The sequence below is a fragment of the Micromonospora sp. MA102 genome, from assembly GCF_025460765.1.
Taxonomy (GTDB): Bacteria; Actinomycetota; Actinomycetes; order Mycobacteriales; family Micromonosporaceae; genus Micromonospora; species Micromonospora halotolerans.
Map to the genome: position 1 here is coordinate 115,344 of NZ_JAMWEG010000006.1, position 114,992 is coordinate 230,335.

Annotated in this window: 101 protein-coding genes and 1 pseudogene (2 of these 102 cut by a window edge); 53 read left to right on the top strand and 49 right to left on the bottom strand. The window is 73.1% G+C overall.

The features are described 5' to 3' along the window. Together NFX44_RS14380 and NFX44_RS14385 are read left to right on the top strand one after the other, a co-directional pair. Nucleotides 1-1,479: the end of a S8 family serine peptidase gene (locus tag NFX44_RS14380; RefSeq protein ID WP_262284043.1), read on the top strand. It extends 1,758 nt beyond the left edge of the window; only the last 1,479 of its 3,237 coding nucleotides appear in the window; the start codon falls outside the window, past its left edge; the stop codon is at nt 1,477-1,479. Nucleotides 1,480-1,606: 127 nt separating this feature from the next. Next, nucleotides 1,607-1,930 (top strand): nuclear transport factor 2 family protein, encoded by a 324-nt coding sequence (locus NFX44_RS14385; RefSeq protein ID WP_262284044.1) that lies wholly within the window; start codon nt 1,607-1,609, stop codon nt 1,928-1,930. Between the two features lie 40 nt (nt 1,931-1,970). On the opposite strand, the gene NFX44_RS14390 is transcribed toward NFX44_RS14385, so the two are convergent. Together NFX44_RS14390 and NFX44_RS14395 are read right to left on the bottom strand one after the other, a co-directional pair. Further along, a complete protein-coding gene (locus NFX44_RS14390) occupies nt 1,971-2,441 on the bottom strand; it encodes a nitroreductase family deazaflavin-dependent oxidoreductase (RefSeq protein WP_262284045.1) in 471 nt (156 codons plus the stop codon). Nucleotides 2,442-2,549: 108 nt separating this feature from the next. Beyond that, the gene (locus NFX44_RS14395) at nt 2,550-3,068 is read right to left on the bottom strand and encodes a VOC family protein (protein WP_262284046.1); all 519 of its coding nucleotides are present in this window, start codon (nt 3,066-3,068) and stop codon (nt 2,550-2,552) included. A gap of 90 nt (nt 3,069-3,158) precedes the next feature. Here NFX44_RS14395 and NFX44_RS14400 point away from each other — a divergent pair, with 90 nt between their 5' ends. The 3 genes from NFX44_RS14400 (at nt 3,159) to NFX44_RS14410 (ending at nt 7,081) form a co-directional block, all read left to right on the top strand. Then, nucleotides 3,159-4,124 carry a YafY family protein gene (locus NFX44_RS14400; RefSeq protein ID WP_262284047.1) on the top strand — a complete coding sequence of 322 codons (966 nt, stop codon included), beginning with the start codon at nt 3,159-3,161 and terminating at the stop codon, nt 4,122-4,124. Nucleotides 4,125-4,161: 37 nt separating this feature from the next. Further along, entirely contained in the window at nt 4,162-4,605 is a 444-nt protein-coding gene (locus NFX44_RS14405; protein WP_262284048.1) for an OsmC family protein, read from the top strand. 133 nt (nt 4,606-4,738) lie between these two features. After that, complete coding sequence (locus NFX44_RS14410; protein ID WP_262284049.1) at nt 4,739-7,081, top strand: hypothetical protein; 2,343 nt, start codon at nt 4,739-4,741, stop codon at nt 7,079-7,081. A gap of 66 nt (nt 7,082-7,147) precedes the next feature. Here the strand turns inward: NFX44_RS14410 and NFX44_RS14415 are convergent, their stop codons facing one another. From NFX44_RS14415 to NFX44_RS14425, 3 genes are all read right to left on the bottom strand, one after another. Continuing rightward, complete coding sequence (locus tag NFX44_RS14415; RefSeq protein WP_262284050.1) at nt 7,148-8,356, bottom strand: D-alanyl-D-alanine carboxypeptidase family protein; 1,209 nt, start codon at nt 8,354-8,356, stop codon at nt 7,148-7,150. A 194-nt stretch (nt 8,357-8,550) separates the two neighbouring features. After that, the gene (locus NFX44_RS14420) at nt 8,551-9,213 is read right to left on the bottom strand and encodes a response regulator transcription factor (RefSeq protein ID WP_262284282.1); all 663 of its coding nucleotides are present in this window, start codon (nt 9,211-9,213) and stop codon (nt 8,551-8,553) included. A gap of 53 nt (nt 9,214-9,266) precedes the next feature. Further along, on the bottom strand, nt 9,267-10,454 hold the full coding sequence (locus tag NFX44_RS14425) for a sensor histidine kinase (RefSeq protein ID WP_262284051.1): 1,188 nt from the start codon (nt 10,452-10,454) through the stop codon (nt 9,267-9,269). Between the two features lie 144 nt (nt 10,455-10,598). On the opposite strand from NFX44_RS14425, the gene NFX44_RS14430 reads away from it, so the two are divergent. The 11 genes from NFX44_RS14430 (at nt 10,599) to araA (ending at nt 24,035) form a co-directional block, all read left to right on the top strand. After that, complete coding sequence (locus NFX44_RS14430) at nt 10,599-11,588, top strand: carboxymuconolactone decarboxylase family protein (RefSeq protein ID WP_262284052.1); 990 nt, start codon at nt 10,599-10,601, stop codon at nt 11,586-11,588. An 11-nt stretch (nt 11,589-11,599) separates the two neighbouring features. Continuing rightward, nucleotides 11,600-12,052 (top strand): DUF6220 domain-containing protein, encoded by a 453-nt coding sequence (locus tag NFX44_RS14435; RefSeq protein WP_262284053.1) that lies wholly within the window; start codon nt 11,600-11,602, stop codon nt 12,050-12,052. Next, nucleotides 12,049-13,788: a multicopper oxidase family protein gene (locus tag NFX44_RS14440; protein WP_262284054.1), complete on the top strand. Its 1,740-nt coding sequence runs from the start codon at nt 12,049-12,051 to the stop codon at nt 13,786-13,788. The genes NFX44_RS14435 and NFX44_RS14440 overlap by 4 nt, the downstream gene beginning before the upstream one ends. 222 nt (nt 13,789-14,010) lie before the next feature. Further along, nucleotides 14,011-14,997, top strand: a complete 987-nt coding sequence (locus tag NFX44_RS14445) for a LacI family DNA-binding transcriptional regulator (RefSeq protein WP_262284283.1) — start codon at nt 14,011-14,013, stop codon at nt 14,995-14,997. Nucleotides 14,998-15,212: 215 nt separating this feature from the next. Then, the gene (araB, locus tag NFX44_RS14450) at nt 15,213-16,922 is read left to right on the top strand and encodes a ribulokinase (RefSeq protein ID WP_262284055.1); all 1,710 of its coding nucleotides are present in this window, start codon (nt 15,213-15,215) and stop codon (nt 16,920-16,922) included. After that, complete coding sequence (locus tag NFX44_RS14455; RefSeq protein ID WP_262284056.1) at nt 16,919-17,611, top strand: L-ribulose-5-phosphate 4-epimerase; 693 nt, start codon at nt 16,919-16,921, stop codon at nt 17,609-17,611. Before araB ends, NFX44_RS14455 begins: the two co-directional genes overlap by 4 nt. A 142-nt stretch (nt 17,612-17,753) precedes the next feature. After that, on the top strand, nt 17,754-18,755 hold the full coding sequence (locus NFX44_RS14460; protein WP_262284284.1) for an ABC transporter substrate-binding protein: 1,002 nt from the start codon (nt 17,754-17,756) through the stop codon (nt 18,753-18,755). A gap of 156 nt (nt 18,756-18,911) precedes the next feature. After that, nucleotides 18,912-20,453 carry a sugar ABC transporter ATP-binding protein gene (locus NFX44_RS14465; RefSeq protein WP_262284057.1) on the top strand — a complete coding sequence of 514 codons (1,542 nt, stop codon included), beginning with the start codon at nt 18,912-18,914 and terminating at the stop codon, nt 20,451-20,453. Beyond that, entirely contained in the window at nt 20,450-21,520 is a 1,071-nt protein-coding gene (locus NFX44_RS14470; protein WP_262284058.1) for an ABC transporter permease, read from the top strand. Before NFX44_RS14465 ends, NFX44_RS14470 begins: the two co-directional genes overlap by 4 nt. Beyond that, nucleotides 21,517-22,506 carry a galactofuranose ABC transporter, permease protein YjfF gene (gene yjfF, locus NFX44_RS14475; RefSeq protein WP_262284059.1) on the top strand — a complete coding sequence of 330 codons (990 nt, stop codon included), beginning with the start codon at nt 21,517-21,519 and terminating at the stop codon, nt 22,504-22,506. Before NFX44_RS14470 ends, yjfF begins: the two co-directional genes overlap by 4 nt. 26 nt (nt 22,507-22,532) lie before the next feature. Next, a complete protein-coding gene (gene araA, locus NFX44_RS14480; protein ID WP_262284060.1) occupies nt 22,533-24,035 on the top strand; it encodes an L-arabinose isomerase in 1,503 nt (500 codons plus the stop codon). 72 nt (nt 24,036-24,107) lie between these two features. Here araA and NFX44_RS14485 read toward each other — a convergent pair whose 3' ends face one another. Next, complete coding sequence (locus NFX44_RS14485) at nt 24,108-25,526, bottom strand: non-reducing end alpha-L-arabinofuranosidase family hydrolase (RefSeq protein ID WP_262284061.1); 1,419 nt, start codon at nt 25,524-25,526, stop codon at nt 24,108-24,110. 492 nt (nt 25,527-26,018) lie between these two features. Then, nucleotides 26,019-27,404, bottom strand: coding sequence for a ricin-type beta-trefoil lectin domain protein (locus NFX44_RS14490; RefSeq protein WP_262284062.1), 1,386 nt, complete (start codon nt 27,402-27,404; stop codon nt 26,019-26,021). 400 nt (nt 27,405-27,804) lie between these two features. Between NFX44_RS14490 and NFX44_RS14495 the strand changes: the two genes are divergently transcribed. Continuing rightward, nucleotides 27,805-29,166, top strand: a complete 1,362-nt coding sequence (locus NFX44_RS14495) for an RICIN domain-containing protein (RefSeq protein ID WP_262284063.1) — start codon at nt 27,805-27,807, stop codon at nt 29,164-29,166. A 188-nt stretch (nt 29,167-29,354) separates the two neighbouring features. Further along, nucleotides 29,355-31,616, top strand: coding sequence for a beta-L-arabinofuranosidase domain-containing protein (locus tag NFX44_RS14500; protein ID WP_262284285.1), 2,262 nt, complete (start codon nt 29,355-29,357; stop codon nt 31,614-31,616). An 88-nt stretch (nt 31,617-31,704) separates the two neighbouring features. Here the strand turns inward: NFX44_RS14500 and NFX44_RS14505 are convergent, their stop codons facing one another. After that, nucleotides 31,705-32,679 carry an SDR family NAD(P)-dependent oxidoreductase gene (locus NFX44_RS14505; RefSeq protein WP_262284064.1) on the bottom strand — a complete coding sequence of 325 codons (975 nt, stop codon included), beginning with the start codon at nt 32,677-32,679 and terminating at the stop codon, nt 31,705-31,707. A gap of 83 nt (nt 32,680-32,762) precedes the next feature. Between NFX44_RS14505 and NFX44_RS14510 the strand changes: the two genes are divergently transcribed. Continuing rightward, nucleotides 32,763-33,680 carry an AraC family transcriptional regulator gene (locus NFX44_RS14510; RefSeq protein WP_262284065.1) on the top strand — a complete coding sequence of 306 codons (918 nt, stop codon included), beginning with the start codon at nt 32,763-32,765 and terminating at the stop codon, nt 33,678-33,680. A gap of 6 nt (nt 33,681-33,686) precedes the next feature. On the opposite strand, the gene NFX44_RS14515 is transcribed toward NFX44_RS14510, so the two are convergent. Next, nucleotides 33,687-35,282: an FAD-binding oxidoreductase gene (locus tag NFX44_RS14515; RefSeq protein ID WP_262284066.1), complete on the bottom strand. Its 1,596-nt coding sequence runs from the start codon at nt 35,280-35,282 to the stop codon at nt 33,687-33,689. Between the two features lie 79 nt (nt 35,283-35,361). Here NFX44_RS14515 and NFX44_RS14520 point away from each other — a divergent pair, with 79 nt between their 5' ends. Further along, nucleotides 35,362-35,823, top strand: a complete 462-nt coding sequence (locus tag NFX44_RS14520; RefSeq protein ID WP_262284067.1) for a YdeI/OmpD-associated family protein — start codon at nt 35,362-35,364, stop codon at nt 35,821-35,823. A 69-nt stretch (nt 35,824-35,892) separates the two neighbouring features. Here the strand turns inward: NFX44_RS14520 and NFX44_RS14525 are convergent, their stop codons facing one another. Next, entirely contained in the window at nt 35,893-37,086 is a 1,194-nt protein-coding gene (locus tag NFX44_RS14525) for an endo-1,4-beta-xylanase (RefSeq protein ID WP_262284068.1), read from the bottom strand. A gap of 403 nt (nt 37,087-37,489) precedes the next feature. Here NFX44_RS14525 and NFX44_RS14530 point away from each other — a divergent pair, with 403 nt between their 5' ends. Further along, nucleotides 37,490-38,509 (top strand): LacI family DNA-binding transcriptional regulator, encoded by a 1,020-nt coding sequence (locus NFX44_RS14530; RefSeq protein ID WP_262284286.1) that lies wholly within the window; start codon nt 37,490-37,492, stop codon nt 38,507-38,509. Nucleotides 38,510-38,548: 39 nt separating this feature from the next. Here the strand turns inward: NFX44_RS14530 and NFX44_RS14535 are convergent, their stop codons facing one another. Next, on the bottom strand, nt 38,549-39,589 hold the full coding sequence (locus NFX44_RS14535) for a LacI family DNA-binding transcriptional regulator (protein ID WP_262284069.1): 1,041 nt from the start codon (nt 39,587-39,589) through the stop codon (nt 38,549-38,551). Nucleotides 39,590-39,734: 145 nt separating this feature from the next. On the opposite strand from NFX44_RS14535, the gene NFX44_RS14540 reads away from it, so the two are divergent. The 8 genes from NFX44_RS14540 (at nt 39,735) to NFX44_RS14575 (ending at nt 50,151) form a co-directional block, all read left to right on the top strand. Next, entirely contained in the window at nt 39,735-41,003 is a 1,269-nt protein-coding gene (locus NFX44_RS14540; protein WP_262284070.1) for an extracellular solute-binding protein, read from the top strand. Further along, on the top strand, nt 41,000-41,998 hold the full coding sequence (locus NFX44_RS14545; protein ID WP_262284071.1) for a carbohydrate ABC transporter permease: 999 nt from the start codon (nt 41,000-41,002) through the stop codon (nt 41,996-41,998). The genes NFX44_RS14540 and NFX44_RS14545 overlap by 4 nt, the downstream gene beginning before the upstream one ends. A 2-nt stretch (nt 41,999-42,000) precedes the next feature. Further along, a complete protein-coding gene (locus NFX44_RS14550) occupies nt 42,001-42,861 on the top strand; it encodes a carbohydrate ABC transporter permease (protein ID WP_262284072.1) in 861 nt (286 codons plus the stop codon). Nucleotides 42,862-42,900: 39 nt separating this feature from the next. Then, nucleotides 42,901-45,225 (top strand): glycoside hydrolase family 3 N-terminal domain-containing protein, encoded by a 2,325-nt coding sequence (locus tag NFX44_RS14555; protein WP_262284073.1) that lies wholly within the window; start codon nt 42,901-42,903, stop codon nt 45,223-45,225. A 218-nt stretch (nt 45,226-45,443) separates the two neighbouring features. Beyond that, nucleotides 45,444-46,409, top strand: a complete 966-nt coding sequence (locus NFX44_RS14560; RefSeq protein ID WP_262284074.1) for an acetylxylan esterase — start codon at nt 45,444-45,446, stop codon at nt 46,407-46,409. A 342-nt stretch (nt 46,410-46,751) separates the two neighbouring features. Then, on the top strand, nt 46,752-47,750 hold the full coding sequence (locus tag NFX44_RS14565) for a glycoside hydrolase family 11 protein (RefSeq protein WP_262284075.1): 999 nt from the start codon (nt 46,752-46,754) through the stop codon (nt 47,748-47,750). A 110-nt stretch (nt 47,751-47,860) separates the two neighbouring features. Beyond that, the gene (locus tag NFX44_RS14570; protein ID WP_262284076.1) at nt 47,861-48,733 is read left to right on the top strand and encodes an alpha/beta fold hydrolase; all 873 of its coding nucleotides are present in this window, start codon (nt 47,861-47,863) and stop codon (nt 48,731-48,733) included. Nucleotides 48,734-48,783: 50 nt separating this feature from the next. Then, nucleotides 48,784-50,151, top strand: a complete 1,368-nt coding sequence (locus NFX44_RS14575; RefSeq protein ID WP_262284077.1) for a pyridoxal-dependent decarboxylase — start codon at nt 48,784-48,786, stop codon at nt 50,149-50,151. A 48-nt stretch (nt 50,152-50,199) separates the two neighbouring features. Here the strand turns inward: NFX44_RS14575 and NFX44_RS14580 are convergent, their stop codons facing one another. Further along, entirely contained in the window at nt 50,200-50,778 is a 579-nt protein-coding gene (locus NFX44_RS14580) for an esterase family protein (protein ID WP_262284287.1), read from the bottom strand. Nucleotides 50,779-51,231: 453 nt separating this feature from the next. Between NFX44_RS14580 and NFX44_RS33340 the strand changes: the two are divergent. Then, nucleotides 51,232-51,891 (top strand): annotated as a pseudogene (locus tag NFX44_RS33340) (pyridoxal-phosphate dependent enzyme); the annotation flags it as partial. 261 nt (nt 51,892-52,152) lie between these two features. Here NFX44_RS33340 and NFX44_RS14585 read toward each other — a convergent pair. Together NFX44_RS14585 and NFX44_RS14590 are read right to left on the bottom strand one after the other, a co-directional pair. After that, nucleotides 52,153-55,425: a hypothetical protein gene (locus NFX44_RS14585; RefSeq protein ID WP_262284078.1), complete on the bottom strand. Its 3,273-nt coding sequence runs from the start codon at nt 55,423-55,425 to the stop codon at nt 52,153-52,155. Nucleotides 55,426-55,486: 61 nt separating this feature from the next. Beyond that, entirely contained in the window at nt 55,487-55,936 is a 450-nt protein-coding gene (locus NFX44_RS14590; RefSeq protein WP_262284079.1) for an erythromycin esterase family protein, read from the bottom strand. 258 nt (nt 55,937-56,194) lie between these two features. On the opposite strand from NFX44_RS14590, the gene NFX44_RS14595 reads away from it, so the two are divergent. After that, nucleotides 56,195-56,650 (top strand): hypothetical protein, encoded by a 456-nt coding sequence (locus NFX44_RS14595; RefSeq protein WP_262284080.1) that lies wholly within the window; start codon nt 56,195-56,197, stop codon nt 56,648-56,650. Nucleotides 56,651-56,711: 61 nt separating this feature from the next. Next, on the top strand, nt 56,712-58,505 hold the full coding sequence (locus NFX44_RS14600) for a glycoside hydrolase family 15 protein (protein WP_262284081.1): 1,794 nt from the start codon (nt 56,712-56,714) through the stop codon (nt 58,503-58,505). 22 nt (nt 58,506-58,527) lie between these two features. Here the strand turns inward: NFX44_RS14600 and NFX44_RS14605 are convergent, their stop codons facing one another. From NFX44_RS14605 to NFX44_RS14615, 3 genes are all read right to left on the bottom strand, one after another. Further along, nucleotides 58,528-58,767, bottom strand: coding sequence for a hypothetical protein (locus NFX44_RS14605; protein ID WP_262284082.1), 240 nt, complete (start codon nt 58,765-58,767; stop codon nt 58,528-58,530). Between the two features lie 209 nt (nt 58,768-58,976). After that, entirely contained in the window at nt 58,977-60,485 is a 1,509-nt protein-coding gene (locus tag NFX44_RS14610; RefSeq protein ID WP_262284083.1) for an MFS transporter, read from the bottom strand. A gap of 332 nt (nt 60,486-60,817) precedes the next feature. Beyond that, nucleotides 60,818-62,182 carry a glycosyl hydrolase family 18 protein gene (locus tag NFX44_RS14615; RefSeq protein WP_262284084.1) on the bottom strand — a complete coding sequence of 455 codons (1,365 nt, stop codon included), beginning with the start codon at nt 62,180-62,182 and terminating at the stop codon, nt 60,818-60,820. Between the two features lie 264 nt (nt 62,183-62,446). On the opposite strand from NFX44_RS14615, the gene NFX44_RS14620 reads away from it, so the two are divergent. Then, nucleotides 62,447-63,679, top strand: coding sequence for an ROK family transcriptional regulator (locus NFX44_RS14620; protein WP_262284085.1), 1,233 nt, complete (start codon nt 62,447-62,449; stop codon nt 63,677-63,679). 43 nt (nt 63,680-63,722) lie between these two features. Here NFX44_RS14620 and NFX44_RS14625 read toward each other — a convergent pair whose 3' ends face one another. The 11 genes from NFX44_RS14625 to NFX44_RS14675 all read right to left on the bottom strand — a co-directional run bounded on the left by NFX44_RS14625 (nt 63,723) and on the right by NFX44_RS14675 (nt 77,283). Beyond that, the gene (locus NFX44_RS14625; RefSeq protein ID WP_315974594.1) at nt 63,723-65,618 is read right to left on the bottom strand and encodes a ricin-type beta-trefoil lectin domain protein; all 1,896 of its coding nucleotides are present in this window, start codon (nt 65,616-65,618) and stop codon (nt 63,723-63,725) included. A 153-nt stretch (nt 65,619-65,771) separates the two neighbouring features. Further along, complete coding sequence (locus NFX44_RS14630) at nt 65,772-67,187, bottom strand: GH1 family beta-glucosidase (protein WP_262284086.1); 1,416 nt, start codon at nt 67,185-67,187, stop codon at nt 65,772-65,774. Between the two features lie 47 nt (nt 67,188-67,234). Next, entirely contained in the window at nt 67,235-68,233 is a 999-nt protein-coding gene (locus NFX44_RS14635; protein WP_262284087.1) for an ABC transporter ATP-binding protein, read from the bottom strand. Between the two features lie 55 nt (nt 68,234-68,288). Then, nucleotides 68,289-69,326 (bottom strand): ABC transporter permease, encoded by a 1,038-nt coding sequence (locus NFX44_RS14640; protein ID WP_262284088.1) that lies wholly within the window; start codon nt 69,324-69,326, stop codon nt 68,289-68,291. A 3-nt stretch (nt 69,327-69,329) separates the two neighbouring features. After that, nucleotides 69,330-70,307, bottom strand: coding sequence for an ABC transporter permease (locus NFX44_RS14645; RefSeq protein ID WP_262284089.1), 978 nt, complete (start codon nt 70,305-70,307; stop codon nt 69,330-69,332). Continuing rightward, entirely contained in the window at nt 70,304-71,470 is a 1,167-nt protein-coding gene (locus tag NFX44_RS14650) for an ABC transporter ATP-binding protein (protein WP_262284090.1), read from the bottom strand. Before NFX44_RS14650 ends, NFX44_RS14645 begins: the two co-directional genes overlap by 4 nt. A 74-nt stretch (nt 71,471-71,544) precedes the next feature. After that, on the bottom strand, nt 71,545-73,221 hold the full coding sequence (locus NFX44_RS14655) for an ABC transporter substrate-binding protein (protein WP_262284091.1): 1,677 nt from the start codon (nt 73,219-73,221) through the stop codon (nt 71,545-71,547). 124 nt (nt 73,222-73,345) lie between these two features. Next, entirely contained in the window at nt 73,346-74,347 is a 1,002-nt protein-coding gene (locus NFX44_RS14660; RefSeq protein ID WP_254335806.1) for a LacI family DNA-binding transcriptional regulator, read from the bottom strand. A 247-nt stretch (nt 74,348-74,594) separates the two neighbouring features. Continuing rightward, complete coding sequence (locus tag NFX44_RS14665) at nt 74,595-75,374, bottom strand: FkbM family methyltransferase (protein ID WP_262284092.1); 780 nt, start codon at nt 75,372-75,374, stop codon at nt 74,595-74,597. A 249-nt stretch (nt 75,375-75,623) separates the two neighbouring features. Further along, nucleotides 75,624-76,004, bottom strand: coding sequence for a YccF domain-containing protein (locus NFX44_RS14670; protein ID WP_262284093.1), 381 nt, complete (start codon nt 76,002-76,004; stop codon nt 75,624-75,626). A 91-nt stretch (nt 76,005-76,095) separates the two neighbouring features. After that, complete coding sequence (locus NFX44_RS14675; RefSeq protein ID WP_262284094.1) at nt 76,096-77,283, bottom strand: CdaR family transcriptional regulator; 1,188 nt, start codon at nt 77,281-77,283, stop codon at nt 76,096-76,098. Between the two features lie 96 nt (nt 77,284-77,379). Here NFX44_RS14675 and NFX44_RS14680 point away from each other — a divergent pair, with 96 nt between their 5' ends. Further along, on the top strand, nt 77,380-79,038 hold the full coding sequence (locus tag NFX44_RS14680; protein WP_262284095.1) for an FAD-binding dehydrogenase: 1,659 nt from the start codon (nt 77,380-77,382) through the stop codon (nt 79,036-79,038). 39 nt (nt 79,039-79,077) lie between these two features. Here the strand turns inward: NFX44_RS14680 and NFX44_RS14685 are convergent, their stop codons facing one another. From NFX44_RS14685 to ccsA, 5 genes are read right to left on the bottom strand one after another with little or no spacing between them, the layout of a single operon-like run. Continuing rightward, nucleotides 79,078-79,962: a cytochrome c-type biogenesis protein CcmH gene (locus NFX44_RS14685; RefSeq protein ID WP_262284096.1), complete on the bottom strand. Its 885-nt coding sequence runs from the start codon at nt 79,960-79,962 to the stop codon at nt 79,078-79,080. Between the two features lie 14 nt (nt 79,963-79,976). Next, nucleotides 79,977-80,540: a redoxin domain-containing protein gene (locus NFX44_RS14690; protein ID WP_262284097.1), complete on the bottom strand. Its 564-nt coding sequence runs from the start codon at nt 80,538-80,540 to the stop codon at nt 79,977-79,979. Then, complete coding sequence (locus tag NFX44_RS14695) at nt 80,537-82,483, bottom strand: heme lyase CcmF/NrfE family subunit (RefSeq protein ID WP_262284098.1); 1,947 nt, start codon at nt 82,481-82,483, stop codon at nt 80,537-80,539. The genes NFX44_RS14690 and NFX44_RS14695 overlap by 4 nt, the downstream gene beginning before the upstream one ends. Then, the gene (locus NFX44_RS14700; RefSeq protein ID WP_262284099.1) at nt 82,473-82,883 is read right to left on the bottom strand and encodes a cytochrome c maturation protein CcmE; all 411 of its coding nucleotides are present in this window, start codon (nt 82,881-82,883) and stop codon (nt 82,473-82,475) included. Before NFX44_RS14700 ends, NFX44_RS14695 begins: the two co-directional genes overlap by 11 nt. Then, entirely contained in the window at nt 82,880-83,623 is a 744-nt protein-coding gene (ccsA, locus tag NFX44_RS14705) for a cytochrome c biogenesis protein CcsA (protein WP_262284100.1), read from the bottom strand. The genes NFX44_RS14700 and ccsA overlap by 4 nt, the downstream gene beginning before the upstream one ends. 153 nt (nt 83,624-83,776) lie before the next feature. On the opposite strand from ccsA, the gene NFX44_RS14710 reads away from it, so the two are divergent. The 14 genes from NFX44_RS14710 (at nt 83,777) to hypF (ending at nt 96,721) form a co-directional block, all read left to right on the top strand. Continuing rightward, nucleotides 83,777-84,805, top strand: a complete 1,029-nt coding sequence (locus NFX44_RS14710) for a cytochrome c oxidase subunit II (protein WP_262284101.1) — start codon at nt 83,777-83,779, stop codon at nt 84,803-84,805. Between the two features lie 8 nt (nt 84,806-84,813). Then, entirely contained in the window at nt 84,814-86,742 is a 1,929-nt protein-coding gene (gene ctaD / locus NFX44_RS14715; protein WP_262284102.1) for a cytochrome c oxidase subunit I, read from the top strand. Then, complete coding sequence (locus tag NFX44_RS14720) at nt 86,739-87,368, top strand: cytochrome c oxidase subunit 3 (protein WP_262284103.1); 630 nt, start codon at nt 86,739-86,741, stop codon at nt 87,366-87,368. Before ctaD ends, NFX44_RS14720 begins: the two co-directional genes overlap by 4 nt. Then, complete coding sequence (locus tag NFX44_RS14725; RefSeq protein WP_262284104.1) at nt 87,368-87,769, top strand: hypothetical protein; 402 nt, start codon at nt 87,368-87,370, stop codon at nt 87,767-87,769. Before NFX44_RS14720 ends, NFX44_RS14725 begins: the two co-directional genes overlap by 1 nt. After that, on the top strand, nt 87,757-88,671 hold the full coding sequence (locus NFX44_RS14730; protein WP_262284105.1) for a cytochrome c oxidase assembly protein: 915 nt from the start codon (nt 87,757-87,759) through the stop codon (nt 88,669-88,671). The genes NFX44_RS14725 and NFX44_RS14730 overlap by 13 nt, the downstream gene beginning before the upstream one ends. Next, complete coding sequence (locus tag NFX44_RS14735; protein ID WP_262284106.1) at nt 88,668-89,054, top strand: cytochrome c family protein; 387 nt, start codon at nt 88,668-88,670, stop codon at nt 89,052-89,054. The genes NFX44_RS14730 and NFX44_RS14735 overlap by 4 nt, the downstream gene beginning before the upstream one ends. Nucleotides 89,055-89,056: 2 nt before the next feature. Further along, nucleotides 89,057-89,842, top strand: coding sequence for a c-type cytochrome (locus NFX44_RS14740; RefSeq protein ID WP_262284107.1), 786 nt, complete (start codon nt 89,057-89,059; stop codon nt 89,840-89,842). After that, nucleotides 89,839-90,702, top strand: a complete 864-nt coding sequence (locus tag NFX44_RS14745; protein ID WP_262284108.1) for a ubiquinol-cytochrome c reductase iron-sulfur subunit — start codon at nt 89,839-89,841, stop codon at nt 90,700-90,702. The genes NFX44_RS14740 and NFX44_RS14745 overlap by 4 nt, the downstream gene beginning before the upstream one ends. Beyond that, nucleotides 90,699-92,450 carry a ubiquinol-cytochrome c reductase cytochrome b subunit gene (locus NFX44_RS14750; RefSeq protein ID WP_262284109.1) on the top strand — a complete coding sequence of 584 codons (1,752 nt, stop codon included), beginning with the start codon at nt 90,699-90,701 and terminating at the stop codon, nt 92,448-92,450. The genes NFX44_RS14745 and NFX44_RS14750 overlap by 4 nt, the downstream gene beginning before the upstream one ends. 79 nt (nt 92,451-92,529) lie before the next feature. Beyond that, nucleotides 92,530-92,907 carry a helix-turn-helix transcriptional regulator gene (locus tag NFX44_RS14755; RefSeq protein WP_262284110.1) on the top strand — a complete coding sequence of 126 codons (378 nt, stop codon included), beginning with the start codon at nt 92,530-92,532 and terminating at the stop codon, nt 92,905-92,907. A gap of 9 nt (nt 92,908-92,916) precedes the next feature. Continuing rightward, nucleotides 92,917-93,531 (top strand): SIS domain-containing protein, encoded by a 615-nt coding sequence (locus NFX44_RS14760; RefSeq protein ID WP_262284111.1) that lies wholly within the window; start codon nt 92,917-92,919, stop codon nt 93,529-93,531. Next, nucleotides 93,528-93,770 carry a HypC/HybG/HupF family hydrogenase formation chaperone gene (locus NFX44_RS14765; protein WP_262284112.1) on the top strand — a complete coding sequence of 81 codons (243 nt, stop codon included), beginning with the start codon at nt 93,528-93,530 and terminating at the stop codon, nt 93,768-93,770. The genes NFX44_RS14760 and NFX44_RS14765 overlap by 4 nt, the downstream gene beginning before the upstream one ends. After that, entirely contained in the window at nt 93,767-94,432 is a 666-nt protein-coding gene (locus tag NFX44_RS14770; RefSeq protein WP_262284113.1) for an SIS domain-containing protein, read from the top strand. The genes NFX44_RS14765 and NFX44_RS14770 overlap by 4 nt, the downstream gene beginning before the upstream one ends. Before the next feature lie 9 nt (nt 94,433-94,441). Continuing rightward, nucleotides 94,442-96,721, top strand: a complete 2,280-nt coding sequence (gene hypF, locus NFX44_RS14775; RefSeq protein ID WP_262284114.1) for a carbamoyltransferase HypF — start codon at nt 94,442-94,444, stop codon at nt 96,719-96,721. A gap of 13 nt (nt 96,722-96,734) precedes the next feature. Here the strand turns inward: hypF and hypE are convergent, their stop codons facing one another. The 16 genes from hypE to NFX44_RS14855 form a co-directional block, all read right to left on the bottom strand. Beyond that, nucleotides 96,735-97,889, bottom strand: coding sequence for a hydrogenase expression/formation protein HypE (gene hypE / locus NFX44_RS14780; RefSeq protein ID WP_262284115.1), 1,155 nt, complete (start codon nt 97,887-97,889; stop codon nt 96,735-96,737). Continuing rightward, nucleotides 97,886-99,013, bottom strand: coding sequence for a hydrogenase formation protein HypD (gene hypD / locus NFX44_RS14785; RefSeq protein WP_262284116.1), 1,128 nt, complete (start codon nt 99,011-99,013; stop codon nt 97,886-97,888). Before hypD ends, hypE begins: the two co-directional genes overlap by 4 nt. 10 nt (nt 99,014-99,023) lie before the next feature. Beyond that, nucleotides 99,024-99,296 (bottom strand): HypC/HybG/HupF family hydrogenase formation chaperone, encoded by a 273-nt coding sequence (locus NFX44_RS14790; RefSeq protein ID WP_262284117.1) that lies wholly within the window; start codon nt 99,294-99,296, stop codon nt 99,024-99,026. 155 nt (nt 99,297-99,451) lie between these two features. Further along, nucleotides 99,452-99,655 carry a hypothetical protein gene (locus NFX44_RS14795; protein WP_262284118.1) on the bottom strand — a complete coding sequence of 68 codons (204 nt, stop codon included), beginning with the start codon at nt 99,653-99,655 and terminating at the stop codon, nt 99,452-99,454. Between the two features lie 14 nt (nt 99,656-99,669). Then, the gene (locus tag NFX44_RS14800; RefSeq protein WP_262284119.1) at nt 99,670-100,284 is read right to left on the bottom strand and encodes a DUF5947 family protein; all 615 of its coding nucleotides are present in this window, start codon (nt 100,282-100,284) and stop codon (nt 99,670-99,672) included. Beyond that, nucleotides 100,281-100,892: a NifU family protein gene (locus NFX44_RS14805; protein WP_262284120.1), complete on the bottom strand. Its 612-nt coding sequence runs from the start codon at nt 100,890-100,892 to the stop codon at nt 100,281-100,283. Before NFX44_RS14805 ends, NFX44_RS14800 begins: the two co-directional genes overlap by 4 nt. Continuing rightward, on the bottom strand, nt 100,885-102,684 hold the full coding sequence (locus tag NFX44_RS14810; RefSeq protein ID WP_262284121.1) for a nickel-dependent hydrogenase large subunit: 1,800 nt from the start codon (nt 102,682-102,684) through the stop codon (nt 100,885-100,887). Before NFX44_RS14810 ends, NFX44_RS14805 begins: the two co-directional genes overlap by 8 nt. After that, nucleotides 102,681-103,802, bottom strand: coding sequence for a hydrogenase expression protein HypE (locus tag NFX44_RS14815; protein WP_262284122.1), 1,122 nt, complete (start codon nt 103,800-103,802; stop codon nt 102,681-102,683). The genes NFX44_RS14810 and NFX44_RS14815 overlap by 4 nt, the downstream gene beginning before the upstream one ends. Continuing rightward, nucleotides 103,799-104,338 (bottom strand): hemerythrin domain-containing protein, encoded by a 540-nt coding sequence (locus NFX44_RS14820; protein WP_262284123.1) that lies wholly within the window; start codon nt 104,336-104,338, stop codon nt 103,799-103,801. Before NFX44_RS14820 ends, NFX44_RS14815 begins: the two co-directional genes overlap by 4 nt. Then, nucleotides 104,338-104,694, bottom strand: a complete 357-nt coding sequence (locus NFX44_RS14825) for a hydrogenase maturation nickel metallochaperone HypA (RefSeq protein ID WP_262284124.1) — start codon at nt 104,692-104,694, stop codon at nt 104,338-104,340. Before NFX44_RS14825 ends, NFX44_RS14820 begins: the two co-directional genes overlap by 1 nt. Further along, a complete protein-coding gene (locus NFX44_RS14830; RefSeq protein ID WP_262284125.1) occupies nt 104,687-105,265 on the bottom strand; it encodes a hydrogenase maturation protease in 579 nt (192 codons plus the stop codon). The genes NFX44_RS14825 and NFX44_RS14830 overlap by 8 nt, the downstream gene beginning before the upstream one ends. Then, entirely contained in the window at nt 105,262-106,674 is a 1,413-nt protein-coding gene (locus NFX44_RS14835; protein ID WP_262284126.1) for a hypothetical protein, read from the bottom strand. The genes NFX44_RS14830 and NFX44_RS14835 overlap by 4 nt, the downstream gene beginning before the upstream one ends. A 186-nt stretch (nt 106,675-106,860) precedes the next feature. Further along, nucleotides 106,861-107,079 carry a hypothetical protein gene (locus NFX44_RS14840; RefSeq protein WP_262284127.1) on the bottom strand — a complete coding sequence of 73 codons (219 nt, stop codon included), beginning with the start codon at nt 107,077-107,079 and terminating at the stop codon, nt 106,861-106,863. Nucleotides 107,080-107,290: 211 nt separating this feature from the next. Continuing rightward, nucleotides 107,291-108,133: an ABC transporter ATP-binding protein gene (locus NFX44_RS14845; RefSeq protein ID WP_262284128.1), complete on the bottom strand. Its 843-nt coding sequence runs from the start codon at nt 108,131-108,133 to the stop codon at nt 107,291-107,293. A 26-nt stretch (nt 108,134-108,159) separates the two neighbouring features. Next, nucleotides 108,160-109,185: an iron chelate uptake ABC transporter family permease subunit gene (locus NFX44_RS14850; protein ID WP_262284129.1), complete on the bottom strand. Its 1,026-nt coding sequence runs from the start codon at nt 109,183-109,185 to the stop codon at nt 108,160-108,162. Then, complete coding sequence (locus NFX44_RS14855; RefSeq protein WP_262284130.1) at nt 109,182-110,132, bottom strand: iron ABC transporter permease; 951 nt, start codon at nt 110,130-110,132, stop codon at nt 109,182-109,184. Before NFX44_RS14855 ends, NFX44_RS14850 begins: the two co-directional genes overlap by 4 nt. A gap of 194 nt (nt 110,133-110,326) precedes the next feature. Between NFX44_RS14855 and NFX44_RS14860 the strand changes: the two genes are divergently transcribed. The 5 genes from NFX44_RS14860 to NFX44_RS14880 form a co-directional block, all read left to right on the top strand. Further along, nucleotides 110,327-111,364, top strand: a complete 1,038-nt coding sequence (locus NFX44_RS14860; protein WP_262284131.1) for an ABC transporter substrate-binding protein — start codon at nt 110,327-110,329, stop codon at nt 111,362-111,364. Further along, nucleotides 111,361-112,197 (top strand): siderophore-interacting protein, encoded by an 837-nt coding sequence (locus NFX44_RS14865; protein ID WP_262284132.1) that lies wholly within the window; start codon nt 111,361-111,363, stop codon nt 112,195-112,197. Before NFX44_RS14860 ends, NFX44_RS14865 begins: the two co-directional genes overlap by 4 nt. Nucleotides 112,198-112,295: 98 nt before the next feature. Next, complete coding sequence (locus NFX44_RS14870) at nt 112,296-113,381, top strand: aromatic acid exporter family protein (RefSeq protein WP_262284133.1); 1,086 nt, start codon at nt 112,296-112,298, stop codon at nt 113,379-113,381. A 43-nt stretch (nt 113,382-113,424) separates the two neighbouring features. Beyond that, nucleotides 113,425-114,540 (top strand): Xaa-Pro peptidase family protein, encoded by a 1,116-nt coding sequence (locus tag NFX44_RS14875; RefSeq protein ID WP_262284289.1) that lies wholly within the window; start codon nt 113,425-113,427, stop codon nt 114,538-114,540. Further along, nucleotides 114,537-114,992 carry the 5' end (the start) of an acyl-CoA dehydrogenase family protein gene (locus NFX44_RS14880; RefSeq protein ID WP_262284134.1) on the top strand. It continues 687 nt past the right edge of the window, so the window shows 456 of its 1,143 coding nt (coding positions 1-456); the start codon lies at nt 114,537-114,539; its stop codon lies beyond the right edge, outside the window. The genes NFX44_RS14875 and NFX44_RS14880 overlap by 4 nt, the downstream gene beginning before the upstream one ends.

The window sequence follows — 114,992 nt, forward strand, 5'->3', positions numbered from 1 at the left end:
AACCGCGAGATCGAGAGCTACGACGTCCGCATCGACCAGACCGGACGCGACGGCGGACCGGCCACCGAGTACCAGACCGTGGCGGCGAACCTGACCACGGGCGAGTTCACCACCCTGGCCGGTCAGCCGGGCGGTGGGATCCTGCGGCTGCCCAAGGGCCGGTACGCGCTGTACAGCACCATCCACGAGGGCGACGTGTCGACCCTGCTCGTGCAGCCGGTCCTGGACGTGCACGGCCCGGTCACCGAGGCGCTCGACGCCCGTACCGCCAAGCCGATCGCGCTCACCGTGCCCCAGCGGGACGCCGCCCCGGTTTCGATCAACGTGAGCGCGAACTGGAACGACGGACTTCGCTACCCCGGCGTCCAGCTCAGCGGGGTGTCGTTCGGGGAGATCTTCTTCGGCCGGATCGGCCCCGCCGTGGCGGCCCCCGAGTTCACCGCGACGCTGGGGGTCGGGCTCGCCCGCCCGGGGCCCGACCGGAGCTTCCGGAACAGCCCCTACACGTACGACCTCGCGTACGTCCGCCAGGGCGACATGTTCACCGGCCTCGCCCGGACGCTGTCGCCGAAGAACCTCGCCACCGTGAAGGCGACCTACCGGAGTCAGTCCAGCACGGCGACCGCCGTCCGGTTCCACCGCGCGGCGTCGCCCGACGGCCCGGGGCCGGTCGGTTCGAGCACGTCGTTCGACCTGCCGTTCCGGGCCACCGAGTACTACAACACCGACGGCGGCATCGTCTGGACGTCCACGTTCGTCGAGGGCGACAACCTCACCACCGAGGAGTCCACCTTCACGCCGGGCAGGACGTACACCCAGACCTGGAACGCCGCCCCCTTCGGGCCCACGATGGGCCGCGCCCCGGCCCTGGCGCCGCTGGCGTACGCGGGCCGTGACGGCGACACCATCTCGGTGGCGTCGCCGCCCCTGTTCGGCGACGCGACCGGCCGCCCCGCCAGCCGCGACGACCTGGCGGTCCACCTCCGGCTGTCCCGCGACGGGACGGAGATCGCCACCGCGGACAGCCCGTACGCGGACTTCCCGGTGCCTCCCGGCAGAGCCACCTACCGCCTGGAGGCGACGGTCACCCGCGGCGCGCCGGACACCCTGTCGACGTCGGTCTCCGTGGCGTGGACCTTCACCTCGGCCCACACCGCCACGCCGGAACGGCTGCCCCTGACGACGGCCCGGCCGATGCCCGACCTCGACGACACGAACACGGCCCGGGCCGGCACGACGATGGCCCTGCCCGTGGCACTGGACCGGCTGGCGGGCTCCACGGCCGCACCCAACCGGACGCTCGCCGTGTCGGCCTCGTTCGACGACGGGCGGACGTGGGTCACGCTGCCGGTGCACCGGGATGTCGCCCTCGTCAAGCACCCGCGACGGCCCGGCTTCGTCTCGCTGCGCCTGACGGCCACCGACACCGCCGGCAACTCGGTGACCCAGACGATCCAGCGGGCCTACCGGATCGCCTGACTCCCGTCCGGGTCCGGGGCGGCGGCCGTGACGGCGCCGCCCCGGACCCTGCCTCCGCTGATCAGCCGCATCCCCGAGCGCGTTCCGTGGGCGCCGTCCGAGGCCCACCTGCCGTACCGTGACGGCCATGACGGAGGCAGCGGCCAGAGCCCACGTCGCGCGCTTCAACACCGCGGTCACCAGCGGTGACTGGGCGCCGTTCCTCGACGCCCTGCATCCCCACGCGATCATGACCTTCGTCGGGCGGGCCGTCGGACCACAGCGGGGACGCGACGCCATCGCGATCGCCTACGCCGAACAGCCGCCCGACGACACCATCCGGGTCAACGGCATCCGCTCCGACGGCGACCGCGACGTCATCACCTTCGCCTGGTCGCGCGGCGGCACCGGCACACTGACGCTCGGCTACAGCGGCGGCCGGGTCGCCGAGCTGATCGTCCAGTTCGACTGACCGCCGCCCGCCCCGGGGTGGGTGTCGAGCTCAGCCGTTCCTACCCGGCGGGGCGGGGTTCCAGGACCACCACGGCGGTCTCGGACGACCGGAGCGCCGCCTGCGCGTCGAGGTTCGCCTCAATCTCGCGCCAGCGGGCCCACAGCCGCGACCGCTCGTCGCCCGTCGCGGCGCGCCCGCGGACGAGCCGCCGCCCGCCGACCAGGTCGACAGCCGCCTCCGGATGCGCCTGCAGGTTGAGCCACCAGGCGGGCTCGCCCTCACCCCAGCCGTTCATCGCCAGCGTGAACAGATTGGGCCCGTCCTCCAGGTACGCGACGATGACGCTGCGCTGCTGGCCGGTGCGGCGCCCGGTCGTGGACAGCCGCAGGGTGCCCCAGCGGTCGGCCCGCGGCCGCCAGAGGACCCGTCCCCGGAAGGCCCGGTACAGACCCCGGTGCACCGACCAGGCCAGCCGGATGAACCACCGCGGCGGAAGCTTCGGCTTCCCTGCCCGATCCTCGACCGACATGACGACCTCCAACGCCGACAACGGCGATGGTACGAACAGGACGCCACCCGCGGTACCGGGCGGACCGGCGGCGTCGGGTGACCGGTCGTCCACCGCGCCCGTGTGGCGTCAGCCGATCAACGGGCGGCTGACGACGCTGTCGGTGCGGCCGCTCAGCTCCCGGTCCAGGGTCTCCTGCGCGTCGCGCATCGCCTCGGCGTACCGGGGTTCGGCGAGCCGCCGCATTCCCACCTCGGGTGCGACGTCCTCGACCACCGCGCTGATCCACCAGATGTTGCCGAACGGGTCGCGCACCCGGCCGCCCCGCTGGCCGAAGGCGTGGGTGGCCGGTGCGGTGACCACGCGGGCTCCGGCGGCGATCGCGCGCTCGGTCGCGGCGTCGGCGTCGGCGACGAAGACCCGCAGCAGCGACGGCATGGCCGGCCAGTCCGGTTGCTGGTCGAAGGCGAGCAGGATGGTGTCGCCGACGCGGATCTCGGCGTGGCCGATGGTCCCGTCCTCCAGCCGTACCCGCGCCAGCTCGACCCCGCCGAACACGGCGGTGACGAAGTCCAGCAACTGGCCGGTGTCCGGGGTGACGATCCACGGCGCGGCGGTCGTGTAGCCGGCGGGTGCGGTGCTGCTCATGGTGAATCTCCTCGTGTCGAAGCGAACTGCGCCCACCGTAGATCGCGTATAGGTCAGTTTCCGTCCTAGTCGAGCGGCACAATGGCGGCCATGTCCGACGCGCGTGCCCGCCTGCTCTCCCTGCTGTCGCTGTTGCAGACCCCCCGGCTGTGGTCGGGGAGTGAACTGGCGGGGCGACTCGGGGTGTCCGGCCGCACCGTGCGGCGCGACATCGACCGGCTACGCGAGCTCGGCTATCCGGTGCACGCCGAGCAGGGCGGGATGGGCGGGTACCGGCTGACCGCCGGCGCGGCGATGCCGCCGCTGCTGCTGGAGGACGACGAGGCGGTCGCCGTGGCCATCGGGCTGCGCACGGCCGCGGCGCAGCCGGTGACCGGCGTGGACGAGGCGGCGGTGCGCGCGATGGGCAAGCTGCTCCAGGTCCTGCCGGCCCGGCTGCGGCGCCGGGTCGACACGCTGACCACCTCCACTGTGACCCACCCGTTCTCAGTCGCCGGGGAGGCGGTGGACCCCGACGCGCTGGTCGCCGCCGCCGCGGCGATCGCCAACCACGAACGGCTGCGGTTCCGGCACCGCGACGAGGGCCGGCACGTCGAGCCGCGCGCCCTGGTCACGGCGGGCCGGCGCTGGTACCTGCTCGCGTTCGACCTCGACCGCGACGACTGGCGGACCTTCCGGTTGGACCGGGTCACGGCGGTGGCCGCGACCGGTGCCCGGGCGGCCACGAGGGACGTACCCGGGGGAGACGTCGCCGCGTTCGTCGCCGAGCGGACCATGCGGATGGCCCCGACGTACCGGGCCGACGTCGTGATCCACGCGCCGGCCGCCCAGGTCGTGGACCGGCTGGGTGGGCCCCCGCCGGGCACCCTGAGCGACCAGCCGGACGGCACCTGCCGGTGGCTCGCGCCGCCGGACACCCTCGAATGGCATGCGCTCCGGTTGGCGTCGATCGGGCTGCCGTTCGACGTCGACGGCCCGCCGGAGCTGGCCGATCACCTCCGGTCGACGGCGGCGCTGTTCCAGGCCGCCACGGCCGGACCCAGTCGGTCCGGGTAGCGCGCCAGGCTGCTCGGACGCCGGGTAGCTTTCTGTCATGAGTGAGGACACCTTCCGCTCGGTGGAGATCGAGCGCACCAGCATGGGGAAGTACGTCGCGCGGAACATCCGCGGCGGGTCGATGGCGATGGGCACGGGTGAGGACGGGGACTTCACGCCGGTGGAGCTGCTGCTGGCCGCCATCGGCGGCTGCACCGCGATCGACGTGGACTACATCACGAGCCGCCGCGCCGAACCGACCCGGTTCACCGTCGACGTCACGGGCGACAAGATCCGGGACGAGGCCGGCGGCAACCGGATGCAGAACCTCAAGGTCGAGTTCACCGTGACGTTTCCGCCGGGCGCCGACGGCGACAAGGCGCGCGAGGCGCTGCCCCGATCGCTGCAGCAGTCGCACGACCGGCTCTGCACCGTCTCCCGTACCGTCGAACTGGGGACTCCGGTCTCGACCGTCGAGGCCGCCGGCTCCGTCGAGGACTGAGGTTTCCCCAGGTTACCCGCGGTGCAGGCGGCCGCCTGGAAGCCCGCGTCCGATGGCCGAACGGTTCATTGCTGCCGCGCTCCCAGGGGCGTAGAGATGGTGACAGAGTCGTCACCAGCATCCAGAGGCCATCATGATGCGCAGAGCCGGCACCTTCCTCGTGGTCCTCGTCGTCGCCCTCGGCCTCGCTGCGCCGGCGCTGGCCGCGCCGTACCCCTCCCCGCCGCACGACTTCTCCCACCCCGGTACCACGCACGTGAACCGGCCCCTGTTCAGTCATGCCGGTGGCCAGGCGGACCGGGCCCTCCTCGTGATCTACATCCGCTGGGACGACGTCGACTACCCGAGCGGCTTCGACGCGACGACGGTGGCCCGGCGCTACTTCGGCACCGGCTTCCCCAGCACCACCTTTCCGAGCGTCGGGGACTTCTTCCGGCGGTTGTCGTTCAACGACCTGTTCGTCTTCCCGGCCTCGGAGTCGCAGGGGATCGCCCAGGACGGTGTCGTGCAGGTGCACTATCCGGGGACGAAGGCGCAGTTCCTGGCCAGCTCGATCCCGCAGCGCAACAGGACGTTGCTCGAGCTCGCCGACCCGTTCTTCGACTACTCGACCTACGACGTCGACGGGAACGGCCGACTCGACAACCAGGAGATCATCGTCAACATGCTCGAGGCCGAACCCAGCCTCCCCCTGGGGCAGGGCTGCGGGCTGAACAGCGGCGTCGCCGCCGTCACGCTGGACGGCACCAACCTGAACGCCCTGCAGGTGCCGTTGGTCAACACCGCGACCAACCTGATCACGATCATCCACGAGAACGGCCACGCCCTGACCGACATGGCGGACCTCTACGGCTTCGGCGCCGGGCGGCTCGACTTCGCCGGGCCGACCTGCAGCCTGCCGGACACGACCCTGTTCGCACCGAATTCCTGGACGAAGATGCACCTGGGCTGGACCACGCCGGCCGTGGTGGAGACCGACGGCTTCTACGACATCCGGCGGGCCGACACCACGGGGGACTCCTTCATCCTGTACGACCCCGCCGACGGCACGAACGACTACTTCATGGTGGAGAACCGCGAGCGGACGCCGGGCACCTACGACCAGGGCGCGAGTGACTCCGGGCTCGTCATCTGGCGCGTCAACGACAACTCGTTGGGCGTCGCCAACGGTCTGCGGCCGATCGAGCCGATGCTGCCCGACGGCACGACGACCCCCACGAACAACTACGGCGGGTCGAGCCGGGACGCCTGGGATCCCTCCGACCCGGACACCCCGCAGCGGACGATGGCGCGGGAGTGGGCCGATGGCACGCCGTCGGGTGTGGCGGTCCGTGCGATCGGGCCCAGGGGCGAGACGATCCGGGCGTACTTCGACGTGCCGGGTCCGGGCGTCCTGGTCGACACCTACCCGCTGGACCGGGCCGGCCCGGTCCGCGCCGTCGCGGCGGGCAGCCGGACGATCGACGTGCCCATCATGAACACCGCCGAGTCCGGCTGCGACACGTTCTTCGTCGAGCCCGTGAACCTGCCGCCCGGCTGGACGATGACCAGGGGCGCGCGGATCCTCTGCGCCGGGGAGACCGCCCTCGCCCGGACAACCCTCACCCCGGACGCCGGCGCGGCCGTCGGGACGTACGACATCGCGATCCGAGGCTGGAGCCAGACCAACTCCGCCGTCGTGACGACCTCCCCGTTGACGGTCGAGGTCGCGCTCAGAACCACCCGGCTCGACCTCGCCGGAGTGCTCGCGCTGGCGCCGGCCGGCGCCACGCCCACCTTCTCCGCCAGGCTCGCGCCCGAGGACGACGCCAGGGTCGGTGTCGCGGGAGCCAGCGTGACGTTCACTCTCACTCACGAGGGCGTCGTGGCGTTCACCGCCATCGCCACGACCGACACGACCGGCACGGCGACGGTCACCGCTCCGCCGGATCTGCCTGCCGGCACCTACCAGCTCACCGTCGAGACCCAGCGCGTCGGCCAGTTCGCGCCCGCGACATCGACGGTTCCGGTGGTGATCCGTCCGCCCGCCGACCTGATCCAGGACATCGCCGACCAGCTCACCGCCATGCTTCCGTCCGCCACGCCGGCGGTGCGGTCAGCCCTGCTCTCGGCACGCGACGAGCTCATCGGCAACCACGGCGGCGCCGCACGCAACGGTGCCCTGGACGCGTTGCTGGCCGGGAACGCGGTCGCCGCCGTCACCAAGCTCGGGCATGCGACGTCGCACCTGCTCACCGCGCAGTCGCGGGGCGCGTCGTCGAGCACGCAGCTGCAGCAGATCGGGCTCACCGGCGAATCGATCGCCAGGACCGAACTGGCGCGGGCACAGGTGGCCAGCCCGGAGTCGACCACGGAACTCGCGAGGATCGCCGGTCTGATCGCCGACGGCCGCGACCAGCTGCGGACGGCGAACTACGACGAGGCGCTCGCGAGCTTCAAGCAGGCGGTGGTCGGGGCCGCGAGCCTGCTGCGGTGACCGGGTGTGCCGGCGGAGGGCCGGCACGCCGTACCACCGCACCGCGGAGCGGCGACCGCGCCCCGGTCAGCGGTGCCGGCGGATGCGGTCCCAGGTGCCGGGGGCATCGAGCCGTACGCCCGACTGGAGCGGGGTCGTGACGGGCTTGCCGCCGCCGGCGGCGGCGCTGACCCGGCCGTGTGCGGATCCGGCGGGCAGCTCGGCCGGCACGGCCGGGATCTCGGTGGCCAGCTTGACCCGGAGGCCGGGCCAGCCGACCACGGAGAGGTCCTTCGTGGCGGTCAGCGTGGTCTCGGCACCGAACGGCCCGCGGACCGTGGCGACCGGATCGCCGGCCCGGACGGCCGGGTACAGCTTGATCGCGGCGTTGACGCTGCGGATCAGCGAGCGGGTCACCCGGAAGACCCGCTCCAGCTGCACCGGGGTGTCGGCGCCGGGCTGCCCGAGGACGGCGCCCACGACGGTGATCTTCCGGCCGCCCACGGTGACGACGAACGCGAAGGACAAGCAGCCGCCGGCCTCGTCGGTGGACCCGGTCTTGATCCCCACGACGCCGTCCCGGCCCACGAGCGAGTTGTAGTTCCGCACCTCGCCGGCGACGGGCAGGGTGGCCTTCTTCTGGGCCACGATCTCCGCGAACGCGGGCAGCGCCATCGCCTTGCGGGCGACGATCACCTGGTCGGCGGCGGTGCTGACGGTCTCCGGACTGAGCCCGGACGGATCGGTGTAGCGGGTGTTCTTCATGCCGAGCTCGGCGGCCGTGTCGTTCATCTTGTCGACGAACGCGCCGATGCTGCCGGCGTCCCAGGCGGCGAGGATCCGCGCCATGTTGTTCGCCGACGGCAGCAGCACCGCCTGGAGGGCCTGGCGCTCGGTGAAGACGGCGCCCGCGGCGACCCGGACGAGGGACTCGCCGCGCGCCAGCTCGCTCGGGTAGGCGGCCGCCTGCGCCGCGCTGACCGTGAGTTTCGGCCCGTGCTCGCCCCGGTCGAGGGGGTGTTCGGTCAGGATGACGTAGGCGGTCATCACCTTGGCCACGCTGCCGATGGGCAGCGGCTCGTCGCCGCCGGAGGTGCCCAGGGACCCGACACCCTCCACGAAGAGGGCGGCCTGCCCGGACTGCGGCCACGGCACCCTGGGCGCCGTGCCGGGGATGACCGTCGACGCGGCCAGCGTCCGCGTGACGGTCGGCGCGGGCAGCGGGTGGCGCAGCGGTTCGACCGCCACCAGCACGACGGCGGCCAGGAGCAGGGTCGTCAGGATGCTGACCAGCACCGGGAGTCGCCGCCGCCGGGGGCGGGGCGGCGGCGGTACCGCTGGGATCACCTGGGTCGTCGCAGAGTCGAGCATGCTGATGTTTCTCCCCCGTGTGGTGCTGCGCGCGGCTCGGCGGCCGCCGGCGTGCTGATCTCGGTATCACCACTGCCGTCGCCGGGTCAAGCCGCCGGCAGCACCTGATCGGCGCGCTGTCACCGCCGCCGCGGCGCGATGAGCCCCGACTCGTACGCCCACACGACCAGCTGGGCGCGGTCGCGGCAGTGCAGCTTGGTCATCGCCCGATTGACGTGGGTCTTGGCGGTCAACGGGCTGATCACCATGCCCTCGGCGATCTCGTCGTTGCTCAGCCCCCGGGCGACGAGCGCGACGACCTCCTGCTCCCGGGCGGTCAGCACGTCGCGGCCGGCCGCCGGGTCGGCCGGTCGGGGGCCGGCCACGAACTCGCTGATCAGCGAACGCGTGACCGCCGGGGCGAGCAGCGCGTCGCCGCGGGCCACGACGCCGACGGCCTGCAGCAGGTCGGCGGGGTCGGCGTCCTTGAGCAGGAACCCGCTGGCGCCCGCGCGCAGGGCGGCGAAGACGTAGGAGTCGAGCCCGTAGTTGGTGAGGATGAGGACGCGGACCGCGGTGAGGTCGGGGTCGGCGGCGAGGCGCCGGGTGGCTTCGATGCCGTCGAGGCCCGGCATCTGCACGTCCATCAACACGACGTCCGGCCGCAGGCGCCGGGCCAGGTGGACGGCCGAAGCGCCGTCGGCGGCCTCGCCGACGACCTCCAGACCCTCCTCGGCGTCGAGCAACGCCCGGAAACCGGCCCGCATGAGGGCCTGGTCGTCGGCGAGCAGGACCCGGATGATGCCGCCCCGATCCGGGTCGGACCGGGCCGTCGGCACCTCGTGCGCACGCTCGGTCATGCCGGCTGCCCGCTCCGGTCGGAGCCGTCACGACCCGTGGCGGACCGGGCCGGTGGGACCGGTCCGCCCAGCGGGAAGGTGGCCCGTACCGTGAACCCGCCGCCGTCGCGGGCGGCGGCTCGCAGCGTGCCGCCCAGCCCGGTGACCCGTTCCCGCATGCCGCTCAGGCCCACCCCCGGTGTCACCGGCCGGACCGGCGACGCCTGACCGTCGTCGGTCACCGAGACGGTCAGCTGCGCCGGGGCGTACTCGACGTGGATCTCGGCGCTGGCCGGGCCGGCGTGGCGGGCCACGTTGGTCAGGGCCTCCTGGACGACGCGATACCCCGCCTGGTCGACCTCGGCGGGCAGTTCCCCGGGCTGACCGGTGACGGTCAACCGCACCGGTACGCCGGCCGCGCGGGTCCGCTGGGCGAGTTCGTCGACCCGGGCCAGCCCGACGGGGTCCCCGTCCGACGGTGCGCGCAGGACGTCCAGTGTCGCCCGCAACTCCCGCATCGCGGCGCTGCTGGCCTCCTGGATCGCCAGCAGCGTGGACGACGGTTCCTCGCCGTGCTTGCGGGCCAGGTGCACGGCGATCCCGGCCTGCACCTTGATCACGGAGATGTTGTGGGTCAGCGTGTCGTGCAGATCGCGGGCGATGCGCAGGCGCTCCTCCCCGGCGCGGCGCAACGCCATCTCCTCGCGGGTGCGTTCCGCCTCGACGGCCCGCTGCTCGACCTGTTCCAGGTACGCCCGGCGCTGCCGCGCGACGAGCCCGGCGACGTTGGCCGCGACGAACCAGCCCAGCAGCAGGGCGGTCCGCTCGGCGATCAGCTGGCCGGGCCGGCCGGCGGGCGCGACCGACATGTCGCGGGCCAGGAAGCCGCCGAGGAAGACGACGCTGGCCAGGGCGGCGACCGACCGGTGTCCCCGCCAGGCGGCCACGTAGACGACGCCGAGGACGGGGAACGCCGCGGACACCCCGGAATGGACCCGGACGTGGAGGGCCAGCATGGTGGCGGTCACCAGGCTCACCGCCACCACGGGGTGCCGCCGGCACACCGCCAGGGCCGCCGCCATGACCAGGACGAGGGCGACGTCGGCCACCCCCACCGGCGCGGCGTCCGGCGCGATCGCGGCGTTGCCGAGCAGGAGGGCCCCGAGGGCGAGGCCGCTGAGGGCGTACGGCAGGTCGCGGCGCATGGTCGAACTGTAGAACGGCGGTCGGCGGGGGAGCATCCCGCTTCCGTGGTAGACGGGGCGTACCGCGGGCGTGGTATCGACGGCCGGGCAAGTGCCTGCGGCGGCACGACGCTTTCCCGCCCTGCCGGGACAAGCATCGAACGCATGACATACCGCTTCTTCACCCCCGAGAAGGCGTCGGCCGCGACGGGTCTCACCGCGGAGGTCTACCGCCAGCTGCGGGACGAGTTCCTCGGGCCGGTGCCCACCTTCCAGGCGCTGTCGGTCGTGCCGGAGCTGCTGGCCGCGACCTGGGCGCTGATGCGCGAGGCCCTGCTCGCCGGTGACGCGTCCCGGGTCGACCGTGAGCTGGTGGCGTCCGCGGTGTCCCGGGCCAACCGCTGCCGGTTCTGCGTCGACGCACACGTGATGCTGCTGCACGCGCTGGGCGAGCACGCGCTGGCCGAGGTCATCGCCCGGGGCGGGACCCCGCCGGAGCCGGGGCACGCCGCGCTCGCCCGCTGGGCCGAGGCCAGCCGCCACCCGGCGGCGGCCGACTGGACCGGCCGGTACGGCCCGGAACTCACCGGCACCCTGCTCGCCTTCCACTTCATCAACCGGGTCGTGTCGGCGCTGCTCGATCCGGATCTGCTGCCCGGCGGCCTGCAGCGTTCACCGGTGGTGCGGTCGGTGGGTGGCCGGCTCTACGCCCGGACGGCCCGCGCGGGGCGGGAGCCCGGCCGGGGTCTCCCGCTCGTCGACGCCGGCTCGGCGGCGCCACCGGCCTGGGCCGGGGACAGCCCGGTCGGCGTGGCGTACGCGTCGCTGCGCAACGCCGCCCTGCGCGGCGGGGACCTGCTGGGGGACGTGGCCCGCCAGACCGTCGCCGCGACCGTGCGCTGGGAGGACGGACGGTTCCCGGAGCGGCCCGCCGACTGGGCCGTCGACCTGGTCCGGGACGTGCCCGGGGTGGACCGCGTCGGGACGCGGATCGCGCTGCTCGCGGCGTTCGCGCCCAGCGCGATCAGCGTGGGCGACGTCGCCCTCTGGCGGCTGTCCCATCCGGGCGACACCGACCTCGTGCGACTGGTCGCGTACGGCGCGATCACGGCCACCGATCACGTTGCCCGGGCACTGACCTCGGCTCGTCTCTAGAGGAGATCACCATGCGCAAGGCCTTCGTCATCACCAGCAGCCTGTTGCTCGCCGCGTTCGCCCTGCAGTTCGTGTTCGCCGCCGTGGGCGCGTTCACGAAACCCGGGGGCGAGGGCGCCTTCGCGCTGCACAGCGCCACCGGGATGGCGGTCATCCCGGTGCTCAACCTGCTCACCATCGGCTTTGCCGCGCTGGCGAGGGCGCCGGGCCGGCTCGTCGGACTGACGGCCCTGCCGCTCGGCCTCGTCATCCTGCAGGCGCTCCTCGCCGGGCTGGCCAACGGACTGACCGACGGCGCCGGCGTCAGCACGCCGTTCGGCCTGACCGTCGCCGGGTTGCACGCGGTCAACGGGATCGTCGCGGTGCACGTGGTGGTCGGCGTGGTCCGGGGGGCGCGTGGGCTGGGCCGCCCGGCGCCGGCCGAGGCCGTCCCGGTGACCGTCCGGGAAGGAGAGCCGGCATGACCGTCGGTTCGCTGCTCGCGGCCGACCTCGTGATCGCGGTCCTCGCGGCCGCCGGGTGGCTGGGCGGCGGCGCCGCGTCGGCCGCCCGGCGCCGCCCGCTCGCGCTCGGCCTGGCGGCACTCGCGCTGCTCGCCACGCTCGCCCGCGCCATCACGATCACCGCGCTCGCGCGCGCCGGCTGGTGGTTCGCGGCGGAGAAGGTCCTCATCGCCGCGCCGCTGTCGCTCGCGGCCGTGCTCGTCGCCGGGCCGCGGCTGCTGCGGGTCCCGGGCGACATCCGCGCCGTCGCGGTCCCGCTCCTGTTCGCCGGGTACGCCGACAGCGCCGCGCTGTTCGTGACGGTCCTGCACGGCTATCCCGCGTCGGCGGGCGCGGGGCTGCTCGCGGTCGCCGGGGTCGTCACGGCGACCGCGGTCTCGTGGCGCTTCCTCGGCGCGCCCCCGTCGCGGACGGTCTCCCGGGTGGCCGTCGTGGTGGCGGTCGCGGCGCTGCTGACCGGGACCGGGCTGGCCGCCGCCCCGGCCGCCGCTCCCGGCGTACCCCATGATCACGGACCGGGGGAGGCGCGGACCGTGGGGGAGCCGACGAGGCGGTTCACCCTGACGGCCGGGACGGCGACGGTACGCGTGAGCGGCCGTGACGTGGCGGCGTGGGCGTTCGACGGGCAGGTTCCCGGGCCGGAGCTGACCGCCACGGTCGGCGACGTCCTGGAGGTGACGCTGCGGAACCGGGACATCGCGCGCGGCGTCACGCTGCACTGGCACGGGTACGACGTGCCGAACAGCCAGGACGGGGTGCCCGGCATCACGCAGGCGGCGGTGCTGCCGGGGCAGGAGTTCGTCTACCGGTTCCGCGCCGACCAGGCCGGGACCTACTGGTACCACACGCACGCGGTGTCCGACCTCGGCGTGCGGATGGGGCTCTACGGCGTCCTCGTGGTGCGCCCGGCGCCGGTGACCGGCGTCGACGTCACGGTGCCGGTGCACACCCTCTCCGGCCGTCCGCTGCCCGCGCCGAGAACCGAGTCGGTCGGGGCGGGGACGCCCGTGCGGCTACGGTTGATCAACACCGACAGCACGACCCACCGGTACGCCCTGGCCGGCACACCGTTCCGGGTCGCCGCGATCGACGGATCCGACCTGCGGGGCCCGACGTCGATCGAGGACACCGCCGTGCTCATCCCGGCCGGGGGACGCTACGACCTGGTGTTCACCGCGCCCGCCACGCCGGTGGCGCTGTTCGTCGACGGACGGGCCGTCTACTCGACCGGACCGGTGTCGACGGCGACCGGCGGGTGGCCGGTGCTGGATCCGCTCGGCTACGGCGCGAGCGCCCCGGTGCCGTGGTCCCGCTTCGACCGGACGTTCACCCTCGTTCTCGACCGCGGTCTCGACCTGCACGGGCTGCTCCCGCGCTACGCCCACACCGTCAACGGCGCCGCCGACCCGGACATCCCGCCGCAGGTCGTTCGCTTCGGCGACACCGTCGAGTTCACCATCGTGAACCGGTCCCAGACCGTGCACCCGTGGCACCTGCACGGCCATCACGTCCTGGTGCTGTCCCGCGACGGACGGCCGGCGACCGGGAGCCCGTTGTGGCTGGACTCCTTCGACGTGCGCCCGGGCGAGGTGTGGCGGGTGACGTTCCGGGCCGACAACCCCGGCATGTGGGCCAACCACTGCCACAACCTGGCGCACGCCGACGCCGGGATGACGCTGCACCTGATGTACTCCTGATCCTGCGCCGCGGCCGACCACGTCCTCGATCCCTGAACGAGGGTCCGGCGCCCGGCCGCACGGTCCCGGCGGGGCGCAGCCGCGCCGCGCCGGGACCGGCGTCCGCCGGGGCGTACACTGGCGCTGGTTTCGCGACGGGTGGGCCCGGTGCCGTGCCGGGGCTGCCGGGGCGTGGCGGTCGTAGGCCCGTGGGGAAGGGTGAGTGCCGTGCGTGGTCCCGCGATGACGGATGTGGCCCGGCTCGCGGGGGTTTCCCACCAGACCGTGTCCCGGGTGCTGAACGGGCATCCGAATGTGCGCGAGCAGACGCGCCTGCGGGTGCAGGCGGCGATCGTGGAGCTGGGCTACCGGCCCAACCGCGCGGCTCGCGCCCTGGTGACCGGCCGCTCCCAGGTGATCGGGGTGGTCGCCCAGAACACCACGTTGTACGGCCCGGCGTCATTGCTGGCGGCGCTGGAGCAGACCGCCGCCGAGGAGGGCTTCGCGGTCACCGTGGGCAGTGTGCGGGACCTCGACCAGGTCTCCATCTCGGAGGCCGTGGAGCGGCACCTGGCGCACCGGGTGGCGGGGATCGTGGTGATCGCGCCGGTGGAGTCGGCCGGGGAGGCGCTGGAGCACCTGCCCAAGGACGTGCCGCTGGTGACCGTCGACGGTGATCCGCGCCGGCCGGTGCCGTTGGTGACGGTGGACCAGGTGGCCGGTGCGCGGGCGGCGACGCAGCACCTGCTGGACGCGGGGCACCGGACGGTCTGGCACGTCTCGGGGCCGGCCGACTGGTTCGACAGCGCCGGGCGCATCGAGGGGTGGCGGGACGCCCTGCGGGCGGCCGGCGCCGAGGTGCCGCCGCTGGTTCCGGGGGACTGGTCGGCCGCGTCGGGCTACCGGTGCGGGCAGATGCTGGCGCGGATGCCCGAGGTGACGGCGGTCTTCACCGCCAACGACCACCTGGCGCTGGGCGTGCTGCGGGCGCTGCACGAGCACGGCCGCCGGGTGCCGGACGAGATCAGCGTGGTGGGCTTCGACGATGTGCCGGAGGCGGCGTACTTCATCCCGCCGCTGACCACCGTGCGGCCGGACTTCGCCGCGGTGGCCCGGGCCAGCCTGGACCTGTTGCTGGCGCAGCTCGAGTCCGACACCGTCGGGCAGCTGCGGCAGACCATCGCACCGACCCTGATCTCCCGGCGGAGCGTCGCCGGCCCGCCGGCCTGACCGGCCGCCGTGCGTCCGCGAGGGCGCACCCTGTGACCGTTAACAGCGCGTGACTCCGGCACCGGGCGACCGCCCGGTTCGTGGTGTTCGCCGCGGACGGCCCGCACGCCTGCCGGCGGGCGCCGGCTGCGCTCGCCGCACGTCTCCACAGTGACTCCGGTGGTTACCGGACTGTTGCACGGACATCTTGACCGACTCAGATGTGAGCGTTAACAATGTGGGCCACGGCACAGCATGTGGAGGTGGTCGGGGTGGCCGGACCGGGGGACCGGTACGTCGTCGGGGTCGACTTCGGAACGTTGTCGGGCAGGGCGCTGGTGGTCCGGGTCGGGGACGGCGCGGAGCTCGGCACCGCGGTCCACGAGTACCGGCACGGGGTGATCGAGTCCACGCTCCCGGACGGGACACCGCTCCCGCCGGACTGGGCGTTGCAGGACCCGGAGGACTACCGGGACGTGCTGCGGCACGCGGTGCCCGCCGCCGTGGCCGCCGCGGGGATCGACCCGGCCCGCGTCGTCGGCATCGCCACGGACTTCACCGCCTGCACGGTCCTGCCCGCACTGGCCGACGGCACCCCGCTCTGCGAGGTGCCCGAGCTGCGCAGCCGGCCGCACGCCTGGGTGAAGCTGTGGAAGCACCACGCCGCGCAGCCGCACGCCGACCGCATCAACGCGCTCGCGCACGAGCGGCGCGAGCCCTGGATCCACCGCTACGGCGGGAAGATCTCCGCCGAGTGGCAGTTCGCCAAGGGCCTCCAGATCCTCGACGAGGACCCGGAGATCTACGGTCGGGCCGCGCGGTTCGTCGAGGCGGCCGACTGGATCGTCTGGCAGCTCTGCGGCGTGGAGACCCGCAACATCTGCACGGCCGGCTACAAGGGCATCCGCCAGGACGGGCGATACCCGTCCCGGGACTTCCTGGCGGCGCTCGACCCGGGGTTCGCCGACTTCGTCGCCAAGCTGGACGGGCCGCTGCTTCCCCTCGGTGCCCGGGCCGGCGTGCTCACCGCCGAGGCCGCCGCGTGGACCGGGCTGCCCGAGGGCATCGCGGTCGCGGCCGGCAACGTCGACGCCCACGTCACGGCCGCCGCCGCGCAGGCGCTGGCCCCCGGCCACCTGGTCGCCATCATGGGCACCTCGACCTGCCACGTGGTCAACGGCACCGAGCTGGCCGAGGTGCCCGGCATGTGCGGCGTCGTCGAGGGTGGACTCAGCCCCGGCGCCTGGGGCTACGAGGCCGGCCAGAGCGGCGTGGGCGACATCTTCGGCTGGTTCGTCGACCATGCGGCGCCGGCCGGTGTCGACTCGCACGAGCGGCTCTGCGAGCTGGCCGCGGCGCAGCCGGTCGGCGCCCACGGGCTGGTCGCGCTGGACTGGTGGAACGGCAACCGGTCCCTGCTGGTCAACCACGACCTGAGCGGTCTCATCCTGGGGCTGACCCTGGCCACCCGGCCGGCGGACGTCTACCGGGCACTGCTGGAGGCGACGGCCTACGGCACCCGCATGATCATCGAGGCGTTCGTCGAGGCGGGGGTGCCGATCCGGGAGCTGGTGGTGGCCGGCGGCCTGACCGCCAACCCGCTGCTCATGCAGATCTACAGCGACGTCACCAACCGGCCGCTGAGCCTGATCGGGTCGGCGCAGGGGCCGGCGCTGGGCTCGGCCATCCACGCGGCGGTCGCCGCCGGCGCCTATCCGGACGTCCACGCCGCCTCGGCGGCGATGGGCCGGGTGGACCGCGACGCCTACCGGCCGGACCCCGAGCGGGCGCGCGCCTACGACGCGCTCTACGCCGAGTACCGGTCGCTGCACGACCACTTCGGACGCGGCGGCAACGACGTCATGTCCCGCCTGCGCGCGATCCGCAACGCCGCCGTCGAACGACCGGCGGCACAGATCGACACGCCCCTGGAGGTGGTCGCGTGAGCGCCGAGCCCGGTCAGCAGATCCGGCGGCTGCGGGAGAGCGTCGCCCGGTTGCACGTCGAACTCACCCGCTACCGGCTGGTGGCGTGGACATCCGGGAACGTCTCGGCCCGGGTGCCCGGACAGAACCTCATGGTCATCAAGCCGAGCGGCGTCGACTACGACGACCTCGCCCCGGAGAACATGGTCGTGTGCGATCTGGACGGCACCGTGGTCGAGGGGGACTTCGCCCCGTCGAGCGACACGGCCGCCCACGCCTACGTCTACCGCGCACTGCCCGAGGTGGGCGGGGTGGTGCACACCCACAGCGGGTACGCGACGGCCTGGGCGGCCCGGGGCGAGTCGATCCCGTGCCACCTCACCGCCCAGGCCGACGAGTTCGGCGGTGAGATCCCCATCGGCCCGTTCGCCCTGATCGGCGGCGACGACATCGGCAAGGGGATCGTGGCGACCCTCGCCGGGCACCGTTCGCCGGCCGTGCTCATGCGCAACCACGGCGTGTTCACCATCGGCCGGGACGCCCGCGCCGCCGTGAAGGCCGCGGTCATGTGTGAGGACATCGCCCGCACGGCGCACCTGACCCGGGCGCTCGGCGCGCCGCTGCCGATGGCGGCGGCCGATGTCGACGCCCTGCACGACCGCTACCAGACCGCCTACGGACAGCGGCCCCCCTCACCGGCGAGCCCCTGACGGCCGCCCCCGATCGCGCGGCCGTCCCCCCGGACCGGCCGCGTCGCACCACCCGGAAGCACCACCACCAGCGCAGGCCGTGCGCCAACGGGCGCGGGGCCTCCCGGAACGTTTACCCCCGAGGAGATTCGCGGTGAAGAGAATGAGGACCCACCCGCCGTCCCGCAAGATCATCGCGGTGCTCGCCGCCGCGCTGCTCGCCACCGGCGTCGCAGCCTGCGGCAACAGCGACACGGGCGGCAGCGGCGGCAGCGGCGGCGACGACGGCACGATCACGCTCGGCTTCTCCCAGGTCGGCGCGGAGAGCGGGTGGCGCACGGCGAACACCACCTCGATCAAGGAGGCCGCGACCGAGGCCGGGATCGAGCTGAAGTTCGACGACGCGCAGCAGAAGCAGGAGAACCAGATCAAGGCCATCCGCAACTTCATCCAGCAGAAGGTCGACGTGATCGCCTTCTCGCCCAAGGTGGAGTCCGGCTGGGACACCGTGCTCAAGGAGGCCAAGGACGCCAAGATCCCGGTCATCCTCACCGACCGGGCGGTCGACTCCGCCGACAAGTCCCTCTACAAGACCTTCCTCGGGTCGGACTTCGTGAAGGAAGGCCGGCTCGCCGGGGAGTGGCTGGTGGAGCAGGAGAAGGCGGCCACCGGCCCGGTCAACATCGTCGAGCTGCAGGGTACGACCGGCTCGGCGCCGGCCAACGACCGGAAGAAGGGCTTCGCCGAGGCGATCGGGGCCAACCCGAACCTCAAGATCATCGCTTCGCAGTCCGGTGACTTCACCCGCGCCGGCGGCAAGCAGGTGATGGAGCAGTTCCTGAAGGCCAACCCGAAGATCGACGTGCTCTTCGCGCACAACGACGACATGGGCCTGGGCGCGCTCGAGGCGATCACCGCGGCCGGGAAGGTGCCCGGCAAGGACATCAAGATCATCACCGTCGACGCGGTCAAGGACGGCATGCAGGCCCTCGCCGACGGCAAGTTCAACTTCATCGCCGAGTGCAGCCCGCTGCTCGGTCCCCAGCTGATGGACCTGGTCAAGAAGGTGAAGAACGGCGAGACGGTGCCGGCCCGGATCGAGACCCAGGAGACCACCTTCACCCAGGAGCAGGCCAAGGAGGCGCTGCCCAACCGCAAGTACTGACCGGACCGGGGGGATTCACCCCCTCGACATCCGACGCGGCGGCCGGGCCCGAGGCCCGGCCGGCGCGCAGGCCCGAACGACCGGGCCTGTGATCGACCCGAGCGGGCCGCGTACACCGCGCGCCTTCCGCACGAACCGCAGGAAAGGTCCGATGGCATGACAGGGAGCCATCCAGTCCTGACAATGACGGGGATCAGCAAGTCCTTCCCCGGGGTACGCGCGCTCGACAACGTGGACTTCCGCCTCTTCCCCGGCGAGGTGCACGCGCTGATGGGCGAGAACGGCGCCGGCAAGTCCACCCTCATCAAGGTGCTGACCGGGGTCTACGGCACCGACCACGGCACCGTCACGCTCGGTGGTGAGCAGGTGTCGTTCAACGGTCCGATGCAGGCCACCGCCGCCGGGGTGAGCACCGTCTTCCAGGAGGTCAACCTCTGCACCAACCTCTCGGTGGCGGAGAACATCTTCATCGGGCGGGAACCGCGCCGGCTGGGCGCGGTCCGGTGGGCGGAGATGCGCCGCCGGGCTCGGGCCCTGCTCAAGCGGCTCGACCTGGACATCGACGTCAACGCGCAGCTCGGCAGCTACTCGCTGGCCGTGCAGCAGATGGTGGCGATCGCGCGCGCCATCGACATCAAGGCCCGGGTCCTGGTGCTGGACGAGCCGACCTCCAGCCTCGACGCGGGTGAGGTCGCGCAGCTGTTCCGGGTGATGCGGCAGCTGCGCGACGACGGCATCGCGATCCTCTTCGTCACCCACTTCCTCGACCAGGTCTACGGCATCGCCGACCGGATCACCGTGCTGCGCAACGGCCAGCTCGTCGGCGAGTACGCGACGAGCGAGCTTCCTCAGCTCAGCCTGGTGGAGAAGATGATCGGCAAAGAACTGCAGGTCCTGGAGCGCCTCGACGAGCAGTCCCGGCACGACGTCGCGGCGCCGGCAGCCGGCGCGCCGCTGCTCGACGTACGCGAGCTGGGACGGCGCTCGGCGGTGGCGCCCTTCAGTCTGACCGTCCACGAGGGGGAGGTGGTCGGCCTCGCCGGCCTGCTCGGCTCGGGGCGTACCGAGGTGGCGCGGCTGCTGTTCGGCGCCGATCGCGCCGACCACGGCAGCGTCCTGGTGCACGGCTCGCCCGCGTCGTTGCGGACCCCGGCGGCCGCCATTGGCCACGGCTTCGGCTTCTCCTCGGAGAACCGGCGAGCCGAGGGCATCATCGCGGAGCTGACCGTGCGGGAGAACATCATCCTCGCCCTGCAGGCCGCCCGGGGCTGGCTCCGGCCGATTCCTCGGCGCCGTCAGGACGAGCTGGTCGAGCGGTACGTGCGGGCCCTGAGCATCCGACCGGCGGACCCCGACATCCCGGTCGGCAACCTCTCCGGCGGCAATCAGCAGAAGGTGCTGCTCGCGCGTTGGCTCATCACCGAGCCGCGCCTGCTGATCCTCGATGAGCCGACCCGGGGCATCGACATCGGGGCGAAGACCGAGATCCAGCGGCTGGTCGCGCAGCTTTCCGACGGCGGAATGGCAGTGCTGTTCGTCTCCGCCGAACTCGAGGAGGTGCTCCGTCTCAGCCACAAGATCGCCGTGATGCGTGACCGGGAGATGGTCACGCAGCTGAACAACGACCAGAGCGTGGACGCCGACCGGATCATGCAGCACATCGCGGCCGGCGCGGGGCACGAGGGGGTGCCGTCATGAGTGACCGAATGGCCCGCTACCGGGCGCTGACGACCCACCGGCTCTTCTGGCCGGTCGTCGTCCTCGTCCTCATGCTGGCCGCCAACACCGTCTACCGACCGGGCTTCCTCTCGGTGCAGATGAGGGACGGTCACCTGTACGGCAGCCTGATCGACATCCTCCGGCTGAGCGCGCCGCTGATCCTGGTCGCGCTCGGCATGACGCTGGTGATCGCCACCGGCGGCATCGACCTGTCGGTCGGCTCGCTCTGCGCGATCAGCGGCGCCATCGCCTGCCTCTACATCAGCCGGCAGCCCGACCAGAACAGCCTCGGCGGCGTGCTGACCGCGCTGGCCCTGGCGCTGGGGGCGGCCCTGGTGCTCGGTGCGTGGAACGGCGTCCTGGTCGCCGTCATCGGCATCCAGCCGATCATCGCCACGCTGATCCTCATGGTCGCCGGCCGGGGTCTGGCCCAGCTGATCACCGAGGGGCAGATCCTGACGATCAACTCCGGTCCGTACAAGGCGATCGGCGTCGGTCACCTGCTGACGCTGCCGCTGGCCATCTTCCTGGCCCTCGCCGCGGCCCTGGTCATCGCCGCGGTGACCCGGCGAACCGCCCTCGGCATGATCATCGAGTCGGTCGGTGGCAACGCCCAGGCCAGCCGCCTGGCCGGTATCCGCTCCGGGCGGATCACGTTCCTCGTCTACGTGATCAGCGCGGTCTGTGCCGCGATCGCCGGCTTCATGATGACGGCCAACGTGTCCAGCGCCGACGGTAACGCCGCCGGCCTCTGGGTCGAACTCGACGCGATCCTCGCCGTGGTCATCGGCGGCACCTCGCTCGCCGGTGGCCGGTTCTCCCTGAGCGGCACCATCCTCGGCGCGCTGCTCATCCAGACCCTCACCACCACGGTGTACGCCATGAACATCTCGCCCCAGACGTCCCTGCTGTTCAAGGCGGTCGTGGTCATCGCGGTCTGCCTCATCCAGGCACCGGGCTTCCGGGCCCGGTTCGCCCGGCGCCGGGCCCCGGCGGACGCCGCCGTCCCTGCCACGGAACAGCCGAAGGAGCAGGTGCCCGCATGACCACCCTGTCCCTGATAGCCACCCGCACCTGGTCGCGGCTGCCCCGGCGGCACGTTCCGGTCCTGGCCACCCTCGCCCTGCTGCTCGTCCTGTACGGCGTCGGGGTCTCGCAGTACCGCGCGTTCTCCAACATCCAGGTCATCTTCAACGTCTTCATCGACAACGGGTTCCTGCTCGTCGTCGCCGTCGGGATGACCTTCGTGATCCTCACCGGCGGGATCGACCTCTCCGTCGGCTCGGTCGTCGCGATGACCGCCATGGTGTCGGCGTTCCTGCTGCGGGAGGGGCTGCCGGCGGCGCTGGTGCTGCTCGTCGCGCTGCTCATCGGGCCGACGCTCGGCTTCCTGATGGGCTGCGTGATCCACTTCTTCGACATCCAGCCGTTCATCGTCACCCTCGCCGGGATGTTCTTCGCCCGCGGCATGTGCACCTTCATCAGCGGCTCGTCCATCCCGATCACCGACGGGTTCTGGACCAGCATGTCCCAGCAACGCATCGGCAACCCCAGCGGCAACTTCGTCTCGATCAGCGTGCTCATCGCCTTCGCCGTGGTCGCCGTCGCCGCGTACGTGCTGGCCTACACCCGGCTGGGCCGCAACGTGTACGCCATCGGCGGCAACTCGCAGTCGGCCCTGCTCATGGGGCTGCCGGTGGGGCGGACCCGGATCGCCGTCTACACGATCAGCGGCCTCTGCGCGGCGATCGGCGGAATCCTGCTGTCCTTCTACACGCTCTCCGGCGCCCCGCTGATCGGCGTCGGCATGGAACTCGACGTCATCGCCGCCGTGGTCATCGGCGGGACGGTGCTGACCGGCGGCTCCGGCTACGTCTTCGGCACCGTGCTCGGCGTGCTGGTCCTCGGGGTCATCCAGACCCTGATCACCTTCGACGGCAGCCTCAACTCGTGGTGGACCAAGATCGTGATCGGCGGCCTGCTCTTCGCGTTCATCCTGCTCCAACGTCTGATCGGAATCCGCTACAAGTGACCGACCAACTCGCGGAAGGCAACTCCATGGCATCGCACGCTGAGCCCGAGATCTGGTTCCTGACCGGCAGCCAGGCCATGTACGGCGAGGACACCCTTCGCCAGGTGGCCGACCAGTCGCGGCAGATCGCGGCGGCGCTCGACGGCTCGCCGCACATCCCCGCCCGGGTCGTCTGGAAACCGGTCCTGACCACCAGCGGCGACATCCTGCGGGTCTGCCGGGAAGCCGCCGCGCACGGGGCCGTCGGCGTGATCGCCTGGATGCACACCTTCTCACCGGCGAAGATGTGGATCGCCGGCCTGGACGCGCTGCGGACGCCGCTGCTGCACCTGCACACCCAGGCCAACGTCCTGCTGCCCTGGGACGAGATCGACATGGACTTCATGAACCTCAACCAGGCCGCACACGGCGACCGGGAGTTCGGCTTCATCCAGACCCGCCTCGGGGTGGCCCGCAAGACCGTCGCCGGGCACGTCAGCGACCCTCGCGTGGTGTCCCGGGTGGGCGCCTGGGCGCGGGCGGCGATCGGCTGGTCGGCCATGCGGTCGCTGCGGCTGGCCCGCTTCGGCGACAACATGCGCGACGTGGCGGTGACCGAGGGCGACAAGGTGGAGGCGGAGCTGCGCTTCGGTGTCTCCGTGAACACCTACGGGGTCAACGACCTCGTCCACGCCGTCGGCGAGGTCACCGACGCGCGGGTGGACGACCTGGTCAAGGAGTACGACGACAGCTACCGGCTGGTGCCCGAGCTGCGCACCGGCGGCGACCGCCACGAGTCCCTGCGCTACGCCGCCCGGCTGGAGCTGGGCCTGCGGGCCTTCCTCGACGCCGGCGGGTTCCGTGCCTTCACCACCAACTTCGAGGACCTCGGCGGGCTGCGCCAGCTGCCCGGCATCGCGGTGCAACGCCTCATGGCCGACGGCTACGGCTTCGGCGGCGAGGGCGACTGGAAGACGTCGGTCCTGGTGCACACCCTCAAGGCGATGGCGGTCGGGGTCGACGGCGGCACCTCGTTCATGGAGGACTACACGTACGACCTCACCCCGGGCCGGGAACTGGTCCTCGGCGCGCACATGCTGGAGGTGTGCCCGAGCATCGCCGCGGACACGCCCTCCGCCGAGATCCACCCGTTGAGCATCGGCGGGCGGGAGGACCCGGTCCGGCTGGTCTTCGACGCGGCGCCCGGCCCGGCGGTCGTGCTGGGCCTGGCCGACATGGGGGAGCGGTTCCGGCTCGTCGCCAACGAGGTCGACGTGGTGACGCCGCCACATCCGCTGCGCCGGCTGCCGGTCGCCCGGGCCGTCTGGCGTCCCCGCCCGCACCTGGCCGGTTCCGCCGAGGCGTGGATCACCGCCGGGGCCCCGCACCACACCGTGCTCTCACAGGCTGTGGGGGTGGAGGAGCTGCACGACCTGGCCGAGATGAGCCGTACCGAACTGGTCGTCATCGACGCCGACACGAACCCGCGCCGCTTCGCCGAGGAGATCCGCTGGAATCAGGCGTACTACCGGCTCGCCCGGGGGCTCTGAACCGACGGGCGGCCACCGGTACCGGTGCGGCCCGGCCGGCGGTCACCGCCGGCCGGGCCCGGTGCGCCGGGGTCAGCAGGTGGAGTTGGTCTGGGTGAGCAGGCCGAGCCGCCAGGGCAGGCTGTTGTAGTCGCCGCCGGCGGCGGGGTCCATGCCCTGGTAGAGGTAGCGCAGGTTGCACGGGTCGACGGGGAGGGTCTGGTCGTTGCCACTGCGGATCATCTCACCGTGGCTGATGTCCCGGGTCCAGACGCCGCCGGGGAACGTGACGTTGTTGGCCCGGGCGAACGGGTTGCTCTCGGTGTCGGCCAGGGCGGTCCACGGTCCGACGACGGCCGGGGCGGTCCAGGAGCGGAAGTACCGGCGCCCGTCGCTGCCGATCGCCTCGACGAGCAGCAGGTACCGGTCGCCGACCCGGTAGACGTTGGACGCTTCGAACAGCCGGTTGCGGTCGCTGTCCTGCATGGCGATGACCGTGTCGGTCATGCCGTTGGGGAAGTTCGCCAGCGTCGTCCGGGACCGGTACAGGTGCCCGTTGTCGTCGGAGGAGAACAGGTAGCAGTCGGTGCTGTCGCAGATCACCCACATGTCGACCCAGTAGCCGTTGCCGATGTTCTGCTGGATGATGTCCGGCATCGACGGGTAGAAGTTCTTCGGCGCGCTCCACCCGGCCGGGTTGCCGATGTCGGGGTTGGTGGAGTACGACGCGTTGCCGGTCTGGTAGACGAGGTACCACAGCCGCTGTGGCGCGAAGTAGAACACCTGTGGGGCGGCGCGGTAGCCGGCGCCGATCGGGGTCTGGTCGAGGTAGGTGAACGGGGCCGCGGCGGCCTGGGACCAGTCGGTGAAGCTCGTGTAGACCAGGTTGTAGCCGTCGGCCTTCGCGGTGCTGGCGAAGACGTGGTAGCGGCCGTTGTGGTACACGACCGAGGGGTCCTTGATCCCGGCGATGCCGCGGCCGTCGTTCTTCGGGCCGATGAGCACGCCGCTGGAGTTCCACCGGAAGGTGCTCGGCAGGTTGCCGGTGGGCGGCGGTGAACTGGGCGGCGGTGTCGTGGTGGGCGGCGGAGTGGTCGTGCCGCCCGTGCAGGTGGTGCCGTTGAGCGTGAAGCTGGTCGGCGCGGGGTTGCTCCCCGTCCACGAGCCGTTGAATCCGAACGACACGCCGGCGTTGGTCCCGATGCTCGCGTTGTAACTGGCGTTCGACGCCCGCACCTGGCCTCCGCTCTGCGTGATGGCGGCGTTCCAGTACTGGGTGACCTGCTGCCCGGCCGCGTAGCTCCAGGTGAGCGTCCAGCCGTTGACCGGGTCGCCGAGGTTGGTCACGGTGACGCCGGCGTTGAAGCCGCCGGGCCACTGCGAGGACACCTGGTAGGTGACCGAGCAGCCGGCGGCGGCCGCGTCGGCGGGCAGGGGCACGGTCGCGGCGGCGGTGATCAGGCCCGCGGTGGCCGCGAGCGTCGCCGCCCGGACTGTCCACGTGGTGCGCATGGAGGATCCTTCCGGTGGTGGGGTGCCGGCCCGGGCGGCGAGAGAGGGGAAGCGCTGGCGGGGAGCTGCGCCCTCGGGTGCGTGGCCGGTCCACCGCCGCCGCCACCGCCCCGGTTCGGCCGGTACGGCCGTGCCGGGGCGGTTCGATGGCGGGGTGGGGGCCGGTGCCGGTGCCGCTCACCACACGTCGACCCGGAGGTGTCCGGTGCCCTTCGACGGCCGGTGCTCCCGAGCGGGGCGCTGCCCTCGGCTCCTGAGCGCCGAACATAGCATGTTATCGATAACAGCCTCAAGGCTGGACCTTCTACCGGGCCGGCCTTCGTGCTCCGCCGAACTGACGACTGGTACGCGAGCAGTGACATCGACCGATTGACCCTGACCGATGTCTAAAGGCTCCTGGCGTCCATGCGCCGACTCGCCGTCGTCCCATCGATGACGCTTTCCCGCACACCAATTGATGGCATGGCGGGCTGACCCGTGCCCGGCCGCGGGCTAGGCCCGGTTCCACCGCTGGTTGGCCCCGCCGTTGCACGTCCACAGCTGGACCTTCGCCCCGTCGTTCGTGGCCTGGCCGTTGACATCCAGGCAGAGCCGGGACTGGACGCCGAGGACGGTGCCGTCGGCGGCGAGCATCCACTTCTGGTTGTCGCCGCCGTTGCAGTCCCAGAGCACCACCGCCGTGCCCGCCGCGGTGCCCCGACCGTAGGCGTCCAGGCACTTGTTCCCGTACACCCTCAGCTCGCCGGCCGGGCTCGGCGCGAAGGTCTGGTCCGCCGTGCCGGTGCAGGCCCGGATCTGCGCCGCCGCACCGTTGGCCGGCGAACCGTCGGCGATGCCCAGACAGCGACCGGACTGCGCTCCGACCAGCCGGGTGGCCGGCAGGGCAAGTGATCCGCTCGCCGTGTCGACGTCCCATGAGCTGAACCAGCTCAGCGCGGCGGTACCACCGGCGGTGAGGGTGATCGGCAGCCAGACCGGCAGCGAGGAGTTCAGGTCCGACGGGTTCCACCGGTCGCCGAGGTACACGTAGCTGGTCCCGGAGCTGCCGCTGACCGGCAGCAGGAACGACGTCTGCGAGTCGTAGGTGCGGCTGCCGGCCGGCGCCACGTTCCGGAACTCGTTCCACGGCCCCGCCGGCGACAGCGCCGTCGCGTACACGTTGTCGTTGGTCGACCACCCGGTCAGGTGCGAGGCCAGCAGAAAATAGCGATCACCGACCTTTGCCATCGCCGGCGACTCCAGGTCCGCGAGGACCGCGACCGGGCCGACCACGCTGGTGTAGTCGGCGGAGAGTCGGTCGATCCGCAGGCCGTGGTCGCGGTCCTCGGTGAGCAGGTATTCCGTGCCGTCGTCGTCCTTGAACAGGCCCAGGTCCCGGCTCAGGAAGCCGAGCGGCCGGCTGGAGCCCAGGTAGGTGTAGGGGCCGCACGGGGTGCTGCTGACCGCGACCCCGGCGCGCGCGTCCCCGTAGGAGCTGGAGTCGATGTGCATCCACATCACGTAGCGGCCGGTCGCGCTGTTGAAGACGACCTTCGGCCGCTCCACGATCCGTCCGGCGGAGAGATCCCCGCTGGCCTGCCGGGAGAGCGCGTCGGTCTGCCGGGTCCAATGCGCCAGGTCCGTCGAGGAGTAGCAGGCGACCGCCGTGAAGGTGGCACCCGCGCTCTTGTCCTCGCCCACCAGGTAGTAGGTGGAGCCGACCGTGAAGATGCCGGCGCCGTGTGCCTGCAGCCGCCGGCCGGCCGTGTCCGTCCATGGGGTGCCGGGCGTGATCGTGGCGGTGGCCGCGTGCGCGGGAGAACCGATCCCCACCACGGCGAGGGTGCCGGTCACCGCCAGCACCAGTGCCAACAGGGTACGCCGGAGTCTCTGCTGCATGACGTCTCCGAGGTTCGAGGGAATGCGCGCTGCCCGGTAACGCCAGCAGATTGCCAGAATCGTCAGACCAGTTCAAGAGGCAGGGAGCGCTATTGCGTCGACCACGGGCGGGGATCCGCCATAACACTTTTCCCATGAATCTGAAATAGATGCCTTTCATTGCGCAGGGCTCCTGTTATCGCTAACATCACCGCTGTCGGGCTGGGCGGAGGCTGGGAGCCGGGCGACCCCAGCGCCCGCTCGGCCCGGGCTGCCTGGCTCAGCGGAGCCGCCATCGACGGTCGCGAGCCGTACCCCGCATTGCTCGCAGGCCAGCCCGGCGTGCCGACGCCACCGGCGCCGACCCGCCGACCCGGCGCGGTCCTCCCACGGCGCGTGTCCCTCCGGAAAGGAGTGGTTGATGACGGTGACAGCTGCGACTCGGCTCGGACATCGCTGGCGGTCGGCACTGGCCGCCGCCGCGGCGGCGCTCCTCGCGACCGGTGCGCTCGTGACGGTGCACGCCGCGCCCGCCGCGGCGGCGTCGGTGGACACGAGCGCCTGGTACGTGCTGCTCAACCGCAACAGCGGCAAGGCCCTCGACGTCTACGGCGCCGCCACCACCGACGGCGCCCGCATCACCCAGTGGACCCGCAACAACGGCAACAACCAGCAATGGCAGTTCGTCGACTCCGGCAACGGCTGGTACCGCCTCAAGTCCCGCAACTCCGGCAAGGTCCTCGACGTCTCCAACCGCGCCACCACCGACGGCACCCCCATCATCCAGTGGACCGACGCCAACGCCACCAACCAACAATTCCAACTCACCGACACCACCGGCGGATACATCCGACTCATCAACCGCAACAGCGGCAAAGCCGTCGAAGTACAGAACGCCACCACCACCGACGGCGCCAACATCGTCCAGTACACCGACTGGAACGGCACCAACCAGCAATGGCAACTGGTCATGGTGTCCGCCGGTGGCGGCACCGGTGGGGGGTGCGGCAACCCGCCGGGGCTGTCGAACGGCAGCCACACGATCCAGAGCGGTGGCAAGAGCCGCAGCTACCTCCTCCGGCTTCCGGCCAACTACGACAGCAACCGCCAGTACCGCCTGATCTTCGCGTTCCACTGGCGGGGTGGCACCGCCAACGACGTCGACTCGGGTGGCACAAGCGGGGCCGCCTGGTCCTACTACGGTCAGCTGGAGCAGTCGAACAACAGCGCGATCCTCGTCGCACCGCAGGGCTTCGACAACGGCTGGGCCAACTCCGGCGGGGAGGACGTCACGTTCGTCGACGACATGATCCGGCAGATCGAGGGCGCCCTCTGCGTCAACACCCGACAGCTCTTCGCTCTCGGATTCAGCTGGGGTGGCGGCATGAGCTACGCGCTGGCGTGCGCTCGGGCGAACGTCTTCCGGGCCGTCGCCGTCTTCAGCGGCGCGCAGATCAGCGGGTGCAGCGGCGGCACCCAACCCATCGCGTACTTCGGGCTGCACGGCATCACCGACAGCGTGCTGAACATCTCCCAGGGACGGGCGCTGCGCGACACGTTCGTCCGGAACAACGGCTGCACCCCGCAGAGCCCGCCCGAGCCGGCGTCCGGCAGCCGGACCCACATCACCACCGCCTACTCCGGCTGCCGCAGCGGCTACCCGGTGCAGTGGGCGGCGTTCGACAACGGCCACATGCCGGGCCCGGTGGACGGCACCTACGCCGAGAGTGGCGTCACGACGTGGACCAAGGGCGAGGTCTGGCGGTTCTTCGTTCAGTTCTAGCCGAGCCGCGAGGCCCCGCCTGGACGCCAACGGCACGGTGACCGGCGCGAATCAGCAGGGGGCCTGCGCTCCTGAGGACGGCTGGGCCGCCGCAGCCAGCCACCATTGAGAGGACTCAGATGGGAACGCATGACCACCCGGTCCACCGTCGAACCCTGTTGCGTGCCGCCGGCGTCGTGCCGGCAGCCATGGCCGTGGGCGCCACGGCGCTGCCCGCGTCCCGGGCCGAGGCGGCCGTCGCGCCCGCCCGCCCCGACCTCGGCGTCTCGGCGTACCCGTTCGCTCCGGGCCAGGTACAGCTGACCGCCAGCCGGTGGCTGGACAACCAGAACCGCACGCTGAACTACCTGCGCTTCGTCGACGCCGACCGGGTGCTGTACAACTTCCGCGCCAACCACCGGCTCTCCACCAACGGTGCCGCGGCGAATGGCGGCTGGGACGCGCCGAACTTCCCCTTCCGCACCCACATGCAGGGGCACCTGCTCACCGCGTGGGCCCAGGCCGCGGCCGTACTCGCCGACACCACCTGCCGGGACAGGGCCACCTACGTCGTCGGCGAACTGGCCAGGTGCCAGGCGAACAACGGCGCCGCCGGCTTCACCGCCGGCTACCTGTCCGGCTTTCCCGAGTCCGATTTCACCAGCCTGGAATCGGGCTCGTTGTCCAATGGCAACGTGCCGTACTACGTCATTCACAAGACCATGGCCGGCCTGCTCGACGTCTGGCGGTACCTCGGCAACACGCAGGCCCGGGACGTGCTGCTCAACCTCGCCGGCTGGGTGGACTGGCGGACCGGGCGGTTGAGCTACAGCCAGATGCAGTCGGTCCTGAACGTCGAGTTCGGCGGGATGAACGCGGTGCTGACCGACCTCTACCAGCAGACCGGCGACGGGCGCTGGCTGACCACCGCGCAGCGCTTCGACCACGCCGCGGTCTTCAATCCCCTGGCGTCGAACCAGGACCAGCTCAACGGGCTGCACGCGAACACGCAGGTGCCGAAGTGGGTGGGCGCGGCCCGGGAGTACAAGGCCACCGGCACCACCCGCTACCGCGACATCGCCGCCAACGCCTGGGCCATCACCGTCGGCGCGCACACCTACGCCATCGGCGGAAACAGCCAGGCGGAGCACTTCCGTGCCCCGAACGCCATCGCCGGGTACCTCAACCGGGACACCTGCGAGCACTGCAACAGCTACAACATGCTCAAGCTCACGCGGGAGCTGTTCACCCTCTACCCCGGCCGCGTCGACCTGGTCGATTTCTACGAGCGGACGCTGCTCAACCACATCATCGGGGCACAGAACCCGGCCGACAGCCACGGCCACATCACCTACTTCACCCCGCTCAACCCGGGTGGCCGTCGCGGCGTCGGCCCGGCGTGGGGTGGCGGCACCTGGAGCACCGACTACAACTCCTTCTGGTGCTGCCAGGGGACGGGAGTCGAGGCCAACACGGCGTTGATGGACTCGGTCTACTTCTACTCCGGCACGACCCTGATCGTGAACCTGTTCATGCCGTCCGTGCTGACCTGGGCCGAGCGGGGCATCACCGTCACGCAGACCACGAGCTACCCGGTGAGCGACAGGACCACCTTGAAGGTGACCGGGGCCGCCTCCGGGCCGTGGGCGATGCGATTGCGCATCCCGGCCTGGACCAGTGGGGCGACGATCAGCGTCAACGGCGTGGCGCAGGACATCACCCTCGATCCCGGCAGCTACGCCACCCTCAGCCGATCCTGGACCTCGGGCGACACCGTCACTCTCCAGCTGCCCATGCGGGTGGCGACGCGAGCGGCCAACGACAATCCCAACGTCGCCGCGGTCACCTACGGCCCGGTCGTGCTGGCCGGCCACTACGGTGACGCGAGCCTCTCATCGCTGCCGTCGTTGACCGCCTCCTCGGTCACCCGGTCCAGCACCTCGTCGCTCGCGTTCACCGCCAGCGCCAACGGCGCCGCGGTGAACCTGGCTCCCTTCTACGACGCGCAGGGTTACAACTACACCGTCTACTGGAGCCTCGCCGGGGGCTCCACGCCGACCGGGTACGTGAAGATCGCGAATGTGACGACGGGTCTGGTGTTGGACAGTGGGGGGAGTGTGGGGTCGGGGTCGGTGGTCAAGCAGTGGAGTGATGTGAGCAGCCCGAATCTGCAGTGGCAGTTGGTGGATGCGGGTGGTGGTTACCACCGGGTGGTGAATCGGGCCAACGGGATGGTGGTCGACAGTTGGGGCAACGCGACCAACGGGGCGAGCGCGTTGCAGGCGCCGTGGAACGGCGGCGTCAACCAGCAGTGGCGGTTGACCAGCGTGGGTAACGGTCGTTATCAGCTGGTCAACCGGGGCACCGGCACGGCCCTTGACGGGATGGGCAACGCCACCGTCGGGTCGACGGTGTGCATGTGGGCGCCCAACGGCAGCACGAACAACCACTGGACCGTCACCGCTCTCTGACCCGACCCGGTCGCGCGGCCCGGGGCGCGTGAACTCGCCGCGCGCGGCCTACCGGGACGCCACGGGCCGACCCCTGCCCCACGCCCTGTCAGCGCCGGCGAGCGGCGAGGGTCTCCTCGGCGTACGCCCAGAGCCGGTCGGCGGCGTCGGGGTCCACCGAGTGCTCGGCCACCCCGGTCATCGGGTCCGGGCCGCCGGGGACCACCTCGGACTCCTGGTTGTCCTCGAAGTAGCGGCCGGTGACGCCCTCGACCAGCGGCGACGCGGCCAGCAGCACGGTGGTGGCGGCGCCCTGCGCCGGGGTCTTGTAGTGCGCCGGCACCGTCACGTTGCCCGCCTCGTCGGTGGTCACCCCGAAGGAGCGCAGCGTGTCCTCGCCGAGGTGGCGTTGCAGGTTCGTTCTGATGAAGCCCGGGGCCAGGGCGTTGGCGGTGATCCCGTCGGCGGCCCAGCGCCGGGCGATGCCGACGGCCAGCAGGACGTCGGCGGTCTTGGACTGGCTGTACGCGGTCCACGGGTCGTACGGGCGCCGGGCGAAGTGGGGGTCGTCGAAGTCGACGCCGGCGCGCAACTGCGCACCCGAGCTGACCACGACGACCCGGGCGGAGCCGGCGGATCGGAGGTTGTCGTGCAGGCCCCGGGCGAGCGCGAAGTGCCCGAGGTAGTTGGTGGCCAGCTGCAGTTCCCAGCCTTCCGGGGTCAGCTGGCGGTGCGGCAGCGCCATGATTCCGGCGTTCGCGATCAAGGCGTGCACCGGCCCGGTCCAGCCCGCGACGAAGGCGTCGACGGAGTCGAGGTCGGCCAGGTCGAGCGCGACGGCCCGCACCGTGCCGGGGCCGGGTCCGGGGAACTCGGCGACCAGGTCGTCCGCGCGGGCGGGGTCGCGCGTCGCCACGGTGACCTCCGCGCCGGCGCGGGCGAGAGCGCGGACCGTCTCCAGGCCGATGCCGGAGGCGCCGCCGGTGACGATCATGCGGCGCCCGGTGAGGTCGACGCCGTCGATGACGTCGTGGGCGGTGGCGCGGGCGGTGAATCGGGTGGTCAGGCGTGTGCTCTCGGTCATGGCAGCAACGCTACGGCCGCCGGACCTGGACGGCCTATAGTTCGACGTCCGGGAAACTTCAGCCAGCGTCCGAGGGGGTGTGCGTGGACCCGTTGGAGGACGTTCTCTCGCTGATCGGCGCGACGAGTCACCTTTCCGCCGGTATGTCGGCCGGCGGAGCGTGGGCCGTCCGGTTCGAGCCGCCCGCCGGCGTGAAGTTCAACGTCGTACGCCGGGGTGCCTGCTGGCTGCGGGTGGACGGGGTGCCGGATCCCCTCCGGCTCCGCGCGGGCGACTGTTTCCTGCTGACCCGACCGGTCGCGTTCACCCTGGCGAGCGACCTGGGTCTGCCGACCGAGCCGGCCGGACCCCTGTTCACCGCGGCCACCGACGGCGTGGCCCGCGCCGGCGCCGGCGACGAGGTGTTCCTCATCGGCGGCGCGTTCTCCTTCACCGACCGCGCCCAGGCCCTGCTGCTCGACGGCCTCCCGCCGGTCATCCGGGTGGCGGCGGAGACGCCGGAGGCCGCGACCGTGCGGCGGGCGGTCGACGAGATCGACGCGGAGTTGCGGCAGGACGCCGCGGGGGCGCGGCTCGTCGCCGAGCACCTGGCCGTCGTCATGCTGGTCCGGATCCTGCGCCTGTACCTCACGCGGGACGCCGGTCACACCCGCGGCTGGCTGGCCGGCCTGAACGATCCCACCGTGGCGACCGCCCTGCGACGGATGCACGCCCGGCCCGCCCACCCCTGGACGGTCGCCGAGCTGGCCCGCAGCGCGGCGGTCTCCCGCTCCACCCTGGCGGCCCGGTTCAAGCAGGTGGTGGGGCAGGGGCCGCTGGAGTACCTCACCGCGTGGCGCATCGAACTCGCCGCCGACCGCATCCGCCGCGGTGACGGCACCGTCGCCACCATCGCCCGCGACGTCGGGTACGGCTCGGAGAGCGCCTTCAGCGTCGCCTTCAAACGCGCTGTCGGTCTCTCGCCGCGCGCCTACCGCGCCGCCGTGGCACGAGCGGCGTAGCGCGGCTCAGTCCACGAGCACGCCGGGGTTGAGGATGCCGTGCGGGTCGAGCGCGGCCTTGGCGGCACGCAGGGCCAGGGCGAACGGTTCCGGACGCTGCCGGTCGTAGCCGGGACGGTGGTCGCGGCCGACGGCGTGGTGGTGGGTGATGGTGGCGTGATGGCGGTGCAGGACGTCGGTCGCCACGTCCTTGAGGTGGTCCCACACGGCGACCTCGTCGCCGGGCCGGCCCCCGGCCAGCACCGTGAAGTAGGGCGCCGCTCCGTCGGGATAGACGTGGGTGAGGCGGCAGTTGACGGCGGCGGGATGGCCGGTGGCCTCGCGCGCGGCGGCGCCGACCTCGGCCCGGACGGCGTCGATCAGAGCGGGAAGCCGGTTCCAGGTGGCGGCCGTCTCGAAGGTCTCGACGACGGCCCCCATCCGGGCCAGGCCGTCGCGCAGGTAGGGCATCCGGAGGAACGCCGAGCGCCACGCGCCGACCGCCTCGTCGCCCCGGCGGCCGGCGCCCGGGGATGGTGTTCCGCCGTGTGCCCGGGCCAGGTCCAGCGCCTGGGCGAGCTCGGCGGCCATCGGCACGGCGGCCGACTCGAAGCCGAGGACGAGGACGGACGAGCCGTCTCGGGCGGCCCCGGACAGGGCGGCCTCGCCGGCATCGAGCAGGCGGCAGTTGGCCGGGGAGAGGCCGGACTGGGCGATCGCGCGGACCCCGCGCAGCGCGGCGCCGAAGTCGGCGAACCGGACCGACGCGGACGCCCTGTGGAGGGGGCGGTCCTGCAGGCGCATCCACGCCTCGGTGATGACCCCCAGGGTGCCCTCGGAGCCGAGGAACAGCCGGTCGGGAGACGGTCCGGCCCCGGAGGCGGGCACCTGCCACGACGTGCCGGCGCCGGCCGGGGTGACCAGCCGCAGGGCCTGCACGAAGTCGTCGACGTGCGTGTGCACCGTGGCGTAGTGACCGCCCGCCCGGGTGGCGAGCCAGCCGCCGAGGGTGGAGAACTCGAAACTCTGCGGGAAGTGCCGCAGTGTCAGGCCGTGCGGCCTGAGCTGGTCCTCCAGTGCCGGGCCGAGGACGCCGGCCTGGATGCGCGCGGCGCGGCTGTCGGTGTCGACCTCCACCACCCGGTCCATCGTGGTCAGGTCGAGGGACACCACGGCCCGGTGCGCGTCGCCGCGGTACTCCACGCCGCCGGTCACCGAGGAGCCCCCGCCGTAGGGGATCACCGCCACGCCGCGGTCACCGGCCCAGTCCAGGAGGTCGGCCACGTCCCGGTCGTCCGCCGGCCGGGCGACCAGATCGGGTATCCGCCCGGGACGGCCGCGCAGCGCGCGGATCACATCCCGGTACGCCTTGCCCATGGCGTGCGCGGCGCGCGCCTCGGGGTCGGCGGTGACCAGGTGCGCGAGACCGCGCGGCGGTTCGACGGCGGGCCGGGCGATCCGCAGGTCGGCGACCCGAGGGACGGGCAGCGGGCGGGGGAGTGTACCGGGGAGGAGTGCTCCCAACGCCGCGCATTCGGCGTCGTCGGGGTGTTCGTCCGCCCAGCCCCAGCCCCACCAGGAGCGGGTGCGGGCGGTGGGGCGGGCGGTTGCGGCGTCGGCCATGGCCATGACGGTATCCATCGATCACCGGAACCGCCGGACGTTGACCGCCCGTCGGGGCACCGACGACTACGATGACGTCATGGCCGAGACCCTCGCGTTGACGTTGACCTTGGAGCAGCGCGGTCCGGCGGGAGCGTTCGTGCTCTCCGACGAGCAGGTGTCCGTGGTGGGGGAGGGGCGTCGGACGTTCCCCGTACGCGTGAGTGTCAACGGGGTGACGCTGCCGCTGCGGCTGGCCCGGATGGGTGGGGAGAACCTGATCGGGTTGTCCCGGGCGGCGCGGACACAGGCGGGGGTGAGCATCGGGGCGACGTACGAGGTCGCCGTCGCCCTCGACGCGGAGCCCCGCGGCGTGGAGGTGCCCGAGGACCTGGCCGCCGCTCTCGCCGGTGACGGCCCGGCGCAGGCGGCGTTCGCGGCGCTGGCCCCCTCGCACCGCAAGGAGTTCGTCCGCTGGGTCACCGAGGCCAAGCGGGAGGCCACCCGGGCGCAGCGGGTCACGGAGACCGTCGAGATGCTCCGCGCCGGCCGGCACCGCTGAGCGCCCGAACACCACGGCAGCGGTCGGGGGGGACGCGTAGACCGACGCGTCCCGCCCGGACCGCCGTGTCTAGCGGCGCGGCCGCTGCGGAATGCGCGGCAGGACGTAGGGCGGGCCACTGTAGATCAGGTCCGCCTTCATCAGCTGGTACGCCCGCTTGGGCTGGTAGTTCTCGTCGTAGATGGTGGCCAGGCCCTCCGGCGGGTCGGAGAACCAGCCGGGCACCCAGGAGTGCTTGTCGGTGAACCCCCAGACGGTGAACGACAGGCAGTGCCGCTCGGCCAGGCAGGCCTGCAGCAGCACGTCGAAGTTCGCCGCCGCGGCCTGCAGCCGCGGGTTCACCTCGTTCGAGTCGCCCGCCTGGACTCCCTCGGTGAGCTGGCTGCGCACGTCGACCTCGGTGAACGCGGTGGCCAGCCCCAACCCGGCGAACTTCCGCAGCGCCTCGGCGACCTGGAAGGTGTCGAAGTTGCCGTACTGGGTGCCGAGGTGTCCCTGACTGCCGATGCCGTCGATCGGCACGCGCTGGGCCAGCAGGTTCCTGGCCATGTCGTACACGAACTGGGTCTTGTCGTTCGCCGGGTCGCGCGAGCCGAACGCCTCGATGTTGTAGTCGTTGTAGAACAGCAGGGCGTGCGGGTCGGCCGCGCGGGCCCAACGGAACGCATCGGCGATGTAGCCGGGACCGAGGTGCTCGGCCCAGAATCCCTTGTAGTGCAGGGTCGACGGGGTGTCCCAGGGGTCGCTGACCGCCTCGTTGACCACGTCCCACTGCCAGATCCGGCCCTTGAAGTGGGTGACCACGGCGGTGATGTGCCGGCGCAGGATGTCGCGCAGCTCGGTGTTGCTGATGGAGCCGTCGGCCACGCCGGCGGTCAGCCAGCCGGGCAACTGGTTGTGCCAGACCAGGACGTGGCCGCGGACGCGCTGGTTGTTCTGCTTGGCGAAGGCGAGGAGCCGGTCGGCCGGCTCCCAGTTGTAGGTGCCGCGGGTCGGCTCCAGGCTCTCCCACTTCATCACGTTCTCCGCGGTGACCGTGGAGAACTCCGACGCCGCGAGCTGGCGGTACCGCGGGTCGGCGGGGTCGTCGAGGGCGGCCATGTCGACGGCCGTGCCGACGGCGAGGCCGTGGCGCAGCGCGAGGTTGCGCAGGCTCTGGTCGGTCGGATCGTAGGGGCGGCCGGCCGTCGCCGGCGGGCTGCTGAGCGTGGCGGCGGCGGCCACGGCGACCGCGCCGGCGGCTATCCATCGTCGCAGTTTCATGGGCTTCTCCGGTGTGCGAACGGGTCGACCGGCGCGTCGACCGGGAGGGCGCCTGGTGCGCGGCAGGAGACCCGCCGGGACGCCGATCAGGGGACGGTGCGGGAAACGGTGGTTCGAGACCGAGCCGATACTTTCGAGCAAATTCCCGGTAACTGAGCCGGAACAATACGAGCGTCGATCCCCCTCGTCAACCGTCGGAGACCCGGCGGCGACGCCGGAGCAGCGGCCGCGGTAGCCGCAGCCCAGGCCCGGTCGGGCCTTGACCCGCATCGCATCAGGTCATAACGTGCCCTCAAGCGATCGGAAGTACCGGCATCCCACCGAAAGTCCCGGGGCTCCGAGCAGGCTGCCGGCCCGGGAAGGCTTCCCTTCGTTCGCTCGAGCGATGACGAAAGGGCGACAGGTGGCCGCGGACGATTCCCGGAAAGTCACCATCGCCGCGATCGCGCGGCTGGCCGGCGTGTCTGTGCCCACCGTGTCGCGGGTCGTCAATGGCCGTTCCGACGTCGCGCCGCGAACCCGGGAGCGGGTCGAGGAGCTGCTGACCCGGCACGGCTACCGCCGCCGCAGGCCGAGCGCGCGGCCCAGCTCGGGCCTGATCGACCTGGTCTTCAACGACCTGGACAGCCCCTGGGCGGTCGAGATCATCCGGGGGGTCGAGGACGTCACGCACGCGGCCGGCATCGGCACCGTGGTCTCCGCGATCCACCGGCGCAGCTCGTCGGCCCGCCAGTGGCTGAACAACCTGCGCACCCGCTCCACCCAGGGAGTCATCTTCGTGACGTCCACCCTGGAGCCGCCGCTGCAGGCCGAGTTGCGCCGGCTCAACATTCCCGTCGTCATCGTCGACCCGGCCGGGGTGCCCCCACAGGAGGCGCACACCATCGGCGCGACCAACTGGGCGGGCAGCCTGCGCGCGACCGAGTACCTGCTCGGCCTCGGCCACCGGCGGATCGGCTTCGTCGCCGGGCCGCCGCAGTTGATGTGCAGCCGGGCGCGTCTCGACGGCTACCGGGCGGCGCTGGAGACCGCCGGCCTGAGTGTCGACGAGGAACTGATCTATCCGGGCAACTTCTACCACGAGGCCGGCTTCGCCGCGGGCAACCATCTGCTGCGCCTGCCCGAGCCGCCCACCGCGATCTTCGCCGCCAGTGATCAGATGGCCCTCGGTGTCTACGAGGCCGTGCGGCGACGCGGCCTGCGGGTGCCCGACGACGTGAGCGTCGTCGGCTTCGACGACCTGCCGGAGGTCCGGTGGTGCTCCCCGCCGCTGACCACCGTCCGGCAGCCCCTTGCGAAGATGGGCCTGCTCGCCGCCCGCACGGTCCTGCGCCTGGCCCAGGGTGAGCGAATCGAGAGCCCGCGGGTGGAGCTGGCCACCCAGCTCGTCGTCCGCGACAGCGCAGCCCCGCTGGCCGGCTGACCGCCACCGGCGTCCGATCCGCTGGGAGTGGCCGCGGCGTCAGCGGTAGGGGCGGCAGGAGGCCCGCACGACCAGCTCGGTGGGGAGCCGGATGTGGATGTCGCGCTCGACGCCGGCGATCAGGTCGATGAGCAGGCGCAGCGCCTCGGCGCCCATGCGCTGCAGCGGTTGCATGATCGTCGTCAGCGGGGGATTCACCAGCGCCGACTCCGGGACGTTGTCGAAGCCAATGACGGACAGGTCGTCGGGCACGGCGAGGCCCATGTTCCGGGCAACGTCCATCGTGGATATCGCCGAGAGGTCGTTTCCGGCGAAGATCGCGGTCGGTCGGTCCGGGAGCGAGAGCAGTTCCGCGGCCGTACCGGCGGCGCTCTCGGTGCGGAACCCGCCGACGCGCACGATCCGCTCGTCCACGGCAACGTCGGCGTCGGCCATGGCCTTGCGGAAGCCCGCCTCGCGCAGGCGCGCCGATTCGAGGTCGGGGCGTCCGCTGATGTGCCCGATGCGGCGGTGGCCGAGCGACAGCAGGTAGTTGGTGGCGAGCACGGCCCCGGCGAAGTTGTCCGAGTCGACGGTGGGCAGACCGGACGGGCCGGTGTGCGGGTCGACGGCAACGACATGGAAGCCGTGCTTGGTCTCGATCACGGTCGGCGTGACGATCACGGCGCCGTCGATGAGGGTCCCGGACAGGCGGGCCAGCGAGCGCCGCTCCCAGCCGATGGCGGCGCCCTCGCCGTCGCCGCTGGAGTAGGCGAGCAGCTGGTAGCCGCTGCCGGCGACCTCCCGGGACGCCCCCTTGAGCAGTTCGGTCGAAAACGGCTCGAACTCGGCGACCAGGATGCCCAGCACGTTCGTGCGGTGGCTGCGCAGGCTCTGCGCGCCCAGGCTGGCCTCGTAGCCGAGCTCGTGGATGACCTGCTGGACGCGCTCCACGGTCGCCTGGGCCACGCCGTACCGCCCATTGACCACCTTCGATACCGTAGCCACCGAGACGCCGGCGGTACGTGCCACATCCGACATCTTGACGCGCTCCGGGAACACCACCCGACGATGATAGAGCCGCTGCTCGGGCCCCGTCACGAGGGACTCGAAAACGTTATCGATACCGATTGACACCAAGTTTCACGGCTGTAAAACTCCCCCGCAGGCCGAGTACCGCGACTGCCTGACGGAGGAGACATCGATGGCGACGAAGCGCCGTGCGGGTGCCGCTCTGGCACTACTTATGACAAGCGCTCTCGTCGTCGCTGGTTGCAACAGCGGCGGCGACGACGAGACGTCCAGCGAGAGTGAGCTGTACAAGAACCCGGTGACCCTGACCTGGTGGCACAACGCCCCCCAGGACGGGCCCGGCAAGGTCTACTGGGAGAAGGTCGCCAAGGACTTCTCCGCGCTCCACCCGACCGTCAAGATCGAGATCGAGGCGATCGAGACGAACCAGCTGCAGCGCACCCGCATCCCCGCCGCCCTGCTGAGCAACGACCCGCCGGACATCTTCATGTCGTGGGGCGGCGGCGAGCTGGTTGAGCAGGTCGAGGCCGACTACCTCAAGGACATCACCGACCAGACCAAGACCGAGGTTGCCAGCATCGGCAGCGCGGCCGAGATCTGGCAGGTGAACGGCAAGCAGTACGGCCTGCCGTTCCGGATGGGCATCGAGGGCATCTGGTACAACAAGGACATGTTCGCGCAGGCGGGCATCAGCGCGCCGCCGACCACGTTCGAAGAGCTCAACGCCGCGGTCACCAAGCTCAAGGCCATCAACGTCACCCCGATCGCCGTGGGCGCCGGCGACAAGTGGCCCGCCGCGCACTGGTGGTACAACTTCGCGCTGCGCGCCTGCTCGGTCGACACCCTGAAGAAGGCGTCCAAGGACAAGGTCTTCGACGACCCGTGCTTCGTGAAGGCCGGCCAGGACCTCAAGGCCTTCATCGACACCAAGCCCTTCCAGAACAACTTCATCGCCACGCCCGGCCAGAACGACCCGACCAGCGCGAACGGTCTGCTCGCCAACGGCAAGGCCGCGATGGAACTGATGGGCGACTGGAACCGGGGCACGCTGGACAACGTCGCCACGGACAAGGCCAAGCTCGCCAAGTTCCTCGGCTGGTTCCCCGTGCCGGCGATCTCCGGCTCCGCCGGTGACCCGAAGGCGGCGCTCGGCGGCGGCGACGGGTTCGCCTGTGCCAAGAAGGCCCCGGCCGAGTGCGTCGAGTTCCTCAAGTACATCGCCAGCCCCGAGGTGCAGAAGGGCTACGCCGAGACCGGCACCGGGCTCCCCGTCGTCAAGGGCGCGGAGGCCGGCATCAAGGACCCCGCGCTGAAGTCCATCCTGCAGGCCACGGCCGAGGCGAGCTACGTCCAGCTCTGGCTGGACACGGCCTACGGCAGCACCGTCGGCACCGCGATGAACGACGGGATCGTCGGCATCTTCTCGGGCAAGGGCACGCCGGAGAAGGTCGTCGCGGGGATGAAGGCAGCCGCGAGCAAGTGACCTCCACCGACCAAACCCGGTTCCCCGCCGGCGGCGTTTCCGCGCCGCCGGCGGGTCGCCGGCCCGCCGGGCGCTCGTCCTCCCGCCGGGCCGAGACCCGCCGTAAGTGGTACGAGATCATCGGGCTCACGACGCCGGCGCTCGTGGTCTACGTGATGTTCGTGCTGGTGCCGATGGGCTTCGCGGTCTACTACAGCCTGTACCGATGGCGGGGGATCGGACCCCCGACCGAGTACATCGGCTTCAAGAACTACACCCTCGCGTTCCAGGACCCGATCTTCCGCGACGCGTTGCGCAACAACGCCATCATCGTGTTCGGGTCGCTGCTGATCCAGGGCCCCATCGCCCTCGGCATCGCCCTGCTGCTCAACCGCCGCTTCCGTGGGCGCGCCGTGTTCCGCCTGCTGGCGTTCGTGCCCTACGTGCTCGCCGAGGTCACTGTCGGCATCATGTGGAAGCTGATCCTGGCCGAGGACGGCACGGTCGACGCGCTGCTGCGGTCCGTGGGACTCGGCAGCCTGGTGCAGGCGTGGCTCGCCGACCTCGACGTCGTCATCTGGACCCTGCTCTTCGTCCTCACCTGGAAGTACGTCGGCTTCGCCATCATCCTCCTGCTCGCCGGCCTGTCGAACGTGCCGCACGAGCTGACCGAGGCCGCCGCGATCGACGGCGCGAGCTGGTGGCAGACCCAACGCCACGTCACCCTCCCGCTGCTGGGGCCGACCATCCGGATCTGGATGTTCCTGTCGATGATCGGTTCGCTGCAGGTCTTCGACGTCATCTGGGTGACCTCGGTGCCCGCCATCCGGTCGCTCGGGGCCTCCGGGACCATGGCGACGTACATGGTGGACAACGGGTTCTTCGCCCGGCTGTGGGGCTACGGCAACGCGGTGGCCGTGATCCTCTTCGTCATCTCATTCGTCGCGGCGCTGCTGTTCCAGCGCTTCATCCTCCGTCGGGACCTCGAGGGCGCCATCACGAGAAGGGCGAACTGATCATGGTCACGAACCCCGTCCATTCTCCGTCCGCCGGGCGCCGGCCGGTCTCGTGGGGCACCCCGCTGACATACGCGCTGGCACTCGCGGTCGCGGCCGTGTCGATCGCGCCGATCCTCTACGTGATCGTCGGCGGTTTCCGCACCACTCCGCAGATCGTCGCGGACCCGGGCGGCCTGCCCGACCCGTGGGTCTTCGACAACTACACCCGGGTGCTGACGCAGGGCAAGTTCTGGCAGCAGGCGTTCAACAGCGGGGTGATCGCCCTCGGCACCACGCTCGGCGTCGTGGTGCTCGGCCTGGCCGCCGCGTTCGTGCTGGCCCGGTACAGCTTCCGCGGGCGTGAGGGGCTCTACACCTTCTTCACGCTCGGCCTGCTCTTCCCGGCCGGGGCGGCGATCCTGCCGCTCTACCTGATGCTGCGGGATCTGGGCCTGGTCAACTCCTACTACGCGGTGATCCTCCCGCAGGTCGCCTTCCAGTTGCCGCTGACGATCGTGATCCTGCGGCCCTTCCTGTCCGCCATCCCGAGAGAGCTGGAGGACGCCGCCGCCATCGACGGCGCCGGTCGGCTCGGCTTCCTCTGGCGCATCGCGCTGCCGCTGTCGCGGCCCGCGCTCGTCACCGTCGGCGTCCTCGCGTTCGTGGCCAGTTGGAACGCGTTCCTGCTGCCGCTGCTCGTCCTCGGCGATGTCGACCTGCACACCCTGCCGCTCGGGGTGCAGAACTTCTCAAGTCAGTTCTCCACCGACACCGCCGGCGTCCTCGCCTTCACGTCGCTGGCGATGCTGCCGGCACTGTTCTTCTTCACGCTCGCGGAGAAGCAGATCGTCGGTGGCCTGCAGGGCGCGGTCAAGGGCTGAGCGGCAGCGGTACAAGCACAACCAGAGGAAAGGCACAGCATGACTGAGGTCCACGCGGTGGTGGACGGGCCGGTACCGGCCCAGACGGCTCCCGACCACGACCGGTCCGACGGCCACACCGGCGAGGCGCGCGTACGTGAGCTGCTCGGCCGGATGACGATCGAGGAAAAGGTCGCCCAGCTCGTCGGCTTCTGGGAGAAGGAGGACGGCGAGGCGGTCGCACCCATGCAGGGCGAGTTCGGCGACGACGTCAAGCTCGAGGACTTCGCCCGGCACGGCCTCGGCCATCTCACCCGCGCCTACGGCACCCGCCCGGTCGACGCCGCGGTCCGCGCGGCCTGGCTGTGGAAGTTCCAGCGGGAGCTGGTGACGGGCACCAGGCTGGGGATACCGGCGATCGTCCACGAGGAGTGCCTGACCGGGCTCTCGGCGTGGAAGGCGGCCACCTTTCCCACCCCGCTGAGCTGGGGCGCCGCCTTCGATCCCGAGCTCGTCACCGAGATGGCCGCGGCGATCGGGGCCTCGATGCGGGCGCTGGGCATCCACCAGGGTCTCGCCCCGGTGCTCGACGTGATCCGGGACCCGCGCTGGGGCCGGGTCGACGAGTGCATCGCCGAGGACCCGTACCTGGTCGGCACCATCGGCACGTCGTACGTGCGCGGCCTGCAGGCGCAGGGCGTGCACGCCACGCTGAAGCACTTCGCCGGCTATTCCGCCTCGCGCGCCGGGCGCAACTTCGCCCCGGTGCACGCCGGTCCCCGGGAGCTCGCCGACGTGCTGTTCCTCCCGTTCGAGATGGCGATTCTCGACGGGAACGCCCGCAGCGTCATGCACTCCTACACGGAGATCGACGGAGTTCCCGTCGCGGCCGATCCGGGGATGCTGACCGGCGTGCTGCGGGACGGGTGGGGCTTCGACGGCACGCTGGTGTCCGACTACTACGGCGTCGCCTTCCTGAACCTGCTGCACCACGTCGCGGCCGACCACGCGGAGGCGGCCGTGCAGGCGCTCACCGCGGGTGTCGACATCGAGCTCCCGACGGGCGACGCCTACCTGGCCCTGCCGGAGCGGGTGCGGGCAGGTGAACTCGACGAGGCGCTCATCGACCGGGCGGTGCTGCGGGTGCTGCGCGAGAAGCAGGAACTCGGGCTGCTCGACGCCACGTTCACGGACGAGCCGCCGCAGTCGGTCGACCTCGACTCACCGGAGCACCGGTCGATCGCCCGCCGCCTCGCCGAGGAGTCGGTTGTGCTGGTCGCCAACCAGGGCGTCCTTCCGCTGCCGGCGGGCCGGCGCGTGGCGGTCATCGGCCCGAACGCGGACCGGCAGGCCGCCCTCTTCGGCTGCTACTCCTTCCTCAACCACGTGCTCGTCCAGCACCCCGGCGTGGAGACCGGCATCGAGGTGTCGACCGTCCTCGACGCGGTGCGCGGCGAGTTCGGCGCCGACCTCGTCACCTGGGCGGGTGGCTGCGACGTGGACACCGACGACCGGTCCGGTTTCGCGGCGGCCGTCGCCACGGCAGCCGCCGCGGAGATCGCCGTGCTGGTCGTCGGTGATCACGCCGGCCTCTTCGGGCGCGGCACGGTCGGCGAAGGCTGCGACCGGGAGGACCTGGAGCTGCCCGGCGTCCAGCGCGAGCTGGTGGAGGCCGTGCTGGCCACCGGCACGCCGGTCGTGCTCGTGCTGCTCACCGGGCGCCCGTACGCGGTCGGTTGGGCGCTGTCGCGCTGCGCGGCGGTGGTGCAGGCGTTCTTCCCCGGTGAGGAGGGGGCCGGCGCGATCGCGGGTGTGCTCTCCGGGCGGGTCAACCCGTCGGGCCGGCTGCCGGTCAGCCTGCCCCGCTCGGCGGGGGCCCAGCCGTACTCGTACCTGCATCCCACGCTCGGCGAGGGCAGCGAGGGGACCAACCTGCCGGCGACGCCGGTGGCCGCGTTCGGCCACGGCCTGTCCTACACGACGTTCGCGCACACCGACCTCTGCGCCCCGGCGACGGCGCCGACCGACGGGGCGCTGCACGTGACGGTGCGCGTGACCAACACCGGCGCGGTGGCCGGCGACGACGTGGTGCAGCTCTACGGTCGCGACCTGGTGGCGTCGGTGACCCGGCCGGTGGCGCAGCTGCTCGGCTACCGGCGGGTCCACCTGGATCCGGGCCAGTCGGTCACCGTCGAGCTGACGGTCCCCACCACCCGCCTGGCCTTCTCCGACCGCACGCTCACCCGCGTCGTGGAGCCCGGCGAGGTCGATCTCTGGGTCGGCACGAGCGCTCGGCGGGACACGGAGGCGCTGACCACCCTGGTCGGTGACACCGTGCCGGTCACCGCCGACTCTCCGCGCTGGACGACGTCCGAGATCAGGTGAGGCCGGTCCGCCGGGCGTCCCCGTGACGCCCGGCGGACCAGCACCGATTCAGTGGAGGGGCCTTCCTCGGGCGTCGGGGACCCCGACTTGCGGAAGAAGTAGGCGTTGACCTGGTCCCGGTGGTCCTAGCGTGCCGGGAGATCGCGGCACTGTTCCGGAAATTCTCGGCGCGGCCCCGGCCGGCTGTTCCGCGCACCCCGACGAGCTGAGAGGCGGCCGTGTACACCGACCAGCCCGAGGCGGAGCTGCGCGCCCACCGCAGCGACCTGCGCGAGCCGCCGGACTTCGACGCATTCTGGGCCGACACCCTCGCCGAGGCCCGGTCCTGCGGCGAACCGGTCGAGGTGACCGCGGTGACCACTCCGCTGGTCGGCCTGGACGTCTTCGACGTCACCTTCCCGGGCTTCGCCGGGCAGCCGGTGAAGGCGTGGCTGCGGGTGCCCCGGGACGCGTCCGGACCGCTGCCGGCCGTCGTGCAGTACGTCGGCTACGGCGGCGGACGCGGCCACCCGCTGGAGAACCTGCTCTGGGCGGGCGCCGGGTTCGCCCACCTCCAGATGGACACCCGCGGCCAGGGCTCCGGCTGGAGCCGGGGCGACACCCCGGACATCGCCGGGGGCGGCCCGCAGGCCCCCGGGATGACCACTCGCGGCGTCGAGGACCCGCGCCGGTACTACTACCGCCGCTTCCTCACCGACGCGGTCCGGGCCGTCGACGCGGCGCGCCGCCTGCCGGCGGTCGACGCCGCCCGGGTCGCGGTGCTCGGTCACAGCCAGGGCGGCGGCGCCGCGCTCGCCGCCGCCGCCCTCGTGCCGGACCTACGCGCGGCGGTCGCGTACGTGCCGTTCCTCTGCGACATGCCGCGTGCCGTGACGATCACCGACGCCGCGCCCTACCGGGAGATCCGGGACTACCTGGCGGTTCATCGCGACCGGGAGGAGCAGGTGCTGCGCACCCTCGGCTACGTCGACGGGGTCGCGTTCGCCCGCCGGGCCACCGTGCCGGCCCGCTTCTCCGTGGCCCTGATGGACGAGATCGTGCCCCCGTCCACGGTCTTCGCCGCGGTCAACGCCTACCGGGGGCCGGCCGAACTGGCGGTGTGGCGGTACAACGGCCACGAGGCGGGCGGGATCGACGACGACGCGGCAGCCCTCGACTTCCTCCGTACCGCCCTCGACGGCTGACCTCCCGGAGAGATTCCGGAAGCACCGACCGGTCGGTGGCCGCCGTCACCGGGGTCCGGACCGTCACCCGCGGAGCGTCGCTCCCTGCTGACCTGGCTTGAGCAGCAGTGACGCCCCGTGCCGGGTTCCTCCGCCGGGGCCGATGGTCCGCAACTTTTCCGGAAGTTGTTGACAGTGCCCCGCCGTGCGGCCGATGCTTTCGCCGTCGAGACCCATTCATCACCGCCGATGCCGACCGTTCGTGACCCGCTCCTCCGGTGGCGGTCACGGGCCGCCGGCAGCTGCCGCCGGGTCGCGCCGCGCTGCTGGCCTCCGCCAGCCGTCGAGAGAGGAAGCACGCACATGACCGACGCCCCCGTCCCCGCGAGGACCACCAGACGTGGCCGCCTCCGAATGCTCATCGGCGGCGCCTGTGCCGCCGTCCTGGTCACCGCCGGCGCCACGGCCCTGCAGTCCAGCCCCGCGCACGCCGAGACCGTGACCTCGAACTCGACCGGGACGAACAACGGCTACTTCTATTCCTTCTGGAAGGACAGTGGCAACGTCTCCATGAACATGGGTAGCGGCGGCCAGTACAGCACCCAGTGGAGCAACGTCAACAACTTCGTCGCCGGCAAGGGCTGGAATCCCGGCGCACGCCGGACCGTGACCTACTCCGGCACGTTCAGCCCGTCCGGCAACGCCTACCTGACCCTCTACGGCTGGACGAGGAACCCGCTCGTCGAGTACTACATCGTCGACAGCTGGGGCACCTACCGGCCCCCGGGCGGCCAGGGCTTCATGGGCACGGTCACCAGCGACGGCGGCACGTACGACATCTACCGGACGCAGCGGGTCAACGCGCCCTCCATCGAGGGCACCCGGACCTTCTACCAGTACTGGAGCGTCCGGCAGTCGAAGCGGGTGGGCGGCACCATCACCGCCGGCAACCACTTCGACGCGTGGGCCCGGTACGGCATGAACCTGGGCAGCCACGACTACCAGATCCTGGCCACCGAGGGCTACCAGAGCAGCGGCAGCTCCAACATCACGGTGGGCGGCGCGGCCCCCGGCCCGACCACCCCGCCGCCCAGCGGCGGCGGCTGCTCGGTGAGCGTCAGCCGCGCCGACGAGTGGAGCGACCGGTTCAACGTCAACTTCTCGGTCAGCGGCAGCAGCAACTGGGTCGTCACCATCCGCACGAACGGCGGTCAGACCCTGCAGAACAGCTGGAACGCCTCGATCAGCGGCACCAGCGGTACCCTCACGGCCCGGCCGAACGGCAACGGCAACAACTTCGGCATCACGCTCTACAAGAACGGCAACAACACGACGCCCACCGCGAGCTGCGCGACCGGCTGACCTGAGGCGCGGGTGGGACGCCGCCGACGTGTCGGCGCCCCACCCGCCCGACCAGGGTCGGCCGGGCACGGCCGGTCGTTTGCCGGGAGGCGGGGCGGGTAGGCCGCGCCATGGCAGCCGCGCCGGTCACGCACCGCACCGTCGACGTGGACGGCATTCCGACGTTCTACCGGGAGGCCGGCGCGGCCGACGCCCCGATCGTGCTCCTGCCGCACGGCTACCCCTCGTCGTCCTTCCAGTTCCGCCACCTGCTGCCGGCCCTCGGCGACCGGTGGCGGCTGCTCGCCCCGGACCTGCCCGGATTCGGCTACACGCGGGCGGACGAGGAGCGGTTCGCCTACACCTTCGACGCGTACGCCGACTTCCTGCGCCGGTTCACCGAGGTCCTCGACATGCGGCGGTACGCCATCTACCTCCAGGACTACGGCTCGCAGTTCGGGCTGCGTCTGGCACTGGGCGCGCCGGAGCGGGTCGCCGCCCTGGTCATCCAGAACGGCGACATCTATCCCGACCAGCACGGACCGACGTACGCGCCACTCAAGAAGATGTGGGCCGAGCCGTACCCGCAGGCACTGGCGACGGTGGCCCCGAACGTCTCGGAACGGGGATTCCGCGACGAGTTCGTGGGCGATCTGCCGGAGGAGATCGCCCAGCGGGTCAGCCCGGACCTGTGGGTCCTGTCCTGGGCGCAGGTGGGCCGCCCGCCCGGCCCGCGCAACCTCGCCCGGCTGCTCGCCGACCAGCGCACCACCGTCGACTGGTTCCCGCGCCAGCAGGCGTACCTGCGCCGGCACCGGCCACCCACGCTCATCCTCTGGGGGCCGCACGACGGCTACATGCCCGCGGACGCGGCGCGGGCGTACCTGCGGGACCTCCCCGACGCGGAGCTGCACCTGCTCGACGGGGGCCACTGGCTGCTGGAGACCCATCTCGACGAGGTGGTGGCGCTGATGCGCGACTTCCTGGGGCGCGTGCACCGCTAGCGCCCGGCCGCCTCCGGTGGCCGGGCCGGCCCGGGGGATAGGGTGCGGCGGTGGAGGATCTCAGGCACCTGTTCCGGCTGGCCGCCGACCACGCGGCGGATTACCGGCGGTCGTTGCCCGATCGGCCGGTCGGCGTGCCGGTCGACCAGGCTGCGGTGACCGACGCGTTCTCGGGCCCGTTGCCCTCCGGCCCCCGCCCGCCCGAGCAGGTGCTGGCGGAGTTGGTCGCCGCGGCCGAGCCCGGCCTGGTCGCCAGCGTCGGCCCGCGGTACTTCGGGTTCGTGGTGGGCGGCGCGTTGCCGGCGGCGACCGCGGCCGACATCCTCGCGGCCGGTTGGGACCAGCTCGCGTTCAACGCGGTCACCTCGCCGGCCGCCATCGCCGCCGAGGCCGCCGCCGGCGGCTGGCTGAAGGAGCTGCTGGGGATTCCGGCGGCGGCATCGGTGGGCTTCGTCACCGGCGCTCAGGCGGCGAACACCGCCGGGCTCGCCGCCGCCCGGCACCAGGTGCTGGCCGACGCGGGTTGGGACGTGGAGCGGCGAGGGCTGCTCGGGGCGCCGCCGATCCGGGTGATCGTGGGGGAGGAGCGGCACGGCACGATCGACCGGTCGCTGCGTCTGCTCGGCCTCGGTACGGACGTGCTGGAGCCGGTGCCCGCCGGGCCCAACGGCGCCATCGACCTCGAAGCGCTGCGGGCCGTGCTGCGCGCCGGCGCCCCGGGGCCTACCGTCGTGTGCCTGCAGGCCGGCAACGTGAACACCGGCGCCTGCGACGAGCTGCGCGAGGCGTGCGAGCTGGTCCACCGGCACGGTGGGTGGGCGCATGTGGACGGGGCGTTCGGACTGTGGGCCGCGGCGAGCCCGACCACACGGCACCTGGTGGACGGGATGGAACTGGCCGACTCGTGGGCCTGCGACGGCCACAAGTGGCTGAATCTTCCGTACGACTCGGCCTTCGCGTTCTGCGCCCGTCCCGACACGCACGCGGCGGCGATGTCGTACGCCGCCGCGTACCTGGTCGGTTCCGGCGGCTCGCCGGCGGGCGCGGACCTCACCGCCGAGTCCTCGCGCCGGGCGCGCGGGTTCGCCGTCTGGGCCGGTCTGCGGGAGCTGGGCCGCGATGGCGTCGCCGCGGTGGTGGATCGCTGCTGCGCGCTGGCCCGCCGGTTCGCCGAGGGCCTGACCGCGGCCGGGTTCGAGGTGGCGAACGAGGTGGTCCTCAACCAGGTGCTGGTCGGCTTCGGCGACGACGCGCGCACCGACCGGGTGGTGGCCGCGGTGCAGGCGGACGGCACCTGCTGGGCGGGCGGGACGACGTGGCGCGGGCGACGCCTGATGCGCCTGTCGGTCTCGAACGCCGCCACGACCGAGGCGGACGTGGACCGCTCGATCGCCGCGATCACCCGCCTCGCCGCCTGACACCGATGCCGCGGGGCCGGCCACCCCTCCGGTGGCCGGTCCAGCCGGTCAGCCTGCGCGACGCAACCGTCCGAGCATGCCGGCGAGGTCCTGAACGAACAGTTCGTGGCGGAAGTAGTGGCCCCCGGGAACCTCCCGCCACTCGTGCGGGATGCCGGCCTGGCCGAGCGCCGCCCGGAACTCGCGCTGGCCGGCCAGGACCTGGGTCTCGTTGACCGTGTCGAACCAGTTGACCGGATCGGGTGAGGTGCCGGCCGCCAGGAAGATCCGCTTGTTGTGGTAGCTGCCGATGCGCTGGACCGGGTTGTCGGCGCTGACCCGTGCCTCGTCCCACAGCGGCGCGCCGTCGGTGAGATTGATGATGTCGTCCTGGAGGTGGAAGGTCCGGAAGTCGGCGTTTCCGCCGTGCAGCAGGTACAGCACCGGATAGCGCCGGCCGCTGGTGTGGTAGCCGTCGGGCAGCAGGACGTTGACTGCCGGGTCCCACTGGATCGCGTCGGTGGCGAAGCGGTAGTACTGGAGGCGGCCGCCGTTCTCGTTGCGGTCCACGATGCGCAGGCCGTACCCGTCACCGGCGGCGCTGGCCATGGACGGCGCGGAGAAGGCGCCGCCGTACCTCGCGACCACCGGATACCAGGCGGTGACCCGGCTGCGGTCGGCTGCCGTCAGCCCTTCGGCGTCGGCGAGCTCGCGCAGCACGGCCGCGCCGCCGCGGATGTTCGCCGGGGTGACGGTCTTCAGCCGCGCGACCGGCTCGCCGGTCAACCTGGCCGCCCGTTCGAGGCTCTGCTGGGTGGGATTGCTCACCAGGTGCATCACGCCGTAGCCGTTGGCCTGGCTGGGCTTGCCGTCGTGGCCGTCCAGCCGGGACTCGCCGTAGCCGACAGCGACCAGCACGTCCCTGGGTACGTCGAACTCGGTCGCCGCCCCCAGGAAGGCCGAGTCCAGGGCGTTGGGCGCGCCACGGCGTCGTCGCGCCGGCCCAGACGCCACCCCCGCGTCACCGTGTTTTCCAGCCGGTGCATGCTGGGCGCGCCTGGTGAACGGATTTCGATCCCCTGTGGAGCGAGGACGGACGGCATGACGGCACCACGCCTGCACTCCCGCTACCCCTCGGTCGCGCCCCGACTGCCGTTCCTGCCGCTGGGCACGGGCCCGACCCCGGTCCGCCGGATCGACCCGCACGAGCTGTGGATCAAGGACGACAGCCGGTACGGCGACCGGTACGGCGGCAACAAGGTCCGCAAACTCGAGTGGAGCCTGGCGGACCTGCTCCGGCGACGGTGCGGTGTCGTGGTGACCGGGGGTGGCACCGGAAGTCACCACGCGGTGGCGGTGGCCCGCTACGCCGCGGACACCGGCATCCGGGCCCACGTCGTAGCCGTCGAGCAGCCGTCCGACGAGCACGTCGAGGAGCAGATCGCCGCAGTCCGGGCGGCCGGCGCGACGATGCACCGGGTGGACACCGTGGCCGGGGCGTACGCGACGGCGGGCCGGCTGCTGGTCGGCGCGGCGCTGCGCGGGCGGCGTCCCGGCCTGCTGCCGGTCGGCGGGTCGAACGCGCCCGGCTGCCTGGGCTTCGTCGAGGCGGCCCTCGAACTCGCCGAGCAGGTCGCGGCCGGCGAGCTGCCCCGGCCCCGGCGGATCGTCGTCCCGGTCGGCTCGGGTGGCACGGCCGCCGGACTGGTCCTCGGGCTGGCCCTCGCCGGGCTCGACAGCGAGGTGGTCGGAATCCTCGTCAACGACCGGACCCGGGTAGGTCCGGCCCAGGTCCGCCGCCTGGCCATGCGGACCGCGCGACTGCTGCGCCGCCACGGCGCGCCGGTGCCCGACACGGTGCCCCTCGCGCCGTTCGACCTGCGCCGCGAGTGGCTCGGGCCCGGGTACGGGAAGCCGTCCGGGCCGAGTGTCGCGGCCGCGGGGTGGCTCCGGGATCAGGCGGGGCCGGTGGCCGCTGATCCGAGGGTCAGCCGCAGCGGACGGCCGGTCGGCACCAGCGGGTCAGCTCATGTCGACGGCGTACGCCTCCTCGCGCACGTCGGCGTCCGGGTGCCGGCGCAGCTCGATCAGCAGATCCCGCCACGGCGACTTCCACCCGAAGCCGGCACCGTGCCGGACGAGCGCCACCGCGATGAGCCCGCCGGCGAGGTCGCCGCGCCCCGCCAGTCGCGCGACGGTGCCGGTGAGGATCGCCGGGTCGGGCCACTCGCGGAGGCCGCGCAGCCGGGTGCCCGCGCGTTCGGCGAGGCGGATCGCGAGGACGGGCCGATCCGCACACAGCCCGGCGATCTCATCCAGGTTGTCCAGCCGGCCGAGGTCGACCAGCAGCGCCGTGGCCGTGCCGGTGAAGGCGGGGTGCCCGGCGAGCCACCGCGCGGCGTCGACCAGGGCGGTGCGGTCGGCGTTCGCCGGCCGGCTGCCGGACCGGAGGGCCGCGCCGTCGGCGAGGAGTTCGATGCGCCGTCGGGCGGGGCGGTCCGCGGCCGGGCCGCCCGGATCGTCGTCGCCGGCATCGCGGTCGACGAGTCGGGCCAGCGCGGCGCGGAGGGCCTCGTCGCCGCCGGCACTCAGCAGGTTGGCGACCTCGATGTGCGCGATGGACTCGCTGAGGTCGGTGAGCCGGTCGACGACCAGTCCGGTGATCCCGGCCAGCCACGGCGACCATTCACCGAGCTGGGCGAACGCGGCACGTCGGACCTCCCGGTCGGGAGCGCGGCAGGCCTCGACGACGAGCGCGCCGTAGCGGGGGCGGTGGCGTTCGGGGATCGTGTACGGGTGGGCGTTCAGGACGGCGCGGCGTTCCTCCCGGCTGCCGTCGACGGCGGTCCGCAGGATCGTCCAGCTCGCCTCGGTCTGCAGGCGCTGCCGGGCGGCGGAGACGATCGCCGCTCGCACGTCGCGGTGCGCGTCCGGGTCGGTGTACACGTCGAGCAGCGTGGCCATCGCCTGCGGCGGACCGAGGCGGGCCAGCAGCCGGGCGGCCTCCTTCCGGCTCGTGATCTTCGCGGGGCCGGTCACCACCTCGCCGAGCGCCTGGGCCAGCCGGGACGGCGGGATGTGCCGGGCGGCCCGGCCGGCCGCGTACATCGCGACCCGCGCCCGGTCGCCGTCGGCGTACCGGAGCAGCACCGGCAGTGCCTCGTCGGGCCGGTCCGTCCAGACCAGTGCGCCCAGCGCCGCCTCGGCGATCGCCACCTCGGGGGCGTCGAGGTGGCGGGCCACCAGTTCGCGGCCGGCGGTGCCGACGCCGGCGGCGGCGCGGATCGCCGCCGCGCGCCGCCACACCCCCTGCTGGGCGTCGGCGCTGACCGACTGCTGCAGCTCCACGAAGCGGGCCTGCTGGCGAGGCAGCCAGCGTTCGGTGTGCCACGCCCAGGCGGGCACCCATCGCGTGCCCGCCTCCACGAACCGGCCGCGCGGGCGGCGGTCCAGCACCCGGTCGAGCAGGTCGGTGCGGGAGGAGCAGAGGGTCGCCCACACCGGGTGGATCGTCACCGTGCTCGGATCGGTGTCGAGCACGTCGGCCACCCGCGCCGAGCGCGTACGCGGGTCGTCGAGCCACAGCCGGATCGCCGACCGGGCCACCGAGGGCAGCGTGTGCCGGCCGGCCGCCCGGCGCAGCAGCTCCTGCAGCTCGGGCAGCCGCCAGGCCCGCCTGCCGAGCGCGTGGGTGAGCGCGAAGAGCGGGCCGTACCGGCCACGGGCGACGCCGGCCTCGACCCAGCCGCGCAGCCGCGCGAAGACCATCGCCTCCTGCCCGGCGCGCAGCACCGTGTCGAAGCGGCGCAGCACCGGCGTGTGCGCGCCGGTGCTGACCAGGTCGATCGTGAGCAGCGCCCACTCGCGGAGCTGCGCCACGGCGACGTGGTGCTGCAGCACCTCGGCGGCGAGGGAGCTCAGCGCGGTCGTGGTGGCGGCGGAGGCGTCACGGGCGTCGACCGCGTCGGTGGTCAGCTGCGTGAGCCCGTCCGCCGTGTCCTCGGTGAGCAGCGGCGCCACCTTCGCCAATGCGGCGAGCGCGGCCGCCCGCACCGGATCCTGTTCGTTGCGCAGCCGCCCGAGCCGGACGATCACCTCGGCCACCGCCTGCGGGTCGCGGGACCGACGGGCGGCCGCCACCAGCAGCGCGTAACCCTGCGCCCGCTCGTCGGCGTCGCCCGAGCGCAACGCCACGTCCAGCGCCGCGGACGCGTCCGGCCAGGCCAGGTACGCGCTCCAGCAGCGCACGTCGGCTTCCCGCTCGCGGATCCTCGCCAGGCCCAGCACCCGGGTCGCCTCGCGGACCCGCACCGCCGCCGGCAACACCTCCATCACGTCGGCTGCCGGAACCTGCGCCGCCGTGTCGACCTCGGCCAGGGCGCGGTCGTACAGCTCCCCGCGCCGGTGCGGCGCCACGGCGTCGAGCAGTGCCGCGAGCGCTCGGCTGTGGTCCCGGAACCGGCCGGCGACCGGCGCCAGCTCGTCGTCGGTCAGCGCCGCGAGGCGGCGCAGCAGGGCCGGCGGCAGCACGGTCCGGGTCAACCAGGCCGCGCGGCCCGGCGTGGTGAGCAGGCGGGCGACCCGACCCGCGTCGTGGGACGCGAGCCTCCCGTACGCCGCCAGCGAACCGGGCAGCGACTCGTCGGGCGCGTACCGTTCGAGCAGGTCCAGTGCCTGCGCCGGGTCGCATCGCAGCACGGCGCCGGCGGCGGCGCCCCAGACCCTGCCACGCAGCTCGGGCGGAGCGGCGGCCAGCCGCTCACGGACCCGGTCCAGCAACGGGCCGGGGTGCCGCCGGACCAGCCGCTCGAGGTTGAGCGCGTGCTCCAGCTCGGGCAGCAACGCGCGTACCGTCTCCGCGCCGCAGGCCGGCAGCAGCGCGGCGGCCTCCTCGTCACCGAACTGCGCGCGTACCTCGCTCATCAGCGCGTCGGCGACGGCCGGCGCAGGTCGACGGCGCAGGGCCCGGTAGACACGCCGCCGCTCCGCCGCGGGCCGCTCGCTGAGAGGCCCGGCCGGGAGGCCCGCCCGCAGCGCCGCGGTGAGCGCGGCGACCCTGATCGACGGCTGCGGGTCCCGCGTCGCGGCGGCGATGCCGTCGGCGTCCTGGGCCACCATCGCGGCGACCAGGGCCAGCCGCCGCTCGTAGGGGCCCTGTTCTCGCAGGTCGGCGCAGACCCGGGCGCGGTCGGGGAAGGTGCGCGCCCAGCCGGCGAGGCGGCTCATCCGCTCCCGGTACGGCAGCGGATCGAGCGACGTCAGCAGGGTGCGGGTGGCGGCGAGCACGGCGTACATTGTGCCCGCGGGCCCGCCGGAGCGAGATCCCTTATTCCCGCGCCCGGCGGATCCGGTCGGCTCACGCCGCGTCGCCGCGCCGGGCGTCCTTGACGAACACGATCCCGTCGGTGCTGGCCACGTGGGCCGGATCGAGCGGGGCGTAGCCGAACCAGGGGGACACCCGGGCGGCGGGCGCCACGTCGGCGAGGACGGCGGCCAGCCGGCGGGCGTCGACGATCGCGCCGGCGCTCCACCACTCCACCGGCCGGCCGCCCGTCCGCATGAAGCTCCTGTTCCGCTGGAGGTGACCGTTGTGGGCGTTCACCAGCGTCGGCCCGCGTTCGGCGAGGGCGAGCAGGTTGGCGGCCATCATCGAGTCCCGCACGCCGAGCAGCCGCGCCAGACGGTTCGGTGACGGGTCGGCCATCGCGACGTGGTAGCGCAGCAGCCCGGTGGCGGTACGCCTGTACAGGCGTGCCCGGTCCCAGTCCTCCCGCGAGGACGCCGCGACCAGGTGTGGTGTCTGCACGGGTGACGCCACCCGGCCGGCGCCGCGGCTCACCCGGTCGATCTACTTGCGCGGTCTGTTCCGGCAAGCCACCCGGAGCCGAGGTCCGGTGGGCCTACGGTGGAGACCGTTGCGCGGCGGGCTCCGGGCCGGGCCGCACACGACCTCGTGGGGACAGCCGGAAGGCATCGATGGCCGAGACAACCGCGCCGAGCCGCGTACGGAACGCCAGGGCGTGCCCCGGCGGCCACCGCTGAAATGGACTGGGCCGGATGGGCAGTGTTCGGGTTGGTGGCCACCGCGGCACTCACCGCGGCGATGATCACGGCGCAGATGGCCGGGTTCACCCGCCTGGACCTTCCCCTGGTGCTGGGTGCCGTCGTCACCGACGACCCCGACCGGGCCCGGATCGTCGGCTTCTTCATCCACCTGCTCGCCGGTCAGGGCTTCGCCCTGGGGTACGCGGCCGCGTTCGCCGTGTTGCACCGCGCCACCTGGTGGATCGGTGCGCTGTTCGGCGGGCTCCACGTCGCCATCGCGTTGACGGTGATCCTCCCGCTCCTGCCGGGTGTCCATCCCAGGATGGCCTCGCAGCGGGCCGGCCCGTCCAGCACGGCCGTGCTGGAGCCGCCCGGCCTGTTCGCCCTCAACTACGGCGTGCAGACGCCCGCCGTCGCGGCCGTCGTCCACGTCATCTACGGGAGCGTCCTCGGACTGCTCCTCCGGGCCGGTTGAGCCGCACCGGCCCTCGGCGTGCGGCGCGACCCGTGGGCTCCCGGCGGCCGGCGGGCCGGCCGTGACCGGGCCCCGTCCTGCGGCGCCGATCAGCGACTACGGGCTGCTGGGCGACACCCGCACCGCCGCCCTCGTGAGCGGCGACGGCGCGATCGACTGGCTCTGCGTACCCAGGTTCGACGGTGAGCCCCTGTTCGGACGCCTCGTGGGCGGCCCGGAGGCGGGGACGTTCCGGGTCGGCCCGGCCGCGCCCGCCCCGGTCGTCGAGCGGCACTACCGGCCGCACAGCGCGACGATCCGGACGACGTGGGCGGTGGGCGACCGCCGGCTCACCCTCACCGAGTCCATGGTCGCCGAGGTGACCGGACGGCTGCTGCCCGCCACGCTGCTCGTGCGGCGGCTCTCGGCCGAGGGGGGAGCGGTCGACGCCGTCGTCGACTTCGACCCGCGTCTCGGCATACGGCACCGGCGGCCCCGCGTCCGCCGCCGCGGCGGAGTGCTGGTGTGTGAGTGGGGGGCGCTGGCGGTGTCCCTGAGCTGCGCGCCCGACATCGCGGTCGAACCGGGCCGGCCCACCTCCGTCGCGGTGGCGCCCGGCCGTCCGGTCACCCTCGTCCTGGCGGTGGCCAACCGCGAGCCGCTGGTCGACGTCGAGCCCGAGGCGGCCTGGGACGCCGTCCTCGGCGACGAGGCCCGCTGGCGGGCCTGGACGGCCGAAATCGAGGGCTCGCTGCCGTTCCGCGAGGACGTCGTACGCAGCCTGCTGACCCTGCGGTTGTTGACCTACTCCCCGTCACAGGCCCCGGTCGCGGCGCCGACGACGTCGCTGCCCGAGGATCCCGGCGGGGGCCGGAACTGGGACTACCGCTACGTCTGGCCGCGGGACGCCAGCATCGGCGTGAACGCGTTCCTCGGCGTCGGCAAGCTCGACGAGGCGCACGGTTTCCTCGCGTGGCTGCTGCACGCCAGCCGGCTGGACCGGCCGCGCCTGCCGGCGCTGTTCACGCTGACCGGCCGCCGCGTGCCACCGGAACGGGAGCTGGCCGGCTGGCCGGGCTATCTGGACAGCGTGCCGGTGCGGTTCGGCAATGCGGCCGCCGACCAGCACCAGCTCGACGGCTACGGCTGGGTGGTCGACGCCGCCTGGGTGTTCGTCCAGGCTGGACACCGCCTCTTTTCCGAGACGTGGCGGGCCGTGCGCGGCTTTGCGGACGTTGTCGCCGGCCGGTGGGGGGAGCCCGACGCCGGCATCTGGGAGGTCCGCGAGGCCGGTCAGCATGTGCACTCCAAGCTCATGGGCTGGCTCGCCCTCGACCGGGCCCTGCGCATCGCCGAAACGCACCCGCTTTCCGCCCGGCAACGTCGACGCTGGCAGCAGGCCCGGGACGCCATCGCCGACGATGTGCGGGCGCGCGGCTTCGACCCGGCGCAGGCGAGCTACGTCCGCAGCTACGGCGCCGAGGACCTGGACTCCTCGCTGCTCGTCCTTCCACTGCTCGGCATCGACGGCATCGAGTCCGCCCGCGTGCGCGGCACCATCGACGCCATCCGCGAACGGCTCTCCGCCGGCGGGCCGTTGCTCTACCGCTACCCGCCCGGACGCGACGGTCTCCCGGGGGCCGAGGGCGCCTTCCTGCCCTGCTCGTTCTGGCTCGTCCAGGCCCTCGCCAGCACCGGGCGACGCCACGAGGCCGAGGAGCTGTTCCGGGCGCTGCGCGACCACGCCAGCCCGCTGGGCCTCTACGCCGAGGAACTCGATCCCGCGACCGGCGCCCACCTCGGGAACTATCCGCAGACGCTGACCCACGCCGCGCTCGTCCAGGCGGCACTCGCGATCCGGGACAGCCCCGGTTGAGGTGGCGGCGCGGCCGTCGCCCCTACCGGCGTCCGCGTCCGAGGACCCGCCGGGCGGCCAGGTAGGCGACCCCTCCGGCCAACAACCAGGGCGCGGCCACGACGACCGGGTCGAGCGGGTGGTGCACGCGGTCGACGCGCCGGCCCCGCAGTCGCGAGGCGAGCCCGTGGTGCGTGAACTCGCTGAGCACGCCGGTCTCGGCGACCGGGTCGGCGGGGTGGCGGCTCAGGAACGACCCGAGGATGCTCTCCACCGCGTCCACTCGGTCCGCCGCCGACCGGCGGGACCAGCGGCGCGCGCAGGGACGCCCTCACGCGCGCAGGCCCTGCCCGGTGGCGATCATGGCGGCGAGCACAGGCGAATGATCACCCTCCCCGGTGCTGGAGTGGCGGTCCCGAAGGCGGGCCGTCCCACCTCGCGAGGGGATCAGGTCGGGCCCCGGTGGGAACCTCGGCCGTCGCCGCTGGAGGTTCACGGCGGTCGGTCTCCGGGCTCGCGCCCGCCGCCTCCCCGGCGGGTCAGCGGTCGCCGCAGGTGTGGTGGGCCTCCCGGGCCCCGCCGTCCCCGGGCGCCGTGGCCCGTGGGGCCCGGGCTCGGCCGCTCCGTCCTGCGGGCCCGACAGGTGGTGCCCGATCCGGACGCGCCGAGGCCCGCCCGGCGAGGGCGCGGACGGCCGGCGGCGGTGGTGGGGACCGTCCGGACCGGGGCCGCCACCGGCGGGTCGGCCGGCACCGTCCGCGTCGCCACGTCGTGCACGTGGCGCGCGTGCCGCAGCGGGGACAGCAGCAGCGGGAGGGGCGCGAGGGTGAGGCCGGCGCCGATGACCAGCAGGGTCGAGCGGACGCCGATGACCTCGCCGAGCGCGCCGCCGAGGAGGCCGCCCAGCGGCAGCGCGCCCATGACCAGGAACCGCATGGTGGCGTTGACCCGGCACTGGAGTCGCGCGGGCACGGTGGCCTGCCGGTAGGTGGTCTGCGCGATGCCGTAGACGACCTGGCCGATGCCGCTGCCGAGGAGGCCGACGACGAAGAAGGCCAGGCCCCAGCCGCGGCCGGTCAGGGGGACCAGCAGGTTGAACGGGCTGCTCACCACGGGGGCCAGCCAGATGGCGCGGGCCAGGCCGATGCGACGGGCGAGCCGGCCCGCCGTGACGGCGCCCAGCAGTGCCGCGGCGGGGGCGGCGGACAGCAGCACGCCGACGGCGCCGGGGGAGACACCCACGGTGTCGACCAGGAACAGGATGATCAGGGCGGTGGCGGCGGTGAAGAGCAGGTTGACCAGGGCGCTCGTGGCCGCGATGGCGCGCAGCACGGGATCACCGAGGACGAAGGCCAGGCCCTCCCGGGCCTCGTGCGTCGTGCCCACCGGGGCGGGCCGCCGGGGCACCGGCTCCGGGGCCCGGATCCGGGCCAGGCACACGGCACTGACCAGGAAGCTCACGGCGTCGACCAGCAGGGTGTTCGTCGCGCCGACCAGCTGGGTGAGCCAGCCGCCGAGGCTGGGGCCGGCGACCTGCCCGGAGGAGCGGACGGTCTCCAGCGTGCAGTTGCCCCGCAGCAGGTCCGCCCGGTGGAGCAGCTTCGGCAGGTACGACTGGTGGCCGATGTCGAACAGCACCCGCATGACGGCCAGGACCGCGGCCGCGGCGATCAGCAGCGGCAGGGTGAGCCGGCCCAGCGCGGCCGTCACGGTGACCGCCACGAGCGCCGCACACCGGACCAGATCGGTCATGATCAGCACCGGCCGGAGCCGGCGTCGGTCCAACCAGACGCCGGCCGGCACCCCGAGCAGCAGGAACGCGCCGTTCTGCACGGCCACCAGGACGCCCAACTGCACGGGTGTGGCGTGCAGGACCAGCACGGCGATCAGCGGGAACGCGATCGCCGTGACGTCGGTGCCCAGTTGGGTGGCCGTCTGGCCGGCGACGAGCAGCCGGAAGTCGGCGGACCGCCCGGGCGGGCCCGGAGGTCGAACTGTCATCTGTGCCCTCGCACGTGCGGTGACCCCCGGCGCGTCCGTGGGCGGCGATCCGGGCGTCGACCGGCCGGCGGGGCGGGGACGGCGCGTGCGGGTCGCCGTGGCGGGACGGCGGGGTGGAGGCGGACCGTCGGCGGACACCGCCGCGGGGGAGCCGGCCACCGGCCCGCCGGTCGGCGGCGGGCGGGAGCGTGCGAAGAGCGGCTCGGGGCGTTGGGGGAGACCCGCGGCCCTCGGTCAGAGGTTAGCCCAGCGGCCTCGGGGTGCGCGCCCGATCGTGCACGGTGCCCGCACCTGACGCGGGGCCCCGCGCGCCTGCGGGGCCCCACGCGGCCTCAGCGGCCCTGGAGTGCCTTGACGTTGTCGCCGAAGGTCCAGCCCTTCGACCCGTCCCAGTTGACCGACCAGGTCATGAGCCCCTTGAGGCCGCCCCGGTAGGTGTTCCACGCCTGCGCCACCAGCGCCGGGCTCAGGTAGCCGCCGCCGGCCCCGGTCTGGGCGGGCAGGCCGGGGACCTGCTTGTCGTACGGGACGCGGATGGTGGTGCCCTGCACGACCAGGCCGGTGTTGAGGCAGTCGGTCTGGACGACGAAGCCCTGCACGGTCCCGGCCGGGTACGAGTCGCCGGCACAGCCGTACATCGAGCCGTTGTAGTACTGCATGTTCAACCACCAGAGCCGGCCGTTGTCCGCGTACCGCTTGACGATGGGCAGGTAGGCGCCCCAGATCGAGCCGTAGGTGACGCTGCCGCCGGTGACGTACGCGGTCTCCGGGGCCATGGTGAGCCCGAAACCGGCGGGCATCTGGGCCAGCACCCCGTCGATGATCCGCACGAGGTTGGCCTGCGAGGTGGAGAGCTGGTTGATGTTGCCGCTGCCGGTCAGCCCGGTCTCGATGTCGATGTCGATGCCGTCGAAGTTGTACCGCTTGAGGATCGGCACCACGGTGGCGACGAACCGGTCGGCCACGGCGCTGGAGCCGAGGTCGATGCCGGCGGTGGCGCCGCCGATCGACAGCAGGACGGTGAGCCCGGCGGCCTTGGCCTGGCACACCTCGGCGGCGGTGGGCACCTTCACGCCGGCGTCCATGCCGTTCTCCCAGAGCACGGTGCCGTCCGCGCGGATCACCGGGAACGCGGCAGTGATCACGTTGTAGCCGTGGGCGGTGATCCGGGAGTCGGTGACGGGGATCCAGCCCATGCCGGGGTGCACGCCGTTGGCCGCGCCGTCCCAGTTCTCCCAGTAGCCCTGGAGCACCTTGCCGCTGGGCCGGGACTTCAGCGCGCAGGTGGTGCCGCCGGGCGGCGGCGTGGTCGGGGTGGTCGTGGGCGTCGCGGTGGGGGACGGGGACGACGTGGGCGTGGGGGTGGGGGAGGGCGGCTTCGTGGTGGGGCTGGGGGTCGGGGTGCCGCCGCCGCAGGCGCCGAGGTCGGACCAGAGGGCCGGGGTGGCCGGCGGGGTCCAGCCGGCGCCGGCCGGCGGGGTGTGGGTGACCAGCGCCTGGTAGAGCCGGCCGGCGTAGGTGGCCCGGGTGCCGGCGGTCCAGGTGACCCCCTCGGCCCAGGCCGGGACGCCGGTGCAGGCCACCAGCGCGGTCTCGCCGGCGGTCGCGGCGATCCCGGTGGCGGCCGGCAGGGTGGCGGTGGCGGCGAGCAGGGCGGCGCCGCCGAGCAGTGCGGTCAGCCCGCGTCGAAGTCGCATGACATACCTCCTCATCGATGCGCCGGAGGTTATCAATTAACTTTGTTAAATGTAAATGCCCGGCCGGCTCAGGAAGCCACCGCCGGGCACCCGTGCTGCCGGCGGACGAACTCGGCCGTGGCGACGCCGACGGGCGGGCGGCCCGCCTCCTTCACTGCTTGGTTCATCGCATTAACCTTGGGTGACGTATCCGGGGTGAGCCGCCGCGGGTGGTGACAGGGAAGGTAGGCGGACATGGACGCCAGACGCACCACCGTGCGCGACATGAGACGTGCCAACCGGTCGGTCCTGCTCACCCGGATCTGGCTGGACGGCCCGCTGAGCCGGCACGAGCTGGGGCAGTCCACCGCGCTCAGCCTGGCCAGCGTGAGCAACCTGGTCGGCGAGATGATCACCGAGGGTCTGGTCGAGGAGGCCGGCTCGGTCGAGTCCGACGGCGGCCGTCCCCGGGTGCTGCTCCGCGTCGCGCCCGCCTACGGCTACCTGGTCGGCGCCGACGTCGGCGAGACGCGCGTGCAGGTCGAACTGTTCGACCTGGCGATGACCGCCCTGGCGAAGGCGGAGTACCCGATCGCCGGCGCCGAGCCCGACCCCCGGCAGGTCACCGACCACCTGCTGCACGGCCTCGCCGCGGTGGTCGAGCAGGCCGGCGTCGACCCGAAGGCGGTGCTCGGCTTCGGCGTCGCCGTCTCCGGCACCGTCGAGCGCGCCGCCGACGCCGTCGTGCACGCGCAGACCCTCGGCTGGGACGGCGTCCCGCTCGGCGCCATGCTCCGCGCCGGCACGGACATCCCCGTGCACATCGACAACGGCGCGAAGACCCTCGGTCAGGCCGAGATGTGGTTCGGCGCCGGCCGCGGCGTCCGGCACGCGGTCGTCGCCCTGGTCGGCTCCGGCGTCGGGGCCTGCGTGGTCGCCGACGGCGTGGGCTACCGCGGCGCGCACAGCAGCGCCGGCGAGTGGGGGCACACCACCATCGTGTACGGGGGCCGCCGCTGCCGCTGCGGCAACCTCGGCTGCCTGGAGGCGTACGTCGGGGCGGAAGGGGTGCTCGACCGGTTCCGGCAGGCCAACCGGGGCCGCCCGGCGGCCGGTGGCGACGAGGAGAGCGCCTTCGGCGAGCTGTTGCGCGCCGGCAGCCGCACCGCCGCCAAGGTGCTCGACGAGACGGTCGGCTACCTCGGCGCCGGGGTGGCGAACCTGGTGAACCTGTTCAACCCCGAGCGGGTGGTGCTGGGCGGCTGGGCCGGCCTGGCCCTGGGTGAGCGCTACCTGCCGCAGATCCGCGATGCCACCGCACGGCACGCGCTGCGCCAGCCGTACGCCCAGACCTCGATCGAGCTGTGCCGGCTCGGACCTGACGCGGTCGCGATGGGCGCGGCCACCCTGCCGATGGCCCGGCTGCTGCGCGACGGCGGCGTGCCGCGCGAACCGGCCGCCCGGCTGGTGCCGGCGCAAGCGCGGCCGGCGCGGCGGCCCCGCTCGCGCACCCGCTGAGCCACCGGGCCGGCGGCGGAGGCGCCGCCGGCCCGGCCCCGGCTCAGGACGGGAGCGTCCACTTCTGGTTGGCCGCGCCCGTGCAGCTCCAGATCTGCGTCTTCGTGCCGTCGGCGGAGGTGTTACCGGTGACGTCCAGGCACTTGTTCGCCTGCGGGTTCACCAGGTCCCGCCCGGCCGTCCAGGTCCACCGCTGGGCGGCGCTGCCGTTGCAGGTCCACAACTGCACCTTCGTGCCGTCGGCGGTGCCGCCGCCGGCCACGTCGAGGCACTTGCCCAGCGCCCGGATGGTGCCGTCGGCGGCCCGGGTCCACTGCTGGTTGGCGCCGCCGGTGCAGCTCCAGATCTGCGCCGGCGTGCCGTCGGCGCTGCTGTTGTCGGTGGCGTCGAGGCACTTGCCGCCGATGCCGGTGATCGGGCCGGTCGAGGTGCCACCTCCGCCGCCGCCGGACTGGGTGCCGGCCCAGGTGAACGTGGCGGTGGTGCGGGCCGGCAGGGTGTAGGTGAAGGACTGCCCGCCCCAGACCACCTTGACCGACTGGGCGGAGCCGCCGCCGTTGTGCGCGAGCAGCGCCTTGGTCCCGTCCGGGTTCCGGTACGCGACGTTCTGCACGGTGCCGTTGGCGGTGGAGTCGATGCGGACGGCGCCGGGCCGGACGAACTTCGTGAGGTGCCCGGTGGTGTAGTACTCGATCGTGTTGTCGACCTGGCCGGCGCGGGCGCCGCCCTCCTGCACGGTGATGAGGCCGGTGCAGGTGCCGCAGCCGCCGTTGTGCGGGCCCATGAACTGGTTGACGGCGAGGCTCCACTTCACCACGCTCCGGCTCCAGTTCCGGGCGTAGTTCACGATGTCGGCCATGTCCTCGTTGTGCTGGTTGCCGATCCAGGTGCCGCCGGAGTGCTCGGTGCTGAACTGCGGCACGGCCGGGTACTGGCCGTGCACCTGCGTGCCGACCGCCGGGTCACCCCAGTAGCCGTGCCAGGCGATGCCGCCGAAGAGCGGGTCGGTGCGCACCGAGCTGTCGGCGAGCAGCCCGGAGCCGATGGTGCCGTAGTCGCCGTAGTTCCAGTCGTGCACCAGCACCTTCGTGGTGATGCCGGCGGCACGGAACGCCGGGTAGACGAAGTTCTTGGTCAGTTCCCCGAGGCCGGAGGAGTTCCAGCTCATCCCCGGGTAGTCCATGGCCGTGGGGTTGCCGGACTGGCAGCAGTTCGGCTCGTTCTGCACCGAGAGGTAGTCGACCTTCACGCCCCGGGCCGCGTACGCCTGGATGGTCTTCACGAAGTACTGGGCGTAGGTGGCGTAGTACTCCCACTTGAGCCAGCCCATCTGGTCCATCCGGCCGTTGTCCTTCATCCAGCCGGGCGCGCTCCACGGCACGACCATGACCCGCAGCGCCGGGTTGAGCTGCCGGGCCTGCGCGGTGAGCAGTTCGACGTCGGTGTCATACCCGTTCGCGCCGAAGTCGTTCAGGTCGCAGCAGGTGTCGTCGAGCGAGACGTTGCCGGGCCGGGACAGGTCGGAGGCGCCGACCGGGTTGCGCACGAAGGACAGGCCGATGCCGTCGGTGGGGCTGAACAGCCGGCGCATCACCTCGTCCCGCGTGGCGGCGCTGACCGGACCGCCGCGCAGCAGGTACGCGGTGGTGTCGGTGATGGACGCCCCGGCGCCGTCGAACGGCTGGTAGCGGGTGTTCTCGTCGACGGTGATCGTGTGCGTGGCGGCCGGGCTGGTGGCGGCGAAGGCCAGGGGGCTCTGCTGTTGCAGGCCCCGGGTGACCGTCCGCCCGCCGGAGTCGGAGGTGGTGGTCAGCCAGAGATTGACGGTCTCGCCGGCGGCCTGCGCGGCCGGCGGCGGGGCCAGGGCGAGGGCGCCGGCGGTGAGGCAGAGCGCCAGGACGGCGCGGCCGGCGAGCCGGGGAACGGTGGTGGGGGACACGGATGCTCCTTCCGGATAAATCGACATCCGCGAATGAGAAAACCCCTCGCAACTGCTTATGTCAAGACATGAAAAAAGCGCCCGGGCGGGTGCCCGGGCACGGCGGAGCGGCCGCCCGGGAGGGATCCCGCGCGGCCGCCCCGAGCGGACGGTTCAGTGCTCCCCGCGCACCCGCCGGATGGTGTCGCGGTACCAGTGCGCGCTGCGCTTCGGCGTGCGCCGCTGGGTGTCGTAGTCCACCCGCACGATGCCGAACCGCTTGTCGTAGCCGTACGCCCACTCGAAGTTGTCCAGCAGCGACCAGGCGAAGTAGCCGCGCACGTCCGCGCCGGCCTGCCGGGCCCGGGCCACCGCACGCAGGTGCTCGGTCAGGTACGCCACCCGGTCGTCGTCGGCCACGAACCCGTCGGCGTCCGGCTTGTCGTCGAAGGCCGCCCCGTTCTCGGTGATCACCATGGGCACGCCCGGGTAGTCCCGGTGCAGCCGGACCAGCAGCTCGGTGAACGAGTCCGGCACGATCTCCCAGTCCATCGCGGTGCGCGGCAGGTCCCGGCGGATCACCCGGCGCACCGGCCGGCCGTCGTCGTCCCGGTCGCGGCCCTGCTCGTCCACCCCGGAGTGCACCTGCCCGAAGTAGAAGTTCACCCCGAGCACGTCGATCGGCGACGAGATGACCTCCAGGTCGCCCTCCTGCACCGGGATGCGCACGCCCTCGGCGGCCAGGTCGGCCACCACGTCCTCCGGGTAGGCGCCGCGGAGCACCGGGTCGAGGTAGAGCCGGTTGCCCAGCCCGTCGGCGGCCCGCGCCGCGTCCCGGTCGGCCCCGCTGTCGGAGGCCGGGTCGGCGGTGGACAGGTTGACGGTCAGGCCCAGCTCGATCGGGTTCGCCGCCGCGGCGCGCAGCCGCTGCACCGCCAGCCCGTGCCCGAGCAGCAGGTGGTGGGCGGCGGCGATCCCGTCGCCCAGGTTCCGCCGGCCCGGGGCGTGGTTGCCGTACGCGTACCCGAGCATGGCCGAGCACCACGGCTCGTTGAGCGTGGTCCACGTCTTCACCCGGTCGCCGAGCGCGGCGAAGACCAGCTCCGCGTAGTCGGCGAACCGGTGGGCGGTGTCCCGGTTCGGCCAGCCGCCCGCGTCCTCCAGCTCCTGCGGCAGGTCCCAGTGGTAGAGCGTCACCCACGGGTCGACCCCGCGGCCCAGCAGCTCGTCCACGAGGCGGTCGTAGAAGGCCAGCCCGGCCGGGTTCGCCGGCCCGCGCCCGCCCGGCTGCACCCGCGGCCACGCCACCGAGAACCGGTAGGTGTCCAGGCCCAGGTCGGCGATGAGCGCGACGTCCTGCGGCATCCGGTGGTAGTGGTCGCAGGCCACGTCGCCGTGGTCGCCGTTGGCCACCGCCCCCGGCACGCGGCAGAAGGTGTCCCAGATCGACGGTGTCCGGCCGTCCTCGGCCACCGCTCCCTCGATCTGGTACGACGAGGTCGCCACGCCCCACCGGAAGGTCGGCGGCAGGGTGTCGATCGGGTCGGCCTGCCCCGTGGTGGCAGCCGGGCGGGTGAGGTCGGTGTCCATGGTTCTCCTCGCGGTAGCGGGTCGTTCGGTCGGACGGGGAGCGGAGGTCAGCGGGGGGCCGCGGCGGCGACCGGGTGCAGCCAGCAGGCGACGTCCCGGCCCGGTTCGGCGGCACCCAGTGCCGGCACCTTCTTGTCGCACGGGTCGAAGGCTTTCGGACAGCGCGGGTGGAACGCGCAGCCCTCCGGCATGGCCCGCAGGTCCGGCGGGGAGCCGGGGATGCCGGTCAGCTCCCGGCGCGGTCCGCGCAGCGCCGGGAAGGAGTGCAGCAACCCCTCGGTGTACGGGTGCAGCGCCTGCCGGTACAGCTGCGCGGCGGGCGCCTCCTCGACGATCCGGCCGCCGTACATGATGGCGATCCGGTCGGAGAACTCGACAAGCAGCGACAGGTCGTGGGTGATGAACAGCACCGCGAAGTCGAGGCGCTCCCGCAGCTCGGCGAGCTGGCCGAGGATCTGCCGCTGCATCACCACGTCGAGCGCGGTGGTCGGCTCGTCCATGATGACCACCTGCGGCTCCAGCGCCAGCGCCATGGCGATCATCACGCGCTGCCGCATGCCGCCGGACAGCTGGTGCGGGTAGCTGTCCAGCCGGTCGGCGGCGATGCCGACCAGGCGCAGCAGGTCCCGGGCCCGGGCCAGCCGGCCCGCCGCCGTGCTGGTCGGCTCGTGCGCCTTGATCACGTCGAGGAGCTGGGTGGAGACCTTGTGCACCGGGTTCAGCGAGTTCATGGCGCCCTGGAAGACGATCGAGGTCTCCGCCCAGCGGAACCCGCGCAGCTGCGCCGGGCTGAGGGTCAGCACGTCGACCGGCGGGCCGTCGGCCGGGTGGTAGATCACCTGGCCGCCGCTGACCACGCCGGGCGGCGGCAGCAGCCGGGTCAGCCCGTACGCCAGTGTGGACTTGCCGCTGCCGCTCTCGCCGGCCAGCCCCAGCACCTCGCCGCGGTGCAGCGTCAGGTCCACGTCGCGTACGGCGTGCACCGCCGCGTCACCGAGCCCGTAGTCGACCCGCAGTCCGCGGATCTCCAGCACCGGATCACTCACTTGAGCCTCCCTTCGTTCACGACTGCGGGGCTCCGCTTCGCCGCACTCCTCGCGCTCACGGTGTGACCTCCTCGCGGGGGACCGGCACCGTACGCGGGGTCGGGGCCAGCACGGGGGTGAAGCCGACCCGCATCCGCACGCTGCGACCGTCGGCGGTGCGGATCCGGGTCTTGCCGGCGCTGCGCAGCCGGGGGCTGACGAACTCGTCGATGCCGAAGTTGATCAGGGCGAGGGCGGTGCCGAGCAGCGCGATGGCCAGCCCGGCCGGGACGAACCACCACCAGGCGCCCTGCGCGAGGGCCTGCTGGCCCTGCGCCCAGAACAGGATGGTGCCCCAGTTCCACGACGAGATCGACGAGATGCCGATGAAGGCCAGCGTGATCTCCGACATGACCGCGAAGATGACCGTGCCGACGAAGCCGGACGCGATGATCGCGGTGAGGTTGGGCAGGATCTCGAACAGGATGATGCGCCAGGTCCGCTCGCCGGTGGCCCGGGCGGCCTCGACGTAGTCACGGCGCCGCAGCGACAGCGTCTGGGCGCGCAGCACCCGCGCCCCCCACGCCCACGAGGTGAGGCCGATGATGAGCGCCACGAGGGTGTCGCTGGCCTGCTCGACGATCGACGTCACGATGATGATCAGCGGCAGCGCGGGGATGACCAGGAACACGTTGGAGACTGCCGACAGGCCCTCGTCGGCCGCCCCGCCGATGTAGCCGGCCGTCACGCCGATGAGGATGGACAGGATCGTCGCCAGCACGCCGGCGAGCAGGCCCACCACCATGACGCTGCGCGCGCCGACCAGGATCTGGCTGAAGATGTCCTGACCGAGGTGGGTGGTGCCGAAGAAGTGCCGGGTCGACGGCGCCTGGAGCACGTCGGCGCTGCGTGCGTCCGGGTTGTACGGCGCCACCCAGGGCCCGATGACCGCGAACAGGCAGTAGACGGCCAGGATGATCAGGCCGGTGGCGGCCTTGGCGTTGGCGACGAACCGGAACCGGCGCCGCTTGGCGCGGCCCGGCGCGGCCGACGGCTGGGCCATCGCACCCTGACCGGGGATGACCTGCTCGATGCTCGACGGTGAGATGGTCATCGCTCAGCTCTTTCGGGTCCGCGGGTCGAGAAGCAGGTACGCGACGTCGGCGAGCAGGTTCGCCACCAGCACGGAGATCGTGATGATCAGGAAGATCCCCTGCATGAGCGGGTAGTCCTTGTAGCCGACCGCCTGGAAGAGCTGGTAGCCGAGACCCGGGTAGGAGAACACGATCTCGACGAGCAGCGTGCCGCCGACGATGAACCCGAGCGACAGCGCGAAGCCCGAGACGTTCGGCAGCAGCGCGTTGCGGGCCGCGTAGCTCAGGGCCACCCGGCGCTCCGACAGGCCCTTCGCGTGGGCGACGGTGATGTAGTCCTCCGACGAGACGGTCACCATCATGTTGCGCATGCTGAGGATCCAGCCGCTCATCGAGGAGACCAGGATGGTGGCGGCGGGCAGGACGCTGTGCTTGATCGCGCTCGGGATGAAGTACCCGTCGAACGCCGGCACGAGGCCCGCCTCGTAGCCGCCGGAGGACGGGAAGAAGCTCCCCGGCCCGGTGAACACGGCGATGGCGACGAGACCCAGCCAGAAGTACGGGATCGAGGACAGGAACGTCGTGGCCGGCAGCAGCCCGTCGACCCAGGAGCCGCGCCGCCAGCCGGCGCCGACGCCGAGCCCGGTGCCGACGAGGAAGCTGATGATCGTGGTGATGCCGACCAGGCCGACCGTCCACGGCAGGCTGTCGCCGATCACCGTGGACACCGGCGTGGGGAAGAAGGTGAACGACAGCCCCAGGTCACCGTGGAGCAGCTGCCGCCAGTAGTCGAGGTACTGCTGCCAGATGTTCTCGTGCGCGTCCAGCCCGAACAGCACGCGCAGCGACTCGATGGCGTCGGCGCTGATCCGGCCCTGGTTGCGCGAGATGAGGGCCTGCACCGGGTCGCCCGGCACCAGCCGCGGGATGAAGAAGTTGAGCGTGATGGCCGCCCACGCCGTGAACAGGTAGAAGGCCGTGCGCTGCAGGAGGAATCTCATCGTGGCTCCCCCAGGGTGGCGGTGTCCGTCCGGTCGAGCGCCGCCGCGGGCGGTGGCACGGCCGGGTCGGCGTCGGGCGCGGCCGAGCCGGGGGCGTCGGCGGCCACGGTGTCCGGGTCGTAGAGCCAGCAGGCCGCCCAGTGGTCGGGCCGGTCGCCGATGGTCAGCCGCGGCGGCAGGTCCACCGTGCAGCGCCGCATGGCGTGCGGGCACCGGGGGTGGAACCGGCAGCCGGCGGGCGGGGCGATCAGGCTCGGCGGCTCGCCCTGGCCGCGGTCCTTCCCGGCGGCCGCGTCGACCGCGGCGCCGCCGCCGGTGATCCGCTCCGGGTCGGGCGCCGAGTCGGTGAGCAACCGGGTGTACGGGTGGGCCGGGTTCTGGGTGACGGTCTCGCTGTCGCCGCCCTCGACCATCCGGCCGGCGTACATGACGATCGTCTCGTCGGCGAAGTAGCGGGCCGAGGCGATGTCGTGCGTGATGTAGAGGATGGCGATGTTCAGCCGGTCCTTGAGGTCCTGCAGCAGGTTGAGCACGCCGAGGCGGATCGAGACGTCGAGCATGGAGACCGGCTCGTCGGCGAGCAGCACCTCCGGGTCGGCCCCGAGCGCCCGGGCGATGGCGACGCGCTGCCGTTGGCCGCCGGACAGCTCGTGCGGGAAGGCGTCCAGGTAGCGCTCGGGCGGGGTGAGGCTGACCCGGGTGAGCAGCTTGGCGAGGGCCCGGTCCAGGTCCTCGGCGCCGCGTCCGGCGTTGCCGTGGATCCGCAGCGACCGGGTGAGGTGGTAGCGGACGGTGTGCACCGGGTTCAACGAGGCGAACGGGTCCTGGAGGATCAGTTGGACCCGCCGCACGTACGACCGGAACGGCCGGCCGCCGCGCACCCTGGTCGACGTGCCGTGCAGGCGGAGGTCGCCGGCCGTGCGGGGGTAGATCTGGGCCAGCAGCCGAGCCACCGTGGACTTGCCGGAGCCGGACTCCCCGACCAGCGCGGTCACCCGGCCGCGACGCAGCGCGAACGATACGTCGTCGACTGCGTGCACGACGGCCGGCGTCCGGGAGAAGAGGTCACGCAGCCGCCTGCGGACGGGGAAGTGCTTGGTCAGGCCGACGGCCTCCAGCACCACCTCGTCGGCCGGCGCCGCCGCGCTCTCGCTCAACGTCATGCCGAGTTCCTGTCTGAGCGTGGGGTGCGCCTCCCCGGCCGGCCGTGAGCCGGCCGGGGAGGCGGTTGGCGAGGTCAGCCGTTGGCGGGCTTGAGGTGCAGGACCACGTCCAGCGCGTTGGGCTGGGTGGGCTGCATGGCGCCGTACGGGTTCGAGTCGTCCGGCCAGCCGGTCCAGTTCTTAGTGCTGTACGCGCCGCCGATGTTGTCCGCGCCGACCGGGATCATCGGCATCTGGTCGACGAAGATCTTCTGCAGCGTGTTCATGGCGGTGGTGCGCGCGGCCTCGTCGGTCGCGTTCGCGTAGGCGACCAGGGCGTCGGTCGCCTCCTTGTTGTTGAAGCGGCCGAAGTTGCCGGCGGGGGAGGCGGTGCCGATCGGCTTGAGCTGCCGGCCGTCCATGATGGTCCGGTAGATGTCGTACGGCGTGGCGCCGCCCTCGGTCCACCGGAAGGTCGCCTCGAAGTTGCCCTGCTCGACGTTGCGGAACCAGGCGTCCTGGTTGGCCTTGTCGACCGTGGCGGCGATGCCGATCTTCGACAGGTTGTCCTTCACGATCTCGAGGCTGGTCTGGTAGTCCGACCAGCCGGCCGGGTCGGTCAGCTTCAGCGTGACGGCCTTGCCGGTCTTGTCCTTGAGGGTGTTGCCCTCGAGCTTGTAGCCGGCGCCGGTCAGCAGCGCCTTGGCGCCGTCGACGTCGACCTTGTGCTCCTGGCCCTTGAAGTCCGGCGCGACGAACGAGTCACCGGCCGGGCTGGGCAGGCCGGTCACGCTCTTCACCTGCGGGTGGAAGTAGCCGGCTTCGGCCGTGGTGAAGATGTCGGCGCGGTCGATGACCATGTTCATGGCGCGGCGCAGCGCCGGGTCGTCGAACGGCTTCTTCGTCGTGTTGAGGTAGAGGCCGTGGATGCCCAGGATCGCCGGGGCCCACACCTTGTGGTGCTCCTGGTCCTTGGCCACGAAGACGGCCTGGTAGTTGGGGATGAAGACGAAGCTCCACTCCGACTCGCCGTTGGCCAGGGCGGTGGTCTGCGCGCTGTTGTCCGTGTAGGAGGTGTAACGCAGTTCCTTGACCTTCGGCAGGTCCTGCCAGTAGCCCTTGTCGCGCACCGACAGCGTCATGCTGGCCGGGGTGAAGGACTTCAGGGTGTACGGGCCGCTGCCGACCGGCTGCTTGACGGTGTCGGTCGTCGGGTCGCTGATCTTCTCCCAGATGTGCTTGGGCACGATCGGCACCCGCCACAGCACCTTCTGCTGGTTGACGAACTGCGGGCTCTCCATCTTGATGGTGACCTCGTTGCCGCTGGCCGTCGCGTCCGTGTAGGGCACGCCCTGGTCGTTCAGCGCCGGGTACTTCTTCACGAGGTTGTAGGTGAAGGCGACGTCCTCGGCGGTGACCTTCTGCCCGTCGGACCAGGTGGCGTTGTCCCGGATGGTGACCTTCACCGAGGTGTAGTCCGACGACCACTCGGCCTTGGTGGCCAGCCACGGCTTGAACGGGTCGGCCGGCTTCACCGGGTTCCACATCATCAGCGGCTCGTAGATCTGCCAGCGGTAGCCCAGCGACGCGGCGGCGGACGTGGTGAGGAACGGGTTGTTGTTCTCGGCCTGCGGCCCGTTCGGCATGCCCACGTTGAGCACCGTGGCCGCCTGGCCGTTCTTCTTGTTGGCGTTCGGGCTGTCGCCGCACGCGGCGACGCCGGTGGCCATCGCGCCGGCCAGCGCGACGGCGAGGAGTTGCCTTCTTCTCATGGAGGTCTCCCTCGGTGCTCCCGCAATCCTGGGGCGGCGGGATGTGGTGGATGGAGGGTGTGCGGTGTTACCACCGGCGGACGGGACGCCCGCCGGTCCGGGTGGAGCTACATCGGTGGCGAGGTCAGGTGATGCCGGTCGAGGCGCGGACGGTGAAGCTGGTGGGGATGACGGTCGGGGCGTGGGGCAGCGGCGTGCCGGCGAGGTGGGCGATGAGGGTACGGGCGGCGACCGCCCCCATCTCGCGCAACGGCTGGCGGACCGAGCTCAGCGGTGGGTGGGTGTGCCCGGCCAGCGGCAGGTCGTCGAAGCCCACCACCGCCACGTCCTCCGGGACCCGCCGGCCGGCGTCCCGCAGCGCCTGGAGCGCCCCGGCGGCGGAGAGGTCGTTGTGGGCGAAGACGGCGTCGAACGGCACGCCGTCGGCGAGCAGGCCTTCCACCGCGGCCCGCCCGCACTCGAAGGTGAAGTCGCCCTCCACGACGAGGGCGGGGTCGATGGGCAGGCCCGCGTCGGCGTAGCCGTCCGCGAAACCGGCGAGCCGTTCCCGGGTGCAGCCGAAGCGGCGCAGGCCGGTGACGACCAGCGGGCGCTTCCGGCCGTGTGCCAGCAGGTGCGCGGCGGCGGCCCGCGCACCGGCCTCGTTGGTGGTCCGCACCGACGGGAAGCCGGGCTGGTGGCCCCGGTCGTCGATGAGGATGACGGGCAGGCCGCGCTCGTGCAGCTCGGTGATGTAGTCGAGGGTGCCCTCCGGCTCGACCACCAGCAGGCCGTCGAAGGACTTCGCGGAGACCTGGGAGGCGAACCGCCGCATCGACTCGTCGCCCTGGGTGCAGGTGAACAGCAGCATGCCGTAGCCCTCGGCCTCGACCACGTCGGCCGCGCCCTGGAGCACCTCGCCCATCCAGGGCCAGGTCAGGGCGGGCACGAGCATGCCGACCACCCGGGTACGCCCGCGGGCCAGGCCGACCGCGCGGGCGCTCGGCACGTATCCCAGGGCGTTGATGACGGCGCGGACCCGGTCGGCCGTGCGGACGTGCACCTCGCCCTTGCCGTTGAGCACCCGCGACACCGTCGTCTTGCTCACGCCGGCGCGGGTGGCGACGTCGGCGATGGTGATCGGCACGTGACGCTCCCGGGTCGCAGGGGTGAGGCGGATGTTTCGGAACCGGTTGCGGAAGCGGTTCCGTCGCAGTCAACCGAAGTGGCGCCAGTCACGTCAATAACGGCCGGGTAACGAAACATGGCTAAGTTCGCAACGTGAAAAAAGCCGCCGTGAGTGGCGCGGTCGATCAAGGGTGTGAGCAGCGTCGATGTGAGCCGCGGGCCGGTTCGGATCGTGGTCCTGGCCCGGGGACTGGGTGGTGGCCAGCTCAGTGGCGGGTGCGGGCGTAGACGTCGCCGGAGTTGGCGTCGTGCGGCAGCGCCCGCAGGTACGCCGCGACCTCGTCCGCCGGCCGCCAGCCGGGCAGGGCGAACGCCATCTCGTCGCCGAGCGCCACGGTGAACGAGGTGAAGCCCAGCCCGGTGAGCCGGTCCAGGCAGCGCGCGGCCAGGTCACGCTCGATGGTGGTGAACTCGAACGACAGCGCCGGCAGGGGCCGGCTCAGCCCGGCCAGCACGGCGTCCTCGAAGCCCTCCACGTCGATCTTCACGAAGGCGGGTACGCCGTGCGCCGCGACCAGCGCGTCCAGCGTCGTGCCGGCCACTTCGATCTCGGCGTCCCAGACCTCGTGCGCCCAGCCGCCGGCCCCGTGCGCGGCCCGCAGGAACCCCGTGGACGCGGTGGAGATCGTCGGGTTCGCCGAGTTCACGTGCAGCCGTACCGGCCCGGTCCGCGCCCCGCACGCCGCCTCGACCACGGTCACCCGCTCGTCGTCCGCGTACAGGGCGCGCAGGGCGCGGGTGCAGAGCGGCTGGGGCTCCACGGCGACCACGCGGGCGCCGAGCCGGCGGAAGCTGCCGAGCCGGTCGCCGACGTGCGCGCCGACGTCGAACACCAGGTCCCCGGGGCGGACCAGGGAGGCGTAGAAGGCGTCCATCGCCGCCTCGCGGGCCGGGTCCCCGTAGTACGCCTCCAGGGACCGGCGCAGGCCCGACATGGTGGGATCTGCCTTGAGTGCCTCGATCACCCCGATATGACCGCCCACCATGCCGACGCTAGCCGCGCCCACCCGTTCATGAGCCCCTTTCGGATGACCTCGCGGCATTCCACAACCCAGCCTCCTAGGACGCCTTAGAGAGAGTGAGCCGACCCGGCGACACAGGGTCGGTGGAACGCCATGGGAGTTTCAGTCCTGGGGAGACACCCGTGGCGTTCCACTCACTACGGCCGGGCCGCCGGCGGTGGAAGCGTCAGCGGCGCATGGCCAGCATTCGTCCGGCGCGGGCCGGGGAGGGATTCACGCTGTTTCGACGACCTCCTGGCCGAGGGGCCAGAGCGCCGCGGGGACGAGCTTGAAGTTCGCCACCCCGAACGGGATGCCGATGACCGTCACGCAGAGCGCCACGCCGGCGAGGATGTGCGACAGGGCCAGCCACCAGCCCGCGAGCAGCACCCAGAGCACGTTCGTCAGGCCGGAGGCGACGCCGGCACCGGGCTTCGGCACGAGGGTGCGGCCGAAGGGCCACAGCGCGTACGAGGCGAGGCGGAGCGAGGCCACCCCGAACGGGATGGTGATCACCAGTGCGAAGCAGATCAGGGCGGCCACGCCGTAGCCGAGGGCCAGGACGAAGCCGCCACCGAAGACCAGCCACAACAGGTTCAGCAGGAAGCGAATCACGCTCCCATCGTGGCCACCCCCCGCAACGACCCGTCGCCGGCCGGCATCCGCGCCGCTGTGACGACGAGGATCATGGACCACCGGTACGACATCACGGACCGCCGAGCCGGTGGCGCAGCGCGAGGTGGAGCACCAGCCGCCGGTCGGGGTCGTCGAGGGTCTCGCCGAACAGGTCGCGCAGCCGGCGCATCCGGTAGCGCACGGTCTGCGGGTGGGTGCGCAGGTCCTCGGCCACGGCGATCACCTGCCCCTGCCGGCGCAGCCAGCCGTGCAGGGTCTCGGCCAGGGCCCGCCGGGCGGCCGGCCGCAGGCCGGCGAGCGGCGCGAGGCAGGCGTCGGCGAGGTGGTCGGCCAGCCCCGGCTCCCAGCGCAGCAGCAGGGTGAGCAGGTGCTCGTCCCCGGCGGCCGGGTCGGCGGCCAGCACGCCGTCGCGCCGTAGCGTCAGGACCCGCCCGGAGATCCGGTACGACAGCCGCGCACGGCTCAGCGCCACGCTCGGGCCGAGCCCGGCCCGCCGCCCCACCAGGGCCTGGCGGGCCCGGTCGAGCCGTCCGGGCGTGGCCGGGTCGGGCAGCACGATGCGTACCACGTCGTCGATGACCGTGGCGATCGCGCCGCCGCCGATGGTGCGGCCCAGGTGCTCGGCGTCGTCGCCGTCGACGCTGAGCACGGCGACCGTGCGGGGCAGCGGCCAGCGGGCCGCGTCGGCGGCGGCGCGCAGCGCGGCCTCGGCGGGCGGTTCCGGCTGCACGAGCAGGGTGATCAGCCGCCGCCGGGTGGTGGCCCAGTCCTGCGCGGCGTCGCGCTGCTCGTCCAGGTAGCCCTCGGCGGCGGCGCCGGCCAGCGCGTCGACGTAGCCGAAGAGCGCGCCGGCGACCACGTACAGGTCGGCGGGGGCGGGGCCGGCGGCCGTGGTGTGCGCGACGAGGAAGGCCCAGATCTCCCGGCCGCCGAGGGTGAGCACGGCGCGCAGCGCGTCGACCCGGTGCCCCTCCCGGTATTCGGTGCGGCCCAGCGCGTGGAAGACGGCCCGGGTGGCGGCCAGGTCGCGGGCCGGGTCGGCGACCGCGTCGACGAACGCGTCCACCGCGGTACGCACGCCGAGGGCCAGACCGCGCCCCTGCCCGCCGCTGAGCGAGCGGCCCTGCGCGCGCATGGCGGCGCGGACGGTCTCCAGGATCCGCTCGTGCAGCGGGGCGCGCAGGCCGCGCAGCTGCACGCCGACCGCCGGCGCGAGGTGCGCCAGGCCGGGCTCGATGTCGAGCAGCGTGTCGGCCATGGTCGGCTCCTTTTGTCATCGCGGTGACAAACGCGGTGGCGGATCTCGCACGTCCCGACCAAGGATTTTGGCATCCGGCTACGTACCGTCGGTGCCGTGGATACCGATGTGATCGTGGTGGGGGCCGGGCTGGCCGGCCTGGTCGCCGCCGCCGAGGCCGCCGACGCGGGCCGCCGGGTGCTGCTGCTGGACCAGGAGCCGGAGCAGAACCTCGGCGGGCAGGCGTGGTGGTCGTTCGGCGGGCTGTTCCTGGTCGACTCGCCGGAACAGCGCCGGATGGGCATCCGGGACTCCGTCGAGCTGGCCTGGCAGGACTGGACCGGCAGCGCCGCCTTCGACCGCCCGGAGGACCACTGGCCGCGCCGGTGGGCCGAGGCGTACGTGCACTTCGCGGCCGGCGAGAAGCGCGCCTGGCTGCGCGGCCTCGGCCACCGGGTCTTTCCCGTGGTGAGCTGGGCCGAGCGGGGCGGGGGAGCGGCGCACGGCCACGGCAACTCCGTCCCCCGCTTTCACGTCACCTGGGGCACCGGCCCGGGCGTGGTCGAGCCGTTCGCCCGGCGGGTCCGGGCCGCCGCCGAGGAGGGCCGCATCCGGCTGCTGTTCCGGCACCGCGTCGACGAGCTGGTCACCAGCGGCGGCGCGGTCACCGGCGTACGCGGCGCGGTCCTCGCCCCGGACGACGCCCCGCGCGGGCGACCCACCTCCCGGACGGTGGTCGGCGACTTCGCGTACGCGGCGCAGGCCGTGATCATCACCTCGGGCGGCATCGGCGGCGACCACGACCTGGTGCGGCGGGCCTGGCCGGCGCGGCTGGGCACCCCACCGGCCCGGATGGTCACCGGGGTGCCCGCGTACGTCGACGGCCGGATGCTCGCCGTCACCGAGACGGCCGGCGGCCAGGTGATCAACCCCGACCGGATGTGGCACTACACCGAGGGGCTGCGCAACTGGGACCCGGTCTGGCCGGGGCACGGCATCCGCATCCTGCCCGGGCCGTCCTCGCTGTGGCTCGACGCGACCGGCGAGCGGCTGCCGGCGCCGCTCTTCCCCGGCTTCGACACCCTCGCCACGCTGCGCCACCTGCGGGCCACCGGCCACGACTACAGCTGGTTCGTGCTCACCCAGAAGATCCTGGAGAAGGAGTTCGCGCTCTCCGGCTCGGAGCAGAACCCCGACCTGACCAACCGCAGCGTGCGGCAGGTGCTCCAGCGGGTGCGCCCCGGCGCACCCGGGCCGGTGGAGGCGTTCAAGCGGCACGGCGCGGACTTCGTCGTCGCCGACGACCTGCCGGAGCTGGTCGACGGGATGAACAAGCTGGCCGCCGAGAGCGGCGGGCCGCAGCTCGACGCCGTGGCGGTGCGCCGGCTCGTCGAGGCCCGGGACCGGGAGATCGCCCACCCGTTCGGCAAGGACGCGCAGCTGCACGCCATCCGGGGGGCCCGTCGCTACCGGGGCGACCGGCTGATCCGGGTGGCCACCCCGCACCGGCTGCTCGACCCGGCCGCCGGCCCGCTGATCGCCGTGCAGCTGCACGTGTTGACCCGCAAGACCCTCGGCGGCCTGCACACCGACCTGTCCGGCCGGGTGCTGCGCCCCGACGGCGAGCCCCTCGCCGGCGTGTACGCGGCCGGTGAGGTCGCCGGCTTCGGGGGCGGCGGCATGCGCGGCTACAACGCCCTGGAGGGCACCTTCCTCGGCGGCTGCCTCTACTCCGGCCGCACCGCCGGCCGGGCCGCCGCGGCTGCGGTCGGGTAATCCGTACGCCGGCCGGGACCGGTCGTCGACCGGCTCACCTCAGCGCCCAGCAGGTTCGCGGCCCGTCCCGAGCAGCCGCCTGATCTCCGCGGCGGCGGGGTGCGCCGGTGCGACGGCCAGAAAATGGCGCAGCGTGTCTGCGGCCTCGACGGACCGGCTGTTGCGCTGCGCGAGCCCCAGCACCAGCAGGCCGTCGGGGGAATCCGGCTCGCGGGTGAGCACGTCCCGGGCGGTGCGTTGCGCGGCGGCGCCGTCACCGGCCCGGAGCAGCGCGAACGCGAGTCGCAGCCGGACGCCGTCGTCGGGCCGGTCCCGCAGCGCCTCCTGGTACATCTGCGCGGCGGCGTCGTAGCGGTCCTGCGTCTCCAGGTCGTGGGCGAGTTGGAGGGCGACCGCGACCGGGTCGGCCGGCGCCGGCCGGGCGGGCGGGTCGAGCCGGTCGGCGACGATCGCGACCGACGCCACGAGCGCCACCACGCCCACGGACGCCACCCGCCACGCCCGCCGTGCGGCCCGAGCGTCCGGCGTCCGGGGTGCGGCGGAACCGGTCCGGGAGGCACCGGGTCGCAGCGTCCGCAGGGCCGCGTAGCCGCCGGCCAGCAACGCCAGCACCGGTACGGCCCAGAGCAGCAGCCGGACCCCGCGGGCCGGTGGGTCGGTCAGCACGTCGGCGCCGTACCGCTGGACGAACCACCGCCGGATCTCGGTCCGGTCCCGCCCCTGGGCGAGCTGGTCCGCCACCACCTGCCGCATCGCCGCGGCGATCGGTGACCGGGAGTCCGCCACCGACTCGCCCTGACAGGCCGGGCAGCGCAGCCCGGCGGACACCGCGCGTACCGGGTCCTGGCGGCCGGGGTCGCCCGCCGACCGGGCCAGCGCCGCGCCGGCCGCCGCGGCGAGCGTGACGAGCACGAGCGCCACCATGGCGCGCCGCCACCTCATCCGGCCAGCAGCGGTGCGATCCGCTGCTCCAGCCACTGCCGGGTCACCACCCCCTGCCGCCGGTCGACGAGCCGGCCGTCCCGGCCGACCACGAAGGTTTCCGGCACGCCCCGCACGCCCCACTCGACGGCCCGCGTCCCGTCGGGATCGGGCACCACGGTCAACCCGGTGGCACCGGTCTCGTCGAGCAGCGCCCGGACCGCGTCGGCGCCGTCGCGGATGTTCAGCCCGACCAGCTGGACGCCGCGCGGGGACCAGCTGCGCTCGGCGTCCACCAGCACCGGCAGCTCGTCCCGGCACGGCCCGCACCAGGAGGCGAACACGTTGACCAGCACCACCTGGCCCCGGGCGTCGGAGAGCGCGAAGCGGCCACCGTCCAGGGTGGCGCCGGCCAGTGCCGGGGCGGGTCGGCCGGCCACCGCCGTGGCCCCGGCGGGGTCCGGCGTGGCGGGTGCGCGCAGGCCGAGGGCGATCAGGGCGCCGACGACGACGGTGAGCGCGAGGACCGTCGCCGGTCCGGCGCGCAGCCATCCGGGGCGCCGCGCGGCAGGCCGCCTCACGTCGCGGCTCCCGGTCCGACGGCCACCGGGGCGGGCCGGGGTCGGTCCGCGCGGGCGGCCCGGCGGGTCCGCGGGCGGGCGGTGGCGGCGGCCGCGAGCAACCCGCCGACGGCCGTCAGAGCGCCGCCGGTCCAGATCAGGCCCACGAGCGGGTTCACGGCGAGCCGCACGGTGGCGGTGCCGCTGTCCTCGCTGACGGCGAGCAGCGTGACGTACGTGTCGCGCAGGGGGCCGGCGCCGATCGCGGGCACGGTGACGGCGGTGTCCCGGGCGGCGTGGTAGCGCAGCGCCGGCGTGATCGTCCGCGCGGTGTGGCCCGACGCGGTGAGCGCCAGCCGGGCCTGTACCGCCATGCTTCCGCCTCCGCCGCCGGTCCGGTCCACCCCGACCAGTCGGACCGCGACGTCGCTCACCCGCAGCGTCTCGCCGACCCGCAGCGTCCGTTCGGCGTCCCGGCCGTACGCCGAGGAGCCGGCGACGCCCACCGCGACCAGGGCGAGACCGGCGTGCGCGACCAGCCCGGCGAGCCGGCCGGGCCGTCCGTGCGGACCGGACCGGCGCAGCCGGTGGGCCAGGTCCCCCGCCAGTCCGGTGAGGACGAACCCGGCCGCGCCGAACGCGGTGAGCGCGGCCGGGCCGGGGCGGCTGAGCAGTCCGGCCAGGGCCACCGTGGCCAGGCCTGCGCCGGCGGGGACGACGAGCCGCCACAGCGCCGCCGACCGGTCCCGGACCCGCAGGGCCGGCGTCACGCCCATCACCAGCAGCACGACGACCGCCAGGGGCACCGCGGTGCGCTGGTAGTAGGCGGGGCCCACCGAGGAGCCGGTCCCGCTCAGCGGGGCGGTGAGCAGCGGCAGGATCGTGCCGACCAGCACCACCGCGGCGATGGTCACCAGGAGTACGCCGCGGACCAGCACCAGGGTGGCTCGGGACAGCACCCGGGGGCGCGAGGGGCGGGTCGGCTCGGGGGCCCGACGGCCGGTCAGGACGGCCGACACCACCACCGCCAGCAGCACGAAGCCGAGCAGCATCGGGCCCAGCGGCGAGTCGGTGAAGGCGTGCACGCTGGTCACCGCACCCGATCGGGTGAGGAAGGTGCCGAGCAGCATCAGCAGGAAGCTCGCGCAGGCGAGCGCACCGTGCCAGGCGACCCGCCCGCGGACCAGGGTCGTGTGCAGGAACGCGGTGGCCGTCAGCCAGGGCAGCAGGGAGGCGTTCTCCACCGGGTCCCACGCCCAGTAGCCGCCCCAGCCCAGCACCGCGTACGACCACCAGGCGCCCATCCCGATGCCGGCGGTCAGCGCCGCCCAGGCCACCAGCGCCCACGGGCGCGCCATCCGCACCCAGCCCGGTCCGTCCCGTCCCGCCAGCGGCGCCGCCAGCGCGAACGCGAAGGGTACGACCAGACCGAGGTAGCCGGCGTAGAGCAGCGGCGGGTGCACACCCATGGCCGGGTGCTGCTGGAGCAGTGGATTCGGTCCGGGGCCGTCGATCGGCACCGGGCTCACCGAACGGAACGGGTTCGCGGCGAAGGTGGACAGCGCGAAGAAGAACAGCATGACCACGCTGACGACCACCATCGCGTACGCGTGCAGCCGCGGCGGGTACGCGCGCCGGGCCAGCAGCGCGGCGTAACCGCCGAGGACCAGCAACCACAGCAGCAGCGACCCGTCCAGAGCCGACCAGAGGCTGGTGAGGGTGTAGTAGAGCGGGACGTCCCGGCCGCCGTTCTCGGCCACGAACCGGACGCCGAAGTCGTGCCGCAGCAGCGCCGTCTCCAGCAGCGCGCAGGCCAGGGCGGCGGCGGCCAGGGTGGCGGCGGTGCCGTGCCGGGCGGTGCGGACGGCCGCGCCGAACAGGGCCACCCGCAGCCAGAGCAGGGCGGTGAGGGTCGCGCAGGCGAGCCCGACGGCGAGGCCGGCGGTGCCGAGGTCACCCAGCATCGACCGGAGCCGCGGGGGAGGACGAGGGCCGGTACTCGTTGCCGTGCCGGACCACCACCTGGTCTGAGCGGAACACGCCGTCGGGGGACAGCGTGCCCTCGACGACCGCCCCGGTGCCCTCGCGGAAGGTCTGCGGGGGTGCGCCGCGCTGCTCGACGGTGATCTCGTGGCCCGCCTCGGCGAGGCGGAACACGACGAGCGCGCCGTCCTGGCGCAGCGATCCGGGCACGACGTCGCCGCCGAGGCGGACCCGGTGGCCCGCGAGGCCCGGATCGTCGAGCAGTTCGCCCGGGGTCCGGTAGTACGTGACGGTGTCGCGGAGCGCGCTGGTGACCAGCAGGCCGCCGGCGGCGAGCACCACCGCGACGAGGGCCACCCGGCCCGCCCGGCGAGGCATCATCCGACTCCGGCCGGCGTGCGCTCGGCGGCGGGGGAGGGCTCGGGGGCCAGGCGGCGTTCCAGGTGGCGGACCCGGTGTAGCAGGAGGCAGAACGCGGCGAGGGTCGCGGCGGCCACGGCGAGGAGCAGCGCGGTGGCCATCCGTGGGTCGATCGGCGGCCGCTGGGGGGCCAGGACCGTCGCCTGCTGGTGCAGCGAGCGCCACCAGACCACGGAGAAGTGCACCACGGGCACGAGGAGGAAACCGGCGACGCCGGCGATCGCGGCGGGCCGGGCCACCCGGTGATCGCCGCCGTCGCGCGCTCCCCGGTGCTCGGCCAGCGTCCGCCGCAGGGCGAGGTAGCCGGCGTAGGCGAGCAGCAGCAGGGCGGTGCTGACCAGCCGGGGATCCCACGCCCACCAGGTGCCCCAGACCAGGTGCCCCCAGACGGAGCCGGTGCCGATGGCGGCGGCGGTGAGCACCACCCCGAGCTCGGCCGCCGCCCGGGCGAACCGGTCCCAGCGCAGGTCACCGCCGATCAGGTACGCCCCGCTGGCCGCGAGGACGACCGCGAACGCGGCGTACGCCACCCAGGCGGCGGGGACGTGCAGGTACATCAGGCGCTGCGCGTCGCCCTGGAGTTCGTCGGGGGGCGCGAGCCATCCTCCGGCCACGGTGGCCGCGGCGGCGAGCCCGCCGGTGGCCCAGGCCATCGTCCGGCGCGCCGCGGCCGCTCTGGCGGTGTCCGTGAGGAGGTCCACGGTGGAGGCTTGCATCATCTCCCTGTCCGCGTCCCTGAGGCGCTTGACCGAGAAGGTGGGAACTGGACCCACCATAGGGCGGTCCGTACCCCAGATGCCGTCGTTCGGGATAAAAGGTATGAACGCCGGAAACCGGCACTAAGGTCCTTGCCGGTGAAGACGACAGCGCAGACCACCTCGCGTCCGGTGCGGCGGCAGCGCCGGCCGCGCTCGGTGCTGCCGCTGCTGTACGGCCCGCTGCTGCTCGCCGGCTGCTCCGGCGGCAGCCCGTCGGCCCTGAATCCGGCGGGGACCGGGGCGGCGCGGGTCAGCGGCCTGTGGTGGTTGTTGTTCTGGATCTCCATGGCGGTGTTCGCCGAGGTCATGGCGCTGCTGGCCTGGGCGCTCGTGTTCCGGCGGGGCGCCGCCCGGGTGCGTCACGGCCAGCCGTTGCGCTTCGTGACGATCGCCGGGGCCGGGCTGCCGTTCATCATCCTTGTGGCGGTCTACGGCGTCGGGCTGCGGGACCTCGCCGCGCTCGGCGCCGGCCCGGGCCGCGACGCGCCCACCGTGGAGGTCACCGGCCACAAGTGGTGGTGGGAGGTGCGGTACGCGGGCGCCTCCGGCGCGACCGCCAACGAGATCCACGTTCCGGTGGGGGAACGGGTCCGGATCCGCCTGCGCACCGACGACGTGCTGCACAGCTTCTGGGTGCCGCAGCTGATGCCGAAGATGGACCTGATCGCCGGCGAGACCCGGGAGACCTGGGTGGAGGCCCGGCGCGGCGGCAGCTACCGCGGCCAGTGCGCCGAGTACTGCGGCACCCAGCACGCCCACATGGCGTTCCTCGTGGTGGCCGAACCCCGCGCCGACTTCGACGCCTGGCTGGCCCGGCTGGACGCCCCCGCCCGGGCGCCGCGGACCGAGGCCGAACGGCGCGGCCAGCAGACCTTCGTTCAGGGCACCTGCGCCGCCTGCCACACGGTCCGCGGCACCGGCGCGCAGGGGCAGGTGGGGCCCGACCTGTCGAACCTCGGCCCGCGGTGGAGCATCGGCGCCGGTGCGGTGCCCAACGACGCCGGACACCTCGGCGGTTGGATCGTCAACTCGCAGACCGTCAAGCCGGGCAACGCCATGCCCCCGCAGCCGGTCGACGCCGCCCGACTGCCCGACCTCATCGCCTACCTGCGGTCACTGGAGTAGGGGCCGCCATGTCCTCGACCACCAGCACCGCGCCCGGCGTGGGCCGGGACGACCTGGCCCGGCTGGCCGAGCACTGGGCCGAGCCCCGCTCGCTGCGTGCCTGGTTCACCACGGTGGACCACAAGAAGATCGGCCGGCGCTACCTGGTCACCGCCGCGTTCTTCTTCGTCCTCGCCGGGCTCAGCGCCCTGGTGATGCGCACCCAGCTCGCCCGGCCCGAGTCCGGCGTGGTGTCGCCGCAGGAGTACAACCAGCTCTTCACCATGCACGGCACGGCGATGATCTTCCTGTTCGCCACCCCGATGCTCTTCGGCTTCGGCAACTTCCTGGTGCCGTTGATGATCGGTTCCCGGGACATGGCGTTTCCCCGGCTGAACGCCTTCGGCTACTGGGTGTTCCTCTTCGCCGGCCTGTTCATGTGGGCCAGCCTGCCCTTCGGGGCGGCGCCCAACAACGGCTGGTTCGCGTACGCGCCGCTGAACCAGGTGCAGCACAACCCGGGCCTGCACATGGACGTCTACGCCCTCGGGCTGCTGTTCCTCGGCATCTCCACCACCTCGGGCGCCATCAACTTCATCGTCACCGCGCTCAAGCTGCGGGCGCCGGGGATGTCGCTCAACCGGGTGCCGCTGTTCGTCTGGGCGATCGTGGCCACCGCGTTCATGGTGGTCTTCGCCCTGCCGGCGCTGAACGCGGACAACGCGATGCTCTTCTTCGACCGCCGGTTCGGCACCCACTTCTTCGACCCGTCCGGCGGCGGGAACGTGCTGCTCTGGCAGCACCTGTTCTGGATCTTCGGACATCCCGACGTGTACATCATCGTGTTGCCCGCGCTGGGCATCGTCTCCGCGGTGCTGCCCGCGTTCACCCGCCGGGGCGTGGTCGCCTATTCGCTGATCGTGCTCTCCATCGTGGCGATCGCGATCATCTCGTTCGGGGTCTGGGTGCACCACATGTTCGCCACCGGGCTGCCGCAGCTGTCCTACAGCTTCTTCAGCGCGGCCAGCACCGTCATCACCATCCCGTCCGGGATCCAGATCTTCGCCTGGCTGGCCACCATGCTGCTCGGCCGGCTGGTGCTGCGGGTGCCGCTGCTCTTCGTCATCGGGTTCCTCGTGACCTTCGTGCTCGGCGGCGTCACCGGCGCGATGTTCGCGGTCACCGCGTTCGACCAGCAGGTCACCGACTCCTACTTCGTCGTGGCGCACTTCCACTACGTGCTGATCGGCGGGGCGGTCTTCCCGATGCTCGCCGGCATCTACTACTGGCTGCCCAAGATCACCGGCCGGATGTACCACGAGGGGCTCGGGCGGTGGGCGTTCGCGCTGACCTTCGCCGGCATGCACGTCACCTTCTTCCCGATGCACCTCACCGGCCTGTTCGGCATGCCCCGGCGGATCTACACCTACGGCAGCGAGCCGGGCTGGGACGGGTGGAGCCTGGTCAGCACGGTCGGGTCGTACCTGCTGGCGCTCGGGCTGCTGCTGGTGCTCGTCGGCGTGGTGCACGCGGTGTGGCGCGGCAGGCCGGCGCCGGCGGACCCGTGGGAGGGCGACAGCCTGGAGTGGTCGACAGCCTCGCCGCCCGAGCCGTACAACTTCCCGGTCATTCCCCGGGTGCACAGCCTGCACCCCGCCTGGGACGCGCGGACCACCGAGTCGACCACCACCGGCGCGAGCGCGGACCGCGTCCTCAGCGATGGCCGGCGCACCCTGTTCACCAGCGAACTGGACGCCCGCACCGAGCGGGCGGTGGAGATGCCCGAGCCGTCGTTCAAGCCACTCGTCCTCGCCGGCGCGCTGCTGGTCTTCTTCACCGCCATGCTGCTGGCCGCGTACCCCGTCGCGGTCGTCGCCGTGCTGGTGGTGGCGGCGACGATCGCGGCCTGGCTCTGGCCGCCGCGCCGCCCCGACGAGGAACTCGGGGTGGCGTCATGACGGACCGGGGCGGGGTCGTGGCCGCGGCCACCGGCGTCACGGCGCTGACCACGGAGGAGCCGGTCGGCCGGCCGACCGGCTGGTGGGGCATGGTGCTGTTCGTGGCCACCGAGGCCACCCTCTTCGCCTGCCTGCTCGGCAGCTACTTCTATCTCCGCTTCCAGTTCGGTCCGCAGTGGCCGCCGGGTGGCGTCGACAAGCCGAAGCTGCTCCTCCCGCTGCTGATGACCGCGGTGCTGGTGCCCAGCAGCCTGCCCGTCGTCTGGGCCGAGCACGGCATCCGGCGCGGCCGGCGCGGGCGGCTGCGCGCCGGGCTGGCCGCCACCCTGGTGCTCGGGCTGACCTTCCTGGCCCTGCTGGCCGTCGAGTACGCCGAGGACCTCAAGCATTTCACCATGACCACCGATGTCTACGGCTCGCTGTTCTATCTGATCACCGGCTTCCACGGGCTGCACGTGCTGGTCGGGTTGACGATGATCGGGTGGCTGCTCGCCGCCTCCCTGCGCGGTGGCAGCTTCGGGTCCCACCGCCACGAACGCGTCCGCAACGCCGCGATCTACTGGCACTTCGTCGACACGGTGTGGGTCGCCATCCTGTTCACCATCTACCTCTCCCCGAGACTGTGATGACCGCCGGACCCGGCCCGCACACCCGCCTGGCCGGCGGGCTGCTGCTCTGGTACGGCGTCCTCGGCGGGGCCGTGGCCTGGGCCGCGCACCTGCTCGTGGCCTGGCCGCTGGACGAGCTGACCTGCGCCGCGGGCCGCGAGCGCGTCTCCGCCGTGCCGCTCTGGCTGGCGGTGTGGCTCGCGGTGGTGATCCCGGCCCTGGTCACCATCGGCTCGCTGCTGGTGGCCACGCTGGTGTGGCGGCGCACCGCCCGGGCGTCGTCGGCCGGCGCCGAGGACCGGGCCGTCGACCGCTCCCGGATGCTCGCCGTGGTCGGCGTCTGGGCGAACCTGCTGTTCCTGACGATCATCGTGCTCGGCGGGGTCGCCGTGCTGGTCTTCCCGCCATGTCAGGGCTGACCGTCTACCGGGCCCACGGGTCCGGCCCGGGCGACGTGACCGACGGGTTGCTGGCGATGGTGTCCGTGGCCGTGGTCTGCCTGCTCGCGGCCGGCTACGGCCGGGGTGTGCAGGAGCTGTGGGCGCGGCGCGGTCGCGGCCGGGTGGTGGCGGGCCGGCGGGTGGCGGCGTTCGGCGCCGGACTGGTGGTGGTGCTGGCGGCCGACCAGGGGCCGGTGCACCGGCTGGCGGAATCCTCCTACGCCGGACACATGGCCCAGCACATGCTGCTCCTGCTGGTGGCGGGCCCGCTGCTCGCGGCCGGTGCGGCCGGACTGCCGCTCACCCTGGCCGCGCCCCACCCGCTGCGCCGCCTGCTGGCCCGCGTCCGGGCCGCGGCGCCGGTGCGCCGGCTGCGCCGCCCGGCCGAATACGCCCTGCTGGCCGCGGCGGCGCAGACCCTGGCCCTGTGGCTGTGGCACCTGCCGGGCCCGTACGTCGCCGCGGTGGACCGCCCGCTCCTGCACGCCGCCGAGCACCTGAGCCTGGTGTCGGCGGCCTGGCTGCTGTGGGCGCCGGTGCTCGGCCCGGCCCGCCACCGGACGCCCGCGCCGGTGTCGCTGCTGCTGCTGGTCGGCACCATGCTGCCCGCCTCCGCGCTCGGCGCGATCCTCACCTTCGCCCCCGAGCCGGTCTACCCCTCGCGGGTCCTCGGCGCCGACCCGCTCGCCGACCAGCAGCTCGCCGGACTGCTGATGTGGGCGCCGATGGACCTGGTGGTCCTGGTGGCGGCGCTGGCGGTCTTCCTCGGCTGGCTGCTGCGGCTGGACCGGGAGCGGCCCGCCCGCCTGGTCCCGGCCCGGCCGGGCCGGCCCGGCGCGCCGCCGGCGAACGGCGCCCCAACCGAAGGGATGGTGCGATGAGTCGTCGTCTCTGGGTGCTGGCAACGGTGCTGGCGGCGCTTCCGGTCGTCGCCGTGTCCGGCTGCGCGTCGACGTCGCCACCACCACCGCCCGAGTCGCGGGCCGGGCGGCCGGACCGGGGCGCGAAGCTGATCGCCCAGTACGGGTGCGGTTCCTGCCACACCGTTCCCGGCGTCGACCGGGCCGGTGGGCTGGTCGGCCCGCCCTTGACCCGGTTCGGCGCCCGGTCGTACATCGCCGGTGAGCTGCCGAACAACGCGGACAACCTGCGGCGGTGGATCACCGACCCGCAGGCCGTCGAGCCGGGCACCGCCATGCCGAACCTCGGCGTCAGCGCGATCGACGCGCAGGACATCGCCGCGTACCTCTACACGTTGGACTGAGGATGCGGCGACCACGAGCGGTGACCCTGCCCGCCCCGCACCCGCGCCGGGCCCTCGTGGCCGGGTCCGTGCTGGCGCTCGCCGTAGGCCCGGTGGCCTTGGCGCCCGCGCCCGACCCCACGCCGACCCCGGCCGCCACCACCCCCGCCGGCGACCGCGGCACCCAGCTCTACCTGCAGCAGTGCGCGAGCTGCCACGGCGTGCGCGGGCAGGGGTCGCAGCAGGGGCCGTCCCTGGTCGGCGTCGGGCCCGCCGCGGTGGACTTCCAGCTCTCCACCGGCCGGATGCCCGTGTGGGGCGAAGTCTCCCAGCCGCGGCGCCGCGAGCCCGTCCTCTCCGCCGAGGACATCTCCGCGCTGGTCGACCACGTCGCCAGCTTCGGCGGCGGCGGCCCGGGGATCCCCCGGGTCGCCCCCGGCCACGTGGTCTCCGGCCGGGACCTCTTCGCCGCCAACTGCGCGCCGTGCCACGGGGCTACCGGTTCGGGGGCCGTGCTCACGAACGGCTGGAGCGCCCCACCGCTGTACGACGCCTCGCCCACCCAGATCGCCGAGGCGGTCCGGGTCGGGCCCGGGCTGATGCCGGCCTTCCCCGGCCAGGTGCTCACCGATCAGCAGGTCGACGACCTGACCAGCTACGTGCGGCGGCTGCGCACCGAGCGGCTGGACCCGGGCGGCAACCCGCTCGGCCGGCTCGGCCCGCTGGCCGAGGGCCTGCTCGCCTGGCTGGCGGTGCTCGTACTCCTGGTGGCCGGCGTGCGCTGGCTGGGCCGGAGGGCGGCGGAGTGAGGCGCCCGCCCCCGTCGCCGGCCGAGGAGTCCGCGAGCCGCCGGATCGTCGGCGCGTTCCTGGTGAGCGCCGCCGGTGCGGTCGGCTTCGCGGTGACGTACGGGCTGGGCGGCGACACCCGGTGGGAGGGGGTGAGCCTGGCGGTCGCGTTCGCCGGCCTGGCGGTGGGGCTCGCGATCTGGGCCCGGCGGCTGGTCCCGGTCGGCGGGTACGTCGAGGAGCACGAGGGCTTCACCCCGCCCCCGGCCGAGCAGGCGATGACCGCGGCGGAGTTCGCCGCGCCGGACAGCCCGACGCGCCGGTACGGTCTGCTCGCGGCACTCGGGTTCGCCCTGACCGCCCTCGGCGTCGCCGCGCTGTTCCCGCTGCGCTCCCTGCTCCCCTGGGACCGGGTGCGCCCGCCCCGGGCCCTCAAGGACACCCCCTGGGGGCCCGGCGTACGGCTGGTCGACGACACGGGACGACCCCTGCGGCCGGACGACGTGCCCGCCGAGACGATGGTGGCGGTCTTCCCCGAGGGGGACCCCGACGCCGGCGACGCCCCCGCCTTCGCGGTCCGCCTCGACCCCGAGCGCTTCTCCCACCCACCCGCCGGCGGTCACCTGGGCGGCCTGGTCGTCTGGTCGATGCTCTGCACCCACGCGGGCTGTCCGGTGCGGCTCTACCTCAAGGGCACGGGCCGGGTGCTCTGCCCGTGCCATCAGTCGTCATTCGACCTGCTGGCCGGGGCCCGGGCGGTCGCCGGTCCCGCGGCGCGGCCGCTGCCGGGACTGCCGGTCGAGGTCGGCCCGGACGGCTTCCTCCGGGCCACCGGCGACTTCACCGCGCCGCCCGGCGCCGGCTTCTGGAGCCGGCCATGATCATGAACCGGCTGGCCCGCGCGCTGGACGACCGGCTCCGGCTCTCCCCGATCACCCGCCGGGCGCTGGCGAAGGTCTTCCCCGACCACTGGTCGTTCATGCTCGGCGAACTCGCGCTCTACTCGTTCGTGGCGCTGATCCTCACCGGCGTCTACCTCACCTTCTTCTTCGACGCCAGCTCCGCCGACCGCGTCTACCAGGGGTCGTACGCTCCACTGGACGGCAGCACCACCTCCGCCGCGTACGCCTCGGTGGTGCGGCTGAGCTGGGACGTGCGCGCCGGTCTGCTGATCCGGCAGACCCACCACTGGGCCTCGCTGGTCTTCGTCGCCGCGATCGTCCTGCACCTTTCGCGGATCTTCTTCACCGGGGCGTTCCGGAAGCCGCGCGAAATCAACTGGCTGATCGGCGTCACCATGCTGACCCTCGCGCTGGCCAACGGCTTCACCGGCTACTCCATGCCCGACGACCTCCTCTCCGGACTGGGCCTGCGGATCATCACCTCGGTGGTGGAGTCGATCCCCCTGGTCGGGACCTGGCTGGCCGCCCTGGCTCTGGGTGGCGAGTTCCCCTCCGACGAGATGATCCCGCGGATGTTCGTCACCCACGTGCTGCTCGTGCCGGCCGTCCTCGTCGCCCTCATCTCCCTGCACCTGGGCATCCTGGTGCGGCAGAAACACACCCAGTTCCCGGGCCCGGGCCGGACGGAGCACAACGTGGTCGGGTCCCGGCTGTGGCCGAGCTACACCCTGCGCTCGCTCGCCCTCTTCGCCTGGGTCCTGGCGGTGCTGTTCGCCCTCGGCGGCCTGGCCCAGATCAACCCGGTGTGGCTCTACGGACCGTTCGAGCCGGCCCAGTCCACCTCGCCGGCGCAGCCGGACTGGTACGTCGCCTGGGGTGACGGCGCACTGCGCCTGTTCCCGCCCTGGGAGTTCCGCATCGGCGGCTACCTGGTGCCGGCGCCGTTCTTCCCCGGCGTCGTGCTCGGCGGGCTGACGTTCCTGGCCCTCTACCTCTGGCCGTTCGCCGAGCGGCTTCGCACGCGCGACCGCCGTCAGCACCACCTGCTCGACCGGCCCCGGGAGCACCCCGTGCGGATCGGTGTCGGTGTGGCCGCCCTGACTTTCTTCGCGGTGCTCGTCGTCGCGGCGGGCGACGACCTCCTGGCCCGGCTGCTCGGGGTGCCGGTCTACGACCTGCTGTACCTCTTCCGGGTCCTGGTGCTCGCCCTGCCGATCCTGACCGGCGCCGTCGCGTTCCTGACCGCGCGGGCGCTGCGCCGCGGCGACGCGACCTCGCTCGGGGACCTCACCCGGGCCGACCTGCGGCGTGCCGGCCGTCCCTCCCGCCGGCCCGTCCCGGGCGACGACGAACCCGAGACCCCCGCGCCGGACCGGCCGGGGGAGCGGATCGAGCTGTGGCCGGAGGGGGAGGTGTGGCGGTGGCGCTACCGCGACGAGGCCCGGCGGATGGTGCTGACCGTCAACCGCATCGCCGTGTCGGAGGAGGAGGCGGTCGAGGCCGCCCGCCTGGCGTACCCGGGCGTGGACCGCGTCGTGGTGCCGGGGCCGCCCCCACCGCCTCCGCCCGGGCCGGTCCGGGCCGCCCTGCGCCGGTGGGGACGGGCGGCAGCCGCCGGTGCGTTGCTCGTCGCGGCGCTGGTCGGGCGCCGGCGCGACCGTCGCCGGCAGCGCGCCGGCGACGGAGCCGATCCGCCGGAGAAGGTGGACGCGGGTGGCCGCCGGTAAAACGGGCAATCCTCCTCTTTCCGGGAGGAAATGTGTTTAGCTTCGGGAGAGAGCGGTGCTCGGTGCCGGGAGGAGTGGCATGCACGGACGTGAGCTGCGCGGCCTGCTGCCTCCGCTCCTCCTGCTCCTGATCTTCGAGCGGCCCGGCCACGGATACGACCTGATCGACCGGCTCGGCGCGATGGGGCTGCCCGATGTGGAGCCCGGCCAGGTCTACCGGGTGCTGCGCGGCCTGGAACGCGATCGCTCGCTCATCTCCGTGTGGGAGACCGCCGGGGCGGGGCCGGCACGCCGGCGCTACGAGCTCACCACCGAGGGCCGCCAGGCACTCCGGACGTGGACGGTCCGACTGGCGCAGCTCGACCAGATCATCGACGCCTGTCTGCGACGCACGACGCGCGCCTTCGCGGGGACGCGGGTCGCCCCGGCCGGCCGGTACGCCCCGTCGGGACGCTGAAGGAGGACCATGCCGTCGCCCCTCATGCCGCCAGTCGACCGGGCGTTCGCCCGCCGGGTGGCACCCGCCGAGGCGCTCGCCGGCGACGCGGCGCGCATCGCGCGGGCCTGCTACGAGATGGCCGTACGCTTCCATCGCGGCGGAAAGCTGATCGTCTTCGGCAACGGGGGGCCGGCGACGGACGCCCAGCACGTGGTGGTGGAGTTCGTCCACCCGGTCATCGTGGGCAAGCGGGCGCTGCCCGCGATCTCGCTGACCAGCGACGCCGCCACCCTCACCGGCATCGCCCGGGCGGAGGGCTTCGACGAGGTCTTCGCGGCTCAACTGCGCCTGCTCGCCGCCCCGGAGGACATCGCGCTCGGCCTGTCCATCGACGGCCGGTGCGCCAACGTTCGGCGGGGCCTGACGACGGCCCGCGACCTCGGTCTCCTCACCGTCGGGCTGCTCGGCGGCGACGGGGGCGACCTCGCTCGGGATGCCGTCGCCGACCATGTCGTCGTCGCCCGCTCCGAGGACCCGTGCATCGTGAAGGAGGTGCACGTGACGATCTATCACATCCTGTGGGAGTTGGTGCACGTGTTCTTCGAGCAACCGGGACTGCTGGAGCCGGAGGCCGTCCGGTGACGCCGCGGCCGGTGCCCGCCACCCGGGCCGTACCGGAGTGCCACGACGACGTGTGCCTCACCTGTTCCGACGTGGCGGTGGCCGTGCGGGTGCGGGAACTGATGGCCGACGGTCTGGCCGTGGTCGACACGGACGCCGGACCGGAGGAGGTCAGTGTGGCCCTGGTGGAGGCGGAACCGGGCGACGTCGTGCTGGTCCACGCCAAGGAGGCCATCGCCGTCGTGGAGAAGCGGTCGTGAGCGCCCGGGTCGAGGGCGCCGTCGGAGCCCTGTACCCGTTCCTCGACACCCGGCCGACCGACGTGGACGCGGTGCTCGCCGAGGTGGCGAGGTCCACCGCGGAGAAGTCGGCGGAGATCGTCGCCCTCCGCGCATCCCTGGTGGCCGAGCACGGGCAGCGGCTGGTCGACTGCGCCCGCCGGTGCGCCGCGGCCTTCCGAGCCGGCGGCACGCTCTACGCGTTCGGCAACGGCGGAAGCAGCACGGACGCACAGGACGTCGCCCAGTTGTTCCTGCACCCGCCGAAGGCCGCCCGCCCCTTGCCGGCCATCTCGTTGACCCACGACGTCGCCGTCATCACGGCGCTCTCCAACGACGTCGGGTTCGAGGTGGTCTTCGCCCGGCAGGTGGCGGCGTTCGGCCGTGCCGGGGACATCGCGGTGGGGCTGTCCACCAGCGGAGGGTCGAACAACGTCCTGCGGGCGTTCGAGGAGGCGTCCCGGCGCGGCATGCTCACCGTCGGGTTCGCCGGCTACGACGGCGGCCGGATGGCGGACTCCGAGTTCCTCGACCACCTCTTCGTGGTGCCGTCGGCGTCGGTGCACCGGGTCCAGGAGGCGCAGACGACGGTCTACCACGTGCTCTGGGAACTCACCCAGCAGGCGTTGGCCGACTCACTCTGACCGGCTGCCGTGGATCTGACCAGTGTGCGACGGGTGCACGTCCGCGTCGAGGGCATCGTGCAGGGGGTCGGGTTCCGACCGTTCGTGCACGCACTGGCCACCGAGTACGAGCTGGCCGGGTTCGTCGGGAACGACAGCGCGGGCGTCTTCGTCGAGGTGGAAGGGGTCGGCGACCGGCTGACCGCCTTCGTGGCCGACCTCAGCCGGCGGGCACCGGCACTCGCCCAGGTCGACCGGCTCACCGCCGACGCGGTGCCGCCGACCGGCCGGCCCGGCTTCACCATCGTCGCCAGCGTCACGGGCGCGGGCCGGGAGGCCCTGATCTCCCCGGACACCGCCACCTGCGCGGACTGCCTCGGGGAGCTGTCCGATCCGACCGACCGGCGGCACGGTTACCCGTTCACGAACTGCACCAACTGTGGCCCGCGGTTCACGATCGTCGAGGACGTCCCGTACGACCGCCGTACCACCACGATGGCCGAGTTCCCGCTCTGCGCCGACTGCGCCGCCGAGTACGCGGACCCGGCGAACCGTCGCTTCCACGCCGAGCCGGTGTGCTGCCCCGCGTGCGGTCCGGCCCTCCGGCTCCTCACCGCCGACGGCATCCCGGCTTCCGGCGAGCCCCTGGACACGGCCGTACGGTGGCTGCGGGACGGGCGCATCGTCGCGGTCAAGGGTCTCGGCGGCTACCACCTGGCCGCCCGGGCTGACGACGACCGGGCCGTCTCGACGCTGCGCGCCCGCAAGCACCGCGAGGAGAAGCCGTTCGCCGTGATGGCGGCCGACCTGGGGTCGGCGCGCGCCCTCGTCGACGTGGCGCCGGCGGCGGAGCCGGTGCTCACCGGCGCCCGCCGGCCCGTGGTGCTGCTGCCCCGCCGCGCCGACGCCCCGGTCTGCGAGTCGGTGGCCCCGGGCAACCGCGACCTCGGTGTGCTGCTGCCGTACACGCCGCTGCACCGGCTGCTGCTCGGGCGGCTCGGCATGCCGATCGTCCTGACCAGCGGCAACGTCTCCGACGAACCGATCGCCCATCGCGACGACGACGCCCGCCGGCGGCTGGCACGCATCGCCGACGGTTTCCTGGTCCACGACCGGCGGATCCACGTCCGCACCGACGACTCGGTGGTACGCGTCTTCCGGGGCCGTGAACTGCCGATCCGGCGCTCCCGTGGCTACGTTCCCGCGCCGATCACGCTGCCCTGGCGGTTCGCGCGGCCGGTGCTCGCGTGCGGCGCGGAGTTGAAGAACACGTTCTGCGTGGCCAAGGGACGGCGCGCGTTCGTGTCGCACCACGTCGGCGACCTGGAGAACTACGAGACGCTGCGGGCGTTCACCGACGGGATCGCGCACTTCACCCGGCTCTTCGACGTCCGGCCGGAGGTCGTCGCCCATGACCTGCATCCCGAATACCTCTCCACCAAGTACGCCCTGCAGCTCGACGACGTCGAGCTGCTCGGGGTCCAGCACCACCATGCCCACATCGCGTCCTGCCTGGCCGACAACGGCGATCCCGGACCGGTCATCGGCGTGGCCTTCGACGGTCTCGGGTTCGGCCCGGACGGCACCCTCTGGGGCGGTGAGCTGCTCGTCGCGGACCTCACCGGGTTCGAGCGTGTCGGCCATCTGGGCTCGGTGCCGATGCCGGGCGGGGCCGCGGCGGTACACGAGCCGTGGCGGATGGCCGCGTCCTATCTGGACGAGATCTACGGCGACGCCGTGCCGGACCTGCCGGTGCGGCGCCGGCACGACCGGCACTGGCCCGCGGTCGTGGCGCTGGCACGGCGCGGGACGAACTCGCCGCGTACCTCCAGCGCGGGCCGGCTGTTCGACGCCGTCTCGGCGCTGCTCGGCCTCCACGACCGCGTCACCTACGAGGGGCAGGCCGCGATCGCCCTGGAGCAGCGGGCCGATCGCGACGAGCGTGGCGGCTACCAGGTCGAGGCGGCAGGCCCCGTCCCGCTCCTGCACGCCGGACGCGGACTGGTCCGGTGCGTGGTCGACGACCTGCTCGCCGGGGTGGACCCCGGCCGGATCGCCGCGCGCTTCCACCACGGCCTGGCTGACGCCGTGGTCGGGGCGGCGGGAGCCGTCCGGGAGCGCACCGGCCTCGGCACGGTCGCCCTCTCCGGCGGGGTCTTCCAGAATGTGCTGCTGCTCGACCGGGTGGTGAGCGGGCTGGAACGGGACGGCTTCCGGGCGCTCGTGCACTCGCGGGTGCCGCCCAACGACGGCGGCGTCTCCCTGGGTCAGGCCGCGGTGGCCGCGGCCCGGGCCGCCGCCGCCTCCTGAACGGGAGCCGCCGTCAGCAGATGCGGGGGAGCGGGTCCCCGACCAGCATGTCGACCACGCGGGTGCCGCCGAACGCCGTGTGGAGCAGCACCATCCCGGGCGGGTCGGCGGTGACCCGGCCGATGATCGCCGCGCCGTCGCCGAGCGGATGGCCGCGCAGCGCCGCCACGGCGGCCTCCGCCTGCGTGCCGTCCACCACCGCCACGAGGCGGCCCTCACAGGCCACGTAGAGCGGGTCGATGCCGAGCAGCTCGCACGCGCCGGTGACAGCGGGACGCACCGGCACCGACGCCTCATCGACGACGACCGCGACCTCCGCCGCCTGCGCCACCTCGTTGAGGATGGTCGCCACGCCGCCGCGGGTGGCGTCCCGCAGCAGCCGCACCCCGGGAGCCGCGTCCAGCAGCCTGTCCACCAGGCCGGGCAGAGCCGCGGTGTCCGAGGCCAGGTCGGCGGCGATGTCCAGCTCGCCGCGGGCGAGCATGATGGTGACGCCGTGGTCGCCGATCGGCCCGGAGACGATGACCGCGTCGCCCGGGCGGACCTGCGCGGTGCCCAGGGCCACCGGTCGCTCCAGCACGCCTACGCCGGCCGTGTTGATGTAGCAGCCGTCGGCCTTGCCCCGCTGCACCACCTTCGTGTCGCCGGTGACCACCTGGACCCCGGCGCGCCCCGCCGCCGTGGCCATGGAGGTGGCGATCCGCCGCAGGTCGGCGACGGGAAAGCCCTCCTCCAGGATGAATCCGGCCGCCAGGTACAGCGGTCGGGCGCCGCTGACGGCGAGGTCGTTGACGGTGCCGTTGACGGCGAGATCGCCGATGTCCCCGCCCGGGAAGAACAGCGGCGACACCACGTACGAGTCGGTGGTGAAGGCCAGCCGCGTGCTCCCAACGGTGAGCACCGCGCCGTCGTCGAGCTCCTCCAGCGTCGGGTTCCGGAACGCCTCGACGAACAGCCCCTCGATCAGGTTGTGCGTCGCCTTTCCGCCCGCCCCGTGCGCGAGCGTGATCCGGCTCTCCCTGACCTTCGGCGCGCGCCGGCGGGCACGTTCGATGCGCTCCAGCACCTGCTGCTCCGGCGACAGTCGCCCCGGCTCGTCGGGACCGGCCGCGGCCGCGGCCTCGGCCACCGCGCGCTCGGCCCAGCCGGCGGTGCTTGCGGTCGTCATACGCGGGTCGCCTCCGTGAGCCGCTGCCGGGTGAAGCGGCCGAAGTTGTAGTAGGCCGCGCACGCGCCCTCCGAGGAGACCATGCACGTGCCGATGGGCGTCTCCGGCGTGCACGCGGTGCCGAACACCTTGCACTCCCAGGGCTTGAGCACTCCCTTGAGCACCTCGCCGCACTGGCAGGCCTTCGGGTCCGCCACGCGCACCCCGGGCACGTCGAAGATCCGCTCGGCGTCGTACGCCGCGTACTCGTCCCGCATCCGCAGGGCCGAGTGCGAGATGAAACCGAGGCCGCGCCACTCGAAGTACGGGCGCAGCCGCATGACCTGGCCGATCGCCTCCAGGGCCCGCAGATTGCCGTCCCAGGGCACCACCCGGGTGTACTGGTTCTCCACCTCGCAGCGTCCCTCGGCGAGCTGTGTGAGCAGCATGAAGACCGACTGCAGGAGGTCCAGTGGTTCGAAGCCGGCGCACACCAGCGGCTTTCCGTGGTCACGGGCGATGAACTCGTACGGCCGGCAACCGATGACGGTGGAGACGTGCCCCGGCCCGAGGAATCCGTCGAGACGCAGGTCCGGTGAGTCGAGGATGGCCTTGATCGCCGGAAGGATGGTGACGTGGTTGCAGAAGACCGAGAAGTTGTCGATGCCCTCGGCGGCCGCCCGCAGCACGGTCATCGCCGTCGACGGCGAGGTGGTCTCGAACCCGATCGCCATGAAGACCACCCGGCGGTCCGGGTTGGTCCGCGCGATCTTCAGGGCGTCCAGCGGCGAGTAGACCATCCGGATGTCCGCGCCGGCCGCCTTGGCGTCCAGGAAGGAGCCGCTTCCGCCCGGGACCCGCATCATGTCGCCGAACGCGGTCATGATGACGCCCGGCTCGTTGGCGATGGCGATGGCGTCGTCGACCCGGCCCATCGGGATGACACAGACCGGGCAGCCCGGCCCGTGCACCAGCGAGACGCTCTCCGGCAGGTAGTCCTCGATCCCGTGCTTGTAGATGGTGTGGGTGTGGCCGCCGCAGACCTCCATGAACTTGTACTGCCGCCCCGGCTCGCACAACGCGGCGATCTGGGTCGCCAGCGCCTGGGCCTTGTCCGCGTCGCGGTACTCGTCAACGAAACGCATCTGATCTTTCCTAGGTGATGTCGGATTCGGCGAGCGCCTGCAGCTCGTCGGTGTAGGCCTGCCCGAGGCCGTTCAACATGGCCAATGTGGCGGCCGCCTCGGCCTCGTCGATCTTCGACATGGCGAAGCCGACATGGACGAGCACCCAGTCGCCGATACCGATCTGGTCCGGGCCGAGCAGGCCGATGTTGATCGCGCGCCGGACGCCCACGACGTCGACGATGGCCAGATCCTCGTGGCCCGCCTTGATTTCGACGATCTCGCCCGGGATGCCAAGGCACATCGCGCTACTCGTCCTCTCCGGTCACATCTTCTCGATCTTGATGTAGCGCCGCAGCGCGGGAAGTTCCTTCCAGAACATCCCCACCACGGCCGCGCCGGCCAGCAGCACCAACAGCTTCCGCACAGCTCATCTCCTCGGGTCCACGCCGGGCCGGCTCAGCCCGGCGGCAGGTTCGGCATGATCGGCAGGATCGGGTCGTGCTTCTTCGGCCGGATGCCGGTCGAGCGGTGCGCGTCCACCGTCCCGTCATCCTGATGGCCCGACTGCTTCCTCCGCCGCGAGTTGCCCTCCTCCACACCCTTCGTGTGCGCCGGGGCGTCGAGTTCGACATCGGGATCGCCCACCCGGATCTCGCCCATTGCCGCCTCCTCCATCAGTGGTTGCCGGACGGCCGGTCGTGTCGCCGGCCGAGTTCGTCGAAGAACCGGGAGATCTCCCGCCACACGGCGCTTCCCCCGGACATGCCCGTCCAGTGCCGGCGGATGAGCGCGACGAGCCGGAAGCAGTCGTCGACCGGCACCACCCACTGGCTGCCGCCGTCGCGCGGGTTGCCCGTCCAGACCAGGAAGGCCTCGACCCGGGGCAGCAGCGCGGTCAGCTCGGCTGATCGCGCCTCGACGGCCCGCCAGGCGCCGGCATCGACCTCCGACTCCGTCGTGCCGAGCGGGCTCGGGTAGTGCCCGAGCACGCGGCCGTCGCGCTGCTTGACGAAGAACACCAGACCGACCGGCACGCCGAGTTCGGCGGCGGACAGGTCCGGCAGCCGTCTGCCGCGGGTGGGGACGAGCTGGTACCGGCCGGCGCCGGCCGCCTCGCGTTCGAACAGCAGGGAGCACGGCGTGCAGGCGCACATCAGCTCCCCGTCCTGTTCGTCCCACACGTGCCGGTGTTCCGGGCCGACCCGCCCGGCGCACAGGCCGCACCGCTCGACCGCCGCCGCGCGCTGCCCCGCGCGACGGATCGCCCGCTGCAGGGCGCCCGCCGTCATGCCGTGCCGTCCAACGCGAGCGGCCCACCGGCCTGCTCCGCCACGCCCGTCGGCGGCCCCGCGGTCCGGTCCGGCCGCTGCCACAGGGCGGCGACCGGGATCAGCGCCGGCGCCGGCGCGGGCGCCGCCACCTCGACCGCGGACAGCTCCGGCGCGAACGTCAGCACCTGGTCCCGCACCAGGTCACCGAGCGCCGCCGCGCTACCGCCGCACGAACTCGCCGACAGGCTGATGCGCGCCACCTCGTCCTGGACACCGACCAACGCGATCTCGGCGCCCTGCGCGCGCAGCTGCGGCCGGAGGTCGTCGACGGCACGGGCCACCCGCCCTTCCAGCGGATCCGGGTGGATGCGGTGCAGCAGCAGCAGGTGCCGCAGCAGCTCGTCGTCGGCGAGCCGGTCGAGCGCGCCGCCACTGTCGGCGGCCAGGTCGGTGACTCGGGCCAGCGCCTCGCCGTACACCTCGGTCAGGACCTCGACCGCCTCCAGTGCCAGCTCGGCGGTGCGGCCGGGGGTCTGCTCGAGCTGGCCGAGCACGGCGTCCAGGCGGGCCAGCCGTGGCTCGACGGCCGCGTCGTCGAGCCGTGGGACGTCCGGCTGCTCACCCATGGGACGCGCCGAACATCGCCGAGTGGATCTTCTTGAGGGTGCGACCGCCGCCGACGTACATGTGCACCCCGCACGGCAGGCAGGGATCGAAGCTGCGCACCGCGCGCATGATGTCCACGCCCTTGAAGTTGTCCGGGCCGTTCTCCTCGAAGATGGGCATGTCCTGGATCGCGTCCTCGTACGGACCGGGCGTGCCGTAGCTGTCGCGGGGACTGCCGTTCCACGGCGTCGGCGGGTACGGGTGGTAGTTGGCGATCTTGCGGTCCCGGATCACCAGGTGGTGCGACAGCGTGCCCCGGACGGCCTCGTGGAAGCCGCAGCCGATCGCCTCGTCCGGCACGTCGAACTCGGTGAAGACCCGCATGTCGCCGCCGCGCATCCGCTCCATCGCCCGTTCCAGGAAGTACAGCGACATGGCCGCCGCGTACGCGATGAAGTAGGCCCGTGAACGGTCCCGCTCCAGCGCGTTCGACCAGCGCGGGATCTTCCACTCCAACGTCATCTCGGGCAGCTTCTGGCTCTTCGGGAGCGAGATCAGCACGCTCTTCCCGGTCGACTTGACATACGGGGTGTCGACCATTTTCGCCAGCGCGGTGGTATACAGCCGGGCAAACGGGCCGCCACCGGTGTCCAGCGCCAGATGCTCTCCGCTGTTCTTGTCGAACCAGCGGGGGCTCATCACCCAGCTGTACTTGTCGTCGAAGTTGCGCTTCTGCGGATCCGGCAGCGTGGTCTGGTTCCAGGGATGGCGGATGTCGACCGGGTTGCCGAGCGGGTCGTACTTGACGAACGGGTCCTCCTCGCCCGCCCAGTCCTTGTAGTACGAGCTGCCGAGCAGGATCCGGATGCCGAGGTTGATGTCCACGAGGTCGGTGGTGAGCAGCTTGCCGTCGACGACGATGCCGGGCGTGACGTGCATGGCCCGTCCCCAGTTCGACATCGTCTCGTACCGGTAGTCGACGACGTCCGGATCTTGGAACGCGCCCCAACAGCCGAGCAGGACCCGGCGGCGGCCCACCTCCTCGTAGCCGGGCAGCGCCTCGTACCAGAAGTCGAAGACGTCGTCGTTCATGGCGACGGCCTTCTTGACGAAGTCCAGGATGCTGATCAGCCGGCTCAGGTAGTCGGTGAACAGCGTCGGCTGGGGCATGGTGCCGACGCCGCCGGGGTAGACCGTCGACGGGTGGACGTGCCGTCCCTCCATGAGGCAGAACATCTCCCGGGTCGTCCGGCTGACCTTCAGCGCCTCCTTGTAGACCTCGCCCTCGAACGGGTTGTAGGCCCGCATGATGTCGGCGATCGTCCGGTAGCCGTGGATGTCTCGCCCAGGTGCCGCGGTGGCTTCCGCCCGGGCGAGCACACTCGGATTGGTCTGCTTGACCATCGCCTCGCAGAAGTCGACGAAGACGAGATTGTCCTGGAACAGGGTGTGGTCGAACATGTACTCGGCGGCCTCGCCGAGATTGATGATCCACTCCGCCAGCGGCGGGGTCTTGATGCCGTAGGCCATGTTCTGCGCGTAGACCGAGCAGGTCGTGTGGTTGTCGCCGCAGATGCCGCAGATCCGGCTGGTGATGAAGCCGGCGTCGCGGGGGTCCTTCCCCTTCATGAACACCGAGTAGCCGCGGAACAGCGACGACGTGGTGTGGCACTCGGCGACGACGCGGTTGGCAAAGTCGATCTTCGTGTAGACGCCGAGGTTGCCGATGATCCGGGTGATCGGATCCCACGCCATCTCCACCAGCTCGCCGGGCTTCTGGCCGGTGGCCGGCTTCGGCTTCGTCGCGGTCACGGTGTGTTCCTCTCGATTGCCGCCTGTCGACGGGGATCCGCCGGACCGTACGGGCGCCACCGGGGGTTGTAGCCGCTGGTGAGCTCCGGTCCGTTGTGGTGCCACTTCGGTTCCCGGTTGGCGGTGGCGTTGGTGATGCCACGCAGGCGGCGGATCACGGCGCCGTACGGCTTGATGAGCAACGTGGACAGGCTGCCGCCGGGCGGCATGTCCATGAACGGCATGAACTTGTCGGGGAACCCCGGCATGGTGCAGCCGATGCAGATGCCGCCGACGTTCGGGCAGCCGCCCACGCCGCCCATCCAGCCGCGCTTCGGGACGTTGCAGTTGATGACCGGCCCCCAGCAGCCGATCTTCACCTGGCACTTGGGCGAGTTGTAGTCCTTGGCGAAATCGGCCTGCTCGTAGTAGGCGGCCCGGTCGCAGCCCTCGTGCACGGTCTTGCCGAACAGCCACTGCGGCCGCAGCATGTGGTCCAGCGGCGGGGGCGGCGCCGAGCCGGCGGCGTGGTAGAGGACCCAGGTCAGGGTCTCCATGAAGTTCTCCGGCTGGATCGGGCAGCCGGGCACGTTGACGATCGGCAGGCCACCCTCGGAGCGGAAGTCCCACCCGAGATAGTCAGCCAGTCCCATGCACCCCGTCGGGTTGCCCGCCATGGCGTGGATGCCGCCGTACGTCGCGCACGTGCCGGCCGCGACCACCGCCCACGCCTTGGGCGCCAGGCGGTCGATCCACCAGTTCAACGTCAGCGGCTCGCCGGTGTTCTCGTCATTGCCGAACGACGTCCAGTACCCCTCGCCGTTGATGTTCTCGTTCGGGATCGAACCCTCGATGACGAGGATGAACGGCTCGGTCATCTCCCCACGGGCGGCCCGGCGATACGGCGCCAGGAACTCCTCGCCGCCAACCGTCGGCGACAACACCTTGTTGTGCAGGTTGACCTTCGGGAGCCCGGGAATGAGCCCGAGAACGATGTCCTCGATCGCCGGCTGACCCGAAGCGGTCATCGACACGGAATCGCCGTCACAGCTCATGCCCTCGGAGATCCACAGGATGGTGACCTCGTCGAACCCGTTCTCCCGGGGAATCACCGCGGTGTCGCGACTGCTCTGCGTCATGTGCGTGGCCTCCCTTGCATCCGATCCCGCAACCGGTCGTAGATGGCAGCCAGCGGCGCCGCGAGGGCCAGCGCCGGGGGCTTGTCCGGCGCGTGCGGGTGCGGACGCGTCGGGGCGCGCTGCTTGCCCTGGTCGATCTCCTGGCCCAGTTCGCGGAGGGCCTGCTCGTCGGCCCGGCCGCACAGCAGCGGCATGAGCTCGTTCTCGTCGTCGCGCACGTGCCGGGCGACGGCGGACGCCAGCCGCTCCATGAGCCCGTCCTGTGCGCGGTCGCCCACCGGGCAGCGGTCCAGTTCGAGGAGCAGCTCCTTGATGGGCGCATGCCCGGCGAGGTGTCGGTCGACCTGCCCGTCGGCCAGGACTCGCGCGGCGAACGGGTAGAAGAGGACCTCCTCGAGCGCGGCGTGCTTCGACAGTTCGCGGACGAGGATCTCCACGACCCCGCGCCGCTGCGCGTCCGATGCGGCCGCCCGGTAGTCGCGGAACAGTTGTTCGACCACGCGGTGGTCGTGCCGCAGCAACTCGGTGGCGTCCATCAGACCGCTCCCACCGTGGGGGCGGCCAGCGTGATCGACTCCAGGACGACGTCGTCGCTGCCGCCGACCTCGATGTCGATGCCCCCGCACCGCGGGCAGGCCACCATCGCCAGGTGGTCGCGAACTGGTTCGTTCCGGCCGCACTGGTGGCACCGCACGGTCATCGGCTCCAGCACCAGGTCGACCGCGGCGTCCGCGACGACCGTGCCGGCCGCGGCCACCTGGATGCCCTGCGTGACGACACCGGGGTCGATGGCGTGGCCGCCGATCCGGACCCGCAGGCCGGTGACCCGCCGCCCGGCGGCTCGGCGTACCGCCGCCGCCACGATCGCCTCGGACAGGCCGGTCTCATGCATCGGCGCCCACCCCCTCTCGGCTGCCGCTCGCCGCGGCCTCTGCGGCTGCTCGACCAGCGAGCCGCGCGGCTTCCTCCTGGGCGATCCCGACCACCATGCGGACCGCCTCGTCGATCGCGGCCGCCACCGGAGCCGACAGCCCCATCCGCTCGTCCAGGACGGCGGGCCGGCAACCCACCACCAACACCCGGTCGACCGTGCCGCCCAGGCTGCGCAGCAGCCGCAGCACCGACTCGGGGTCCATGCCGTGGGCGTCGGCGACCGGCGCCTCCAGCACGTCGGCCGGGCGCAGCGTCCATCCCGGGTCGTCGAGGTCCACCTGGATGACGGCCAGCGTCCCGGGCGGCTCGTCCAGCGGCAGGGCGTCCACCAGAACCAGCACGTGGTGGCGGCCGTCCAGCAGATCGTAGGCCAGATGCATGCCGCGGATGCCGTAATCGGACACATCCACGGCCGCGGGGAGGACCGCGTCGCGGAGGCGCCGGACGACCTCGACGCCGAACCCGTCATCGCCGAGGAAGATGTTGCCGATGCCGGCGACCAGGACGCGTCCGCCGTCGGGGTTGCTCACGGCGCCGTCACCTCTCCGGCCAACGGTTCCACCTCGTCCGGTCGGAAGTGGCGCAGCCGCCCGTACCACTGGTGCAGTTCCGCGCCCGGGTCGTCGTCCACGGTCACCGCCAGGAACCGCGTTCCGTCCACGTCGAGCAGCACCTGCTCCACCCGGCCGGTCCGGCCCGCCAGGAACATGTCGTGGGCGTCCGTGCCGCGCCGCCGCGGTCGTAACCGGACGCGGCTGCCCCGCGCCAGCACCGTCCCGCCGACCAGGACCGTCCCGGTGTCCGGGGCGCCCTCCGCGTCGCCGTCGGGCGTGCACCACGGCCGTTCCGGGTCGGTGGCGGCGTCGCCGACCGGGCACACGGGCTCCAGCGCCCGAATCGCCCCGTGCAGGCGTTCGAGCACCTCGGGCGGCATCGCGTCGACCCGGTCGAGGATGGCGGCGGCACGGGGGTCGGTGGCCCGGGCCTCCCGTTTCTCGGCGTCGGACAGCGTGAGGGTACGTAGCGAGAGGATCTCGTCGATCTCGGTCGCGTCGTGCAGGTCGCCCGGGCTCTCCGGCGCGATCTGCGGGTGGTCGTAGAGGATGATGGGTGACGAGAGGAGCACGTCGGCGCTGCCGGGCTCGCCGGCCAGCACCGGAAACGTGTGCACGTTGCGGCACTCCCGCGCGGCCGGCGCCGCCCACTCGGGCGGGTCGAGCAGGGACAGGAACCGCCCCCGGCTGACGGTGGCCAGCGTGTGGGCAGCGAGCAGGCAGCAGCGCAACGCCTCGTCCCGCGGGCTGTCCGGCGCGGTCGTCCGGTCCGTGTTCTCGACCCGGATCTCGAGCCGCAGCAGGCGGAAGGGCGTCTCGCACGGGACGGCGGAGGCGGTGACCGAGGCGGACAACGGCCATCGCCGGCGGACCACCCGCCCGACCGGCTCGCCGCGGCCGTCGACCAGCGGCTCGACGTCCTCCCCGCCCGGCACCCGGACGTCGAGGCGGCGGCCGTGCCGCAGGTCGCCGACCGTCGCCTCGATGTCGAACTCCCGCGGCACCGCCTCGTCGAAACTGAGCTCCGTGCGGCCGGCGACCTCGATCCGGTCTACCGGCCGGTACCCGCCGTCGGCCGTGCGTCTCTCGGCCACCTTCCGTTGCAGGTGCAGGAACCGCAAACGGATCCGGACGCTCGCCGTGTCCGGCGCCTCCACGAGGCACGCGGTCCGCTGCCACGGCGACTCCGCCGAGCCCGCCACGCCGCTGTCGACGAGGCCCTGCGCCGCTGCCCAGGCCGGGGGTACCAGGACCCCGAACTGCCAGCGGACCCGGTTCTTGGTCGACGATCGCCGGTAGGGGTAGAGCAGGTAGCCCTCGTACAGGATGGCGTCGGCGACCGCCTCGGCGCCGTCGAGACGAGGGCTGGGGCAATCGGTCCGCACGGTGGTCGACCCCCTTCAGGGCAGCCAGGAATCCGCTCCGGCAAGCGGTCACCCCGGTCTACCCCGTCCGGTCGCCGCACCGTAAGTGCGCGCCCCCGGTAGGTGGCTGACGCACTCACCGGACCGGGTGAACGGACGCCTGGTGCCCCACCCGGGACGGGCGGGGCACCAGGCGTCGGCTGGTGGTCAGGTCTGGTTGCCGGGCACGTTCTTGTAGTCCTGCGGGCTGACGCCCTTCGGACGCGGGTCCTTCTGCCGCTGGCCGCCGCCCTGGTTGGCGTTGGCCGACCCACCGAGTTTCTGGATCATCTCGCCCTTGTTCATCTGGTCGACGTTGCGCATTCCGGCGCGTTCCGCCTGCTTGCGCAGCTCACCGGTCTTCATCTGGGCGGGATCGCGAGCCATCGTTCCTCCTTCGGTAGGCGGACGAACGGGGGACCCGGTCGGCGTCCGCCGGGTCGAGGGCCGATCGTGCCGGTGACGGCGTCACCGCACCCTTTGGCCGCTGTCGTCCGTCTCGCCACTTCCTGGTTGTGGCGGTTCACGGTCCCGGCTCGCTTACCCGGCGATGGGCCGCACCAACGTCGGTGGGCGCCGGTCCGGGCGGGGTCGTCGATCAGCGCCGGCCTCCGGGGACGGCGGGGGTGGGCTCTGCGTCGGCGCCGGGTCGCCGGACCGCCGGCAGTACGAGTGGCGTGCCGGTCTCCGGGTCGTCGATGATGCGGCAGGGCAGGCCGAACACCTCCTCGACCAGCTCGGTGGTGACGATCCGCCGCGGGTCGCCGGCGGCGACGACCCGCCCGTCGCGCATGGCCACCAGGTGGGTGGCGTACCGGGCGGCCTGGTGCAGGTCGTGCAGCACCGCCACCAGGGTGCGGCCCTGCTCCTCGTGCAGCCGGGCGCAGAGGTCCAGCACCTCGACCTGGTGGGCGATGTCCAGGTAGGTGGTCGGCTCGTCGAGCAGCAGCAGCGGCGTCTGCTGGGCCAGCGCCATGGCGATCCAGACCCGCTGCCGCTGCCCGCCGGACAGCTCGTCGACGGGCCGGTCGGCCAGCTCCGCGACGCCGGTGTCGGCCATCGCCCGGTCGACCACCCGTTCGTCCTCACGGGACCACTGGCGCAGCAGGCCCTGGTGCGGGTAGCGGCCTCGGGAGACCAGCTCGGCCACCGTCAACCCGTCCGGGGCCACCGCCGACTGCGGGAGCAGCCCGAGGGTACGGGCCACCTGGCGGGCCGGCCGGCGGTGGATGTCGGCGCCGTCGAGCAGCACCGTGCCCCGGGCCGGTCGCAGCAGCCGGGCCAGGGCGCGCAGCAGCGTCGACTTGCCGCACGCGTTCGGCCCGATGATCACGGTGAAGGACCCGTCGGGGACGGCGACCGTGAGGTCTTCGGCGACGGTGCGCCGGTCGTAGCCGAGGGTCAGCGCCTCGCCGACCAGCCGGGGGGTGTCGGGCCGCATCAGGGTTCCCTTCTCGTCGGGGCCGGTCATCGCCGGCCCCCGCGTTCGCCGGCGAGCAGCCAGGCCAGGTAGCCGCCGCCGAGCACGCCGGTGACCACCCCGACGGGCAGTTGCCGCCCGGCCACCGCGTGCTGGGCGAGCTGGTCGGCGGCGAGCAGCAGGGCCGCGCCGACGACCGCCGACGGCAGCAGGTTCGGTCCGGGCGCGCGGGTGAGCCGCCGGGCCAGGTGCGGCGCGGTCAGCGCCAGGAACGACACCGGCCCGGTGGCCGCCGCGGCGACCGACACGAGCAGCACGGCCGAGCCGAGCGCGGCCGTCCGGACCCGGCGTACCGGCACGCCGAGGCCGGCCGCGGAGTCGTCGCCCATCTCCAGCAGCCGCAGCGCGGGGGCGCGGGCGAGCAGCACGGCGGGTAGCAGCACCGCCAGCGCGCCGAGCACCGGCAGCGCGTTCGCCCAGCCCCGGCCGTCCAGGCTGCCGGTGATCCAGAGGGCGGCGCGGGCGGCGTCCATGAGTGGGGCGCGGGTGAGCAGCCAGCCGTTGACGCCGGTGAGGACGGCGGTGACGCCGATGCCCACGAGCACCAGCCGGTGCCCGCCGACGCCGTGCCGGCCGGCCAGCGCGTAGAGCAGCAGGCCGGTGGCCAGTCCGCCGGCGGCCGCGGCCCCGGCCAGCGCGGCGCTGCCGCCGCCGACCACCACGACGGTCAGCGCCCCGGTGGCCGCGCCGGAGGTGACCCCGAGCACGTCCGGGCTGCCCAGCGGGTTGCGGGTCAGCGACTGGAAGACCGCGCCGGCCAGCCCGAGGGCGGCGCCGGCCGCCAGGGCCGTGGCGAGCCGGGGCAGCCGCAGCTCGGTGACGATGAACCGGTCGGCGGGGCTGCCGCCGCCGGCCAGCACGCGCAGCACGTCGGCGGGGGCGATCGGGTAGTCGCCGGCGCCGACGGCCAGCACGGCGAGGGCGAGGGCGAGCAGCGTGCCGGCCAGGCCGACGACGAGGGCGCGGGGGCGCAGGCGCAGCGACAGCCCGCCGGGGAGGCGCAGCACGATCACAGCCGGCCCACCCGTCCGCGCCGGACCAGGTGCAGGAACAGCGGCCCGCCGAGCACGGCGGTGACCAGGCCGACCTGGAGTTCGCCGGGGCGGCCCAGCAGCCGGCCGGCCACGTCGGCGGTGAGCAGCAGCACCGGCGCGATCACCGCGCACCAGGGCAGCAGCCGGCGCGGGTCGGGCCCGGTGAGGGCGCGCACGAGGTGCGGGGCGAGCAGTCCGACGAAGACGATCGGCCCGCAGGCGGCGGTGGCCGCTCCGCAGAGCAGCGTGACGGCGACGATCACCGCGCCCCGGACCAGGCCGGGCCGGGCGCCGAGCGCCCGGGCGGAGTCGTCGCCGAGGGCGAGGGCGGCCAGCGGGCGGGTCACCAGCAGGGCGACCAGCAGTCCGGCCAGGACGAACGGCAGCAGGCTCGGCACGGTGTCGGTGCGCGCCCCGGCGAGGGACCCGACGGTCCAGAACCGCATCCGCTCGAGCGAGGTGCTGTCGACCAGCATGACGGCGCTGACGTAGGAGTAGAGGGCCGCGTTGAGCGCGGCCCCGGCCAGGGCCAGCCGGGCCGGGGTGGCCTGCCGGCCGCCGGCGATGGTGTGCACGGCCACGGTGACGGCGGCGGCGCCGAGCAGCGCGTACCAGACCTGGTGGTCGAGGTCGGCGACGCCGAGCAGCACGGTGGCGGTGGCCACCGCGGCCGACGCGCCCGCGTTGATGCCGAGCAGGCCGGGGTCGGCGAGGGGGTTGCGGGTCAGCGTCTGCATGGCCGCGCCGGCGACGCCGAGCGCCGCGCCCGCGGCGAGGCCGAGCAGCGTGCGGGGCAACCGTCCCTGGTGCACCACGGCGTACTCGGGGGAGGCCGGGTCGGTGAGGCCGTGCCACACGTCGGCGAGGGGGAGCGGCTTCGCGCCGAGGGCGAGGCTGAGCACGGCCACCGCGGCGAGCAGCAGCACGCCGAGGGCGAGCCCGCCGGTCCGGAGCCGGCGGCGTCCGGGCGCGGGGGCGGCGACGGCGCCGCTTCGGGGTGGGGTGATGACGGACAGCGTGGGCTCCGGGGGCAGGAAGAACCTTGACGGGAACGTCAGTTAGGTTAGCCTAACCTCGCCTGTCCATGGTCGTTCGCAGACCCGTATCGAAAGACTTCGCCATGCCCGACATCGTGTCCAGCCGCGGGCTCTCCCGCCGTGGCCTCCTCGCCGCCGCCGGCGCCGCCGGCCTCGGCGCCCTTCTCGCCGGCTGCGGCAAGGACGGCGGCGACGCCGCCACCGGCGCCGGCGCGACCGGTGGCCCCTGGTCGTTCACCGACGACCGGCCGCAGAAGGTCGACGCCGCCGCCCGACCGTCCCGGATCGTCGCCTTCACCGGGGTGGCCGCGGCTCTGGTCGACTTCGGACTCGACAAGCAGATCGTCGGTGTGTTCGGCGAGACCAGGAAGGCCGACGGCAGCAAGGAGCCGCAGGCCGGCGACCTGAACGTCGAGCAGGTCGAGATCCTCGGCAACGCCTGGGGCGAGTTCAATCTGGAGAAGTACGCGGGGCTCCGCCCCGACCTGCTGGTCACCCACATGTACGACCCGGGCGCGCTCTGGTACGTCCCGGACGAGAGCAAGGCGAAGATCCTCCCGCTGGCGTCGAGCGTCGCCATCACCACGGCCCGCGTCCCGATGACCAGGCCGATCGAGCGGTACGCCGAACTCGCCGGCTCCCTCGGCGCGGACCTCGGCGCGAAGAAGGTCACCGACGCGAAGGCCCGGTTCGCGGCCGCCGCCGACGCGGTGCGCCAGGCGGTCAAGGCGAACCCGGGGATCAAGGTGATGGCCGCCTCCGGCAGCCCCGACCTGTTCTACGTCTCCAACCCCAAGGTCAGCACCGACCTCATGTACTTCGCCGAACTCGGCGTCGACATCGTGGTGCCGACCAAGCTCGAACAGGGCGACTACTTCGAGGCGCTGAGCTGGGAGAACACCGGCAAGTTCCCGGCCGACCTGATCCTGCTGGACAACCGTCCCACCGCCCTGCAGCCGAAGGACCTCGCCGCCAAGCCCACCTGGGCGCAGCTGCCCGCCGTCAAGGCCAACCAGGTCACGCCCTGGGACGCGGTGCCCCGCTTCTCGTACGCCGGTGCCGCCCCGCTGCTGGAGAACCTGGCCACCGCCATCCGGGGCGCGAAGAAGGTCACGGCGTGACCACCGCCGTCGCCCTGCGGTACCGGTTCTACGCCGCCCGGGTGGTCGCCACCCGGGCGGTGGGTGACTGCCTGGTGAGGGTCACCTTCGGCGGCGACGACCTCGGCGAGTTCGCCGGCGGCGGCCGGGACCAGAGCGTCTCGGTCTTCCTGCCGCAGCCCGGCCAGGACGCCCCGGTCGTCCCGGTCGAGGCGGGGGAGGACTGGTACGCGGCCTGGCGCGGCCTGGACCCGGCCGTCCGCGCCGTGATGCGCTCCTACACGATCCGGGCGCAGCGCCCCGAGCTCGGCGAGCTGGACATCGACTTCGTCCGGCACGGCGACACCGGCCCGGCCACCCGCTGGGCCGGCCGGGCCCGCCCGGGCGACCGGGTGCTGCTGCTCGGTCCGGCCGTGCCCGACGAGCGCACCGTGCGCTTCCAGCCGCCCACCGGCGCCGACTCCGTGCTGCTGGTCGCCGACGAGACCGCCCTGCCGGCCGTCGGCGGGATCCTCGACTGGCTGCCCGCCGGCACCCCGGTCCGGGCCTTCGTCGAGGTCCCCGCTGCCGGCGACATCCAGCCGCTGCCCAGCGCCGCCCGCGCCGAGGTGACCTGGCTGGTCCGGGGCGTCACCGCACCGGGCGGCAGCCTGCTGGCCGACGCGCTGCGCGCCGCCCGGCTGCCCGGCGCCGCCCCGTACGCGTGGATCGCCGGCGAGGCCGGCATGGTCCGGGCGGTCCGCCGGCACCTGGTCGGCGAGCGCGGCCTGGACCGCCGCCGGGTCACCTTCGCCGGCTACTGGCGTCGCGGCGCGTCGGAGGAGGACCTCCGGGCCGAGGCCGCGAGCGCCTGAGCGGCCCGGCGGGACTACCGGAGCGCCGCCGGGGTAGAGGAAAGCGTGACCGCGCCCGGGCCGTGCCGCCGGTGGCGCCCGGACCGCCGGGACGCGCCGTGACCGGCGTGGTGGCCGTCGCCCGGCGGCACGCGCAGGAGGCGTACGAGCGGCTGCGCCGGTATTTCATCGTGGCCCTCCAGGCCGGGCTGGCGGCCGGGTTGTCCTGGTACATCGCGAACACCCTGCTGCACAACCCGCAGCCGCTGTTCGCGCCCGCCGCCGCGGTCGGCACCATCGCCGCGGCGATCGGCAACCGGGTACGCCGCACCGCCGAACTGCTCGGCGGGGTGATCCTCGGGGTGCTCGTCGGTGACCTGATCATCCAGGTGATCGGGAACGGGCCCGTGCAGACCGGGCTGGTCGTCGCGCTGGCCATCTCGGCCGCGGTGGTGTTCCGTGGCAGCGGGGCGGTCATGGTGCAGGCCGGCAGCACCGCCGTCCTGCTGGGCACCGTCGAGCCCAGCGGGCCGGACCTCGCCGTGCCGCGGACGGCCAACGCGCTGGTCGGCGGCGGGGTGGCCGTGGTGGTGGCGCTGCTCCTGCTGCCACTGAATCCGGTCCGGGTGGTGCACCGCGCCGCCGGCGCCAGCCTCGACCTCTTCGCCCACCAGTTGACCGTCACCGCCGAGGCGCTCGCCGACGGCGACGCGGGACGGGCCGAGGACGCGTTGCAGCGGCTGCAGACCGCCGAGGCGGAGCGAAGACAGACCACCGAGATCGTCGCGGCGGCCGCGGAGGTGGCGTCGCTGTCCCCGTGGCGGTGGCGGCGCCGCTCCCAGCTGCGCCGCTACGAGCATGCGGCCACGCACCTGGAGCTGGCCTTCACCAACAGCCGCAACATGGTCCGCCGGGTGGTGGCGCTGCTCGAGGCCCGGGAGCCGGTCCCGGCCGACCTGCCGGCCGCCATCGAGACCTTCGGGCAGGCGCTGCGGCTGCTGCACCGCGACTTCCTGGCCGGCCGGACCCCCGAGATCGCCCGCGCCCAGGCGTTGCGCGCGGTCGGGACGGCGCGGCGGGCCGGGGCGCAGGGGCTCGGCTTCTCCGGCACCATCGTCGCCTCGCAGGTGTTCATCGTGGTCGCCGAGCTGCTCCAGGCGTCCGGGCTGACCAAACCCGAGGCGGACCGGATGGCCGGGGTCTGAGCGGCGACCGGGCTCCCGCCATCGCCCAAACGACCGTTAAGCTCTGGGGGTGGGAATCGACGAGCTGTACCCGGCCGAGCGGCTGGTCGCCGCCCAGCGCGCCACCGCCGCCGCGGGCCTGGACGCGCTGCTGCTCACCCCCGGCTCCGACCTGCGCTACCTGACCGGCTACGACGCCCACGAGGGAGAGCGGCTCACCTGCCTGGTGCTCCCCGCCGAGGGCGAGCCCAGCCTGATCGTGCCGGTGCTGGAACGCCCCGGCGCCGAGGCCGCGCCCGGCGCCGGCTACCGGATCGTCGACCACGCCGACGGCACCGACCCGTTCCCGCTGGTACGGGCCGCGCTGCCCGGCCCGGCCGCCGCCGTCGGCCTGAGCGACCGGATGTGGGCCGAGCACGTGCTCGCCCTGCGCGCGACACTGCCCGACGCGGCCCAGCGGCTCGCCTCCGAGGTGCTGCGCGAGCTGCGGATCCGCAAGTCGCCCGCCGAGGTGGCCGCCCTGGCCGAGGCGGGCGCCGCGATCGACGCGGTGCACCGGCGGATGGGGGAGTGGCTGCGCCCCGGCCGGAGCGAGGCCGAGGTGGCCGGCGACATCGCCGCCGCCATCCGGACCGCGGGTCACGTCCGGGTCGACTTCGTCATCGTGGCCGCCGGCCCGAACGGCGCCAGCCCCCACCACCTGACCGGGGACCGGCCGATCGGGGCGGGCGAGCCGGTGGTGGTCGACATCGGCGGCACCATGCCGTCGGGCTACCGGTCCGACTGCACCCGCACCTACGTCGCGGGCGGCCCCGCCCCGGCCGAGTTCGTCGACTACTACGCGGTCCTGCACGAGGCGCAGCGCGCCGCCGTGGCGGCCGTCCGCCCGGGGGTGACCGCCGAGGCCCTCGACGCGGTCGCCCGGGAGATCATCGCGGCCGCCGGTCACGGCGACGCGTTCCTGCACCGCACCGGCCACGGCATCGGCCTCGACACCCACGAGGACCCGTACGTCGTGGCCGGCAACCCTCGGCCCCTGGAGGCCGGCATGGCGTTCTCGGTCGAACCCGGGATCTACCTCGCCGGGCGGCACGGCGCCCGGATCGAGGACATCGTCGTCTGCACGACGGACGGCGGGCAGCGGCTCAACACCACCCCCACGGAGCTCATCGCGCTATGACTGTCGACCGGATCCTCCCCACCGACGAGGCCCACGACCTGCTGGACCTCGCCACCGAACTCGCCGACCGGGAGCTCGCACCCAGGGCCGCCGGCTTCGAGGAGCGCGGGGAGTTCCCCCGTGACGTGCTGCGCACCCTGGGCCGGGCCGGCCTGCTCGGCCTGCCGTACGCCGAGGAGCACGGCGGCGCCGCCCAGCCGTACGAGGTCTACCTCCAGGTGCTGGAGATCCTCGCCAGCCGCTGGCTCGCCGTCGCCGAGGCGGTCAGCGTGCACACCCTGTCCTGCTACCCGGTCGCCCAGTTCGGCACGGACGCCCAGCGCAAGCTGCTGCCCGACATGATCGGCGGCGAGCTGCTGGGGGCGTACTGCCTCTCCGAGCCGCAGGGTGGCTCCGACGCCGCGGCGCTGACCACGAAGGCGGTCCGCGACGGCGACGACTACGTGGTCTCC

Coding starts and splice junctions, on each gene's coding strand:
- NFX44_RS14385 (WP_262284044.1), top strand. CDS start 1,607: ATGACGGAGGCAGCGGCCAGAGCCCACGTCGCGCGCTTCAACACCGCG.
- NFX44_RS14390 (WP_262284045.1), bottom strand. CDS start 2,441: ATGTCGGTCGAGGATCGGGCAGGGAAGCCGAAGCTTCCGCCGCGGTGG.
- NFX44_RS14395 (WP_262284046.1), bottom strand. CDS start 3,068: ATGAGCAGCACCGCACCCGCCGGCTACACGACCGCCGCGCCGTGGATC.
- NFX44_RS14400 (WP_262284047.1), top strand. CDS start 3,159: ATGTCCGACGCGCGTGCCCGCCTGCTCTCCCTGCTGTCGCTGTTGCAG.
- NFX44_RS14405 (WP_262284048.1), top strand. CDS start 4,162: ATGAGTGAGGACACCTTCCGCTCGGTGGAGATCGAGCGCACCAGCATG.
- NFX44_RS14410 (WP_262284049.1), top strand. CDS start 4,739: ATGATGCGCAGAGCCGGCACCTTCCTCGTGGTCCTCGTCGTCGCCCTC.
- NFX44_RS14425 (WP_262284051.1), bottom strand. CDS start 10,454: ATGCGCCGCGACCTGCCGTACGCCCTCAGCGGCCTCGCCCTCGGGGCC.
- NFX44_RS14430 (WP_262284052.1), top strand. CDS start 10,599: ATGACATACCGCTTCTTCACCCCCGAGAAGGCGTCGGCCGCGACGGGT.
- NFX44_RS14435 (WP_262284053.1), top strand. CDS start 11,600: ATGCGCAAGGCCTTCGTCATCACCAGCAGCCTGTTGCTCGCCGCGTTC.
- NFX44_RS14440 (WP_262284054.1), top strand. CDS start 12,049: ATGACCGTCGGTTCGCTGCTCGCGGCCGACCTCGTGATCGCGGTCCTC.
- NFX44_RS14445 (WP_262284283.1), top strand. CDS start 14,011: ATGACGGATGTGGCCCGGCTCGCGGGGGTTTCCCACCAGACCGTGTCC.
- araB (WP_262284055.1), top strand. CDS start 15,213: ATGTGGGCCACGGCACAGCATGTGGAGGTGGTCGGGGTGGCCGGACCG.
- NFX44_RS14460 (WP_262284284.1), top strand. CDS start 17,754: ATGAGGACCCACCCGCCGTCCCGCAAGATCATCGCGGTGCTCGCCGCC.
- NFX44_RS14465 (WP_262284057.1), top strand. CDS start 18,912: ATGACAGGGAGCCATCCAGTCCTGACAATGACGGGGATCAGCAAGTCC.
- NFX44_RS14470 (WP_262284058.1), top strand. CDS start 20,450: ATGAGTGACCGAATGGCCCGCTACCGGGCGCTGACGACCCACCGGCTC.
- yjfF (WP_262284059.1), top strand. CDS start 21,517: ATGACCACCCTGTCCCTGATAGCCACCCGCACCTGGTCGCGGCTGCCC.
- araA (WP_262284060.1), top strand. CDS start 22,533: ATGGCATCGCACGCTGAGCCCGAGATCTGGTTCCTGACCGGCAGCCAG.
- NFX44_RS14485 (WP_262284061.1), bottom strand. CDS start 25,526: ATGCGCACCACGTGGACAGTCCGGGCGGCGACGCTCGCGGCCACCGCG.
- NFX44_RS14490 (WP_262284062.1), bottom strand. CDS start 27,404: ATGCAGCAGAGACTCCGGCGTACCCTGTTGGCACTGGTGCTGGCGGTG.
- NFX44_RS14495 (WP_262284063.1), top strand. CDS start 27,805: ATGACGGTGACAGCTGCGACTCGGCTCGGACATCGCTGGCGGTCGGCA.
- NFX44_RS14500 (WP_262284285.1), top strand. CDS start 29,355: ATGGCCGTGGGCGCCACGGCGCTGCCCGCGTCCCGGGCCGAGGCGGCC.
- NFX44_RS14505 (WP_262284064.1), bottom strand. CDS start 32,679: ATGACCGAGAGCACACGCCTGACCACCCGATTCACCGCCCGCGCCACC.
- NFX44_RS14515 (WP_262284066.1), bottom strand. CDS start 35,282: ATGGCCGACGCCGCAACCGCCCGCCCCACCGCCCGCACCCGCTCCTGG.
- NFX44_RS14520 (WP_262284067.1), top strand. CDS start 35,362: ATGGCCGAGACCCTCGCGTTGACGTTGACCTTGGAGCAGCGCGGTCCG.
- NFX44_RS14525 (WP_262284068.1), bottom strand. CDS start 37,086: ATGAAACTGCGACGATGGATAGCCGCCGGCGCGGTCGCCGTGGCCGCC.
- NFX44_RS14540 (WP_262284070.1), top strand. CDS start 39,735: ATGACAAGCGCTCTCGTCGTCGCTGGTTGCAACAGCGGCGGCGACGAC.
- NFX44_RS14550 (WP_262284072.1), top strand. CDS start 42,001: ATGGTCACGAACCCCGTCCATTCTCCGTCCGCCGGGCGCCGGCCGGTC.
- NFX44_RS14555 (WP_262284073.1), top strand. CDS start 42,901: ATGACTGAGGTCCACGCGGTGGTGGACGGGCCGGTACCGGCCCAGACG.
- NFX44_RS14565 (WP_262284075.1), top strand. CDS start 46,752: ATGACCGACGCCCCCGTCCCCGCGAGGACCACCAGACGTGGCCGCCTC.
- NFX44_RS14570 (WP_262284076.1), top strand. CDS start 47,861: ATGGCAGCCGCGCCGGTCACGCACCGCACCGTCGACGTGGACGGCATT.
- NFX44_RS14585 (WP_262284078.1), bottom strand. CDS start 55,425: ATGTACGCCGTGCTCGCCGCCACCCGCACCCTGCTGACGTCGCTCGAT.
- NFX44_RS14610 (WP_262284083.1), bottom strand. CDS start 60,485: ATGACAGTTCGACCTCCGGGCCCGCCCGGGCGGTCCGCCGACTTCCGG.
- NFX44_RS14615 (WP_262284084.1), bottom strand. CDS start 62,182: ATGCGACTTCGACGCGGGCTGACCGCACTGCTCGGCGGCGCCGCCCTG.
- NFX44_RS14620 (WP_262284085.1), top strand. CDS start 62,447: ATGAGACGTGCCAACCGGTCGGTCCTGCTCACCCGGATCTGGCTGGAC.
- NFX44_RS14630 (WP_262284086.1), bottom strand. CDS start 67,187: ATGGACACCGACCTCACCCGCCCGGCTGCCACCACGGGGCAGGCCGAC.
- NFX44_RS14640 (WP_262284088.1), bottom strand. CDS start 69,326: ATGACCATCTCACCGTCGAGCATCGAGCAGGTCATCCCCGGTCAGGGT.
- NFX44_RS14645 (WP_262284089.1), bottom strand. CDS start 70,307: ATGAGATTCCTCCTGCAGCGCACGGCCTTCTACCTGTTCACGGCGTGG.
- NFX44_RS14650 (WP_262284090.1), bottom strand. CDS start 71,470: ATGACGTTGAGCGAGAGCGCGGCGGCGCCGGCCGACGAGGTGGTGCTG.
- NFX44_RS14655 (WP_262284091.1), bottom strand. CDS start 73,221: ATGAGAAGAAGGCAACTCCTCGCCGTCGCGCTGGCCGGCGCGATGGCC.
- NFX44_RS14665 (WP_262284092.1), bottom strand. CDS start 75,374: ATGGTGGGCGGTCATATCGGGGTGATCGAGGCACTCAAGGCAGATCCC.
- NFX44_RS14675 (WP_262284094.1), bottom strand. CDS start 77,283: ATGGCCGACACGCTGCTCGACATCGAGCCCGGCCTGGCGCACCTCGCG.
- NFX44_RS14685 (WP_262284096.1), bottom strand. CDS start 79,962: ATGGTGGCGCTCGTGCTCGTCACGCTCGCCGCGGCGGCCGGCGCGGCG.
- NFX44_RS14695 (WP_262284098.1), bottom strand. CDS start 82,483: ATGCTGGGTGACCTCGGCACCGCCGGCCTCGCCGTCGGGCTCGCCTGC.
- NFX44_RS14700 (WP_262284099.1), bottom strand. CDS start 82,883: ATGATGCCTCGCCGGGCGGGCCGGGTGGCCCTCGTCGCGGTGGTGCTC.
- ctaD (WP_262284102.1), top strand. CDS start 84,814: ATGTCCTCGACCACCAGCACCGCGCCCGGCGTGGGCCGGGACGACCTG.
- NFX44_RS14720 (WP_262284103.1), top strand. CDS start 86,739: ATGACGGACCGGGGCGGGGTCGTGGCCGCGGCCACCGGCGTCACGGCG.
- NFX44_RS14725 (WP_262284104.1), top strand. CDS start 87,368: ATGACCGCCGGACCCGGCCCGCACACCCGCCTGGCCGGCGGGCTGCTG.
- NFX44_RS14730 (WP_262284105.1), top strand. CDS start 87,757: ATGTCAGGGCTGACCGTCTACCGGGCCCACGGGTCCGGCCCGGGCGAC.
- NFX44_RS14735 (WP_262284106.1), top strand. CDS start 88,668: ATGAGTCGTCGTCTCTGGGTGCTGGCAACGGTGCTGGCGGCGCTTCCG.
- NFX44_RS14740 (WP_262284107.1), top strand. CDS start 89,057: ATGCGGCGACCACGAGCGGTGACCCTGCCCGCCCCGCACCCGCGCCGG.
- NFX44_RS14750 (WP_262284109.1), top strand. CDS start 90,699: ATGATCATGAACCGGCTGGCCCGCGCGCTGGACGACCGGCTCCGGCTC.
- NFX44_RS14755 (WP_262284110.1), top strand. CDS start 92,530: ATGCACGGACGTGAGCTGCGCGGCCTGCTGCCTCCGCTCCTCCTGCTC.
- NFX44_RS14760 (WP_262284111.1), top strand. CDS start 92,917: ATGCCGTCGCCCCTCATGCCGCCAGTCGACCGGGCGTTCGCCCGCCGG.
- hypE (WP_262284115.1), bottom strand. CDS start 97,889: ATGACGACCGCAAGCACCGCCGGCTGGGCCGAGCGCGCGGTGGCCGAG.
- hypD (WP_262284116.1), bottom strand. CDS start 99,013: ATGCGTTTCGTTGACGAGTACCGCGACGCGGACAAGGCCCAGGCGCTG.
- NFX44_RS14790 (WP_262284117.1), bottom strand. CDS start 99,296: ATGTGCCTTGGCATCCCGGGCGAGATCGTCGAAATCAAGGCGGGCCAC.
- NFX44_RS14795 (WP_262284118.1), bottom strand. CDS start 99,655: ATGGGCGAGATCCGGGTGGGCGATCCCGATGTCGAACTCGACGCCCCG.
- NFX44_RS14800 (WP_262284119.1), bottom strand. CDS start 100,284: ATGACGGCGGGCGCCCTGCAGCGGGCGATCCGTCGCGCGGGGCAGCGC.
- NFX44_RS14805 (WP_262284120.1), bottom strand. CDS start 100,892: ATGGGTGAGCAGCCGGACGTCCCACGGCTCGACGACGCGGCCGTCGAG.
- NFX44_RS14815 (WP_262284122.1), bottom strand. CDS start 103,802: ATGACGCAGAGCAGTCGCGACACCGCGGTGATTCCCCGGGAGAACGGG.
- NFX44_RS14820 (WP_262284123.1), bottom strand. CDS start 104,338: ATGGACGCCACCGAGTTGCTGCGGCACGACCACCGCGTGGTCGAACAA.
- NFX44_RS14825 (WP_262284124.1), bottom strand. CDS start 104,694: ATGCATGAGACCGGCCTGTCCGAGGCGATCGTGGCGGCGGCGGTACGC.
- NFX44_RS14840 (WP_262284127.1), bottom strand. CDS start 107,079: ATGGCTCGCGATCCCGCCCAGATGAAGACCGGTGAGCTGCGCAAGCAG.
- NFX44_RS14845 (WP_262284128.1), bottom strand. CDS start 108,133: ATGCGGCCCGACACCCCCCGGCTGGTCGGCGAGGCGCTGACCCTCGGC.
- NFX44_RS14860 (WP_262284131.1), top strand. CDS start 110,327: ATGCCCGACATCGTGTCCAGCCGCGGGCTCTCCCGCCGTGGCCTCCTC.